Source organism: Streptomyces sp. NPDC001270 (assembly GCF_042896695.1).
GTDB lineage: Bacteria > Actinomycetota > Actinomycetes > Streptomycetales > Streptomycetaceae > Streptomyces.
Genome location: NZ_JBIAXM010000007.1, coordinates 223,986 through 335,804 on the forward strand (window position 1 = coordinate 223,986; position 111,819 = coordinate 335,804).

Below are 111,819 nucleotides of genomic sequence, written 5' to 3' on the forward strand. Positions count from 1 at the left end.
CGGCCGGTGCCCGAGGGAGGAGAGCCGCCCGTGCCGGTCCGCCTGGAGCGCGAGGAACACGTCACCACCGTCGTCCTGTCCCGGCCCGGGGCCCGCAACGCGGTGGACGGTCCGACCGCGGCCGAACTCGCCGCCGCCTTCCGCGCGTTCGAGGCCGACGAGCGGGCCCGGGTGGCGGTGCTGTGGGGTGAGGGCGGCACGTTCTGCGCGGGCGCGGACCTGAAGGCGATGGGCACCGAGCGGGCCAACCGGGTGACCGAGGACGGTGACGGCCCGATGGGGCCGACCAGGATGCGGCTGTCCAAGCCGGTGATCGCCGCGGTCGCCGGGCACGCCGTCGCCGGGGGCCTGGAACTCGCCCTGTGGTGCGACCTGCGGGTGGCGGAGGAGGACGCGGTGTTCGGCGTGTACTGCCGCCGCTGGGGCGTGCCGCTCGTCGACGGCGGCACGGTACGGCTTCCCCGGCTGGTCGGCACCGGCCGGGCGCTGGACATGATCCTCACCGGACGGCCGGTCCCCGCCCGGGAGGCGTACGGGATGGGCCTGGCCGACCGGGTGGTCCCCACCGGCCGGGCCCGTGCCGAGGCGGAGGAGCTCGCCGCGGCCATCGCGCGCTTCCCGCAGGCGTGTCTGCGCGCCGACCGGGCGTCGGTCCTGGAGCAGGAGGGGCTGACGGAACCGGAGGCGCTGCGGCGTGAGTTCCGGCACGGGGCGGCCGTGCTGGCGGAGGCGCTGGACGGGGCGGCGCGGTTCGCCGGCGGCGCCGGCCGGCACGGTTCCTTCACCGACCCGTGAGCCACGCGTCCCCGGGCACGGGGCCGCCGTACCCAGGAGATCCGGTACCGGCGGCACCTCGCGCGGAACACCCGCCCGAGGCCCGCACGGTTCGCCCGCGGTGCGAACTCCTGTACGGATACGGCAGGATGAACGGCGCGGCCGGCCCTTCGCACCGTACGGCCGGCGCGCTCGCACATCCCGGAAACGAGCAGGTGAACAACGTGACGAGACTTCACATCCGGCCGCCCCAGGCGCGGACGACCGCGCGGCGCCCCGCCGGAGGTGACCGGTGAACCGCGCACTCGCCGCGCACGACCTGATCATCGCCGGCATCGCCGTGGCGGCGGGCGTACTGGCCGCGTTCCTGTCCCGGACGCTGCTGCGCTGGCTGGCGGGGCACGCCAAGCGAACCCGCTGGAGCGGCGACGACGTCGTCGTGGACGCGCTGCGCACGGTGGTGCCGTGGGCGGCGATCGCGGCCGGTGGGGCCGCCGCGGCGGCCGTGCTGCCGCTGACCCCGGCCGTGCGGCACCACACCCAGCAGGCGCTGGAGGTGCTGCTCATCCTCGTGGTGAGCGGGGCCACGGCCCGGGTGGTCGCCGGTCTGGTGCGGACGGTCACGCAGTCCCGCTCCGGAGTGGCCGGATCGGCCACGATCTTCGTGAACATTACCCGCGTACTGGTCCTCGCCATCGGTTTCCTGGTGACGCTCCAGACGCTGGGCATCTCGATCGCGCCGCTGCTGACCGCCCTGGGCGTGGGCGGGCTGGCGGTGGCCCTCGCGCTCCAGGACACCCTGGCCAACCTCTTCGCGGGCATCCACATCCTCGCCTCCAAGACGGTCCAGCCCGGTGACTACATCCGGCTCAGCAGCGGGGAGGAGGGCTACGTCGTCGACATCAACTGGCGCCAGACGACGGTCCGGCAGCTCTCCAACAACCTGGTGGTCATCCCCAACGGCCAGCTGGCGAAGACGAACATGACCAACTTCACGCGTCCCGAGCAGGAGTTGACGATCCTGGTGCAGGTGGGCGTCGCCTACGACAGCGACCTGGACCAGGTCGAGCGGGTGACGGGCGAGGTGGTCGCGGAGGTGATGACGGAGATCACCGGCGCGGTCCCCGAGCACGAGCCCGCGATCCGCTTCCACACCTTCGGCGATTCCCGGATCGGGTTCACGGTCATCCTGGGCGTGGGTGAGTTCAGCGATCAGTACCGGATCAAGCACGAGTTCATCAAGCGCCTGCACCGGCGCTACCGCGAGGAGGGCATCCGCATCCCGGCCCCGGCACGGACGGTCGCGCTCCAGCAGGGCGCCGTGGTGCTCCCCCAGCAGCGCGAGGGCGAGAACGAACCGGACGACATGGGCTCCCCCCGTCTTCTCTGACGTCCTCGGACACCGCGGCGCCAAAGGAGACGAGGGAAGGGGGACGGGACGAGGGACGCTACCGTGCGTGGAAGGCCGACGCCGCTGCGTATCGGGAGAGTCTCGACATGGCACGCGCGGGTATCGCGGGGGCCACCACGGCGGCCTTGCTGCCCCGGCGGGCCCCCGCCGGGGCAGACAGACACAGGTCAGGGAAGCGGAGCGGCGGCGCGGGAGAGCCGAGCCGCCGTGCGGGGTGGCGGAATCACCGCACTCGTGGGGCGTGCGGTGCTGCCGAGTCGTCGGCCACTGTCGAGTCGGAGGCCGGCACGAGATATCTTGATGTCGAGCAATGTTGCAGACGTGGAGCGGAGCACCCGGTGACTGACTCGACCATCATCTACACCTACACAGACGAGGCCCCGGCCCTGGCGACGCACTCGTTCCTGCCGGTGATCCAGGCGTACGCCTCGCAGGCCGGTGTCGCCGTGGAGACCCGCGACATCTCGCTGGCGGGCCGCATCATCGCCGCCTTCCCGGAGTACCTGAACGAGGGCCAGCGGATCCCGGACGCCCTGTCGGAGCTGGGTGAGCTGGCCAAGACGCCCGAGGCCAACATCGTCAAGCTGCCGAACATCTCGGCGTCGATCCCGCAGCTGAAGGCGGCGGTCGCCGAGTTGCAGGGCAAGGGCTACGCGCTGCCGGACTACCCGGACGACCCGAAGTCGGACGAGGAGCGCGAGATCCGCGCCCGTTACGACAAGATCAAGGGCTCGGCCGTCAACCCGGTGCTGCGCGAGGGCAACTCCGACCGCCGCGCCCCCGCCTCGGTGAAGAACTACGCCAAGACCCACCCGCACCGCATGGGCGCCTGGACCGAGCAGTCCAAGACCAGTGTGGCGACGATGGGCGTGGACGACTTCCGCTCCACCGAGAAGTCCGCCGTGATCTCCGAGAACGGTTCGCTGCGCATCGAACTGTCGGGCGACGACGGCTCCACCACCGTGCTGCGCGAGTCCGTACCGGTCCTCGCGGGCGAGGTCGTCGACGCCTCGGTGATGCGCGTCGCCGCGCTGCGCGAGTTCCTCTCCGCGCAGGTCGCCCGCGCCAAGCAGGAGGGCGTCCTGTTCTCCGTGCACCTGAAGGCCACGATGATGAAGGTCTCCGACCCGATCATCTTCGGCCATGTGGTGCGCGTCTTCTTCCCGAAGACCTTCGCGACGTACGGCGAGACCTTCGCCGCGGCCGGTCTGACCCCGAACGACGGCCTGGGCGGCATCTTCAAGGGCCTGGAGTCCCTGCCCAACGGTGCCGAGATCAAGGCGTCCTTCGACGCCGAGCTGGCCGAGGGTCCCGAGCTGGCGATGGTCGACTCCGACAAGGGCATCACCAACCTGCACGTCCCCTCCGACGTGATCGTGGACGCCTCCATGCCGGCCATGATCCGTACCTCCGGTCACATGTGGGGCCCGGACGGCCAGGAGCACGACACCCTCGCGGTGCTGCCGGACTCCAGCTACGCCGGTGTCTACCAGGCCGTGCTCGACGACTGCCGCGCGCACGGCGCCTACGACCCGGCCACCATGGGCTCGGTCCCGAACGTGGGCCTCATGGCGCAGAAGGCCGAGGAGTACGGCAGCCACGACAAAACCTTCGAGATCCCGGTCACCGGTACCGTCCGGCTGGTCGACCAGGCCGGCGAGGTCGTCCTGGAGCAGACCGTCTCCGCGGGTGACATCTTCCGCGCCTGCCAGACCAAGGACGCCCCGATCCGCGACTGGGTCAAGCTGGCCGTCACCCGGGCCCGCGCCACCGGCGACCCGGCCGTGTTCTGGCTGGACGAGACCCGCGCCCACGACGCCGTGCTGATCGAGAAGATCAAGGCGTACCTGCCGGAGCACGACACCGAGGGTCTGGAGATCAAGATCCTCGCCCCGGTGGAGGCCGCGAAGCTCTCCGTCGAGCGCATCCGGCGCGGCGAGAACACCATCTCCGTCACCGGCAACGTGCTGCGTGACTACCTGACCGACCTGTTCCCGATCCTGGAGCTGGGCACCAGCGCCAAGATGCTGTCGGTCGTCCCGCTGATGGCGGGCGGCGGCCTCTTCGAGACGGGCGCCGGCGGTTCCGCTCCCAAGCACGTCCAGCAGCTGGTCAAGGAGAACTACCTGCGCTGGGACTCCCTGGGTGAGTTCTTCGCGCTGGTGCCGTCCTTCGAGCAGTACGCGAAGACCACCGGCAACGCCCGGGCCCAGGTCCTCGCCGACACCCTGGACCGCGCCACGGCGACCTTCCTCAACGAGAACAAGTCGCCGACCCGCCGCGTCGGCGGCATCGACAACCGCGGCAGCCACTTCTACCTGTCCCTGTACTGGGCCCAGGAGCTGGCCCGGCAGACCGACGACGCGGACCTGGCCAAGGCGTTCGCCGCGTTCGCCGAGACGCTCACCGCGCAGGAGCAGAAGATCGTGGACGAGCTGGGTGCCGTCCAGGGTTCCCCGGCCGACATCGGCGGCTACTACCAGCCGGAGAAGGCCAAGGCCGACAAGGTGATGCGCCCGTCGGCCACGTGGAACGAGACGCTCGCCGCCCTGAGCTGACCCGGGCCTCCGGCCCCTCGCGGCCACCCGCTCCGCCCCGGCCGGCGTACTGCCCGGCCGGGGCGGAGCCATGTCCGCCGCCGGTGCCCCGGGCCCCGGCCGGGTGCCGTTCGTGAACGCTCGATGTCAGGGGCGCGGGAACGCTGGCCGCCCGTCACGCCGTGTGGTTACCTCCTCACATGTCCGCACTCGTGACCCGGCGCCCCATCGATCACGGGCGGGTCACCACCACGGTTGCCACCCGTCCGAGGTGACGGGCTTCATCACTCCCACCGCACCCGTCGCCCATTTCACGCGTTCCCAACCCATCCACCCTCTTCGGCGCACTTGCGTCACCTTTCTAGCTTTTCATCATCTTTTATTCGCATTTCTCCCAGTCGTACGCCTCTCCGTCGCCGCACGCCTTCGATCCGCCCTGCCGCACGAGGAGCACCATGAGCCAGCCCATCGACTCCGTCACCGCCGGTCACACCCCCGAGGAGGACCCCGCGGGGTCCGACACCCCGGCCTGGTCGTTCGAGACCAAGCAGATCCACGCCGGGGCCGCGCCGGACCCCGCGACCGGCGCCCGGGCCACCCCGATCTACCAGACGACGTCGTTCGTCTTCCGGGACACCCAGCACGCCGCCGACCTGTTCGCGCTGGCCGAGCCCGGCAACATCTACACCCGCATCCACAACCCCACCCAGGACGTGTTCGAGCAGCGCGTCGCCGCGCTGGAGGGCGGAGTGGCGGCGGTGGCGCTGTCCTCCGGGCAGGCCGCCGAGACGCTGGCGATCCTGACCCTGGCCGGTGCGGGCGACCACATCGTCTCCAGCACCTCCCTCTACGGCGGCACGTACAACCTGTTCCGGCACACGCTGCCGAGGTTCGGCATCGAGGTGTCGTTCGTCGACGACCCGGACGACATCGACGCGTGGCGGGCGGCGATCCGCCCGCAGACCAAGGCGCTGTTCGCCGAGACGCTGGGCAATCCGCGTGGCAACGTGCTCGACGTGCGCGCCGTCGCGGACGTGGCCCACGCGGCGGGCGTCCCGCTGATCGTGGACAACACCGTCCCGACGCCGTATCTGCTGCGGCCCGTCGAGCACGGCGCGGACATCGTGGTGCACTCGGCGACCAAGTTCCTCGGCGGGCACGGGAACGCCATCGCGGGGGTCGTGGTGGACGGCGGCACGTTCGACTTCGGCGCGCACGCCGACCGCTTCCCCGACTTCACCGAGCCGGACCCGAGTTACCACGGGCTGCGGTACTGGCCGGCTCTGGGCCCGGGAGCGTTCGCCGTCAAACTCCGGGTGCAACTGCTGCGCGACCTCGGCCCGGCCCTCTCCCCGCACTCCGCCTTCCTGCTCCTGCAGGGCGTGGAGACGCTGAGCCTGCGCATCGAACGGCACTCCGCGAACGCCCAGGCGCTGGCCGAGTGGCTGGAGCAGCGGGACGAGGTGGCCGCCGTGCACTACCCGGGGCTGCCCTCCAGCCAGTGGTACGAGGCCGGACGGCGGTACCTGCCGCGCGGGGCCGGCGCGGTGGTCTCCTTCGAGCTGCGGGACGGGGTGGAGGCGGGCAAGCGGTTCGTGGACGCGGTCGAGCTGTTCAGCCACCTCGCCAACATCGGTGACGTCCGCAGCCTGATCATCCACCCCGCCTCCACGACGCACAGCCAGCTCGACGCGGAGCAACTGACGGCCACCGGCACCGCGCCGGGCCTGGTACGCCTGTCGGTGGGTCTGGAGAACCTGGCCGACCTGAAGGCGGATCTGGAGGCCGGCTTCCGCGCGGCCAAGGGCGCGTCCTGAGCGCCGTACCGGCCTCCTCGGTCCCCCGTCCGCCGGCCACCGGGGCCTGGCGGGCGGGAGATCCGCCCGGACGGCGCCAGTGGTACGCGGCCGACGCGCCGCTGCCGCTGGAGGCCGGCGGTGAACTTCCGGACGTGCGGCTGGCGTTCGAGACGTGGGGCCGGCTCGCGCCCGACGGCGGCAACGCGGTGCTGGTGCTGCACGCGCTCACCGGGGACAGCCACGTCGGCGGTGCCGCCGGCCCCGGACACCCCACCCCCGGCTGGTGGGACGCGCTGGTCGGCCCGGGGCTGGCCCTGGACACCGACCGCTGGTTCGTGGTGGCGCCGAACGTGCTGGGCGGCTGCCAGGGCAGCACGGGACCGGCCTCGGCCCGGCCGGACGGCCGGACCTGGGGCGGATCGTTCCCGTTCCTCACCCAGCGCGACCAGGTGGCCGCGGAGGCCGCTCTGGCGGACGCGCTGGGCGTGCACCGCTGGGCGCTGGTCGTCGGCGGGTCGATGGGCGGGATGCGGGCCGTGGAGTGGGCGGTGGCGCACCCGGAGCGGACCGGCGCGCTGCTGCTGCTCGCCACGACGGCGGCGGCGAGCGCCGAGCAGATCGCCTGGGCGGGTGGGCAACTGCACGCGATACGTTCCGACCCGCACTGGCAGGGCGGCGACTACCACGACACCGGTCGCGGCCCGCACACCGGGCTCGGGCTGGCCCGTCGGCTCGCCCATGTCACCTACCGCAGCGAGCCCGAGCTGGGGGTCCGTTTCGGGCGGGCGGCCCAGAGCGGCGAGGACCCCTGGCGCGGTGGCCGCTACCAGATCGAGTCCTACCTGGACCACCACGCCGCCAAGCTGGTCCGCCGGTTCGACGCGGCCAGTTACGTCGTGCTGACCGAGGCGATGAACGCGCATGACGTCGGCCGGGACCGCGGCGGCGTCCGGGCCGCCCTCGGCCGGGTGCGGGCCCGCACCCTCGTCGCGGGCGTCGGCTCCGACCGGCTGTACCCGCTCGCCCAGCAGGCCGAGTTGTCCGCGTTGATCCCGGCGGCCGACCGGCTGCGGGTGATCGAATCGCCGTACGGGCACGACGGGTTCCTGATCGAGACGGAGCAAGTGGCAGCGCTGGTGCGGGAGATCCTCGGGTAGCGCACCGCGTACCGTGAGCCTCGACGGTGCACCGTGCACCACACCGCCGACCGCCCGGGGAGCAGCCGCATGGCCCACGCCGTACCGTCCTTCGACCTGCTTCCCGGCGCCGCCGGATCCCCGGTGATCCTGCATGTGCCGCACTCCGCGCGGACCGTCCCGGCGGCCGTGCGGGCCGGCATCGTGCTGGACGACGCCGCGCTGGAGCGGGAGCTGGACGACATTACGGACGCGCACACCGCGGAGCTGGCCGAGGCCGCCGCCGCGCTGGCCGGCCGCACGCCCTGGCTGTTCGTGAACCGGCTGTCCCGGCTGGTGGTGGATCCGGAGCGGTTCCCGGACGAGCGGGAGGAGATGCTCGCCGTGGGGATGGGGGCCGTCTACACCGGGACCACCCGGCGGGGGACGCTGCGGGCCGGGGACGGCGATCCCGGGCCGCTGATCGAGCGGTACTTCCGGCCGTACGCGCGGGCCATGACCGAAACCGTACGGGACCGGCTGGCCGCGACCGGCCGGGCCGTCGTGATCGACGTGCACTCCTATCCGACCGAGCCGCTGCCGTACGAACTGCACGGCGGCGGGTCCCGGCCCCCGGTCTGTCTGGGCACCGACGCCTTCCACACGCCGGCCGCGCTGGCCGAGCTGGCCCGCGCGGCGTTCGCCGGGTGCGGCGGGACGGAACTCGACACCCCTTTCGCCGGGACGTACGTGCCGTTGGAGTTCTACGGGACGGAGCCCCGGGTCGCCGCGCTGATGGTGGAGATCCGCAGGGACGGCTACATGACGGAACCCGGCGGCCCGGCCGGTCCGGGGCTGCACCGCTTCGCCGCCGCGCTCGCCGCCCTGGTGGACGGCGTGGGCCACTGACCGTCCGGCGGCCCGCCTCCCCGTCCGGCCGGGGATCCCGGCCGGACGGGATCACGCCCCGGTACCGGGCCGTGCGCCGTCGGCCGCCGGCGGCCCTGCCGCTCCTCGGCACGCGGCCGGACCGGTCGCCGGGCCGCGGCCGTATCCCGGACCGGTGTACCGGCGGCGCAGGGCCACGGTCCGGGGCACGGCCGGCCCCGCGCGTCAGCCGGGGACACCGTCCCCGTCCGTCAGCTGGTGAACCGGCTCCCTCAGGCGCGCAGCCACTCGGTGACGATCACGTCCGCGCCGGTGCGCAGCCGCAGCGCGAACGGGCCTGAGGGGGGTGCGTCGCTGGTGAAACGGCCCAATTCATCGACAGGGACCGGGACGGCCGTCTGCGGTCCGCCGAGCACCTCGATCCGCGCCGACTGCGGCGGCAGCACCTGCCCCATCAGCCCCTGCCCGGTGACCTCGACGTCGACGGTCAGCTCGCCCGCGCGGAAGGTGAGCATCCGCGGCGCGTCCAGGACTCCCCTGACCGGCAGGGCGTCCACCAGCGAGTCGAAGGTCAGCTCGGCAACACGGGCGTCGAGGTCGTACAGCGCGTAGGCGTCGAGTGCCAGTTGCCGCAGCTCGGTGGGGACGGGGTCCAGGACGGCGGCTGCCTGCCGCAGCTCCTCCTCCAGCAGCCCGTCGCAAAACTCGGCCTCGTCGAAGCCGGCCGCTCCCTCGCCGTGCCCGCCGTCCTCGCCGTACCCGGTGTTCTCCTCGTGCATGCCGTTCACACCGCCCCTCGTCCGTCGTCGAGCCGGGCCCGCAGCCGGCGCAGACAGCGCTGGCGCAGCGGGCCGATGCTGCCCACCGCGATGCCCAGGGCCGCCGACACCTCCACATAGCTGGGCGGCGGCGAGGCGATCAGGGTGCGCAGCAACTGCCGGCAGCGGTCGCCCAGTTTCTCGAACTCCTGCCACACGCGACGGATGCGTTCGGCCTCGGCGGCCGCCTCCTCGGAGTCGATGAGCGTCTGTTCCGGGGTGCGGTCCTCGCTGACCCGGTCCAGGACGAGCGGATCGTCCGTCGGCATCAGCCGGGTGAGGCTCTTGATGACCTTGAGGCACTCGTGCCGGGCCGTGCTGGCGAGCCAGGACCCGGCCTTCTCCGGTTCCCGGATCCGCGCCAGGTGCTGGGCGAAGCGGAACCACACGGTCTGATAGACCTCGTGGCCGTCGGCGTCGGACAGCCGGTGGGCGCGCACGACGGCCCACACCAGCGGACTCAGTCCTTCCACCAGCGCTTTCCAGGCCGCCGCGTCGCCATCGGTCGCGGCCCGGACCAGCGCGCCGACCTCTGCTCGTTCCACGGCGCCACCCCTCGTGTACGGCAAGTCATCGTACGCCGTGCAGAGGGCACCTCCGGTCGTCATGCGGAACGCGCCGGTCGGGCGACCGGCACCGGGCGCCAGGTGGGCGGCCGGAGCGCCGGTACGTGCGCCCCACGCACTTCCGCGTACGCCGTGGTGGATTCCAGCAACTGCCGGTGGGCCACGCGCGGGTCGCCCTCCTTGTGCGCGGTCATGTGGGCGGCGACGAGTCCGGCGGCCACCGGTGTGGCGAACGAGGTGCCGCTCCAGTGCGCGAACCCCTCGAACGTCGTCCGGTCCGGTTCGCCCCCGGCGGCGTCGGCGCCCGCCTCGCTCAGCACGCCCCGGTGGCGCGGGGACCGGCAGGTGCAGTCGTAGGTGAAACCGAACCGGCAGACGTCGTAGGTGGAGTGCTGGTAGACGTACGGGACGGGCGTGTCGAAGCCGGTGAGGGAGCTGACGAGGCGTTCGCCGGGCGCGTAGGCCGTCACCCAGGGGCCGTGGTTGCTGAAGCAGGCCCCCATCTCGCCGTCGCCGCGCAGGGCGCCGACCGACAGCACGGCGTCCTGGTAGTCGGGCAGCGAGGCGTAGGCGGCGGGCCAGAACGGGGTGGCGCTGGCGTTGTTGCCGGCCGCGGCGACCAGCAGGGTGCCCTGCTCGCGCAGTTCGCGCATGAAGGCGTCGACGCCGAGCAGTCCGTCGGTGCGGCCGTTGGAGGTACCCGCGGACAGGCTGATGACGTCCGGCCAGCCGTCCCGGTCGACGGCCTCGAAGAGTTTGGCGCCGAACTCGGACTCCAGGACGGCGCCGGCGTCGTTCAGGGTCCCCCGGACGGTGACGTCGGTGTTGGGCGCGACGGCGGCGACCAGTCCGGCGATGAACGTGCCGTGACCGACGTACTGCCGCAGGACGCCCTCGGCGTCGGTCTCCTCGACCTGGCGGTCGCCCTCGGTGTGGGCGAGCAGCGGGTAGGAGCGGTAGTCGTGCATGAGGCCGGTGTCGATGACGAGGACGCCGACGGCGGTGTCCGGGTCGTAGGGGGTGCCGTCCGCCGCCGGGTTCGGCGCCTCGCCGGCCGGGGCGGGCACGGGTTCGTCCCCGGGGCAGGCGTTGACCGAGATCGAGACCACGTGGTTGCGGCTGACGAGCCGGTGTCCGCGGCGCCCCTCCGCCTCACGCAGGGCGCGCAGCGCGTGCCCGACCGCCGGGTCGCCGTCCCGGGCCCCGCTGCCGGGGTCGCCGACCCGGATCCGGGTGATCCCGGTCCGGTTGGTGTCCGGGCCCGCCCGGCGCACGTCGTCGGCGACCAGGTCGGCCGTCGCGGCGAAGTGGCTGCGCACGGTCTCCTCGACGACCCGGGCCTCCTCACCGTCGCGGGCGAGGACGACGCCCTTCTCGTAGAAGAACTCCGCGGAGTCGTCCGGTCCCATCGCCAGTGGGATGTCGGGCATCGAGCGCTGGATCTGGTCGAACTGCTCGTGGAATCGCTGAGGTGCCATGGCGTGTCCTCCCCCATCGGGACGGCGGTCCTCATTCAGAGCCGGACAGCCGTCCGTTGATACAGCCCGTACCGCCGTGCACGGCGGCGGACCTGTGTGACGTGCCTGCCCTGGACCACTACCATCCGAGGCGTGACAGCGGCTAGCGACTCGGTTCTCGAACTGCTGCCGATGGTGTTCGCCGCCCCGATGGAGGCTCTGGCGCGGGCGGAACGGGTGCTGGAGACCGGTCCGCCGCCGCTGCACGCCTCCGTCGCCCACCAGGTGATCGGCATCTGGCAGCGGGACTTCGGCGACCTGCGGATCGCCCTGGGCCATTTGCGGCGTGCCCGGGATCTGGCGGCGCGTGCGGATTCGGCCGAGCGGGAGGCGGACGTCCTCGCCACCCTCGGGGTCGCACTGGTGCACGCGGGGCGCACGCGGCAGGGGCTGACGGCGTTCGAACAGGGCGTCGCGCGGGGTACCGGGCACACCCGGGCCCGGGTGCTGTACCGCCGCGCCTACGTCTGGTGGGTGCTCGGCCGGCACCGTGCGGCGCTGGAGGACGTGCGCCGGGCGATCGCCGTGCTGCGCCAGGCCGACGACGTCATCTGGACGGCGCGGGCGCTGACGCTGCGGGCCACCGTGCATCTGGCGCTGGGCGCGGTGGACCGGGCCGACGCCGACTTCACCGCGGCGGAGCAGTTGTGGGAGACGACCGGCCAGGAGCACGACAAGGCCGACGCGGTGGAGAGCCGGGGGCTGGCCGCCTTCCGGTCGGGTGACATCCCGGCCGCGCTGCGGCTGCTGGACGAGGCCGAGGAGCGGTACGCCAAGCTGGGCACGCCGACCTTCATGCTCAACATCCGGCGCTGCGAGGTGCTGATGGCCGCGGGGCTGGCCCCGGAGGCGCTGGCCGAGGCGGACACGGCGATCACCACGCTCGACGGGATCGGCGGGCAGTCCACCCGCAAGGCGGAACTGCTGCTGGCCGCCGCCCGGGCCGCCCGTTCGGCCGGCGAGGCGCACACCGCGATCGCCCGCGCCGCCGTCGCCGTACGGCTGTTCGCGGCGCAGCGGCGCTCCTGGTGGGAGGCGCACGCCCGGCTGGTGCTGATCGAGGCGCGGGTGGCGTCCGGGCGCAGCTCGGGGCGGCTGGTGGCGGACGCCGCGGCGGTCGCCGAACGGCTGGCGTCCTTCGGGTCGCCCGCCGCGCCGGAGGCGTCGCTGCTCGCGGGCCGCATGGCGCTCGGCCTCGGCTGGACGGCGGACGCGGAGCGGCACCTGGCGCTGGCGGCGCGCAGCAGGAACGCGGGTCCGCCGCTGGCCCGGATGACGGGCTGGGCGGCGCAGGCGCTGCGGGCGCGGGCGGCCGGTTCGGTACGGGGTGTCCTGGAGGCGTGCCGGCGCGGGCTCGACGTGCTCGACGACCACCGGATGACGTTGGGCGCCTCGGAGTTGCGGGCCCGGGCCACCGCGCAGGGCGCGGAGCTGGCGGCGCTGGCCCAGCAGGCCGTGCTGGGCCGGGGCGGTCCGCGGCGGCTGCTGGAGTGGAGCGAGCGCTGGCGGGCCACGGTGCTTTCCGCGCCGCCGACCCGGCCGCCCGCCGACCCGTCGCTGCTGAGCGGGCTGACCGCGTTCCGGGAGATCGCCGCCCGCGCGGAGGCCGCCCGGATGGACGGCCGTCCGGTGCCCGCCCTGGAGCGCGAACAGCGGCGCCTGGAACGGGAGATCCGCTCCCGGACCCATCACGTGCACGGCGCCGCGCCCGGTGACGGCCGCCGCTTCGACTCCGCCCGGCTGCTGGCGCGGCTCGGTGACACGACGCTCGTCGAACTCGCCGTGCTGGACGGACGGGTGCATGTGCTGCTGTGCGGGCAGGGACGGGTACGGCGGTTCGAGGGCGGGGCGCTGGCGGCGGCGCTGACCGAGGCGGAGCACGTGCAGGCGGGGCTGCGGCGGCTCGCCCACCCCGGGGCGGAGGCGCGGCTGCCGCTGGTGGAGGCGGCGGGCCTGCGGCTCCAGGAGCTGCTGCTGGGCGGTGCGGTGCGCCGGCTGGGCAGCGGCCCGGTCGTGATCGTGCCGCCGGGGGCGCTGCACCGGGTGCCCTGGGCGCTGCTGCCCGCGCTGCGCGACCGGGTGCTCAGCGTCTCGCCGTCGGCGGGCAGCTGGCTGCGGGCCCGGGAGACCGAGGCGCCGCCGGGCGGCCCGCAGGTCTTCGTGCGCGGGCCGGGGCTGGCGACGGGCGGCGCCGAAGTGCCCGACCTGGCGGGCCGCAACGGCGCGGCGACGGTGCTCGAACACGACGAGGCGCGGGTGCCGCGGGTGCTGCGGGAGCTGGACGGGGCGGCACTCGCGCACATCGCCGCGCACGGCACGTTCCGCGCGGACAGCCCCATGTTCTCCTCGCTGCGGATGGCCGACGGGCCGCTCATCGTGCACGACTTCGAACGGCTGGCCCGCAGCCCGTACCGGATCATCCTCTCCAGTTGCGACACGGCCCGGCTCGCCTCGGTCGGCGCCGACGAACTGCTCGGTCTGGTCACCGCGCTGCTCCCGCTGGGCACGGCCGGGGTGGTGGCGAGCAGCGCGCCGGTCAACGACGCCGCGGTGGTGCCGCTGATGCTCGCCCTGCACAAGGGCCTCGACGCGGGACTCTCCCTGGCCGAGGCCCTGCGCGACGCGCGGGCGGCCGTGCCGGGCGACGCCGTCCACCAGGCGACCGGATGGGCGTTCGCGGCGTTCGGCGCGGCCTGACCCGGCGACCCCGGCGGGCGGCGGGGCCGCCGGGTCAGGCCGAGGCGGTGTCCGGCAGCTCCACCAGCCAGGGCAGCGCGCCCCGGTCGCTGGCGCCGAGCCGGGTGTAGGCGCTGTAGAGGTGGTTGCCCACGGTCCGCACGGACAGCGTGAGTTTCTCCGCGATCTGCCGGTTGGTCAGCCCGGCGGCGGCGAGGGTGACGATCTGCCGTTGCCGGGCGGTGAGTTCACCGAGGACCAGCCCGGACAGCGCCGGGGTGCGGGCGCCCTGGCAGCGGCGGGCGAGGGAGACCGCGCGGGTGCGGGCCGTGCGGGCGGCGCGCGGGTCGCGGTGCGCCCGTACCGCCTGGGCGTGGGCCTCGGCCGCGAACAGCAGGAAACCGCGTTCCTCCAGCGCTTCGGCGGCCCGGTCCAGGGCGGGCCCGTCGCCGCGGGCGAGCGCGTCGGCGTGCCGGGCCAGCACGCCGTCACCGGGGAGCCGGCCGGCGGCCAGTTCGGGGGCGCCGAGGCGTACGGCGTCGTAGTGGGCGTACACGTCGTCGTCGGGAACGGCGGTGCCGTCGGGACGGTCGGATGCTTGCGTTCCGTCCTGGCGGCCGTGGGCGCCGCCGCCGAGTGCCCGTACGGCGCCGTCGAGGTCGCCGTGCGCCGCCGCGGCCCAGACCGCCGTGCCGTCCGCCGCCGACGGGCCGCCGGCGGCGGGTCCGCCGCCCGGGCAGTCCCGCTCGCCCCAACCGCGGTGGAACCGGCCCGGCTCGCCGGACTGGGCGGCGGCGAGCACGAGTTCGCCCCGGCACGCGGCGTCGTCGGGCGTCTCCCGCAGCCCTTCCCTGGCCCACGCCGCCGCCTCCAGCAACTCCCCGCGCAGCCGCGCGAACCGGGCCCGCACCGCCGCGTATCCGGCCGGTACGGTCGCCCCCTCCGCGATCAGCCACTCCCCCACCGGGGCCGGCCGGTCCCGTACGTCCGCCTGCGCGATCCGCCCGGCCAGGGCGTGCTGTTCGGCGGTGAGTGCCCGGGCGCACTGCTGCGGGGTGCGGGCCAGCCGCCTGGCGCGCAGCCGTCCGGCGCAGGCACGCAGCGCCGGGCCGTGCAGCGGGTGGGCGAGGTGGGCGAAGCCCTGGTCGTCGACGTGGACCAGGCCGTCGGCCTCGACGCGTTCGAGGACGTCCAGGTCGAGGTCGTCCAGGTGCAGGGGCAGGGGTTCGGCGAAGGCGAGGCGTTCCAGGATCTCTCGCTCGCCGGGCCGCGGGCGGTCCAGGACGCAGGCGACGCGCTCGCGCACGGTGGGCGTCATCGGCACCGGGCCGCGCCAGGCCCACTCGTCCGTGCTGGCGACGCGGGTCAGCAGCCCCTGGGTACGCAGCGCGCCCGACAGGTCCCGCAGCAGCCTGAGATCGCCCCCGCAGAGCCGGTGCAGCCGGCGCACCGTGAGCGGTTCCAGGGTGCCGCCGGTGGCCAGCAGCTGGGCCGTCTCCTCGTGCGGCAGCGGCTCCAGGGCGAGCCGCGGCAGGAGTTCGCCGGTCCACAGCCGGGACACCGCGCCGGGTGTGGGGGTCCGGTCGGCGGCGATCACGACCAGGCGGGTGCGACCGTGCACGGCGAGCTGGTGGACCAGGGCGGCCGAGGCCTCGTCCAGCAGGTGGGCGTCGTCGACCACGAGAACACGCACGCCGGACAGGAGCTGCACCGCGCGGTGCAGCGAGACCGTCTCGGGCAGCAGCGGGGCGAACGCGGCGAAGGGCAGCCCGCGGGTCTGAGGGGTCCCGGTCACCCGGGCGCAGTCGCTGCCCCGCACGGCCTCCGTGACCAGCCGGGTCTTGCCGCAGCCCGCCGGGCCGGTCACCACGATGCCGTGCCGGCCGGCGGTCAGGGACCGGCGGATCGCTTCCAGTTCGTCCTCCCGGCCGGTGAACGGCCAGGGCAGTTCCAGGGTCTTGGCGTCCTGTACGAAATTCGTCACGTCATGGAGAGTCCGGATACTCATGCTTGATACAGGGGGACTTGAGTAGCCCCCGACTCAGGCGCCCGGACGCAAGCGGAGGCAGTCTTGGCGCATGACCCAGCGCTACTGCTCACTTCCGCAGCAGCCGGCCCCCTCCTTCGCACCGGGGCTGGCCGCCGAGCGGTCGAGCGCGCTCGTCGCCGGGCGGCGCATGTGGGTCAACGGCACGGTGCTGCACTACTGCTTCTTCGACGCGGACACCGACGGGTCGGTCATCCACGTACCGGGATCCGGGGAGACCCGCTGGGTCTCCTGGGCCGGTGCCAAGGAGCAGCGGGACATCGTCCGGGAGTGCTTCCGGCAGTGGCAGGACCTCGGCATCGGGGTGACGTTCGCCGAGGTCACCGACCGCCGCGAGGCGGAACTGCGGATCGGTTTCCAGTACGGGGACGGCTCCTGGTCGCAGGTGGGCCGGGACGCGCTCGTGGTCGGTCTCAACGAGCGCACCATGAACCTGGGCTGGGACCTCACCCTGCCCGGGCAGCGGGCCACGGCGCTGCACGAGATAGGGCATGCGCTCGGCATGCAGCACGAGCACCAGAGCCCGCTGGCCGGTATCCACTGGGACGACGAGGCGGTGTACGCCGACCTGGCGGGTCCGCCGAACTTCTGGAACCGGGACCGGACGTTCTTCAACATCCTGCGCAAGCTGGACGCGTCCGAGGTGAACGGCTCGGTCTGGGACCCGCAGTCCATCATGGCGTACCCCTTCGAGGCGGGGCTGGTGCTGGAGCCGGAGCAGTACCGTGGGGGGCTGCACTCGCCCGGCACGCTGTCCCCGGCCGACAAGGAGTTCGTACTGCGCTGGTACCCGCCGGCCGATCCGCCCTCGGTCGCGGACAGGTTGGACCGGGGGGATCCACATCGCGCGCTGGTGCCGTTCCGGTCGGTGCCGCTCAGCCTGGGATCGGGCGGGCAGGCCGACTTCACCGTCGACCCGCCGGAGACCCGCGACTACGCGGTGGGCACCTTCGGCGACGGTGACAGCGTCGTCGTCGCCTTCGAGGAACGCGACGGCGAGCCGCGCTATCTCGCCGGACAGGACGACGGGGGCACGCCGCACAACGCCGTGCTCAGGGTCAGGCTCGTCAAGGGCCGCCGCTATTTCGTCCGCGTCCGCCTGTACTCCACATGGGGTACCGGGGAAACGGCGGTCATGTGCTGGTGACAGCACAGAGCCGCGCCACGCGGGCGCCCGGACCACGGTCCGGCACCCGGGGGAGCGGTCGAGGACGTCACCTACGGGGGACGACGTCGCCCAGGCACTGTTCGGGGGAGCAGTACCTAGGCTGGATGTCGCTGGTGACGTTCTCGACCGCGTCGTGGGCCCGTGGAGGCGACGCACGACAGCCGTGACCGGTGCCCGCGACAGCGGCGGGTGCCGCTCAGCGGCGGTGCCACTCGCGGGCGAGCAGTTCGTACGAGCGGACGCGGTCCGCGTGGCCGTGGGTGATCGTCGTGATCAGCAGTTCGTCTGCTCCGGTGGCCTCCTGGAGTTGTTCCAGCCGGTCGGCGACGCGGGACGGGGAGCCCACGAACTGGGTGTCCACCCGGTCGCGCACCAGGTCCCGGTCCTCGTCGGTCCAGGCGTGCGCGCGGGCCTGTTCGGGGGTCGGGAAGGGGATGGCGCCCTCGGCGGTGCGGATGCTGCGCACCCACAGGCCGTATCCGGTGGCGAGTTCCCGTGCCGTGCGGTCGTCCTCGGCGACGACGACGTCCGCGGAGACGGTGACGTACGGCTCGTCGAGGACGTCGGAGGGGCGGAAGCAGGCGCGGTAGCCGGCCACCGCCTCCAGGACGGTGGCCGGGCTGACGTGGTAGTTCGCCGCGAAGCGCAGTCCGCGGCGGCCCGCGACCTCGGCGCTGGTGCCGCCGCTGCTGCCCAGGATCCACACCTCGACGTCGGCGTGCTCGCCCGGCACCGCGTGTGCCTCTGTGCCCTCCGCGGAGCGGTAGGTGCCGGCCAGCAGGGCGAGGATGTCGTCGATCTGCTCGGCGTAGTCCTGGGATTCGGCGCCCGGCAGGTGCAGGAGGCTGCGCTGGAGGGCGAGCCGGGGTGAGGCGAGGAGGCGTTCGAAGGCGTACCGGGGCGGGACGAGCAGGCCGTTCGGGGCGTGGCCGGCCACGACCGGGGGCGTCGTCGGCGGCGGGTCGGCGCGCTCGCCCGGGGGACGGCCGCCGGAGCGGCCGAGGCCCAGGTCCAGGCGGCCCGGGTGCAGCGCGTCGATCAGGCCGAACTCCTCCACCGTGCTCAGCGCGGTGCGGTGGCCGAGCTGCACGGCACCCGACCCGAGCCGGATGGTCGAGGTGGCGGCGGCGGTCAGGGCGAGGACGACCGCGGGCGACGTGCCCGCCACGCCGGGGTTGAGGTGGTGCTCGGCGAACCAGTGGCGGCGGTAGCCGAGGCGTTCGGCGTGCCGGGCCAGGTCGATGGAGTTGCGCAGCGCCTCGCCGGCCGTGGCTCCCGAGGGGACCGGGACCAGGTCGAGGACGCCGAGCGGTACGGAGGGCATGCGGGCCTCCCTCAGGGTGCGTCGGACACGGGCGCGGGGTGGGGCGGCGCGAGCACCGGGCCCCAGTCGAACGGCGGGTCGGGGATGTCCTGGCGCAGCACCGGGGCCACCTCCGACTGGAACCGCTCCAGCGAGTCACGGTGCTGGGTGTCCGTCAGCCCGCCTGCGTCCGCGGGCAGGTGCTGCACGGTGTGCCCGAACCGCTCGTGGTAGCGGTGCACCTTCTCGATGACCTGTTGCGGGCTGCCGATCAGCGCGGAGCTGCGTGCGGCGAAGTCCTCCAGGGTCTCGAAGACCACGGGCAGGCCCGTGGCCCGCTGGAAGGCCAGGTTGCTCTCGAAGACCGGCCGGTAGGCGGCGAGCGCCTGCTGGGTCGTCCGGGCGACGCAGAGGCCCGCCGACCCGGCGCCGACCGTGAGGCCGGCCGGGTCGTGGCCGTGGTGCTCCCAGCGTTCCCGGTAGTGGCGGACCAGCTCGGCGTACGGCTCGACGGGATGGGTGACGTTCGCGGAGAACAGCGGGTCGCCGTAGCGGGCGGCGAGGTCCACGCTCTCCTTGCTGGTGGCGCTGCCGTGCCAGACCCGGACGGGCTGCTGGTAGGGGCGCGGCCAGACCTCGGCGTCCGTCAGCTCCGGCCGGAAGCGGGTCCTGGCGGTCACCTTGTCCTCGCGCCAGATCCGCCGGAACACCTCGTAGCTCTCGGCGTTGCGCTCCCACTGGTCCTCGGGGGTGACGTGGAACAGCTCGCGCTGTGCGGACCCGTTGCCCTTGCCGATGATCAGGTCGAGCCGCCCGTCGGCGAGGTGGTCCAGGGTGGCGTAGTCCTCGTAGGCCCGGACCGGGTCCAGCAGGCTCAGCGTCGTCACGGCGGTGAACAGCCGGATCCGGCGGGTGAGCGCGGCGAGGTGGCTGAGGACGACCGTCGGCGCGGAGGAGATGAACGGCCGTTCGTGCCGCTCCCCCACGCCGAAGCCGTCGAAGCCCAGTTCCTCCGCGAGCAGCGCGCTCGCGACGACCTCCCGGAACCGGTCGTGTGTCGACTTCAGTACGCCGGTGACCGGGTCGGGGCGGTGCACGATCAGCGTGATGGCGAGGAACTTCACGAGGCGACCCGCCGGCGCTCGGCCCGCGCGTCGTCGGGATGGGCGAGGCCGAGGTGGTCGCGCAGGGTGGTGCCCTCGTAGTCGGTGCGGAAGACGCCGCGCTCCTGGAGCAGCGGGACGACCGTGTCGGCGAACACGTCGAGGCCGCCCGGGGTGATGTGCGGGACGAGGATGAATCCGTCGCTGGCGTCGGCCTGGACGAACTCGTCGATGGTCCGGGCGACGGTGGCCGGGGAGCCGACAAAGGTCTGCCGGTTGCCGGTGTTGATGATCAGGTCGCGGATGGACCACTTGTTCGCTTCGGCCAGTTCCCGCCATTCGCGGGCGGTGGCCAGCGGGTCCCGGTACATGCGCACCTGCGCGCGGCCCCGCGAGATGTGTTCCTCGTCCACGTTCGGGGCGATCTCCGGCAGCGGGCCCTCCGGGTCGTACGCGGACAGGTCGCGGTTCCAGACGAACTCCAGGTGCTTGAGCGCGGTGGCGCCGCTGACCTGCTGCCGGCGCACCTCGTGGGCCAGTTCCTCGGCCTCGGCGTCGGTGTCGCCGAGCACGAAGGTCGCCGCGGGCAGGATGAGCAGTTCGTCGCGCCGCCGGCCGTATGCGGCGAGGCGGCGTTTGACGTCGGTGTAGAACGCCTGGCCGGCCTGGAGCGTGGCGTGCCGGCTGAAGATCGCGTCGGCGCTCGCGGCGGCGAACTCGCGGCCCTCCTCGGAGTCGCCGGCCTGGAAGATCACCGGCCGGCCCTGCGGGGAGCGCGGCACGTTGAACCGGCCGTGGATGTCGAAGTGCCGGCCCTGGTGCACGAAGGCGCCGGCCTGCGCGTCCCGCAGGAAGGTGCCGGCCGCCTGGTCGGCGAGGATCTCGTCGCCGTGCCAGGAGTCGAACAGCTCGTTCGCCGTGGCCAGGAACTCCTTGGCGCGCGAGTACCGCTCCTGTTGCGGCAGGAAGCCGCCGCGGCGGAAGTTCTCACCGGTGAAGGCGTCCCAGGAGGTGACCACGTTCCAGGCGGACCGGCCGCCGGAGAGGTGGTCGAGGCTGGCGAACTGGCGGGCCACCTCGTAGGGCTCGTTGAAGGTGGAGTTGATGGTGCCGGTCAGGCCGAGCCGGTCGGTGACGGCGGCCAGCGCCGCGAGCACGGTGAAGGTGTCGGGGCGGCCGACGACGTCCAGGTCGTATATCTGCCCGCCCTGTTCGCGCAGCCGGAGACCTTCGGCGAGGAACAGGAAGTCGAACTTGGCGCGTTCGGCGGTGCGCGCGAAGTGGGCGAACGACTCGAACTCGATGTGGCTGCCGGCGGCCGGGTCGCTCCACACGGTGGTGTTGTTGACGCCGGGGAAGTGGGCGGCCAGATGGATCTGCTTCAGCGGCTTGCTCATGTCGGTGTGGTCCTCCGGCTCAGGCAGCTTGGTAACGGTTGGCGGGACGGGCCAGTCCGAGCAGCCCGCGCAGGGTGCCGGCCTCGTAGGCGCGCCGGAACAGGCCCCGGCGCTGGAGTTCGGGCACCAGGCCCTGGGTGATCCGCGGCAGGTCGTGGCCGAGCACGGCGGGCCGCAGCCGGAAGCCGGTGAGCCCGGCCTCGCTCAACTCGGCGAGCAGGTCGGCGAGTCCGGCGGGCGTGCCGGTGAAGATCCGGGCGTCGGCGGTGTACGGCTCGCCGGCCAGCTCGTCCAGGCGGGCGCGGCGGGCCGCCGCCTTCGCCGGGTCGTCGTCGAGGAAGACCAGCAGGTCGCCGAAGACGTGCAGGGGCTGGTCGGCGCGGCCGGCCGCGGCCTGCTCGGACCGGATCTCGGCGACGATCGCACGGGCCTGTCCGGCGTCGTGCGGGGTGACGTAGCCGACGTCGGCCTGCCGGGCGACGAGCCGGTACGGGACGCTCTGGTGGGCCAGCGCGGTGACCGGCGGCTGTCCCTGCGGCGGGCGGGGCGTGATGGAGGGGCCCTTGACGCTGAAGTGCCGGCCCTCGAAGCCGATGTGGTGCAGCTTGTCGCGGTCGACGAAGCGGCCGGTGGCCAGGTCCCGGATCTCGGCGTCGTCCTCCCAGCTGTCCCAGAGCCGGCGGACCACCTCGACGTAGTCGGCGGCCTCGTCGAACCACTCGTTCAACAGGTCCTGGGCGGCCGGGCTGTCGTAGGCGTCGATCGCGGGGATGCTGCGCCGGCCGAAGTGGGCGGCCTCGTCGGGGCGCCGGGTGATCCGGACGCGCAGACCGGCCCGGCCGCTGCTCACGTAGTCGAGGGTGGCGATCGCCTTGGAGATGTGGAACGGCTCGGTGTGGGTGGCCACCACCGTCGGCACCAGACCTATGTGCCGGGTGAGCGGTGCGACGCGGGCGGCGACGAGGACCGCGTCGAGCCGGCCCCGTACCTGGTCGGTGCGGTCGTCCCGGTCGAGGGGGCGGGAGGACTGGGGGCCCAGACCGTCCTCGATGGTGACGAAGTCGATCAGGCCGCGTTCGGCCTCGGCGACGAGGGCGGCCCAGTAGTCGGCGGTGAGCAGATCGCGGGGGCGGGCGGCCGGCTCGCGCCAGGAGGCAGGGTGCCAGCCGGTGCCGTCGAGCGCGACGGCGAGATGCAGGGGAGCAGCAGAGGACGAGGACACGAGGGGGTGCCTTCCTGGAGGTCCGTACGCGGGATCACCGGCCCGCGGCGGGGCAGGGCACGGCGGCTGACGGCCGGCGGGGCAAGGTCCCCGGGGCCGGGGGGCGGTGGAAGGTCAGTGGCGACAGAGCGCGGCGGCCACGCGCTGGAGGTCGATGTGCGGCCGGGAGTGGAGGTGCACGGCGTGCAGGACGGTCGTCACGTCCGTCACCTCCTCCTTCGGGGCGCGCGGCGGCGCCTCGCGGATGTCGTCGTGAGTCACAACACCGACCCCTCGGGGGATGTTCCAGGGCTGCGGACCTGGAGGACGGGCGAGGGGCGGCGGAGCGTGAAGCCGATCGACTCGTAGAGCCTGATTGCGGGGGTGTTGTCGGCGGCGGCATGCAGGAACGGCGTGTCGCCGCGTTCGCGGATGCCCGCGGCGACCGCGCGGACCAGCCGCCGGGCCAGGCCGCGGCCGCGGTACTCCGGGTCCGTGCAGACCGCGCTGATCTCGGTCCAGCCCGGCGGGCGGATCCGCTCGCCGGCCAGGGCGATCAGCCGCCCCCGGTGCCGGATGCCCAGGTAGGTGCCGAGTTCGACGGTCCGCTTCAGGAAGGGACCGGGCCTGGTACGGGCGACCAGGTCCAGGATCTCGGGGACGTCGGCGGGTCCGAGCCGCACCGCGTCGGGGACGGGTCCGTCGCGCGGGTCGGTGGCCACGAGTTGGACGCCCGCTCCGCTGCCGACGATCTCCCAGCCCGCGGGGACCTTCTCAACGAATTTGATCTTGATGACGGTTCCCGGGCCGACGAGCGTGTGCAGGTCGGCCCAGGCGGCCGGATCGTCCGGATCGGCGAGGGCGGCGCAGGCGTAGACGTCCTCGGGGTAGCGGGCGGCACGGCCGACCCTCCCCCGGCCTTCGGCCGGGGGGACCCCCGTCTCGCTGGGTTCGGCGAAGCGGGCGTGCGGGCCGTCGAGGGCGGCCCACACGGCGTTGTCGAGGATCTCGGCCACCGGGGCTCCGCCTGGGCGGACGTCGGTGTGAAGGGGCACGGGGACGGAGTCCTTTCCTGGTCCGACGGGTGTGCGACCAGACCGGTATGACGCAGTGTCAGGAGTTGTCGAGCGGCAGGCCAGGCGGATCGACCTCGGACTTGGCGACGGCCTCGCCGGAGAGGTTCCAGGCGGCCAGCCACTTGGCGTACTGGCCGCTGTCGATCAGGTGGTCGACGGCGTCGGCCAGGGGCTGGGCGAGGCCGCTGCCCTTCTTCGCGGTCGCCGCGATCAGGCCCTGGAGCGTCGCCCCGGCGCCGGAGAACCGGCCCGCGACCCGGGTCGCCTGCGGGGTGCCGGCGGTCTTCGCCGCGTGGTAGGAGAGAGCCGGGCTGGGGCCGAGGTACACGTCGATCTTGCCGCTGCTCAGGGCCAGGTAGATGCTGTTGTTGTCCTGGTAGTACTTGACGGTGAGGTTCTTGCCCTCCTGCTCCAGCTTCGCCTTCCACTCCAGGAGGATCTTCTCCTGGTTGGTGCCGCTGCCGACGGATACCGTCTTGCCGGCGAGGTTCTCGTAGTCGTCGTCGAAGGTCCAGGAGTTGTCCTCGCGTACCTCGAAGGCGAGGTCGTCCTTCCGGTACGAGGCGAACTCGTACTTCTTCTTGCGCTCCTCGGTGACGGTGATGTTCGAGAAGCCGACGTCGGACTTGCCGCTGTCGATGGCGATGAACATGTTCTCCCACGTCGCCTGCTGGAACTCGGGTTCGAGGCCGAGGACAGCGGCCACCAGCCGGGCGAGGTCGACCTCGCAGCCGGTGAGGGTCTTCTGGTCGCTGCCCACATAGCTGAGCGGCGCGGAACCGGAGGGCAGGCTGCCGGACGCGATCATCAGCTTGCCGGTTTTCTTGAGGGCATCGGGCAGTTCTGCGCTGATGGACTTCACCTCGGAGACCTTCAGGGTGGTCTCCTTGGCCGCGCCGTTGGACAGCAGACCTATGGTGACCGAGCCCGCGGGGTCGGTGGTGGCGGCCTCGCTGTCGCCCCCGCAGGCGGCGAGGACCGGGGCGAGGGTGGCCGCGGCCGCCGCGGTGACGCCGCGTAGCAGGCCGCGTCGGGAGAGCTGGGTGGGCATGGCTGTCCTTCGTCGCTGGGTGAGGGTGGGAGTGAGGGTGAGGGTGGGGAAGCGGGTGCGGACCTGCGGTGGTACGTGCCGGTGGTAAGGGGTGGTGCCGGCGCCGGGCCGGCGGCGGTCACAGGACCTTGCTCAGGAAGTCCCTGGTGCGCTCGTGCCGGGGTCGGTCCAGGACGTCGGCGGGCGGGCCCTGTTCGACGATCCGGCCGCTGTCGATGAAGACGATCCGGTCGGCGACCTCGCGGGCGAAGCCGATCTCGTGGGTGACGATGACGAGGGTGGTGCCGCTGGTCGCGAGGTCCTTGATGACGGAGAGCACCTCGCCGACGAGTTCCGGGTCGAGCGCCGACGTCGGTTCGTCGAACAGGATGATGCCGGGGCGCAGCGCGAGGGCCCGGGCGATGGCGACGCGCTGCTGCTGGCCGCCGGACAACTGCCGCGGGTAGGCGCCCGTCCGGTCACCGAGTCCGACCCGGCCGAGCAGGTCGCGGGCCAGCTCCTGGGCCTTGGACCTGGGGAGCCGCCCGGTGGCCACGGGGGCGGCGGCGACGTTGTCGAGCACGGTCAGGTGCGGGAAGAGGTTGAAGTTCTGGAAGACGAAGCCGATCCGGCCGCGCTGGGCCAGGATGGCCCGTTCGCTCAGTTCCCTGAGCCGGTCCCCGCTGCGTCGGACGCCGATCAGTTCGCCGCCGACGCTGACGTGTCCGATCTCGGGTTTCTCCAGGTGGTTGATCACCCGGAGCAGCGTGGACTTGCCGGATCCGGACGGGCCGATGACGACGGTGACCTCACCGGGACGCACGGTCAGGTCGATGCCGTCGAGGACACGGTGGGCGCCGTACCACTTGTGCACGTTGTGCACCTCCAGGGCGACGGGGGCCTGCCCGGCGGGCGTGACGGCGGACGTGGCGGCGGTCATACGGCGGCCTCCCGGCGCAGTCGGGCACGCAGCGCGGTGAGCCCGGAGCGGGCCCGTTGCAGGGGGGTCGGCGGCAGGGTGCGGGTGGCGCCCCGGGCGAAGTACCGCTCGACGTAGAACTGGACGACGGACACCGCGCTGGTGAGGATCAGGTACCAGACGGTGGCCACCAGCAGCAGCGGCACGATGTCGCCGGGATAGGTGCTGCCCATGGTCTGCACCGAGCCGAACAGGTCGAGCAGCGACACGTAGAACACCAGGGACGTGCTCTTGACCAGGCCGATGAGCTGGTTGACGTAGTTCGGCGTGATGGACCTGAGGGCCTGCGGGAACACGATCCGGGTGAACTGGTAGCCCTTCGGCAGGCCGAGCGCGGCGGCGGCCTCGTGCTGGCCCTGGTCGACGGAGAGGATGCCGCCGCGGACCACCTCCGCCGCGTACGCCGCCTCGTTGAGGCTGAGGCCGACCACGGCCACCACCATGTCGGTGGCCAGCTTCGACTCGTCGAAGCTGACGAGGGAGGGACCGAAGGGGACGCCGAGGCTCACCGTCCGGTACAGGGCCGAGAAGTTGTAGAGGAAGATCAGTACGACGATCAGCGGCACGGACCGGAACAGCCACGTGTACGTCCAGCTGACGGCGCGCAGCACCGGGCTGCCGGAGAGCCGGCCGAGCGCCAGCAGGATGCCGCCGAGCAGGCCCAGCACGGCGCTGAGCGCGGTGACTTCGAGGGTGATGAGGAGCCCGTCGAGGATGCTGGGCCGTAGGAACCAGTAGCGGAAGCGGTCCCATTGGTAGAAGGGATTCGTGGCCAGTCCGTGCGCGATCTGCGCCACGAGCACCAGCACGACGGCCGAGGCGATCCACCGGCCGGGCCTGCGCAGCGGTACGACTCGCTGCGCGGACAGGGGTTTTGACGGTGTGTCGGCTGACGGCGGCGCGGTGACGGACACGGCGCCGCCCGGGGGTTCGGACATGACGGGCTCCGGCGGATTCGGACACCCCCGGGGGCGGCACCGGATCGGCATGGCCACGGCGACGGCACTACGGCGCGGCGCGGCACACGGAACGGCACGGGAACCGGGGGCTGGGCGGACGGGGGCACACCACTGGATGGGTGGGCGCGGGGAACGCGGGGGCTGGAAGTCCTGTCAGCCCAGGCAGCGGGCGCGGCCCGGCGCGGTACACAGTGCGCTGTTCACGCGGAGCAGATCGACCGTCCGGTCGGCGACGAGCAGCCCGGCGTACGGGTGTACGCAGCTCTGGGGGCGGCCGAGGGCCGTCCGGGGAGCTGCGTACATGTCCGTCACTCGCATTTCCGGCCGCTGCGGGCCCTCGCGCTTACCGAAACGTCATCCGGTCCGGTCCTCACCTGGGGCACCCCACCGCGGTGCGAGGGTTGCCGGTCAGCAAGCCAGGGCTTGTCGCTGACGCTCATGACCGTTCTGAGCGGTAAGTAAGACAGCCCGCCGGGCTTATGTCAACGCCCGTCCGCGGACTGGACCGGCCTATGGCCCGCTCACCTGTGCCGAGAGCCGGGGGCGGCGGCCGTGTGGTGCGCCCAGTCCAGGATCTGGACGGCCGAGCCGGCCGCTTCGAGACCCGCGCAACGGGCGTGGTGGCGGCGGGCGATGCCGTCCAGGTCGAGGTGGGCACCGAAGGCCGGCCGGGCGGCCAGGCGCCGGGCGTGCGCCCACAGCGCCGGGTGGCCGGCCACCCGGTGCACCGCGGCGGCGTCGAGGTGGTGGCGGTGCACGGTGTCGAGTTGGACCAGGGCGACCCACAACTCGACATCGGCGGCGGTGAGTCCGTCGCCGACCAGGAACTCCCGCCCGGTCAGGCGCCGTTCCAGGCGGGCCAGGGTGTCGGCCAGGACGTCGAGCGCGGCGGCCCGTTCGGCCGGTTCGGCGCCGGCCCGGCCCGCGCGCTGTGCGGCCGCCTCGATGCCCTGCGCGCACAGCCGTTCCACCTCCTCGATCTCGGTCTCGGCGGCGCTCGGGTAGAGCCGGGCGCGCCCGTCGCCGAAGCACCGGTCGAGGTCGCGCAGGATGTCGGGGGCGTGACTGCTGACGATCCGCCCGGACCAGTCGTCGCTGAGCACCGGCGCCAGGGCCGGTCCGGCGTAGCGGTGCGCGCTGGCCTCGTACAGCGGGCGCAGCGCCGAGTGGCCGCCGCCGGGACAGTCGGGGACGGCGCTGAGGAAGGTGATGGGACAGATGTCGTCCAGGGCGAGGAGGCTGTGCCCCACCGCGATCCGCAGGCCGTCCGGGCAGGCGGTGGTGAGGTGGAGCCGGTAACGGCGTGGCACGGCGTAGTGGCCGCTGTGGGCGTCCCGGCCGATCCTGCCCCGGAAACGGGCCGACCGCTGGGCGGACGGGACGGCGGCGAGTGGCGTGCTGGACACGGACATGTGTCTCCCCGGGTGCGGGCGCGCGGGCTTACCGCGGCGCAGCGTCATCGGTCGATGGATGCGAGGGGGCCAGTGTCGGCCGGGGCGGTAGGGAGCCGGTCAGGCCGGAATGCCGATCGCGCTGCAGACGCGCTGGAGGTCGATGTGACGGCGGGACGTCAGCAGCGGGAGCGAGGGCGCGCGGCCGCTGCGGCCGGTGCTCGTCCCACGGCGCGTCATTCTTCCCTACCTTTTCACTAGGATTCCCTTCTGGAGTGTCGATCGGCCTCCCCACGACGTCAAGGGGGCGTCCGCCGCCCGGACACCGGCAGCCACGTCCGGCCCAACGGCTTCCCACTGACGGCGGGACGGTACGGGCCGACGCCCCCCCCGCCGGGCACGGACCGCCACCACCGCCGTGACCGCCGCCACCGCCGTGACCGCCACCATCGCAACCGCCACCACCGCGCCTGCCTCCTCCCGCCTCCGCCGCTCCGCACCTCCACCCCCGGGTCACCCGAACGGCCCGGCTGTGCTGGTCGGCCGTCGTGCGGGGTGGTGGCGTTGAGGGACGTACCGCGTTTCGAGGAGGCAGCCGCGATGAACCGTCCGTCCCGTCCTGTGCGTGTCCTCGCCCCGGCCCTGGCCGCGGGGTCACTGCTGACCGCGGTCGCCTGCGCGAACGACGGCGGGGCCTCCGACACGGTGTCCGTCTCGCCCGCCGCCGAACAGTCCCCGAGCCCGTCCGCCACCCCGGCGCTGACCCGGGCGGGGGCGAAGGCCGCGCTGATCACCGCCGCCGACCTGGAGGACGACTGGACGCAGGCCAACGACGCGGCCTCCTGGCGCAACAAGCTGCTGGTCGACAAGGTCGACGTCGCCGCGTTCCTCAGGACGAAGACCAACGCCGCCGAATGCCAGCGGCTCCTCGACAGCCTGTACTCCGACAGCCTGCTGGGCCGCGCGTCCGGTGGCTCGGCGCTCATCGGGTTCACCAATCCGCACGCCCGGCTGCTGTACCAGGTCGGCGACTACGGCCGGGACGCGATGACGAACACCCTCGACTGGCTGCGCAGCCTGCCCGAGAAGTGCAACCAGTTCACCGCGACCGACTCCGGCGGCGGCAAGCGGACGGTCCAGGTGGTGGCCGCCAAACTGCCTGCCGCGGGCGACGCCCGGGAGGGGGTCACCGTGACGGTGCGGGGCACCGCCAACGGGGAACCGACCACCCTGACCCTGGACGTCGCCGCACTCCGGGTGGGTGCGTCCGGAGCGGCCGTCACCAACGGCGGCACCCGCGGTGCCCAGCACACGAGCACCGAGGCGGCCGTGCGGGAGGGGGCGCGGCGGCTGACGGACGTCCTCGCCGGGAAGACCCCGACGGGGAACCCCAGCGAGTTCGACTGAACCGGTCCGGTCGAAGGGTCCGCCCAAGAGTCCGTCCGGGAATCCGACCCAAGAGATCGCAAAGATCTCGAAAGAGATCGTCACATTGCCACGCTCGCGGAATAACCGCGATGGGCGGGCGGGTTGCGCCCGTCATGCAGAAGACCGGTGGTTACCGCGAGCCTGCCCTTGTGAGGTGTCTGTTCGCCGCCTCACTGGGCGCCGTCGACGACGGACTGTAGGTCCCGTACACCCCGTATGCCCTGAGAGGTATGCGTTCGTCGCCCTTGTGACGCCGCCGGCCCTCCGCTGATCGATGCCATCGGCTCTCACCCCGCCCCACGGTCCGGCCGCTCCCCCACGCATCTGCGTGACATCCGTGCGCCCCAAGCACGGCCGCATTCGGCCACCGCCGCGCGAGCCCGGCCCGTTCTGCCTGACGGAGTTCCCTGCCGCCATGACCACACCCGCCGCCACCGCCCCGATCCCCGCACAGCGCAAGCAATGGCTGCGCCGCACGTCCGTTCCCACCGCCCCTCCCCCGGCGCCCGCCGAGCCCCCGCAGCCCGTCGTACTCGTGGTGGGCGGAGCGCTCGCCGTCGGCCTCGCCCTGTGGGTCTGGCTCGGCCAGGGCCCGCGTGAACTGGCCCTCTTCGCCCTCGGCCTCGCGCTCGGCGTCGGCCTGTTCCACTCCCGGTTCGGCTTCACCTCCGCCTGGCGGCAGTTGGTCGCCGTCGGCCAGGGCCGGGCGCTGCGGGCCCACGCGCTGCTGCTCGGCGCCGCGAGCATCCTGTTCACCCCGATCCTGGCGACCGGGGCGGGCTTCGGCGGGGTCCACGCGACCGCGTCCGTCGCCCCGTTCGGACTGAGCGTCGCGATCGGCGCGTTCCTGTTCGGTATCGGGATGCAGTTGGGCGGGGCCTGCGCCTCCGGCACTCTCTTCGCGGTCGGCAGCGGCCAGAGCGCCATCGTGCTGACGCTGCTCGGGTTCGTCGCCGGTGGTACGACGGCCGCCGCCACCTCGGGGTTCTGGACGTCGCTGCCCTCGCTCGGGAACCTGTCGCTGAACACCAGCCTCGGACGGCGGCGGACTCGCGGTGACGCTGGTCGTCCTGGCGCTCATCGTCGCGGGCACCTACTGGGTGGAACGCCGCCGCACCCCTCCGCCGGTGGCGTCGGTGCCCGCCGCCCGCGGGTACGCCCGGATCGTGCGGGGCAGCTGGCCCCTGTGGGTCGGCGCGCTGGTCCTCGCGGGTCTGAACGCGCTGGTGCTGCTGACCTCCGGCTCCGCCTGGGGCATCACCTCCGCCTTCGCCCTGTGGGGCTCGAAGATCTGGGGCGCGCTCGGCGGTGACCCGTCCGGCTGGGCGTTCTGGTCGGGTCCGAGCGCGGCGACGCTGCACGGTTCCGTCCTCGCCAACACCACCTCGCTCACCGACATCGGCATCATGGTGGGCGCGCTCGTCGCGTCGGCGGCGGCCGGGGCGTTCACCCTGCACCGGCGCATCCCGCTCCGGCTGGCGACCGGCGCCGTGCTCGGCGGCGTCGTCATGGGCTACGGCTCGCGCATGGCGTACGGCTGCAACATCGGCGCCTACCTCGACGGCATCGCCTCCGGCAGTCTGCACGGCTGGCTCTGGGCGGTCACCGCGCTCATGGGCACCTGGGTCGGGCTGAAGCTGCGGCCGCTGTTCGGCCTCACCAATCCGAAGCCGACCGACAGCGTGTGCTGACCACGCCGGGACGGACCGCCCGCCGCCCGCGCTCCGGCGCGGGCGGCGTACTGCGCTGCCGGGGTGTGCGGGCAGGATGGGCACATGTCTCCCGACGGCGTGACCATACGTACTGACTTCCCCGCCCCGCAGCGCCGGGCGGCCCGCTCCGGCGACCGGGTGCGATCGCTGACCGACGGCGGTGCCGCGGAGGTGGCCGGATGAACCGCGGAGTACTGGTCACGGGCGCGTCCCGGGGCATCGGCCGGGCCGTCGCCGAGGCGTTCGCGCAGGCCGGGGACCGGGTCGCGGTGCACTGCAACACGTCGGTGCGCAAGGCCGCGGAAGTGGCGGCCTCGCTTCCCGGCGAGGGGCATGTCACCGTCCAGGCGGACCTGGCCGACGCGGCGGCGGTGCGACGTGCCGTGGACACGGCCGCGGCTCTCCTCGGCCGGCTGGACGTGCTGGTCAACAACGCCGGTGTGTTCCTGGCGCATCCGCCGCTGAGCACGTCGTACGAGGAGTGGCAGACGGCGTGGTCGGCGACGCTGGGCACCAACCTCACCGGCGCGGCCAACGCGACGTACTGCGCGGTGCCGCACCTGGTGGCGGCGGGCGGCGGGGCGGTCGTCAACGTCTCCAGCCGCGGGGCGTTCCGCGGCGAGCCCGACTGCCCGGCGTACGGCGCCTCCAAGGCGGCGCTGAACGCCTTCGGGCAGTCGATGGCCGTGGCGCTGGCCGGTCACGACATCAGCGTGGCCACGGTGGCGCCGGGCTTCGTGGACACCGACATGGCCCGCTCGGTCCTCGACGGCCCCGACGGTGACGCGGTGCGCGACCAGTCCCCGTTCGGCCGGGTGGCCCGCCCGCAGGAGGTCGCGGCCGCGGTGCTGTGGCTCGCCTCCCCGGAGGCGGTGTTCGCCAGCGGCACCGTCATCGACGTCAACGGCGCGTCGTACCTGCGTACTTGAGGGACCCGGCCGTGCCGGAGGATCCCGGTCCGGCCGCTGCCCCGACGGGTTCGCCGACGCTCAGGAGTCCTCGGCCGGTCGTCGTCGCACGGCGTCGGCGACCACCGCGGTCACGAACCTGTCGACGGCCGCGGCGGACGGCGGCCCGGGGTCGCGGTCCGCGAACAGGAGATGCCCGCCGCCGACCAGGGACAGGGTGAGCGAGTCGACGTCGGTGTCGGCCGCGATGCGGCCCCGGTCGCGCTCGTCGGAAAGATAGGCCGAGACGGCGGTCGTGGCCTGGGCGAGGATCGCGATGCCCCCTCCGGGCCTGGCCAGGCGCAGCCGTGCCCGCAGTTCGTCCCGGAAGGTGATGAGCGGGATGATCGCCACCGGAACCGGCCCGAACAGGGTGGTCAGCGCGCTGGTGAGGTTGCCGGCCACGGTCCCGGTCCCGGCGGACTCGCGCAGCGCACTCGCCTGGGCTTCGAGCTGTGCGGCCCGGTCGAGCACGAGGTCGGCGAGGAAGGCGTCGAAGTCGGCGAAGTGCCGGTGCAGCACACCCTTGGCGCAGCCCGCCTCGTCGGTGACGGCGCGGCTGGTCAGCCCGTTCGGCCCGTCCCTCAGCAGCACGCGTTCGGCGGCGTCGAACAGTTGCTGCCGCGCGTCGCGCAGGTGCACCCCAGTCGGCACTGCTCACAGTTCCTCTCGTCCGTCGGTCCGGTGGCGCCCGTAACTTAGTGGGCGGGCGCCCACTAAGGTGGGCACATGCCCACCCTACCGCGAGAGCACTCCGCACCCACCCCTGCGCAGCCGCACCAGGCCCGGCAGATGGCCGAGTCGTTCGGCACGGACGCGCAACGCTACGACCGGGCCCGGCCCGGCTACCCCGATGCCCTGGTGGCGCGGATCGTCGCCGCGAGCCCGGGCCCCGACGTGCTCGACGTCGGCTGCGGGACCGGCATCGCGGCCCGCCAGTTCCAGGCCGCCGGCTGCACCGTCCTCGGCGTCGAGCCCGATGCCCGTATGGCCCGCCTCGCCCGAGCCCGTGGCCTGAGGGTCGAGGTGGCGGGCTTTGAGACCTGGCAGCCGGCCGGACGGACGTTCGACGCGGTCGTCGCCGCCCAGTCGTGGCACTGGGTGGACCCGGTCGCCGGTGCCGCGCAGGCGGCACGCGTGCTGCGGCCCGGAGGACGGCTGGCGGTCTTCGGGCATGTCTACGAACCGCCCGCCGAGGTGGCCGAACCGTTCGCCGCCGCCTGGCGCCGGGCGGTGCCCGACTCCCCGCTGGGCGAGCGGCCGGCCCGCCGTCCGCTCGATCTCTACCTGGCGGCGTACGAGAAGGTCGCCGACAAGATGAGCGGGAGCGGGCAGTTCGACGATCCCGAGCAGTGGCGCTTCGGCTGGGAGCGGTCCTACACCCGCGAGCAGTGGCTGGACCTGCTGCCCACCACCGGCGGCCTCACCCGGCTCCGGCCCGATCAGCTGGCCGAGGTGCTGGACGCGGTCGGCGGCGCCATCGACTCCCTGGGCGGACGGTTCACGATGAACTACACCACTCTGGCCGTGACCGCCGCACACACCGGTACGCCCTGAGTCACCACCCGGACCCGGCCGCCCCCTGCCGGTCCCGGAACAACCGAAAGGCCGTACCGGTGAACCCGATACGGCCGTCGACCTGCCCTACGCAAGTCGGGACGACAGGATTTGAACCTGCGACCCCTTGACCCCCAGTCAAGTGCGCTACCAAGCTGCGCCACGTCCCGGTGCGGTGCCACGCGCGGCGTTCCGCGTGATCTCGCAGGTAAACCCTACCGCACGGGGACAGGTGCCGGTGCCGGTCGCGCCGTGACGAGGCCACGCCGCCTGCGAGCCACCCCGTCGGACGGGGACGTACACGGGACACCGCGCGCCGGGCGCGGGATCAGCCCGTGTGGCCGGGGGGCGCCGCCGTAGTGCCCCTGATCTCCAGTGCCGGCGTGGCCAGGTGCACCCGGCCGGCGCCCCCCGGCCGCTCGAAACGGTCGAGGAGGAAGCAGGCGGCCCGGTGTCCGACCTCGTGCGGGGCCGTGTCGACGGTGGTGAGCCAGACGTGCCGCAGCCGGGCGATGCTGGTGTTGTCGTACCCGGTCACCGAGAGGTCCGCGGGCACCCCGAGGCCCAGTTCGGCGGCTGCCGACAGCACGCCGACGGAGGTGATGTCGTTGACCGCGAAGACGGCGGTGGGCCGGTCGGGTCGGCTGAGCAGCCGCACGGCGGTGCGGTAGCCGCCCTCCTCGGTCATGTCGCCGGCCGCGACGAGCGCGCCGTCCGCGAGCCCGTGCGCGCGCATCGTCGCCTCGAAGCTGCGCCGGCGCAGGTCGCCGACGGCGCCGTAGCCCGCGATGTGCGCGATGCGCCGGTGGCCGAGCCTCACGAGGTGTTCGGTGGCGAGGCGCGCGCCCGTCTCGTCGTCGCCGGCCACCAGGTCCACACCCGGCGGGGCCGGCTCCCGGGCGCCCGCGACGACCACCGGAAGGCGCTCGGCCACGGCGTCGAGGACCGTCGGATCGGGCAGGGTGCCGACCACCACCAGGCCGTCGACCCCGAGGTCCAGGAAGGGGCCGGTGAGCCGGCCGCCGGTACGGCGGCTCAGCCGGGCGTCGGCGAGCAGCATGTGCAGGCCGGCCGCGTGCAGCAGGGAGTTCAGACCGTCGAGCAGGTCGACGAACCAGGGGTTGCGCAGGTCGTTGAGGAGCACGCCCACGGTGCGCGAGCGCTGCTCGCTGAGGCTGCGCGCGGCGGCGTTCGGCCGGTAGCCGAGGTCGTGTACGGCCCTGAGCACGGCCTCGCGCTTCTCGGGGCGCACCTGGCCGGAGCCGCGCAGCACCAGGGAGACGAGCGACTTGGAGACTCCGGCCCGCTCGGCGACGTCGCGGATGGTCGGCGGTCTCATGCCCTGGACCGTTCCATGCGCCGGGACGGTTGTCAAAGGGCTTGACACCGGGTTTGTCCGCCTCCCAGGGTGACCTGGACAAGGTATGGACCGGTCCAAAGAGGGGCTGTCATGGTGGATGCGCTCGGGGTCGCCGTCGTCGGGTTCGGCTGGATGGGCCGGGTGCACACCCAGGCGTACGCCCGTCTCGCGCACCACTATCCGCGGCTCGCCCTGCGACCCCGGCTGATCACGGTCGCCGACGAGGTGCCGGGCCGCGCCGAGGAGGCCGCGGAGCAGTTCGGGTTCGCCTCGGCGGCCCGCGACTGGCGCGAGGTGGCGGCGGACCCCCGCGTGCAGGCGGTCAGCGTCACCGCGCCGAACTTCCTGCACCGGGAGATCGGCGTGGCGATGGCCGAGGCGGGCAAGCACCTCTGGATCGAGAAGCCGGTGGGCCTGACCGCCGAGGACGCGCGGGCGGTGGCCGACGCCGTCGCGACGGCCGGGGTGCAGGGCACGGTCGGCTTCAACTACCGCAACGCGCCGGCCGTGGAGAGCGCCCGCGACCTGATCGCCGCGGGCGGGATCGGCACGGTCACCCATGTCCGCATCCGCCTGTTCAGCGACTACGCGGCCCACCCGGACGGTGCCCTGACCTGGCGCTACGAGCGTGCGCGCGGCGGCAGCGGGGTCCTCGGCGACCTCGCCTCGCACGGCGTCGACCTGGCCCGCTTCCTGCTCGGCGACATCGCGTCACTGACCGCCGACACCGCGGTCTTCATCCCGGAGCGGGCCCGTCCCACGGGAGCCACAGCGGGGCACGCGCTCGCCTCCGGCGGCACACCGGGCCCGGTGGAGAACGAGGACTACGTCAGCTGTCTGCTGCGCTTCGCCTCCGGCGCCCGCGGCGTCCTGGAGGCATGCCGGGTCTCGGTCGGCGAGCAGAACAACTACGGCTTCGAGGTGCACGGCACCAAGGGCGCGGTGTTCTGGGACTTCCGCCGGATGAACGAACTGGCGATCAGCCAGGGCGCGGCATACCAGGACCAACCGGTCAGTACGGTGTACGTCGGCCCCGGCCAGGGCGAGTTCGGCGCCTTCCAGCCGGGGGCGGCCAACGCCATGGGGTACGACGACCTCAAGGTGGTCGAGGCGTCCCGGTTCCTGCGTTCGATCGCCGAGGGCACCCCGTACGGCACCACCCTCACGGACGCGGTGCGCAGCGCCGCCGCGCTGGACGCGATGGAACGGTCCGCGGCGACCGGGTCCTGGGTCAACCTGCCGGCGTCGTAGGCAGGTTGTACGGGGTGACCACCTGGATCGCCGACGGCAGGGTGGGCCCCGCGGGCGGCAGTGCGCTGTGCGCGCGCATCACCAGGTGACAGGCTTCCCGCAGGTCGTGCCGCAGATCGTGGTGGAGCACCGCGGACAGCCGGTGCTCGCGCAGCAGCCGGGTGTTGTCGTGGTCGAGGTCGTGCGCCACGAAGACGGCGCACTCCCGGCCCAGGTCCGCAAAGGCCCGCAGGGTGGCGATGTTGCCGCCGCCGATCGAGTAGACCGCGCGGATCCCCGGGTCGCGTTCCAGGGCGGCCCGCACGAGGTCGTACTGCGTGGCGTCCAGGCCCTGGCCCTCGGCGATCTCGACGAGCGTGCGCTCCGGGTGCAGGGCCCGCATGGTGGCGCGGAAACCCATCTCGCGCTCCTCCTCGTTGCGGAAGAAGCCGCTGCTCAGGCTGGTCAGCACATTGCCGGGACGGTCGCCGAGCCACTGGCCGGTGAGATAGGCGGCCGTGGCGCCGGCCGCCCGGTTGTCGATGCCCACGTAGCCGAGCCGGCCGCTGGCGGGCAGGTCGGTCACCAGCGTGACCACCGGAATGCCCGCGGCGCTCAGCCGGCCGACGGCCGCGGTCACCTCGGGGACGTCGGGCGCCTTCAGAATCACGCCCTGCGAGCCGCGCCGCGCTATCCGGTCCAGCGTCTCGACCTGCTCGGCGGCCGGGCCGGTCTCCCGGAAGTGGAAGCGGGAGCGCAGCACGGCCGGATGCAACGCGGGCAGCTCGGCCTCCAGGGCGGCGCGCACGGCGGTGGTGAACCGCTCGGGTGCCTGCATCACGATGTCGACCATGAAGGTCCGCCCGACGAGCCGCACCTGGGTACGCTGCCGGTCGAGGTCGGCGATGGCCCGGCGCACCTCCTGCGCGGTGTTGTCCCGCACCCCTCCCCTGCCGTTCAGCACGCGGTCCACGGTGGCCTCGCTCAGACCTGCCTGACGTGCGATCTCACGGATGGGGAAGGGATGGCCCACGGGAAACGGACTCCTGAGTTCCTTGAGGGGTTTTTGATGGGTTGCTGCTGGTTGTTCGATGGGTTTGTACTGACAAGAATGGCATCGCGCCACCCTCGTGCCCGAACGCACCCCCCTGACCGACGGCACGCCCCTTCCCCGACCGAACGCACGTCACTCCCGTGACCGAAAGAAGGACACCGATGTCTTTCGCCACCGCGCAGGGCCGTGCCTGGCTGTCCGGACCGGACTGCGATCTCGACGCCTTCCGGACCCTGGTCGGCCGCTCCACGCCGCTCGCCGGCTATCCGTACGCCTCGTCGGTCGAGCGGAACGTCCTCGTCTACGACAGCGCACGGCTGCGGGAGGCCGGCGACCGGCGCGCGGTCGCGGCGGAACTGGTCCGCGCGCTGTCCGACGGCCCCGGTGTCGTGGTCTTCCGGCGCGCCTTCCCGGACCACTCGGTCGTCGACCGGGCGACCGAGGTGTTCGACGCGCTGATCGCGGAGCAGCGGGCCGAGGGGCTGACGGCCGGCGACCACTTCGCCCGGCCAGGCGCGAACGACCGGGTGTGGAACGCGCTGGAGAAGGCGGCCCTGTACGACCCGGAGACGTTCGCCGACTACTACGCCAACGACATCCTGGCCCTGGCCTCGACGGCCTGGCTCGGCCCCGGCTACCAGGTGACCTCGCAGATCAACGTGGTCAACCCGGGCGGGGCGGCCCAGTCCCCGCACCGCGACTACCACCTCGGCTTCCTCGGCAACGAGGCCGCCGCGGCCTACCCGGCGCATGTGCACCGCCTCTCCCCCGTGCTCACCCTCCAGGGCGCGGTCGCCCACCGCGACATGCCGGCCGAGTCGGGGCCGACGCTCTATCTGCCGTACTCGCAGCAGTACGAGCCCGGTTACCTGGCCTGGCGGCTGCCGGAGTTCCGGACGTACTTCGAGGAGCACCACGTCCAGTTGCCGCTCGCCAAGGGCGACGCGGTCTTCTTCAACCCGGCGGTCTTCCACGCCGCCGGTTCGAACCGCTCGGCTGACATCCGCCGGATGGCCAACCTCCTCCAGGTGTCCTCGGCGTTCGGGCGGGCGATGGAGACGGTGGACCGGCAGGCCGTGGTGAACGCGGTCTTCCCGGTGCTGCTGGAGCGCCGCGCGGCGGGCGTGGGCGAGGAGTGGCTGGAGCATGTGATCGCCGCGAGCGCCGACGGCTATCCGTTCCCCACCGACCTGGACAACGATCCGCCGCTCGACGGCCTGGCCCCGCCCAGCCAGGCGGACGTCGTACGGCGGGCGGTCCGCGAGGAGTGGACCCCGCAGGCACTGCGGGACGAACTGCGGGCCGGCGCCGAGCGGCGCGCCGGCTGAAAGGACAGCGATCCATGGGACTTCTCGACGACAAGGTCGTCCTCGTCAACGGCGGCAGCCAGGGCCTGGGCGCCTCGATCGCCCGGGCCGCGGTCCGCGAGGGCGCGACCGTCACCGTGACCGGGCGGCGCCCCGAGCCGGGCGAGGCGCTGGTGGCCGGACTGTCGGGGTACGGCGGCAGGGCGCGGTATCTGCGCGCCGACCTCGCCGACGCCGGACAGGCCAAGGCGGCCGTGGCGGAGGTGACCGCCGCCCACGGCCGGATCGACTGCCTGGTGAACTCGGCGGGACTCACCGCGCGCGGCACCCTGCTGGACACCACTCCCGAGCTGTTCGACGCGCACGTCGCGATCAATCTCAGGGCGCCGTTCTTCGCCATGCAGGCGGCGGTCGCCGACATGGTGGCACGCGAGGCGCCCGGCACGATCGTCAACGTCATCACCTCCGCGGCGCACGGCGGGCAGCCGTTCCTCGCGCCCTACGTCGCCGCCAAGGCGGGGCTGGTCGGCCTCACCCGCAACGCGGCGCACGCCCACCGCTGGGACCGGATCCGGATCAACGGCCTGAACATCGGCTGGACGGACACCGAGGGCGAGGACGCGACGCAGCGCGCCTTCCACGGCGCCGGGGACGACTGGCGTGAGCAGGGCGCGGCCCGGCTGCCGATGGGCAAGCTCGGCCAGCCCGACGAGATCGCCGACTTCGTGGTGTTCCTGCTGTCCGAGCGTTCCGGGGTGGTCACCGGTTCGGTGATCGACTGGGACCAGAACGTCCTCGGCGCGGCCGACTAGTGCCTCGGCAGGCAACGTTTGCCCGTCAAGGAGCGGCGTTCGGTGCGTGCTCTGGGGGTCCCCCCTGCTCGAAGAGCTTGGGGGAGTGCCGGCCGGAAGTCCTCGTACTGGACGTACTTGGGCTTTCGGCCGGTGCGGCGAGAGTGCGTGCCGGGCGTCGCGACGGGGCGAACGTTGCCTGTCGGGGCACTAGCCCTCCGGGCGCCCTCCCGAGCACAACCCTCCGCGCCACCGTCCACCCCCGTCCTCGACACCACCGCCCCGACCACACCGCACCACCCCCAGCCCCATCGCACCACCCTGCACAGCACCAAGGAGTTGCACGACCATGCGCATCGGAATCCTCGGCCTCGGCCGCATCGGCGCCTTCCACGCCGAGACCCTGTCCCAACTGGACGCGGTCGAGTCCCTCGTCGTCGCCGACCCGTTCGCCGACGCGGCCAAGACCGCCGCGGAGCGGTTCGGGGCCGAGGTCGCGGACTCGCCCGAGGCCGTTCTGGCCGCCGGCGTGGACGGCCTCGTCGTGGCGGCGGCGACCGACGCCCACCCGGACCTGATCCGGGCCGGCGTCGAGGCCGGCGTCCCCGTCTTCTGCGAGAAGCCCGTCGCCCGCACCATGACGGAGGGCGTGGCGGTGCTCGAGTCCGTCGCGGGCAGCGACGTACCCGTCCAGATCGGCTACAACCGTCGCTTCGACGCCGGTTTCGTCGCCGCGCGGGCCGCGGTCCAGGCCGGTGAGCTGGGCAAGCTCCACACGGTCCGCTCGACGACGCTGGACCCGGCCCCGCCGCCGGCCGCGTACATCGCCGCCTCCGGTGGCATCTTCCGCGACTGCAGCGTGCACGACTTCGACATCATCCGCTGGGTGACCGGCCGCGAGGTGACCGAGGTGTACGCGGTGGGCGGCAACCGGGGCGCCGACTACATCAAGGAGGCGGGCGACGCCGACACCACCGGCGCGATCCTGACGCTGGACGACGGCACCATCGCGGTCGTCTCCAACAGCCGCCACAACGCCCGCGGTTACGACGTCCGCATGGAACTGCACGGTTTCCGGGACTCCATCGCCGTCGGCCTGGAGGACAAGCTTCCGCTGCGCTCCGTCGAGCCGGGGGTGACCTTCCCGGCCGGCACGCCGCACGACTTCTTCATGGACCGCTTCGCCGCCGCCTACCGCGCCGAACTGACCGCGTTCACGGAGGTCGTGGCCGGCACCCGGCCCACCCCGTGCACGATCGAGGACGCCCTGGAGGCAGGCTGGATCGCGGACGCCTGCACCCTGTCGCTGCACGAGCACCGCCCGGTGACGATCGAAGAGATCCGCTCGGTCTGACCCCGGCGGTCCGGCGGCACGGCGGGGCCCGGCGCCGTGGGCGACCGAAGAGGCACGGTCACCCACGGGTCCGGGACGCGGGTCACAGGCAGTAGCGGACCAGCCAGTCGTCGGGATGGTAGGCGTCGCGGGCCGGGTCCCGGGGCGTGGCCTGCTTCGTCTCCACCGTCTCCCGCGGGTGGACCCGCTCCGGCAGGGTGCCGAACCGGGCGCGGCGCAGGGCGGCCTCGGCCGCCCTGTCCGAGGGCTGCTCCTGTGGTGCCGTGTGGGTCATCCGGTCCTCCCCGTGGCCGGCGGGTGCACTCTTCGCCTCTCTGACGTGTTCACCGGCTCGCGGGTTCCCGGGCGACGAACCCGAACCGGACGCCCCGTGAGCCACCGGTCGTGCCCACCGGGCACGACCGTGCCGGCCGGGCCCGGTGGGCACGGCCGGGGTGGTCCGCCGTGGTCAGGAGGTCTCGTCGGCCGGCTTCGCGACCGGCGTGGTGCGGTCGTCCGCCTCGGGCAGCTCCGCCACGTCCACGCCACGGACCTGGGCCAACTCGTGCTTGAGCGCGGTGAGTTCCGCGCCGCCCGCCATGTGGTTGGTCAGCTCCTCCAGGGTGATCCCGGAGCGCTCGGCGCTCAGTTCGAGGGTGCCGAGGCGCAGCACGCTGAAGTGGTCGCCGACCAGGTAGGCGTGGTGCGGGTTGTGGGTGATGAAGATGACGCCGAGGCCGCGGTCCCGGGCGGCCGCGATGTACTTCAGGACGACGCCGGACTGCTTCACGCCGAGGGCGGCGGTCGGCTCGTCCAGGATCAGCACGCGGGCGCCGAAGTGGACGGCGCGGGCGATGGCGACGCACTGGCGCTGGCCGCCGGAGAGGGTGCCGATGGGCTGCTCCAGGTCGTCCAGGACGATACCCATGTTGCGCAGTTCCCGGTCGGCGGTCGCCTTCATGCGGGCGATGTCCAGGCGGCGGACGGGCCAGGGCCCCTTGGTCAGCTCGGAGCCGAGGAAGAAGTTGCGCCACACCGGCATCAGCGGGACGGTCGCCAGGTCCTGGTAGACGGCGGCGATGCCCTTGTCCAGGGCCTCGCGCGGGGTGCTGAAGCGCACCGGCGCGCCGTCCACAAGGAAGTCGCCCTCGGTGTGCTGGTGCAGCCCCGAGATGATCTTGATCAGGGTGGACTTGCCGGCGCCGTTGTCGCCGAGCACACAGGTCACCCGGTTCGCGAACACCTGGAGGTCGACCCCGTGCAGGGCGCGGACGTTCCCGTAGGACTTGCCCGCGGCGCGGAGTTCGACGAGCGGTCCGTGCTCGGCCGGCGCGGTGTCCTGGAGGACGGCGCCATGGGTTCCGGTCGTGTTGCTGGTCATCGGGTCACCTCCGGGTCGCCGTGCGCTGGACCCACAGATTGATGAGGACGGCGCCGAGCAGCATCACGCCGAGGAATGCCTTGAACCAGTCGGGGTTCCAGCCGGCGTAGACGATGCCCTGGTTCACCATGCCGAACATGAAGGCGCCGAAGACCGGGCCGATCGCGGAGCCGTAGCCGCCGGTGAGCAGGCAGCCGCCGATCACCGCCGCGGCGATGAAGATCAGCTCCTGGCCGACGCCCTCACCGGACTGCACGGTGTTGAAGGAGAACAGCTGGTGCATGCCGACGAACCAGGCGCCGAAGCCCACGGCCATGAACAGCGTGATCTTGGTGAAGTCCACCGGGACACCGACCGCGCGGGCGCTGTCCTTGTTGCCGCCCACGGCGAAGATCCAGTTGCCGTACTTGGTGCGCAGCAGCACCCAGGTGGCCAGGGCGGCGAAGACCAGCCACCACACCACGGTGATCTTCACCTGGACGCCGCCGATGTCGAAGGAGGACGCGAAGACCTTCCTCGCCTGGTCGAAGCCGTCCATGTCGCTGATGTCGTCGGTGGCCACGTTGCCGGTGACCAGCTTGGTCACCGCGAGGTTGACGCCCTGGAGGATCAGGAAGGTGCCCAGGGTGACCAGGAAGCTGGGCAGTCCGGTCCTGACCACCATCCAGCCGTTGAACGCGCCGATCGCAAGGGAGACGATCAGGGCGACGATCACGCCCGCCCAGACGTTCAGCGTCAGCTGGTAGCTGAGCATGCTCGCGGTCAGGGCCGAGGAGACCACGGCGACGCCGGAGGAGAGGTCGAACTCGCCGCCGATCATCAGCAGGGCCACGGGCAGGGCCATGATGCCGATGGTCGAGGACTGGTAGAGCACGGTGGCCATCGAGCCGCCCTGGCGGACCGCGGGCGCGGCGACCAGGAAGAAGACGAGGACGGCCACCGCCCCGAGGAAGACGCCGACCTCGGGGCGGGCCAGGATCCGCAGCGCCAGGGGGCGCTCGGCGGTACGGCCGTCCCGCCCGCCGGGGCCGGGGGCCGGCGGTGTGCCCACCGCCGGTTCAGCCTGTTGGGCCATGCTCATCACCGGGTGCCCTTCGCGGCGAACTCGGCGACGCTGTCGACGTTGGACTTGTCGACGAAGGCCGGGCCGGTCAGCACGGACTGCTCCCCGCCGCCGCTGTAGTTGCCGTTGTTCTTGTACAGCCACAGGGCGTCGACGGCGAGGTAGCCCTGCAGATACGGCTGCTGGTCCACCGCGAACTGGATCGTGCCCTTGGAGACCGCCGTGGTCAGGTCCTTGTTCAGGTCGAAGGTGGCGACCTTCGCCTTGCTGCCCGCGTCCGAGACCGACTGGACCGCGGTCAGGGCGTAGGGGGCGCCGAGGGCGACGACGTAGTCGATGGCGCTGTCCGTCTTGAGCTTGGCGGTGATCGTCGACTTCACGGACGGCATGTCGGTGCCGTTCACGTACAGCGTCTCCGTGGTGCCGGAGAACGTCTTCTTCACACCGTCGCAGCGCTGGGTGAGGCCGACATTCCCCTGCTCGTGGATCACGCATACGGCCTTCTTGGCGCCCTCTTCGTTCAGCCGCTTGCCGAGCGCTTCACCGGCCACGTTCTCGTCCTGGCCGAAGAATTCCAGAAGGCCCAGGTTCTTCCAGTCGTTCAGGCCGGAATTGAGGCCGACGACGGGAATGTCCGCAGTCTTCGCCTTGCCGAGGACGGCCTTCATCGCGTCGGGCTTGGCGAGAGTGACGGCAATGCCGTCAACCTTCTGGTCAATGGCGTTCTGGACCAGGTTGGCCTGATTCCCGGCATTCGGATCGGCGGAGTACACCAGTTTGATGTTGTCCTTGGCGGCCGCTGCCTCGGCGCCCTTGCGCACGATGTCCCAGAAGGTGTCGCCCGGGGCCTGGTGGGTCACCAGGGCGACCGTCATCCGGGGAGTCGTGGCCTTGCCCGCGGAGGCGTTCGTCCCCGCGTCTTCGGCCTTCTTCCCGCCGGAGCTGCTCGAACAGCCGGCGAGGGCCAGTGCGGCCGCGGCGGCGACGGCCACCATGGGGGCCAGTCGGCCGGAGCGGGAGCGAGTAGAGCGGTCCATCTTTCCTGCACCTCACTGTGCTACCGGGAAAGGGACGGATCGCGAAGATCCACATCCCCGCCCGGGACGGTCCGGGTCGTTTTCTGTGCGCTGGGACGGGATCCAAGTCCGTGGAACGGCCGCTGTCAATACTTTGTCAAGACATCAATTCACAACAAGGTCCGAATGTAAATACAAACCGTCGACAGCATGGCCGTACGAACCCACGCCAGAAAGGCGTCGGCCCCCGTCCGAGGGACAGCCTAAGGATCGACGTGCAGGGCCGAGTCACTCACGCCCTACGATCTGATCACGATGGGCCGCATTCCCGATCAGAATCGGCCGCGCAGGGCCTGCCGACTCGCCCCATTTCCTGCGGTCCCCGGCGAAGACGGTCAGCATTCGGGCCGCCGTCCCCCCAGGCCGGCAAGGGCTCGCCACGCCGGGACCATCCGCAGGACATCGGAGGTGTCGGACGGCTCCGGCACGGCGGTCGCCGACGGCCACACCCGCGCCCTCCCCGGTCGCCGGCCGGGGCCGGTGCGGCAGACCTGCCGGGCAGGTCCATGTCCGCCGGCGCCCCGTCCCACGGCGAAGCCAGGCCGTCCGCCCGAACTCACCGCAGAACGACGGGAGTCGGCCGGTCTGCGCCGGATGACCTACCCGTCCGGAACGCGAGAGTCGCCCCGCGCCGGGTCCGGGGGGCGGCGGGCGGTCGCCATGCGGCCGCCGAAGCGTCCGGCTCGGCCGACGGGCCGTGGGCGGCCGTCCCGCCCGGCCGTACGGCGCGGAACGTACGACCGCGCGGCCCGCCCCGCCGGGCACCGCGCGCACGCCCACCGGGCCTGCCTGCCCCCGCCGGCCGCCAACTGCTGGTCAACTCATGATCCTTGGACCACGCCCCCGCAGGCCCCGCTCGTGTCGGTTACGTTTCGGGCAAGAGACACCCGACCTATTGACGCTGGCTGTACATACGACTGTGATTACGCCCACGATGTTCGGTCGAGTTGGTTTCTGATCGGTTTCGACGACCTTTCGGGGCTGACTCTCCCCTTGGCCGAACCCCTGCTTCCAGGAGCCGCCATGCGTCACTCCCCGTCAGGTCTGCCCGCCCAGGGTCCCAGCCGTCGCTCCCTGTTGCGCGGAGTCGGCGGCACAGCCGTTCTCGCCGGCGCCGGCATACCCCTGCTGAGCGCCTGCGGCGGCAGCGGCACGTCCTCCGACCCGAAGACCGTCACCGTGGGGTCCAACGCGTCGGACGCGGTGCCGAAGAAGGCGTTCGAGCAGGTCTACGCGGCCTTCAAGAAGCAGTCCGGCCTCACGGTCGATGTGAACACGAAGGACCACAACACCTTCCAGGAGCAGATCAACTCCTACCTTCAGGGCACTCCTGACGACGTGTTCAACTGGTTCGCCGGCTACCGCATGCAGTTCTTCGCCGCCAAGAAGCTGGCCACCCCGATCGACGACGTGTGGCAGAAGATCGGGGACAACTTCCCCGAGGCGATGAAGAAGCTCAGCAAGGGCGAGGACGGCAAGTACTACTTCCTGCCGATGACGTCGTATCCGTGGGCGGTCTTCTACCGCAAGAGCGTCTTCCAGCAGCACGGCTACGAGATCCCCACCACCTGGGACACGTTCGTCGCGCTGTGCAAGCAGATGCAGAAGGACAGCCTGGTCCCGATCGCGTTCGGCGACAAGGACGCGTGGCCCGCGATGGGCACCTTCGACCAGATCAACTTCCGGCTCAACGGCTACGACTTCCACGTCGAGCTGATGGCGGGCAAGGCGTCCTGGACCGACGCCAAGGTGCGGGCCGTCTTCGACCACTGGGCGGAGATCCTCCCCTACCACCAGGACGGCGCCATGGGCCGCACCTGGCAGGACGCCGCGCAGTCGCTGGTGGCGAAGAAGTCCGGCATGTATCTGCTGGGCAGCTTCGTGGCGCAGCAGTTCACGAACAAGGCCGACCTGGACGACCTCGACTTCTTCGCCTTCCCGGAGATCAACTCCGCGTTCGGCCAGGACACCGTCGAGGCGCCGACCGACGGCTACATGGTCAGCAAGTCCCCGAAGAACCACACGGGTGTCCTGAAGCTGCTGGAGTACCTGGGCACTCCGGAGGCCGAGGAGACCTACCTCAAGACCGACCCCAGCGTGGTCGCCGCCTCCAGCAAGGCCGACACCTCCTCCTACGGCGCGCTGCAGAAGAAGGCGTTCGACATGATCGGCAGCGCCAAGAGCCTCACGCAGTTCATGGACCGCGACAGCCGCCCGGACTTCACCTCCACGGTGATGCAGCCCTCGCTGCAGAAGTTCATCCAGAACCCCAAGGGCATCGACAGCGTGCTGTCCTCCATCGAACGCCAGAAGAAGACGATCTTCGCCTCCGAATGAGCACCGACATGACCACGAAGACCCCGGAGACGGCCGCCGCGCCGACTCCGGGGGCCGCATCCGACGCCAAGCGGGCCACGCGCAGCCATCTGCGCCTGCTGACCCGCCGTGACCGGATCACGCTCGGCCTGATGGCCGGCGTGCCCACGGTCCTGCACGTGGCCCTCGTCTGGGTCACCGCCCTCGCCTCGATCGCACTCGCCTTCACCACTTGGGACGGCATCGGCTTCGGCTCGATCAAGTGGGTCGGGCTGGACAACTTCAAGGAACTGTTCGAGAACAACCCGCAGTTCTGGCCGGCCGTCGAGCACAACGTCATCTGGTTCGTGGTGCTCATCGTCATCCCGACGCCGCTCGGCCTCTTCCTCGCCACCCAGTTGGACAAGAAGATCCGCTTCTCCCGGGTCTACCAGACAGCGTTCTTCCTGCCGGTGGTCATCTCCATGGCCTGCATCGGCTTCGTCTGGCAGCTCGTCTACAACCCCGACACGGGCCTCATCAACAGTCTGATCGGGGCCAACAAGCCCGGGCACTACATCGACTGGATCGGCGATCCCAAGCTGAACCTGTGGGCGGTCCTGATCGCCGCCTCCTGGCGCCACACCGGCTACATGATGATCCTGTACCTGGCCGGGCTGAAGAGCGTCGACCCGTCGCTGCGGGAAGCCTCCGCGCTGGACGGCGCGGGCGAATGGCAGACGTTCCGGCACGTCGTCTTCCCGACGCTGCGCCCGACCAACACGATCGTCCTGGTCGTCACCATCATCGAGGCGCTGCGCGCCTTCGACCTGGTCTTCGTCTTCAACAAGGGCGCGCAGGGCACGGAGTTGCTGTCGATCCTGGTGACCAACAACATCATCGGCGAGTCGAGCCGCATCGGCTACGGGTCGGCGATCGCGGTGGTCCTGCTGGTCATCTCGCTCGCCGTGATCATCCCGTATCTGGTGGCCACCACCCGGAAGGAGCGGCGGTCATGAGCGCCCCCACCCTCGCGGCCGGCGCCGCCCGGCGGCGCGCGCCCGTGCGTCCGGCCCGCATCCTGCTGCACGTCTTCCTCGCGGGCGCCGCCCTGGCCTGGCTCGCCCCGCTGCTGTGGGCGGTCTTCTCCGCCCTGCGTCCGTACAGCGAGACCAGCGAGAAGGGCTACGTGTCCTGGCCGGACAAGCTGAGCCTGGACAACTTCACCAACGCGTTCCAGCAGTCGGACATGATGCACTATTTCGGCAACACGCTGCTGATCGCGGTGCCGGCCGTGCTGCTGACGCTGTTCCTCTCTTCCTGCGTCGCCTTCTACGTCGCCCGTTTCGACTTCCGGCTCAACCTGGCGCTGCTGCTGGTCTTCACCGCGGGCAACCTGCTGCCGCAGCAGGTCATCATCACCCCCCTGTACCGGCTGTACCTCCTGATCGACCTGCCCGGCATCACGGTCAGCGGCAAGCTGTACGACTCGGCGCTCGGCCTGGTCCTCATCCATGTGGCGTTCCAGTCCGGGTTCTGCGCGTTCGTGCTGAGCAACTACATGCGCTCGCTGCCGCACGAGCTGACCGAGGCCGCGCTCGTCGACGGCGCCTCGGTGTGGCGGCTGTACTGGCAGATCACGCTGCCGCTGTGCAAGCCGGCGATGGCGGCGCTGGCCACCCTGCTGTCGATCTGGATCTACAACGACTTCTTCTGGGCGATCGTCCTGATCTCGACCGGGGAGAACATGCCGATCACCTCGGCCCTGAACAACCTCTCCGGCCAGTACTTCACCGATCCCAACCTGGTCGCCGCCGGCGCCCTGCTCACCGCGATCCCCACGCTGGTCGTGTACTTCCTGCTCCAGCGCCAGTTCGTCAACGGCCTCACGCTGGGCTCCAACAAGGGCTGATCCCCGTACGGAGCGGCGCGTTCCGTACGGGGACACCGGCTCGGTGGGCCCCGTCCGGGCGGCCCCGCTGCTCCGGTGTCAGCTCCTGGTCCACGGCGGCGAGGTTCTCCGCCGGCCGGGCCACCGAGGACGCACCGGCGAGCGGGAGGATCGCAGCGCGCGGCGCCGTTACGACCGGCAGCGACCCGCCCGGCTGCCGGGCGAGCACGGCCTGGTCGGGGGTCGCGCCGGTCTCCCGGGCCACGCCGTGCAGGGCGGCGAGCCCGGGGTACCGGGGTGGTCGTGCTCGGGCGGCGGCCGAGCAGTTCCTCGCACTGCCTGCCCTGGCTGCCGTCCGCCCAGAACGCGGCGTTGTCGGACGCGCCGAGCGGTCCGGCATGCCTGACGCACGTTCATCGCGCGCACAGGTATACCCGTTGACGCTTCGGCCGCCCCTCACTACCGTCCGAGAGCGCTCTCTCCTCCATGCCCGCAGCATGTCCTGACAGGGAGGCCCTCATGACTCCCGTACCAAGACCGCGCACTCCGGTACTGCGTGCCCTCGGCCGGCCGGCCGCGGCGCTCGCCCTGGCGCTGCTCGCGGCCCTGGTCCCGCAGCCGGCGTCCGCCGCCGCCCCGGCCGTGTCGGCCGCCCTCTGCAACAAGTACTGCGACACCCGTGATCCCGCCCTCTCCCCCGGCGACCGGACCCCGGTCACGACAAGCCTGTACGGGCGGTCGATCGTGCTCCACTTCGACGACGCCGACGCGATGGGCTGGGCATCCGTGGCGGGCGGCGACCCGGGCGACGAGGTCTGGCTCGACCGCTCCTTCGACGGCGGCCGCACCTGGAGTTCGGGCAGCAGACTCGGCAACACCGCCATCCCGACGGGCCGGCACGACTGGCGCACGCTCATGTACAACGTGGACGACTGGAACAACCACGGCGTCGGCGCCCTGCGCGCCTGCGGCAAGGCCGGGAACCGGACCGAGATCGCATGCACCCCGTGGGCCCGTACCACCTGGAACGCCGGCGACCGGCGCAAGGCGGCGGCCACCGGTCTGATGACCTTCTACAACTACGGGACCGGCCTGTTCGACACCACCGGCTGGTGGAACTCCGCCAACGCCCTGACCGCCCTCATCGACAACATCCGGGTGTCGGGCATGGGCAGTTACACGTACGCGATCTCCCGGACGTACGACCTGAACGTGAACGCGCGGGACGGGCAGTTCCGCAACGAGTACATCGACGACTCGGGCTGGTGGGGGCTCGCCTGGATCGCCGCCTACGACCTGACCGGCGACCGCCGCTACCTGGACACCGCACGGGCCGACGCCGACCACATGGCCGCCTACTGGGACGGCACCTGCGGCGGCGGTGTGTGGTGGAGCACGGCGCGGACGTACAAGAACGCCATCGCCAACTCCCTCTACATCGAGCTGAGCGCGGCGCTGCACAACCGCGTCCTGGGCGACACGACGTATCTGGACCGGGCCCGGGCCGGCTGGTCCTGGTTCCAGGGCACCGGGATGATCAACGGCTCGAACCTGGTGAACGACGGGATCGACCTGTCCACCTGCCGCAACAACGGCCGGCCCGTCTGGTCCTACAACCAGGGCGTCCTGCTCGGCGCCCTCACCGAACTGCACCGGGCGACCGGCGGCGGCGCGCTGCTCGCCCGCGCCCGGCAGATCGCGGACGCCGCGACCACGGCCGCCTCCCTGCACACCGCCGACGGCATCCTGCGCGAGCCGTGCGAGGGCGGCGACTGCGGCGCCGACGGACCGTCCTTCAAGGGTGCGCACGTGCGCGGTCTGGGCGAGCTGAACGCGGCGCTGCCGGCCCATCCGTACACCGCGTATCTGCGACGCCAGGCGGACCGTGCCCACACGAGCGACCGCAACGCCCTCGACCAGTACGGACTGCGCTGGCCCGGGCCGGTCGACGCGGTGGACGCGGCGCGTCAGCAGAGCGCCCTCGACCTGCTCGACGCCGCGCCGTGAGCCGGGCGTTCGGGTCGCGCGGCGCGGTCGCCGAACGCCCGGCGACGTCATCGGCGCTCCGGCGCGCGGCCCGCCCGGGCCGGCGGTACCCGACGGCGGCGCGGACCCGTCCCGTGCTCGGCGGGCTGCTGGCCCTGTTCCTGGCGTTGACCGGTCTCGTCGCGCTGCCCGCCCCGGCCCGTGCCGCGACGCCGGTCTGCGCCCTGGCGTGCGACACGCTGGACCCCTCGCGGGCCCGCCAGGAGACCTTCCCGGTGCCGAACCGGAACATCAACGGCCGGACCCTGCGGCTGCACGTCTCCGAGCCGGACGACATGGCCTGGGCGAGCGTCGACGACGGTGTGCGGGGCGACTCGGTCTGGCTGGACCGGTCCTGGGACCGGGGAGCCACCTGGGAGCCCCTGCTCGGCAAGGCGAGCGTCCCGGACGCCCGGACCGGTACCCGCACGCTGATGTACAACATCACCGACCCGGTCGGGCACCGGCGCGGCTGGATCCGCGCCTGCGCCGACGCGGCCGCCGTCACCTGCACCGACTGGGCGTACCCGAGGGTGTGCGACGGCTCCTCCTGCGACGGCGCCGACCCGGCGGGCGCCGCGGGCGACGACACCCCCGTACCGCCGGCCACCCTCTTCGGACGCACCATCGGCCTGCACGTCGACCAGGCGCGCGGCATGGCCTGGGGTGTCCTCTCGGGCGGCGGCACGGGCGACGAGATCTGGCTCGACCGCTCCTGGGACGAGGGGGCCGGCTGGCCCGAGGGCTCCTCCCTCGGCCGGACGAGCGTGCCGGCCGGCGCGGTCTCGGCCCGGACGGTCATGTTCGCCACCCGGGATCCGCGCGGTCTGCTGTACGGCGGGGCGGTCCGTGCCTGCGGCCGCGAGGCCGCGCACCAGGAGGGCAGTTGCACGGCCTGGGTCAGGCCCGCGCCGACCCGGGCGCGGGCGGCGGCGGACGCGCTGCTGGCCTCGTACCGCACCGACGAGGGCTGGTGGCGCAGCAGTTGGTGGAACTCGGCGGTCGCGCTCACCGCGGTCGTCGGCTTCGCCGAGCGCACCGGACGGCACGACTACGACTGGGTGATCGCCCGTACCTTCGAGCAGAACCGCGGTGTCTTCCCCGCGGGCGCGCGCAGCTCCGACCCGGTCGAGGGCCACTTCATCAGCCGCGCCGTCGACGACGCGGCCTGGTGGGCGGTGGCCTGGCTGACGGCGTACGACCACACGGGCGAGCGGCGCTATCTGGACGAAGCGGTCACGATCACCGGCTACGTCCACCAGTTCTGGGACACCGGTACCTGCGGCGGCGGTGTGTGGTGGGACCGGGAACGCACCTACAAGAACGCCGTGACGAGCGGCCTGTACCTGTGGCTGGCCACCGCGCTGCACCAGCGGGTCGACGGCGACACCGTATGGGGTGCCCGCGCGGCGACGGCGGCGGACTGGTACCTCGGCAGCGGGCTGATCAATTCCTCCGGTCTGGTCAACGACGGCCTGACCGCGGGCTGCGCCAACAACGGGCAGACCGTGTGGAGTTACAACCAGGGCCTGGCCATCGGCGCCTTCACCCAGCTGTGGCGGTCCACCGGCGAGGACCGGTACCTGGAGACGGCCGAACGCCTGGCCGACGCCGCGATCTCCTCGCCCGTGCTGACCCGTGACGGTGTGCTGACCGAGTCCTGCGACCTCGGCACGAACTCCTGCGACGACAACCAGAAGCAGTTCAAGGGCATCTTCGTACGCCACCTCGCCGACCTGGCGGACGCCGCCGGGTCGGCCGGCTACCGGGCGTACGTCCTGAAGCAGGCCGACTCGGTCTGGGCCACCGACCGCGACCCGCTCAACCGCCTCGGCCAGCGCTGGTCCGGAACGAGCCCCGACGCGGCGGACTGGCGCACCCAGGCGAGCGCGCTGGAGGCGCTGACGGCCGCGGAGCGGCTGCGGGGCCCGGACCTGAGGGGGCGGTGACGGATGCCGACCGGTGGGCCGAGCGCCGCCGGGAAAGCTATCCTGACGCCTACGCCCACCACCGCTGTCCGCGCCCCGGGGCAAGGGCCCCGGTTCCGGTCGCCCGCGGGGCGCGCGGCCACCGGTGTGCGACGGCCCCAGCGGACGACGACGAGGTCAACTGACACACATGAAAGAATTTCGCGAGGTCACGGGCGCGATTCTGCCGGATTACTCCGAACCTCTGTGGGTCCAGGCCGTCAACCTCATCCATGGCGAGATCGAGAAGGGCGTCCTCAAGCCGGGCGCCCGGCTCGCTCCGGAGCGCGAGCTGTGCGGTCAACTCGGCATCAGCCGCGTCACGTTGCGCAAGGCGCTCACCCATCTCGTCGAACGGGGCGAGCTGAGCGCCTCGCACGGTCGCGGGTGGTACGTCGCGCGGACCGCGCGGAAGAAGGAATGGCCGAGCAACCTGGAGTCCTTCAGCGAGACGGCGGCCCGGATGGGGCTGCGCCCGCACTCGACGGTGCTGGGCGCCCGGACCACACCCGCGAGTTTCGACGAGGCGGAACGGCTCGGTGTGGCGCCGGGCACCGCGCTGTTCTGTCTGGAGCGGGTGCGCCTGCTCGACGACGTGCCCATCGCGCTCGACCTCAACCGGATCCCGCTGGCCCTCGTACCGGAGGTGGAGAACGCCGACTTCACCACCGGCTCCTTCTACGCGACGCTGGCCCGGGCCGGTGTGGAGCCGGTGCGGGCCGACACCACGATCGAGGCGGCGAAGGCCGACGAGCACGCGGCGGAGCATCTCGGCATGGCGCCGGGTGACCCGCTGCTGGTGCTGCACCAGCTCGCGCTCGGCTCCGGTCAGGAGCCGTTGTTCCTCTCCACCATCCGGTACGCGGGCGACCGCTACCGGCTGCGGACCTCCTTCACACGCTCCTTCGACTGATGCTCCGCACCGGCGGCCGGCCGCGCGGGCGTCGGGGTCCGGCCGCGCGGTCGGGGCCCGCTGCCGAGGCCGGGGTTCCGTTCAGGGCACCACCACGGCCTTGACGAAGTCGGGGCCGGCGGCGTGCATCGCGGTGAACGCCGCGTCGACCTCATCGAGTCCGAAGCGGTGCGTGACCAGCGGCTGGTAGCTGAAGCGGCGGTCCCCGACGAGGCCGAGCGCCTCCCGCATGGCGGCCATCGTCCGGGTGCGGTCGGGGCAGAAGCCGTTGACGACGGTGACCGCCTTGTACCACAGCTCCATGTCCATCATGGCGTCGCCGGTGTGGTGGTAGCCGACCACGCAGAGCGTGCCGAACGGCCGCACCAGGCTGCCCGCCGTGGTCAGGCCCGGGGTCACGCCGGTGGCTTCGAGCACCACGTCGAACCGGGCTTCGCCGGCCCGTCCGGTCGCGGTGCGGAACTCCTCCGGTACCTCGTCCGGCGCGAACGCGAGGTCGCAGCCGAGCCGTAGGGCCCGCTCCCGGCGGGCCGGCAGCGGGTCGACGCCGACCAGCAGGCCCGGCGCGTGCCGCCGGACGAGTTGGACGAGGCCGAGGCCCATGAAGCCGAGCCCCACGACCGCGACGCGGTCACCCGCGCGCACCGCGGTGCGCGACAGCGCCTCCTCCAGGCAGGCGACCGGTTCGCCGAGCGCGTGGGCGGACTCGATCCCGGCGGGGACGGGCAGGACCGCGTCGGCGTCCATGACCGCCAGCGTCGCGAAGCCCTCGCCGCCCAGCCCGGTCACCAGGTCGCCCGGGGCCCACCGGCCCGCGTCCCGGCCCGCGGCGACCACCCGGCCCACCAGCTCGTGGCCCAGCCGCACCGGTGCCGCGGCAGGATCGTGCCCGAGCCAGGGCCCGAGGTCCGAGGTGCACACACCACTGCCGGCCACTTCCACCAGCACCTGGTCGGCACGCGGCACGGGGTCGGGGACCTCGACGACCTCGGAGGTGCATGGCCCGACCACCTGACTGATCTTCATGGGTGTCTCCTGTCCGAGCGCGGGCGCGACAGCGCCACCGCATCGGCACCGTCCGACGTCACGTGGTTCTATGTGGTACACGGTGGAGTGCCGACCTGTCTACCACCGTTCTGATCTTTGAGTGGCATCAAATGATCACATTCGGTCACCTTACGCGCAGGTGCCCCACACATTGCCACGACTATTCTGACGCGCATCTAGACAGGACAGGTATTCGTCTCTAACTTGGCCGCAAGTGGTATCTGTTTGGTACAGACAGGCACAGCTCAATGAGGAGACGCGCACATGGGGCCACTTTCGGCAGCGATCGGCCGCGGCGACCTTGTCGCGGCCGGGAACGCGCCAGGGGACGGAAAGCCCGGCGGACGACCGGGCGCAGACCTCGGCGACCGGGACCGCCACGGGACCCGTCGAGCCGTTCGCGCGGCCCGCCGTCCGGGAGGGCACTGACAGATGCGCACCGTGCTGCGGAAACTCTGCTTCTACGTGCTGACCGCGTGGGCGGCCATCAGCCTCAACTTCGTCATCCCGCGGATCATGCCGGGCAACCCCGCCGACAACCTGATCAACCAGTTCCACGGCAAGCTGAGCCCGTCGGCCGTCAAGGCGCTCCGGGTGCTGTTCGGACAGCAGGACGCCAGCCTGTGGCACCAGTACCTGAGCTACTGGCACAGCGTGTTCACCGGGGACTTCGGGATCTCGTACGCGTACTACCCGTCCACGGTGGGTTCCGTGCTGGGCCAGAGCATGTACTGGACGCTCATCCTGATCAGCGTCTGCACCGTGCTCAGCTTCGTCATCGGCACCGCGCTCGGCATGCTCGCCGGGTGGAAGCGCGGCACCTGGCTCGACTCCCTGGTGCCGGTCACCACGTTCCTCTCCTCGATCCCGTACTTCTGGTTCGCCATCATCGTGGTGCTGGTCTTCGCGATCACCCTCAAGTGGTTCCCGCTCTCCGGCGGTTACGCGGTGACCGAGACCGTCGGGCTGAGCGGCGGGTTCATCTCCAGCGCGCTCTACTACGCGGTGCTGCCCGCACTGACCATCGTCGTCGCGTCCGTCGGCGGCTGGCTGATCGGCATGCGCAACATGATGGTGACCACGCTGAGCGAGGACTACGTCCGGCTGGCCGAGGCCAAGGGCCTGTCGCGGCGGCGGGTGATGTACAGCTACGCCGCCCGCAACGCGATGCTGCCGTCGTTCTCCGGGTTCGCCATGTCACTCGGTTTCGTGGTCGGCGGCTCCATCGTGACCGAGGTCGTCTTCAACTACCCCGGTATCGGCACGGTCCTGTTCAAGGCCGCCCAGGCCGCCGACTATCCGCTGATGTCGGCCGTCTTCCTGCTGATCACCGTCCTGGTGCTGGTCGCCAACCTGCTCGCCGACATCGCCTACGTGTTCCTCGACCCGAGGACGAGGGAGAGCTGATCCATGGCCGTAACTGCCGCCGCCGTCGCCGAGGCGGAGGCGCCGACCGAATCCGCGGCGGGTCCCGCCCGGCTCTGGCGGCGTCTGCTCCGCTCGCCCCTGACCTGCACCGGCCTGGTCGTCACCGTGGTCTTCGCGGTGCTGGCCGTGATCGGCCCGTGGATCGCGCCGTACGACCCGTCGGCCGTCAGCGACACCGTCACCGCCGCGCCCTCCGCCGCCCATCTGCTCGGCACCACCCAGAACGGGCAGGACGTGCTCTCCCAGATGCTGTACGGAGCGCGCGCCTCGCTCGCGGTCGGCTTCGGCGCCGCGATCGTGACGACGGTGCTGTCCGTCCTCGTCGGCGTCACGGCCGGCTACGTGGGCGGCCTGGGCGACGAACTCCTCTCCCTGCTGGCCAACGTCTTCCTGGTGCTGCCCGCCCTGCCGCTGACGATCATCCTCGCCGCGTACCTGCCGCACAGCGGCTCGCTCGGCATCATCCTGGTCATCTCCGTCACCGGCTGGGCGTGGGGCGCCCGCGTCCTGCGCGCCCAGACCCTGTCGCTGCGCAAACGGGACTTCGTGGAGGCGGCACGCGCCACCGGTGAGCGGACCTCCCGGATCATCCTCAGGGACATCCTGCCGAACCAGGTGGCCGTCATCGCCGCCTCGTTCCTCGGCACCGTCACCGCCGCCATCCTCACCCAGGCCAGCCTCGCCTTCCTCGGCCTGACCGACGTGACCCAGTGGTCCTGGGGCACCATCCTGTACTGGGCACAGGTCAACAGCGCGCTGCTCACCGGCGCCTGGTGGTGGTTCGTCCCCGCGGGCCTCGCGATCGCGCTGCTCGGCACCGCCCTGTCGCTGGTGAACTTCGGCATCGACGAGTTCATCAACCCGCGCCTCAGGCAGGCCGGCATCGGCACCAGGAAGGCCCAGCGCGCCCAGGCCGCCCGGCCGCGCACCCGCAGGCCCCACCGCGGCACCACACCGGCGAAGCGGCCGACGCCCGCCCCGTTCACCCAGGACAGCACCGATGTCGTGCTCGACGTGCGCGGGCTGTGCGTGGAGTACGGCAGTGAGAGCGGCAGTGTGCGGGCCGTCGACGATGTCTCGTTCACCCTGCGCCGCGGCGAAGTGCTGGGCATCGCGGGCGAGTCGGGGTCGGGCAAGTCCACGCTCGCGTACGCCATCACCCGGCTGCACAAGCCGCCCGCGGAGATATCCCGGGGCGAGATCCGCTACACCGCACCCGACGGCAGCAGCGTGGACGTGCTGTCGATGGCCGACGGCGAACTGCGCGCGTTCCGCTGGGAGGAGCTGTCGATCGTCTTCCAGTCGGCCATGCACGCGCTCAACCCGATCATGCGGATCGGCGAGCAGATCGAGGACGTGCTCGCCGCCCACCGGTCGCACATGACCCGCCAGGAGCGGGCCGCCCGGATCGTCGAACTGCTCGGCGTCGTGGGCATCCCGGCCGACCGCGCGAGCGCCTACCCGCACGAGCTGTCCGGCGGCATGCGGCAACGCGCGATGATCGCGATCGGGCTCGCCCTGGACCCCGAGATCATCGTGATGGACGAGCCCACCACCGCACTCGACGTGGTCATCCAGCGCCAGATCATCGAGAAGATCATGGAGCTGAAGGACACCTTGGGCTTCTCGGTCGTGTTCATCACGCACGACCTGTCGCTGCTGATCGAACTCTCCGACACCATCGCCGTGATGTACGGCGGCCGGATCGTCGAGACCGCCGCGGCCGACGACTTCTACCGGCAGCCCCGGCACCCCTACAGCCGCGGCCTGCTCGCCTCGTTCCCGACCCTCGGCGGCCCCAAGCGCGAACTCACCGGCATCACCGGATCACCGCCCGACCTGCGCCGGATGCCCTCCGGATGCGCCTTCCACCCGCGCTGCCCGGTCGCGTTCGAGGACTGCTCGGTGCGCGCGCCCGTGCTCTACGACATCGGGCAACCGAGCCGGGGCGCCGCCAGGGCGGCCTGCCTGCAGTACGCCGACGCCGGGCCCGGCCCCGGCGCCACCGGCGACGACACCGAGGACAGCGAGGACCGATTCGCGATGGGTGAGAAGCAGTGAGCGCCGACGAGACGAACGGCGGCACGGCCCCGCGGCCGGCCGGCCCCGACGGAACGGAACGGCCGGCGGACCGGCCGGTGCTCGAGGCCGTGGAGGTCACCAAGCGGTTCCCGGTGCGCAGCGTGCTCCCCCGGGGCGCCGCGCGCGGGCGGACGGTGCACGCCGTGGAGGGTGTGTCGCTGAGCCTGTACGCGGGACGGATCACCGCCCTGGTCGGCGAGTCGGGGTCCGGCAAGTCCACCCTGGCCCGGCTGCTGGCCCAGCTGCATCCGCTGACCAGTGGTCAGATCCGGCTGCACGGAGCGCCGGTGCGGTCCACCAGGGGCCGGGCGTTTCGCACGTACACCAGCGAGGTGCAGCTGATCCTCCAGGACCCCTTCGCCTCCTTCAACCCGGTGGCGACCATCGCGAGCACGCTCAGGAGGGCGGTCGCGCTGCACCACCCGGGCACCAGCCGGCGGGAGCAGGCTGCGGTCATCGACGACCTGATGGCGCAGATCAACCTCGTACCGGCGAACCAGTTCACCGAGAAGTACCCGCACGAACTGTCCGGCGGCCAGCTCCAGCGGCTGTCGATCGCCCGCGCCCTGACCGCGAGCCCGGCGGTGTTCCTCGCCGACGAGCCCGTCTCCAGCCTCGACGTCTCCATCCGCCTCGGCATCCTCAACCTGCTGCGCCGCCTCACCGAGGAGCGCAACGCGGCGATGCTGTACGTCACCCACGACATCGCCTCCGCACGGTACTTCGCCGCCGACACCGCGGTGATGTACGCCGGGCAGCTCGTGGAGTCCGGCCCGTCGGAGGCGGTGACCCAGCAGGCCGCGCACCCCTACACCCAGCTGCTGATCTCCTCCGCGCCCGACCCCTCGCGCGCCGGGGCGGCCCGGGTGCGGGACATCGGCCGGCCGCCCAGCCTCATCGACCCGCCCCCGGGCTGCAGGTTCCACCCGCGCTGCCCGTTCGCGATGGAGCGCTGCGCACGTCAGGCGCCTCCCTCCTTCACCCTGCCGGGCGGCCATGCGGCGCGCTGCTGGCTGTACGCGGACGACTCCGAGGCCGCCGCGCGGCGGGCCGAGAACGCCGCGGCCGTCGCCGGGCTCACCGCGTCCGCCGGGCAGCACGAAGCGGGCGTGCCGGCCGGTCCCGTCGCGGGCCCCGCCGCACCGGCGGGCGGCCCCGCACCGGCCGACGGCCCGGGCCCCGCCGCCCGCTGAACGTCAAGCACCCTCCGCACCAGCACACTTGAGGAGCAGACACACCGTGACCATCTCACCCTCGTCGCTGTCGACGGGCCTGACGCACGCCGCGCGCCCGACGAGACGCGGCGTCCTCGCCGGAACCCTGGCGGTCTCCGCCGGCTTCGCGCTTGCCTCCTGTTCGCCGTCCGGCTCCGGCGGCTCGTCGACGCTGACCGTCTCCGGACAGGCCGACAACCTCACCCAGGTCTTCAACCCCTTCCTCGCCCAGTCGGCGAACACCCTCGCCTACACCAACCAGGGCCAGGGCGGCTTCATCTACGAGCCACTGGTGCAGATCAACACCGTCGACATCGGCAAGGACATCCCCTGGCTCGCCCGGAGCTGGAAGTGGTCGGGCGACAACAGGACGCTGACCCTGACCGTGCGGACCGGAGTGAAGTGGACGGACGGCAAGCCGTTCTCCGCCGACGACGTGGTGTTCACCTTCGAGATGCTGAAGAAGTACCCGGGGCTCAACGTCCTGGGCATCGCCTTCGACTCGGTCAAGGCGAACGGCGCCGACGAGGTCGTCATGACCTTCGCCAAACCCTCCGAGCAGTTCTTCACCAACATCGTGTCCGCGCCGATCGTCTCCCAGCACATCTGGTCCACCGTCGGCGATCCGACAAAGTACACCGACAAGAACCCGGTCGGCACCGGCCCCTACAAGCTGGCCTCGTTCTCCACGCAGAGCTTCGTCCTCGACCGCAACGAGGGCTACTGGCAGACCAGGCCCGAGGTCACCAGCATTCGCTTCGTCGCCTACAAGGACAACCAGAGCATGACCAACGCGCTGGTCCAGGGCCAGGTGGACTGGGGTGGTTCCTACATCGCCAACGCGGACAAGACGTATCTCGCGCGCAGCAAGGACAACCACTACTGGACACCGCTGGCAGGCACCGACGGTCTGATCCCGAACCTGGAGCGCTGGCCGCTCAGCGATCTCGCGGTGCGCCAGGCCATCAGCCTCGGCGTGGACCGCAAGCAGATCGCCGCGGCCACGCACGACTCGCCGGCCACCAGTGTCACCGGCCTGCCGATGCCCGCCTACGAGAGCGCGGTCGCCGCCCAGTACAAGGGCGTGAACTTCGTTCAGGACAAGGCGAAGGCGGAGCGGACGCTGACGGACGCCGGCTATGCGAAGGGCGGCGACGGCTACTACCAGAAGAACGGCAAGCGGGTGGAGTTCTCCATCAGCTTCCCGTCCTCCTACACCGACATCGCCTCGCGCGTGCAGGTGCTGGTCTCCCAGTTGAAGGACATCGGCATCAAGCTCACGGTCGACACCACATCGGTCAACGACATCAACGGCCTGACCGCCCGGGGCGACTTCGACTCCACCATGGGCTACCCGGTGGGTTCCGCGCCGCGCGCGTTCTCGTTCTACAACGACACGATGAACCCGAACTTCTACTATCCGGTCGGCAAGGCCACACCGACCTATCAGAACATCGAGCGGTTCCGCAACGCGGAGGCCGCGGCGCTGTTCAAGCAGTACCCCGAGGCGAGCACGGACAAGGAACGGCAGGACATCCTCGACAAGATCCAGCGGATCTTCGTGGAGAACCTGCCGTGGATACCGCTGTTCTACTGGGGCTCCTACGGCGACTGGAGCACCGCCAAGGTCAGCGGCTTCCCGTCGGCGGACGATCCGTACTTCAGCCCGGTGCCGAACCCGGTGGTGGCGCTGCGGCTGAAGCCCCGATGAGCGTCCGCACGGGCCGCGGCACACCCGCCGCGGCCCCGCCGGCCCGCGCAGCCCGGGCGACCGTCCAAGGAGGAACGATGCCCGCAGACCTCGGTGTCATGATGTACACCGTCCTCCGGCAGGCCCGCGCCGACCTGGAGGGCACCCTCGCCCGGCTCGCCGCCCTCGGCTACACGGGCATCGAGACCTACGGCCTGGTGGAGCACTTCGGTCCGGCCCGGGTGCGGGCCGCCGTCGAGGCCGCCGGCCTGACGCTCACCAGCGCCCACGCGCCGTTCCCCGCGGGCCCGGCGGCCGAGGCCGTACTGGACCAGAACGCGGAGCTGGGCGCCGAGGTCCTGGTGTGGAGCATGGAGCGCGAGGAGTTCGCCTCGCCCGATGCGCTCCGCCGCGGCGCCCAGCGGGTGAACGAGGCGGCCGAGCGGGCCGCGGCCCGCGGCATGCGGATCGCCTACCACAACCATTTCGCGGAGTTCTCCCAGGTCTTCGCCGGGCGGCCCGCGTACGACCTGCTGCTGGACGAACTGGATCCACGGGTGCTCCTGGAACTGGACGCCTACTGGGCCGTGCTGGGCGGCGCCGACCCCGCCGAGGTGATCGCCCGTCTCGGCGAGCGGGTGCGCTTTGTCCACATCAAGGACGGGCCGGCCGTCAGCTACGAGGAGGACGTCATGGTGCCCATCGGCGAGGGCCGGATCGACTGGGGCCGAGTGCTGAGTGTGCCGTCCGGCGTCCGCTGGCACATCGTCGAACTGGAGCGACTGCACATCGACACCTTCGAGGCGCTGCGCCGCAGCCGCGACCACCTGGTGGGGCGTGGTCTGTCCGGCGCCCGCGCGACGGGGACGGAGACACAAACATGAGGGTCCTCTTCCTGGGCGGCGCGGGCATGATCGGCTCGGCCGCGGCCGCGGAGGCCACCCGCCGCGGCGCGGACGTCACGGTCGTCACGCGGAGCGAGCCACGCCGACAGCCGGCCCCCGGGGTCCGGGCGCTGCGGGCCGACGTGCGGGACACGGCGGCGCTCGCCGGTGTGCTGGGCGGCGCGGAGTTCGACGCCGTCGTCAACTGGGTCGGCTTCACCCCCGACGACGTGCGCGGTCATCCGGCGCTGTTCGACGGCTCGGCCGGCCAGTACGTCTTCATCAGCACCTGTTCCGTCTTCGCCCGGCCGGTGCCGCAGCTGCCGATCACCGAATCCAGCCCGCGCAGCCAACCGGAGTTCGGCTATCCGCGGGACAAGATCGCCTGCGAACTGCTCCTGGAGGAGGCGTACCGCAGCCGCGGCTTCCCCCTGACGATCGTGCGGCCCTTCCACACCTACGACCGCACGGTGATCCCGAGCCTCGCGGGCTGGACCGCGATCGACCGGATGCGCCGGGGCAGGCCGGTGGTGGTGCACGGCGACGGGACCTCGCTGTGGTCGCTGACCCACTCCCGGGACTTCGCCCGTGCCTTCGTGCCGCTGCTCGGCAACGGCCACGCCCTCGGCGAGAGCGTCAACGTGGTCAGCGGTGACGTGCTGACCTGGGACCAGATCCACCTGGCGCTGGCCGCCGCGGCCGGGGTGCGCCGGCCGGTGCTGCGGCACGCGGCCAGCGAGGCGTTCGGCGAGCAGGTGCCGGGCTGGCGGGAGGTGCTGGAGCACGACTTCCGGCATTCGATGCTGTTCGACACCGCCAAGCTGCGCAGGCTGGTGCCCGGGTTCGCGCCCGAGGTGCCGTTCGCCGAGGGCGCCCGCGAGGTGCTCGCCCACTACGACGCCCATCCGGAACTCCAGGTCGTCGACCCCGCCCTGGACCGGGCCATGGACCGGTTGCTGGGCGAGGCATGACGGGACGGAAACCTCACCACCATGACGTACATTGCGCTAACCTGTATAAGACCACAGCAACACCACTTGGTATCAAGGACTCGGTCGATCCGCGCCGACAGCCACGGGCGGTCCACGAGGGAAGACCAAGAAGGCGAAAGGGAAGCAGAGAAAGTGATCGGCGTCGGTCTCCACGACTCGCGGGGCGGCCTGCTCCCCCGTACGCACGGCACCCGGCTTCCCGCGCCCCGCGCAGCCCGGGCGGGTGCCCGGTTCGGACACGGGGTGGACGCATGACCACCGGAGCCGACACCGGGGCGCTGCCCGCCGGGTACCCCGAGCCGCTGTGGGCGCAGGCCAAGGCCGCCCTGCTCACCCGCATCAGGAACGGCGAGGTGAAGCCCGGCTCCCGGCTGCCCCCGGAGCGCGAGCTGTGCCAGATGCTCGCCATCTCCCGGGTGACGCTGCGCAAGGCACTGACCGCGCTGGTCGACGAAGGAGTGCTGCGGCCCGCGCACGGCCGCGGCTGGTACGTCACCCGCGCCGAGCGCGGCGACTGGCCCAACACCCTGGAGTCCTTCTCCGAGACCGCGCACCGGATGGGCCTGACCGCCACCTCGCGCGTACTGCGCCGCGGTCTCGGCCCGTGCACCTACGACGAGGCCGAGGCGTTCCAGATCGCCCCCGGCACCCGGGTCTACCGGCTCGACCGGGTGCGCATGCTCGACCAGGTCCCCATCGCCGTGGACCAGTCGCTGCTGCCCGCCGACGTGGCCGGGGACTTCGACGACATCGACTTCACCACCGCCTCGCTCTACGACGTGCTCACCGCCCGCGGGCGGCGGCCGGCCCAGGCGGAGACCACCGTCGAGGCCCGTGCCGCCGACGCGGACCTCGCCGCACACCTCGACATCGCGGCCGGGACCCCCGTCCTGGAGATGCGTCAGATCGTCCGCGACCCCGCGCACCGTCCGCTGCTGTCCTCCGCCATCCGCTACGCCGGCGACCGCTACCGGCTGCGCACCTCCTTCAGCCGGAGCGCCGAGGCATGAGAGGGCCGGCCCCGCTTCGGCCCGCCGGACGGCCGCGGCGCGCCGCCGCGCCCCGCCGGTCCCACCCTGGTCCGGAGCCGCTCCGGCACCCCTGACCGTGCCGGGGCGGCTCCGCCCGCCCCCGCAGGCGGCCGAAGCCGCCCGGGCGTCCACGTCGCCCGACCCGACCGCCCCGGCCGACACACGGCCGGGGCACCACCGGACCCCCGCAGTGCGGGCCGGAGCCGCGCCTGCGGCGACGCCCGCCCCCACCGTCCTCAGAACGGAGCAGACATGACCGACGGCTACATCACCTACGCGGCGGCCCGCGCGACGCAGGCGGCGGAGCTGGCCGCAGCCGTGGGCCGGCTGACCGCGCGGGTGACCGCCCTGGCGGAGGAAGGCAGGCTGGCCGGTCCCGGCCCGGTCTTCGTCGGCATCGGGGCCAGCCTCGCCGCCGTCTGCGCGCCCGTCTGGCAGCTGCGCAGCCGCGGCATCCATTCCTGGAGGCTGAGCGCGGGCGACCATCCGCTGCCGTTTCCCCGCAGCGACCACCCGGTCTTCGGCGTCTCCCAGAGCGGCCGCAGCGCCGAGACGGTCGCCGTCCTCGAATCCGTCGACCCGGCCCAGCGGTACGCCGTCGTCAACGCCGTCCCCTCGCCCATCGCCGACACCGCCACGGTGCTCCTGGGCCTCGGCGACATTCCGGACAGCTATGCCTCCACCATCGGTTTCACCGCGACCATCGCGGCGGCCGGCCTGCTCGCGGAAGCCTGGGACGGCGGCCGGATCCATCCCGGCTGGGCGGAACTCGGCGACGTCTTCGCGGCCACCGAGCGGGAGGTGACGGAGCAGGTCCACGCGCTCGCGCCACTGTTCACCACGGTCACCTCGGCCGACTTCGTCGGCGCCGGACCGTCGGTCGGCTCCGCCGAGGAGAGCGCCCTGCTGTTCCGGGAGATCGCCCGGATCCAGTCGACGGGCATGAGCACCCGGCAGTACCTGCACGGCTCGATGGAGTCGGCCGGCGGCAGCGTGCACGTCCTGTTCGGCGGGGCTCGGGAGGCGGCCGCCGCCGAGACACTGGCCGGTTCCGGCCATCCCGCCGTCCTCGTCACCGCCGAGCGGATCCCTGCCGCGCCGGGTGTCCACCAGGTACGGCTGCCCGCGCTGCCGCCCGCGCAACGCGCCGTCACCGAGGTCCTCGTCACCCAGATCCTGGTGGCGGCGGTGGCCCGACTGCGCGGCGTGGACGTCGAGGAGTTCGTCTTCCACAACGCCGACACCAAGGTGACGAGCGGGGAGCCGCGGCAGTGAAGGTGGTCGCGGGTGCCGACGTGGGCGGCACGAAGATCGACATCCGGGTGGTGGCGCTGGACGGCACCCTGCGCGCGGAGCGCCGGTGCGCGTCCGACGGCTGGGACGCGTCCCCGGTGGACGCCGCGGCCGACCGTCTGCTGCGGGAGCTGACCGCCACGGTGCCCGACAGCGACGAACTCGCCGCCGTCGGCGTCGGCGCGCAGGGCTGCGACACCCAGGAGCACTGTGCGCGGCTGGCCGAGGCCGTGACGGCGGCCGCCGGGGTGCCCGCGGCGGTCGTCAACGACGCCGCCCTGCTGGTGCCCGCCGCCGGGCTCGACCGGGGCATCGGCCTCATCGCGGGCACCGGCTCCATCGGGGTGGGCGCGGACGCCGCCGGGAACGTGCTGTTCGCGGGCGGCTGGGGCTGGGTGCTGGGCGACGAGGCGAGCGCACCGGGGATCGTGCGGGAGGCGACCCGGGCCGTCCTCGCGGCCCACGACGCCGGTCTGCCGGACGACGGCCTCCTGGCCGCGCTGCTCGGCCACTTCGGCGCCGCGGACCCGCCGGCGCTGGCCCGGATCGTCAACGACCGTCCGGAGCCCGGTCACTGGGGTCCCGGCGCACCGGCCGTGTTCCGGGCCGCGGACGCCGGCTCCGCGCTGGCGGCCCGGGTGGTGGACGAGGCCGCGGCCCACCTCCAGACCCTGGTCGACCGCCTGACCCGGCGCGGCGCGGTGGGCGGGACGGTGGTGGCGGCGGGCACCGTCCTGACACGCCAGCCGGGGCTGACGAACCGCCTGAGGGCACGGCTGGCCACCACACACCCGGACCTGACCCTACGCCTCCTGGACACACCCCCCGTGACCGGCGCGGTAACCCTCGCCCACCACAAACTCGGCCTCACCCCCTGACCAGGGAAAACAACCCCTTCCCCACACCCGACAGAAACACAGAGAACAACACACCCACCCACACCCATCCACACCCCCCATCCCCCCGAGACACGAGGACACTACACATCCAGTTCCCCCGCGCCCCCAGGGGCGCGGGGGAACTGCGCAACCAACCACGCCCCACCCGCAGACACCCCCACAAGAGCACGACGACCTACTCAACCAGCCACGCCCCCACCCCCTAGGGGCGCGAGGAACTGCGCGACCAGCCCCCACCCACCCGCAGACGACCCTCACTCCCCAACCACCCCATAGGGGCGCGGGGAACTGCGCAAAAAGCCACACCCCACCCGCAGACACCCCCACTCCCCAACCACCCCACAGGGGCGCGGGGAACTGCGCAATCCCCCACACCCCACCCGCAGACACCCAACAAACCCCACCTGCCAAAGCCAAGCGCTCAGCGCCCGGCGGAGGCAGCCAGCAAAAACCACGCCGAATGCGGAATCCACTGCTCGGCCCACCGCCAGGTGACCCCCGCGGCCACCTGCTCCTCGGGCATGAAGGCGATGTCGTGCTCGTCCTCCACCCCGCCGGTGATCCCGTTGAGGATGCCGCCCGGAACGTTCTGGTACACCGCCGAGTACTCGGCCTGGTTGCGCCCACGGCCCTGCATCATCGAGCTGTCGTACGGGTTGAGCCCGACCACCCACTGGAGCTGGTCCTCGGCGAGCACCCGCAGCCGGGCGCGCAGCCGCTCGTCGCAGGCGGGCAGGGCGGCGGCGCGCAGGGCCGCGTAGGCGGTGGAGCAGATGCCGGCGTTCTCGCCCTGCCACCAGTAGCCGGTCTCGTTCTCGTGCGGGAAGAAGAACCCGGTGCGCGGTTCCTCGCCCTTCGGCTGCATGAACTGCCTGGCGTAACCGAAGGGGTTGGCGACCTCGTCGGCGAGGAACGCGGCGTCCTTCGCGAGCGTGAGCGCCGTCTCCACGGCGCGGTCGGCGAGCGGGGAGCCGGGGCACACCTCGGCGAACCGCAGCAGCGCCACCACCGGAAGGCCCGGCTCCGCAGCGTGGAAGAACGGGCGGCCCTCGGCGTCGCCGCGCAGGTAGCCGAAGCCACGGCCCGAGTCGGTGTACCGGTCGGCGAGCGACGCGGCGCGCCGCTCGGCCGCGGCGAGGAAGGGCGCGCGCTCCTCCTCGGGCACGGCGGCCGTCAGTTCGGCCGCCGCGAGCAGCGCGCAGTAGTCGTCGAGGACGGTCTCCGTGCCGTCGTACAGGTAGTCGGTGTTGTGCTCCTCCAGGTGCGCGAAGCCGCGGCGCGCGGCGGCCAGGTACTCCTGCGCGGTGAAGTCGCCGTGGTCCTCGGCCGTCGCGGCGCGGGCCAGTGCGGCGACGGCGAGGCCGCCGCCCATCCGGTAGGCGGCCTGCCAGCGCTGGGTGCGCACACTGTCCTGGAGGGGGGCGTTGATGACGCGCTCGTTCAGGTCCTTGGTGAGGGCGTCGAAGATCCCGGTGTAGAAGTAGCCCTCGGGGGACTGGAAACGCACCAGGAAGTCGGCGCCGTGGAGGGCCTCGTCGCGCAGCCGGACGCCCAGCGCCTCGGCCAGCCGGGGGTGGGCGGTGCGCAGTTCGTCGCGGGCGGCGAGGAAGGCCCAGGCGCACAGGGGCGTCTGCTGGGGGCTCATCATCCGCGTGTAGTTGAGGTGGCTGAGGAACTTGCTGAAGTCGCCGGACGCGTCGAGCCAGCCGCCGCGGGCGTCCACGGTGCGGCCTGAATCGTCGCCGTAGAAGCGGGCGGCGCGGTCCTTGCGGTCGATCTCGCCGCTGGAGCGCACCGCCTTGAAGTAGTTGAGGCAGTCGGAGAGGGTCGCGGCCTGGAGACGGCCGTCGCGGATCGGGAACGGCTCGGAACGGTACGTGCCCTCCGGGGTGGTGATCTCGACGGCGTACTCGCCCGCGGTGCGCACGTGGCTGAAGTCGATGCGCCGGAAGGTGCCGAGCGACCAGCGGTCGACCGTCACTTCGGGGCCTGGGGCCAGTTCGGTGCGGACGCCGGTGGCTGCCTCGACGAGGGCCGCCGAGCGTACGTCGACGGGCTCGTGGCTGCGTACCACCGCCTTCTTCGACGCTGCCGTGTTGTATCCGAGGTGGCTGGTGAGGACGGTCGGCACAGTTGCTCTCCAGGGGTAGCGCGGATGGGCGGGACGCTACTCGTCGTCCATCTCTGGTACAAGTGGTATTGCTGAATGTATTGATTGGTATCTACTGGTAGTGTCACTGCCTGTAGATCCGCACCGCCGGGCACCCAGGGCGTCCGGTGACATCGGAGGTGGGCGTTGAAGCTACGAGCCGTCCCGTCCGTGCTGGTCCTGGTGGACGGCACGGACGTGCACCACGACCTCATCGGTGCCGCGCTGGCGCTCCAGGAGATCGCCGTCGAGGCCGGCCTCCCGGCGGCGCGGGGCGTGGGCATGAGCCGGTTCACCGATCCCCCGCCGGCCACCGCCGAGGCCGACGTGTACGTCCTGTACCTCTCGGGCCCCCGGTTCGACGCGGCCGAGCAGCGTGCGCTGTCCGATCTCGTGGCGGGCGGCAAGGGCGTGGTCGCGGTGCACGCCAGCAACCTCTTCGGCTTCGGCCCCGGCGGCGTCGAGGCCGACCGGGCCGCGATCGACCTGATCGGCTCCCGGTACCTCTCGCACGGCGACGCCGGATCCGAGGGCCGCTTCGACGTCCGGGTCCGCCCCGGCCACCCGGTCACCCGCTACCTCGACGACTTCGCCATCGACGACGAGTACTACCTGGTCGACTGCGGGCCCGGCCTCGACGTGCTGGCCGAGCGGGACACCCCCCGCGGCCCCGAACCCGTCGCCTACGCCCGCGCGCACGGGGCGGGCCGGGTCTGCTACACGGCCCTCGGACACGACCCGCGGGCCTGGGGCAACCCCTGGTTCCGCCAGTTGGTGCGGCAGGCCGTCCTCTGGACGGCCGGCGTCCCGGACGAGGACATCGCCTCCTGGTCCACCCGCTGGCCCCTCGGCAACGCCCGGACCATCGGCCCCTGACGCACCCGGAAGAACGACCGAAGGCCGTACCGGCGGACCCCGGTACGGCCTTTGACCTGTTCCCTCACAAAGTCGGGACGACAGGATTTGAACCTGCGACCCCTTGACCCCCAGTCAAGTGCGCTACCAAGCTGCGCCACGTCCCGATGCGCCGTCCCGCGGTGTTCCGCGTGATCGCGCACGGAGCACTTTACCCCACCTGCCGGGGCGCGCCGAAAACGGCGCCGGGGCCGCCCGCACCGGTGGGGAACGGGGCGCCACCGGGGGACAATCGCCGTATGGGAACCACGGACGCGACCCCGGGCGGACCGAGCGGCGCCCGGGACCGGGACGACGCGGGCCGGGCGCGCAACGCACGGCCCCGGGACGGGCTGGGACGGCCCCTGCCGTACGGCGCGGACGGCGTGGCACGTCAGCCCGAGGGCATCGTGCGCACGCCGTGGCAGACCGTTGCGGAGGCGCAGGTGCTGCTGGACGCGGGCAGACCGTTCCATGCGCACGAGGTGTTCGAGGACGCCTGGAAGTCCGGGCCCGACGACGAGCGCACCCTGTGGCGGGGGCTGGCCCAGCTGGCCGTCGGCCTCACGCACGCGGCCCGGGGCAACGCCACCGGCGGGGCGCGGCTGCTCGGGCGCGGAGCGGCGGCGGTCGAGGAGTATGCCGCCCGCGGCGGCCCGGCCCGGCCCTACGGGATCGACGTCGCCGGGCTCGCGGCCTGGGCGCGGGAGCTGGCCGGCGTGGTGGAGCGGGACCGGGAGCCCGTCGAGGCCGCCGCGCTCGCTCCTGGGCTGCGCGGGCGGCGGCCGGCGTAGCGCCGGATCGGACGGCCGTGCACGGACGGCCGCGGGCATGGGGCAGACTCGGGGCGTGCGACGCATTCATGTCATCGGCATCGGCGCGGGCGACCCCGAGCAGCTCACCCTCCAGGCGGTCCGGGCGCTGCGCGGGACCGACGTGTTCTTCCTGCTCGACAAGGGCGAGGTGAAAAGCGACCTGAGCCGGCTGCGCCGGGAACTGCTGGACGCGCACCTTCCGGCCGGGACGTACCGGCTGGTGGAGGCGCGCGACCCGGAACGGGACCGGGGCGCGGGCGGCACGGCGTACGCTCCGGCCGTCGGGGAGTGGCGCGGTGCCCGCGCCGACATCTACGAGCGGCTGATCGCCGGGGAACTGGGCGAGGAGGAGACCGGCGCGTTCCTGGTGTGGGGGGATCCCGCGCTGTACGACAGCACGCTCGGGATCCTGGAGGAGGTGCTGGCCCGGGGTGCGGTGCGCTTCACGTACGAGGTGGTGCCGGGCATCAGCAGTGTCTCGGCGCTCGCCGCCCGGCACCGCACGGGTCTGAACCGGGTGGGCCGGCCCGTGCAGATCACCACCGGTCGGCGCCTGGCCGAGGGCTTCCCCGAGGACGTGGACGACGTGGTGGTGATGCTCGACTCCCAGCAGGCGTTCCAGCGGTACGCGGGCGACGACGTCGACATCTACTGGGGCGCCTATCTGGGCACCCCGGACGAGATCCTGGACTCCGGTCCGGTCGCGGAGGCCGGACCGCGCATCGAGCGGCTGCGTGCCCGGGCCCGGGAGCGCAAGGGCTGGATCATGGACACGTATCTGCTGCGCCGCAACCCGCGGGACCGCTGACGGCGCCGGGACGAGGCACCGCGGGCGGCCGGCTCAGGCCGTCGCCGGCGGCGGGGTGAGGCCGAGCCGCGCCAGCGCGGCCGGTACGTCGGGCACCGCCGTCACCCCGGCGGGCAACGGGGGCCTGCTTACGACGACCACGGGCAGCCGCAGTTCGCGGGCGGCCGTCAGTTTGGCGGCCGTGGCCGCTCCCCCGCTGTCCTTGGTGACGAGGACGTCGATCCGGTGCCGGCGCAGCAGGGCCGACTCGTCGGGCACCGTGAACGGGCCGCGCGCCAGCAGCACTTCGGTGTGCGGCGGCAGCGGCGGCTCGGGCGGCTCCACGGACCGTACGACGAAGTGCACTGCGCTCAGGTGCGCGAAGGCGGCGAGGCCGAGGCGGCCGGTGGCCAGGAAGGCCCGGCGGCCGAGCCCGGGCAGCGCGCCCGCGGCGGCGGCCAGGGACGGCACCGGGTGCCAGCGGTCGCCTTCGACGGGCCGCCAGCCCGGGCGGCGCACCACCACCAGCGGCACTCCGGCCGTCGCCGCGGCCCGCGCCGCGTGGGCGGTGATCCGGGCGGCGAAGGGGTGCGTGGCGTCCACGAGGGCGTCCACCCGCCGCTCGGCGAGCCAGGCGGCGAGCCCCTCGGCCCCGCCGAACCCGCCGGTGCGCACCTCTCCGGCGACCGCCGTGGGCCGGGTCACCCGCCCGGCCAGCGAGGTGGTCACCAGGACCCCGGGGCGGGCCGCCAGCTCGGCAGCCAGCAGCCGGGCCTCGGTGGTGCCGCCGAGGATCAGGACGTTCGCGGGCATGGGAGTGAGGGTACGGGAAGCCGGTGGCTGGGGCCGTCCTGGTGCGCGGAGGGGCGAGAGGCAGGACGAGCGGCGGAGGCGCGCGGCCCCCTCTCACGACGGGACTCGTTCGCGGGCCTGCCCCGCGTCCCCGGGCGGCGGCCGTGGGCCGTCAGCGCAGCAGCAGCTGGACGCCGCCCACCACCGTCGCCGCGATCACCAGTTGTTCGAACAGCCGCTGGTTGATCCGGTCCACGGCCCATCTGCCGATGAAGGCGCCCGGCACGACGAACACGACGAGTGTGGCGTCGAGGAGCAGCGAACGTCCGTCGATCAGGCCGAGACCGACGCTGAAGGGCACCTTGGACACGTTCACGATCAGGAAGAAGAACGCCGACGTGCCCAGGAAGCCCAGCTTCCGGAAGCCCGCCGACAGCAGGTACATCGACATCACCGGTCCGCCGGCGTTGGCGACCATGGTGGTGAAGCCGCCGAGGACGCCGTACGAGCGGGCCTTGACGCGGCCCGCCCGGGTGGCGATCGGGTCCGGTGCCTCCTCGGTGCCGGCGCGGCGCCGCCGCCAGAGCGTGACCGCGGCCATCAGCAGCAGGATCGCGCCGATCGAGATCCGTACGATCCCGTCGTCGGCCCACAGCAGGAACAGCGTGCCGGTCACCACGCCGACTGCGACGGCGGGGAACAGCCGCCACAGGGTGGGCCAGTGGGCGTGCCGCCGGTAGGTGGCGACGGCGAGCAGATCGCCCGCGATCAGCACCGGGAGCAGCACACCGGTGGAGGCGCGGGCGGGCAGGACCGCCGCGAAAACGGCGAGGCTGACCGTGTTGGCGCCGCTCACCGCGGTCTTGGAGAAGCCGACGAGGAGCGCCGCGAAGGCGAGCGCGGCGTACTCCCATGCTGAAATGTGCCAGAGCGTCATCGTGTTCATGCGGGGACCGATGCTATGCCCACGCATCTGCCCTGCGTAAGGACGTCTCGCCTGTCGGCCGTGACACCCACGCCGGCCGGCACCAGGACGGCGGTACCGGGAGCGGCACGGGAATCCGCACGACCGGCCACGACGCCGCCGCCTGGGGGCACCCCCGTTCGAGCGAAGCCGAGAGCCCGGGGGCGACGCGTCGCCGCGGGCGCCCGGTGGAGCGCTACCGCTCCACCAGCACCGCACTTCCCTGCCCGACTCCCACACACATGGTCGCGAGCCCCCGCCGGGCCCCGGTGCGGCGCATGCGGTGCAGCAGAGTGGTGAGGATGCGGGCGCCCGAGCAGCCCAGCGGATGGCCGAGGGCGATGGCCCCGCCGCTCGGGTTGACCAGGCCGGGGTCGATACCGAGCTGATCGACGCAGGCCAGGGCCTGCGCGGCGAATGCCTCGTTGAACTCGGCCTCCTGGACGTCGCCGGTCTTCCAGCCGACCCGGGCCAGCGCCTTGCGGGTGGCGGGCACGGGTCCGATGCCCATCACATCGGGGTGGACACCGGCCGAGGCGCCGGCCACGTACCGGCCGAGCGACTCCAGCCCCAGTTCCTCCAGGGCCTCCTCGCTGACCAGCAGCAGTCCGGCCGCGCCGTCGTTCATCGGTGAGGCGTTGCCCGCGGTGACGGTGCCGCCCTGGCGGAACACCGGCCGCAGCCCGGCCAGCTTCTCCAGCGAGGTGTCCTCGCGGATGCACTCGTCGCTGTCGACGACGACACCGTCCGGGCGCCGCACGGGCAGGATCTCGTCGTCGAAGTGGCCGTCCCTGCGGGCCGCGGCGGCGAGGCGGTGGCTGCGCAGCGCGAATTCGTCCTGGCGCTCACGCGGGACGCCGTAGCGGTCGGCGACCTCCTCGGCGGTCTCCCCCATGGACAGCAGCCCGTGGAGGTCCTTCATCGCGGGGTTGACCAGGCGCCAGCCGAGGCGGGTGTCGGCGGTCTCGATCCGCTGCGGCAGGGCCTCGTCCGGGCGGGGCAGCACGAAGGGGGCGCGACTCATGGACTCGGAGCCGCCCGCGACGACGATGTCCGCCTCGCCCGCGGCGACGGTCCGGGCGGCGGTGGTGACGGCCTCCAGGCCGGAGGCGCACAGCCGGTTGACGGTGGCGCCGGGCACGGTCTCGGGCAGGCCGGCGAGGAGCGCGGCCATCCGGGCGACGTTGCGGTTGTCCTCGCCGGCCTGATTGGCGGCGCCCCAGTACACGTCGTCGATCCGGGCCGGGTCGAGCGCGGGCGCGTCGGCCACCAGGCGGCGGATCACGGCCGCCGCGAGGTCGTCGGGCCGCACGGCGGAGAGCGCTCCGCGCAGCTTGCCGATGGGGGTGCGGCGGGCGGCCGCGAAGTGGACGGGGCGCATGGCGGGGCTCCTGACTACGGCGCGGTGGACCGGCCACCTTAATTAGCGCTGCTAGTTTTATGACTATAGACCGCCCGCCGAACCACTGGGAAGATCTCCCCGCACCTTCCGAGCACCTTCCCTTCCTTCTACCCCTTCCGCCCGCTCCATCCCTTCCGTACCTTCCGTACCGTCACGAGGCAGCCGGAGGCACCGTGGTCCCCGCCCGCGAACACACTCTGACCGGCACCCGGGGCACGCTCGTCGCACGCGAGTGGCCGCACCCGGCACCCCGGTACCTCGCCCTCGTGGTGCACGGGTACGGCGAGCACACCGGCCGCTACGACCAGCTCGCCGACGTCCTGACCGGGCACGGTGCCGCCGTGTTCGGGCCGGACCACCTGGGCCACGGCAGGTCGGCCGGCGAACGCGTGCTGATCGAGGACTTCGAGGACGTCGTCACCGACACGCATGCCGTGGCCACCCTCGCCCGCGCCGCGCGTCCCGGGCTGCCGCTGGTCGTGATCGGCCACTCCATGGGCGGTCTCGTCGCCGCCCGCCACGCCCAGCGCCACGCCGGGGAACTCGCCGCGCTCGTCCTGTCCGGCCCGGTCATCGGCGCCTGGAAGCTGCCCGGACGGCTGCTCGCCCAGGACCCCGTCCCGGACACGCCCATCAGCCCGGCGGCCCTCTCCCGCGACCCCGCGGTGGGCGCCGCGTACGCCGCCGATCCACTGGTCTGGCACGGCCCGATGAAACGGCCGACGCTCCTCGCGTTCGCCCGCGCCCTGGGGACCGTGGCCGCGGACGGTCCCGTCGGCCCGCTCCCCGTGCTGTGGCTGCACGGCGCCGACGACCGGCTGGTCCCGGAGGCGGGCAGCCGGCCCGGCGTGGCACGGCTGAGCACCGGCACGGCGACCGAGCGGATCTACCCCGGGGCCCGGCACGAGGTGTTCAACGAGACGAACCGGGCCGAGGTCTTCGCGGACCTCCTCCGCTTCCTGGACGGCGTGCTGCCGGCGTGAGCCGCGACGTTTGCCCCGTTCCGGCCCCGGGCACCCGCACCCGCGTCGGGCGTCCGCCCGGCACCGCCCGACCGGTCCGGGCCACCCGGTGTCCGATTCCCGGGACAGCTGCGATCACCGGACGGCAGAATGTCGGCGGACAACCGCAGATGAGAAGGGCGGAGACGTGAGCGAGGGGCACCCCCCTGCGGACGGGCCGGTGAAGCTGAACACCTCCGTGGCGCACAACGCGCGGGTCTGGAACTACTGGATCGGCGGCAAGGACAACTACGAGGTCGACCAGCAGGTCGGCGAGCATGTCGCCGGGCTGTTCCCGGTGATCAGGGCGGTCGCGCGCGCGGACCGCGAGTTCCTGGGGCGGTCGGTGCGGTACCTGACCGCCGAGCGCGGGGTGCGGCAGTACCTCGACATCGGCACCGGACTGCCGACGGTGAACAACACCCATGAGATAGCGCAGCGGATCGCGCCCGAGTCACGAATCGTGTACGTCGACAACGACCCGATCGTGCTGGCGCACGCCCGCACGCTGCTCACCAGCAGTCCCGAGGGAGTCACCGACTACATCGACGCCGATGTGCACGACCCGGACGCGATCGTGCGACGGGCCGCCGAGACCCTCGACCTGTCGCGGCCGGTCGCGGTGATGATGCTGGGCATCCTCAACTTCGTACTCGACACGGACAAGGCGCGGGACATCGTGCGCCGGGTCATGGCGGCGGTGCCCTCCGGCAGCCACCTCGTGCTCACGCACCCCACCCACGACCCCGAGTTCGGCGGCGCGGGCAACGTGGCCGCCATGGAGTTCTGGAACGAGAACGCAACGCCGCCCATCATCGCCCGCGGCAAGGACGAGGTGGCCGGCTTCCTCGACGGCCTGGACCTGCTCGAACCGGGTCTGGTGCCGTGCTCGCAGTGGCGCGCGGGACCCGATTCCCCCGCGGCGGTCCCGCAGTTCGGTGTGGTGGCCGTGAAACCCTGACCCCCGGACCGAGCAGCCGAGCCCCGTCTTGGAGGACGTATGACCACTCTGGCCGACCCCGTGCCCGGAGGGCGTCCCGGCGATGTGGAGCGGGCCGTGGAGCGCGCCGCCGAACTGACCGGACGGGGCGTGTGCGGGATCGTCCTGGCCTACGTCGACACGGCGGGCGTCAGCCGGGTGAAGACGGTCCCGACCACGCGGCTCGCCCACGCCGCGGCCTGGGGTGTCGGCATGTCACCGGTCTTCGACACGTTCCTGGCCGACGACTCGATCGTCACCACGGACGTCCTGGGCTCGCCCGACGGCGACCTGCGGCTCTACCCGGACCTGGACCGGCTGGTGGAACTGGCCGGCCAGCCGGGCTGGGCCTGGGCCCCGGTCGACCGGATCACGCAGGAGGGCGAGCCGCACCCCGGGTGCAGCCGGACCTTCCTGCGCCGGGTCGTCGCGGACGCCGGGGCACGGCTCGGGATCACCTTCCGGGCGGCGGTCGAGATCGAATGGTCCGTCGGCCGTGACACCGCGCCCGACGGGACGTTCGTGCCCGCGGTGTCCGGCCCCGCCTACGGTGCCGCCCGGCAGGTCGGGCTGAGCGACTGCACCGCCGAACTGCTCACCGCCCTCGCCGCACAGGGCGTCGACGTCGACCAGATCCATCCCGAGTACGCGGCCGGGCAGTTCGAGGTGTCGGTGGGCGCGCTGGACCCGGTGGCGGCGGCCGACCGGAGCGTCCTGGTACGGCAGACCGTCCGGGCGGTCACGCAACGGCACGGCCTGCGCGTGTCCTTCTCCCCGGCCGTACTCGCCTCAGGCGTCGGCAACGGCGGCCATCTGCACCTCTCCTGCTGGCGCGGCGGGGCGAACCTGCACTCCGGGGGCGAGGGCCGGTACGGCATGACGGCCGACGCGGAGTCGTTCACGGCCGGGGTGCTCGCCCGGCTGCCCGCGCTGACCGCGGTGACCGCGCCGAGCCCCGCCAGCTATCTGCGGCTGCGGCCCTCGCAATGGGCGGGCGTGTTCACCGCCTGGGGCCGGGAGACCCGTGAGACGGCGCTGCGGGTCGTCACCGGCACCACCGGACGCCGGGAACGGGACGCCAACCTGGAGGTCAAACCCGTCGACCTGGCCGCCAACCCGTATCTCGCGCTCGGCTGCGTCATTGCCGCCGGCCTCGACGGCATCGCCGGCGCGACCCCGCTGCCGGAGGAGACCACCGGGGACCCGGCCCGGTTCGACGCCGACGAGGCCGCGGCCCGGGGCGTGCGCCGGCTGCCGGCCACGCTCACGGCGGCGGCGGAGGCGTTCCGCGCGGACAAGGTGCTGCGCACCGCGCTGGGCCCCGTCCTGGCCGACGCGGTCACCGCGGTACGCCTCGGGGAGGCCGCGGCCGTCGAGGGCTTCGACGACGCCCAGGTGGCGGCGGCCTACCGCTGGAAGTACTGACGGTGGGCGCGGTCCGGGAGGCGCTCGACGCGCTGCCGTTGGTGGACCACCACTGCCACGGCGCCGTCACCGCCGACCTCGCGCCGGCCGCGTTCGAGTCCCTGCTCACCGAGGGCGAGACCTGGCCGGGCAGCGGCATCTCGGCCTTCGACACGCCCGCCGGAGTGGCCGTGCGCCGGCACTGCGCGCCCCTGCTCGGCCTGCCCCGGCACGCGCCCGCCGCCGACTACCTGGCCCGGCGCACCGCCCTGGGCTGGGCGGAGGTCAACCGGCGCCTCCTGTCGGCCGCGGCGGCCGAGGCGTTCTGCGTCGACACCGGGTACACCCCGCACCCCCTCACCTCCCCCGCCGAACTGGCCCGGACGGCGGGCGCGACGGCGTACGAGGTGGTTCGGCTGGAGGGAATCGCCGAGTCGGTGGCCGGCCGGGGCGTCGAGGCGGGCGAGTACGCGCGCGTGTTCCGGACCGCCGCCGAGGAGGCCGTACGCCGGCCGGGCGTGGTCGCGGTGAAGTCGGTGGCCGCCTACCGCACCGGTTTCGCCCTGGACCCGGTGCGGCCCGCGGACCACGAGGTGACCCGCGCGGCCCGGCGCTGGCTCGCGGCCGGCGGCCGGCTGGCCGACCCGGTTCTGGTGCGGCAGCTGCTGTGGACCGCCGTCGACCTGGGGCTGCCGCTGCAGTTGCACACCGGGTTCGGTGACGACGACATCCGGCTGCACCGTGCCGACCCCGCCCTGCTGACGGACTGGCTGCACCTGATCCGGGGCACCGTGCCGGTCCTGCTGCTGCACTGCTGGCCGTACCAGCGCAACGCCGCCTATCTGGCCTCGGTGTTCGAGCAGGTGTACCTCGACGTCGGGCTGGCCCTGCACCACGCGGGACCGGTCCGGGCCCGGACGATCCTGGCGGAGGCACTGGAGATCACCCCGTTCCGCAAACTGCTGTACAGCTCCGACGCGTACGGTGTGGCCGAGTTCCACCACCTCGGCGCACTGTGCTTCAGGCAAGGGCTCGCCGCGCTGCTGCAGGACCGGGTGGACGCGGACGAGCTGAGCCTGCCCGACGCCCTGCGGATCGCCGCCTGGGCGGGCCGGGACAACGCCCGCCGCCTGTACGGACTGCCCGCATCCGATTCCGCCCGCGACTGAGCGCCCACCCCACTCGGAAAGTATGATCGAGCAATGTCTGACATGACCGAAACCACACCCGGTTGGCTGACCTCCGACGAACTGGAGATGGCGCGCGCCCACATGCCGATCCTGTATGTCGAGGCCGTGCCGGTGCGCGTGGACGACAGCGGCGAGGTCACCAGCATCGGTCTGCTGCTGCGCATCGGGCCGGACGGCACGGTCAGCCGGACCCTGGTCTCCGGCCGGGTCCTGCACCACGAGCGGGTCCGCGACGCCCTGTTGCGGCATCTGGAGAAGGACCTGGGTCCGGTGGCGCTGCCACGGGTCCCGGCCTCGCTCCAGCCGTTCACGGTCGCCGAGTACTTCCCGACCGTGGGGGTCACTCCGTACCACGATCCGCGCCAGCACGCGGTGTCCCTCGCCTATGTCGTCCCGGTGACCGGGGACTGCCGCCCCCGCCAGGACGCGCTGGACCTCGTGTGGTTCACGCCGCAGGAGGCCGCGTCGGAGGCGGTGCAGAGCGAGATGCCGGGCGGGCACGGGGCGCTGCTCAAGCAGGCCCTCGCGTACGTCGGCCAGGTGTCCTGACCGACGTACGCCGGGTCGCTCAGTGCAGGTCGGCCCGCGGCGCGGTGCCGTCGAGGAAGCCGCCCGACTGGTGCTGCCACAGCTTCGCGTAGGCGCCCTGAGCCGTGAGCAGTTCGTGGTGGGTGCCCTGCTCGACGATCCGCCCGCGGTCGAGCACGACGAGCCGGTCCATGGCGGCCACCGTGCTCAGCCGGTGCGCCACCACCAGCGCCGTCCGCCCTTCCATGAGCCGCCACAGCGCCTTCTGGACCAGGATCTCGCTCTCGGAGTCGAGGGCGCTGGTCGCCTCGTCGAGCAGCAGGATCGGCGCGTCCCGCAGGATCGCCCGGGCGAGGGCGACCCGCTGGCGCTGTCCGCCGGACAGTTTCACGCCGCGCTCACCCACCATGGTCCCGAAGCCGTCCGGCAGCGCGTCCGCGAACTCCGTGACGTGCGCCGCCTCGGCCGCGCGGCGGATCTCGGCGTCGGTGGCGCCGGGCCGCGCGAAGGCGATGTTGTCCCGCAGTGTGCGGTGGAACATCGCCGGGTCCTGCGGCACATAGGCGATCAGGCTGCGCAGGTCGGCCTGGCGCAGCCGGTTGATCTCCTGACCGCCGATCAGGATCCGGCCGGAGTCGATGTCCGTCATCCGCAGCAGCAGCCGGGTGAGCGTCGTCTTGCCACCGCCGGACCGGCCGACGAGCCCGAGTTTCGCCCCGCTGGGCACGTCCAGGTCGAGGCCCTCGAACAGCGGCGCGGCGCCCCCGTGGGCGAAGGTCACCCGCTCGAACCGGACCTCGGCGGGACGGGACGCCAGCGGCTCGGGCGCCGCCGGGTCCAGGACGGTCGGCGTACTGTGCAGGAGTTCGGTGAACTGCGCGGCCTCCGTCATCGAGCTCTCCAGACGGCGGTAGATCTGGTTGAACTCGAACATGATCCGTGTCGCGTTGGTGTAGTAGGTGAAGGCGACCACGACGGCCTCCACACCGTGCCCGCGCCCGGCGAACGCGACCGCGATCAGCAGGCCCAGCACGTTGGTCAGCACGGACATGGGCGCGACGAGGGTGTCGATGCGCAGATTGCCGTAGTCCCAGGACCGCAGGGTGAGCCGGCGCGACGCCGCGACGCGGGAGCGGTGCTCTGCGGCCTCGCGTTCCTCGGCGGCGAACGCCCGGACCGTGTCCATGTTCATCAGGCTGTCGGCGACATGGCCGGACACCCGGGCGATCGCCTCCTCGCGCCGGCTGACCAGGGCCTGGCGGCGGCGGATCAGCGGCACCACGCACGCCGCGGTCACCGCGATCATCGTCAACAGGCCGACCACGAGCAGCGGTTCGTACCGCCACAGCACGACCGAGCCGAAGATCAGCGGCACGAAGCTGCCCGCCACGTTGAACGTCAGCGTGTCGACGAACTCCTCGAAGCGGGTGGCGAAGCTCAGCACCCGTTTGGTCAGCGACCCGGCGAAGTTGTCGTGGAAGAACGCGGCGTCCTGGGCGAACAGCTCGTCCATGCCGATCACGTACAGGTGCTCGATGCCGAGGGCGTCGATGCGGTTCAGGCAGTGCAGTCCGATCCGCCACAGCGCCTCCGCGAACAGCAGGACGCCGGCGAAGCCGAGGACGTACGGCAGTGCCGTACGGACGCCGAGGCGGCCGTTGTCGGCGATGTCGGCGACGAGTTTGGCGACGATCAGTGGCCCGACGTAGGCGATGCCGATGTTGCCGAGCGCCGGCAGCAGCATCGCGGGCACCGCGAGCCGTCGCAGCCGCGCCAGCTCCCGCCCGTAGTACCGGAGCGCGAGGAGCACCGAGCCCCTGCGCGGTTGTGTCACCTCTGAATCAGGTGGTCCCATCCCAACCCTGTGATGTCGTAGGACAGCCCGCACCCCCACGCGGCGCGCCACGGCGGCCGGGTGCGTCAGGAGCGGACCAGGAGGACCGGCAGTGTCCCGCGGGCGCGGCGGCGAAGTCCAAGCGTTTTCTGCCGGACCGTACCCAATGCGCCATGCGGGCAGCGGCGCCGATCCCCCTCCCGTGGCAGCATCGCACCGGCCCGTGGACAGGTGTCGCCGGTGCCTGGAAGCGGTCGGGGGTGAAGTGTCAGGAGAAGCGCCGGACGACGTCCCGGATCTTCGTCACGCAGTCGGCCGTCCGGCCGAAGTGCGCCACGGTGCTGAGGAGTTCCCTCAGGTGCAGCAGCGGCATGCGCTCCCGCCAGCCGTCCTTGAGCGGAAGGATCTCCTGGTAGGCGTGGAAGAAGCGCTCCGGCAGGCGGTCGACGCAGTACGCCATGCTCAGCTCGGACTCCGCCCAGGTCCAGCAGACCGCCGGGTCGATGAACGCGGGTTCGCCGTCCGCCGTGGCGACGATGTTGCCCCGGTACAGGTCACCGTGGTTCAGCACGCTCGGCGCGGCCGGCACCAGCACCGGGAGGCGGTCGCAGATGCGTTCGAGTCCGGTCAGGTCGCGGGTCTCCAGGGCTGCGCGCACCGTCGGCTCGCGGACATAGCGCAGGATCCGGCGGTCCGCGAAGAACTCGTGGCCGTCGGCGGTCCAGGTGTTCTCCTGCGGGAGCCGGCCCAGCCAGCCGTCGGTGTCCCAGCCGAAGCGGTCCCCGCGGGTGGAGTGCAGCCCGGCGACGGCCCGGCCCGCCGACTCCCAGAATCCGGCGTCGTCCGGCAGCGCCTGCTCCATCGCCTCGACGAGGAGGTGGGCCGGGCCCTCCTCCAGCACGCGGGGGGTCAGCAGACTGCCCCGCTCACGCAGCACTCGCAGGCCCTCCGCCTCGCAGTGGTACAGGCCGGGCGGCGCCTCGGCCGAGGTCTTGAGGACCAACCGGGTTCCGTCGGCGAGCGTCAGACGCCAGACGTCGTTGACCGCGCCGCCCCGAAGCGGCTCGCCCGCCACCACCTGTCCCAGGACGCGGCTCGGCAGACTGTTCCACCCGGCGTGTACCGGCCCGGGGTGCGGTGTTCCGCCGCCGGCGCGCACGACCGGCTCGGGCCCGGGAGGAGGACGCATGCTCTCAACCGCCTTTTCCTGTACGGGAACTGCTCAGGTCACCCGAGTGAACACCGGTCCGCGGGCCGGGAATCGGGCGCCGTCGCGCCGGCGGAGGATCCGAGCCCCGCCGGGCAGCGGAATCTCCGGTCAGGCTGTTCCGCGCGGTGCCGGTTCTCCCTACCGTGAGGCCCAGGCGGTCAACGCCCCGTCCCCGCCCGCTCAGGAGGCACCCCCATGCCACCGGACGCCGCAGACGCATCCCGTCACGCATGCTCGGACGTATCGGACCGGACCGCCGGTCCACCCGGCAAGAGGCTCAAGCCCTGGTACGGTCTGTGGCTTCTGCTGATGCTCGGGTGGACGGTGAGCGCGGCCGACCGCGCGGTCACCGGACCCGTCGTCACCTGGATGATCGACAACGGCGTGGGGTTCCTCGCCGACGCCGGCCGCCCCTACGCGCTCGGCGGTCTCATCGGCGGCCTGTTCTTCGCCGGCTACATGCTCACCCAGTTCCCCGGTGGCTATCTGGGCGACCGTCACGGCCACCGGACCCTGGTCGTGGTCAGCCTCGTCTGGGCCGGCCTCGCCACCGTGGTCACCGGCTTCGTCGGCGGACTCGTGGCGTTCATCGTCGTACGCGTCGTCACCGGGCTGGGCGAGGGCGCCTACTTCTCCAACGACCGTACGATCATCAGCGACGCGACGCCCGAACGCCACCGCAGTCTCGGCATGGGCGTCGTCATCACCGGCCTGGCCCTCGGCATCACCATCGCCACCGTCTTCACTCCGCACTTCACCGACCTCGGAAGGATGTGGCTCGCGGACGTCGACGCGTGGCGGATGGCCTTCTGGATCCTGGGTCTCGCGACGCTGGTGGTGGCCGCGGCGCTCGCCCGGCGGTTCCGGAGAGAGCTGAGCGCACCCGCCCTCGGCCGTGCCACGCTGCACCTGACCGGATACTCCGCGGTCTCCCTGCTTCTGATCATGGCGATCTACCTGCTGGGCACCGAAGCCGGCCTGGCGGATCTGTGGATCGCCGTGCTGGAGGTCGTGCTGGCCGTCGGCCTCGTGCTGTTCGTCCTGGCCCGCAAGGGCGAGGAACTGGGCCCGGTCCTGAAGAACCGCAGCCTCTTCCTGATCTACCTCTCGTACATCGCGGTGCTGTGGAACCTGTGGTTCTTCAGTTTCTGGTCGGTGTCGATCGTGGCGGGCGCCGCGCACTCCTCGTTCGCCGGCGCCGCGCTCACCGCGGGCTTCAACGCCGGCGCCGGCATCCTCGGTTTCCCCGTCGGCGGCCGGCTGTCGGACGTCGCGGTGCGCCGCGGCTGGGGCCGCAAGCCCATGCTGCTCTCCTTCACCGGCGTCCAGGCCCTGCTCACCGCGGCCTTCGTCTGGTACCTCTCCGCCGCCGCGCAGCCCTCGCTGCTCGTGATGGGCCTGCTGCTGTTCACGGCGAGCCTGTTCTTCAACGCGCTGCAGCCCATCGGGCACGCCCTCACCGCTGACATCGCCCCGCCGCGGCTGCGGGGATCGGCGTTCGGCCTGCAGAACCTCATCGGTGAGACGGGCGCCGTGCTGTCACCCGCGATCGGCGGGGTCCTGCGCGACCACACCGGCGGCTGGACCGCGGCGGTGTGGCTGGACACCGCGATCATCGTCGCCGGGTTCTGCCTGTTGATTCCCGTGCGTGACGCCGACGGCGGTCCGTCGGCGCCGACCTGACCGGACGCCCCGTCAGAACAGGACTCCCCGGGGACGGGCGGCGGTGATCTCGACCGGAAAAAGGTGAAGGGCCGTTCGAGAACGACCCTTCACCATCGATGTGCGAACCGTCGGGACGACAGGATTTGAACCTGCGACCCCTTGACCCCCAGTCAAGTGCGCTACCAAGCTGCGCCACGTCCCGGTCCCGTTTGGCCTGGGGTTTCCCCAGATAAACGCGCAGAGAAACCATACCGCACTCGGGTCGGTGGTCGCGCGCTCGTTCGGCGCGGGCCACGCGCGGAGGCCGGTGCTTGACCTGAACCCAGGTTGAGGTCCCATGGTCGTCGTATGACGCTCACCGAGAACCGCGGACGCGGGTACACCTATCAGGATCTGCCCCGGCTGATGGGGCTGATGACCGGCGACGAGAAGCACGGACCGGCGGCGACCTCCACGCTGGACGTGCTGTGGGTGCTCTATGACCGGGTGCTGCGGGCCGGGCCGGAACGGACGGCGGATCCGGACCGGGACCGGTTCCTGCTGAGCAAGGGACACGGGCCGATGGCCTACTACGCGGTGCTGGCCGCGAAGGGCTTCGTTCCGGTGGAGTGGCTGCCCGGATTCGGATCCTACGACTCGCCCCTCGGGCACCATCCGGACCGGGTACTGGTGCCGGGCGCCGAGATCGGCAGCGGATCGCTCGGGCACGGACTGCCCATCGCCGTGGGCACGGCGCTCGGGCTCAGGGCCCAGGGGCGGAGAGGGGCACGGGTGTGGGTGCTGGTCGGGGACGCCGAACTGGACGAGGGCAGCAACCACGAGGCCATCGCCTTCGCCGGGCCCGCCGGGCTGGAGCGACTGCATGCCGTCGTCGTCGACAACGGCTCCGCCAGTCACGCCCGGCCCGGCGGGATCACGGCGCGTTTCGAGGCGGCGGGCTGGTCGGCCGTCACCGTTCCCGGCCGGGACCACGAGGCGTTGTACGCCGCCTGCACCGCCGCGCACCCGGGCCGCCCGCATGTCGTGGTGGCCCAGGTCGAGCCCAAGTCCGCCTGAAACGCCGGTACTCGCCCCAGGAGCATCCTCATGGAGACCATGCGTGACCGATTCGCCCCCGTGCTGACGCAGTTGCTCGACGAGGATCCGCGGGTCGCGGTCGTCCTCGCCGAGATCGGCAAGGACGCCTTCACCGAGGCACAGCACCGGCATCCCGACCGGGTGATCAATGTCGGCATCCGCGAACAGCTGCTCGTCGGGGCCGCGGCCGGGCTGGCGCTGACCGGACTGCGTCCGGTGGTGCACAGCTTCGCCCCCTTCCTGGTGGAGCGGCCGTTCGAGCAGCTCAAGCTCGACCTCGGACATCAGGACGTGGGCGCGGTGCTGGTCAGCGCCGGCGCCTCGTTCGACCGGCCGGCCGACGGCCAGACCCACATGGCGCCCGGCGACGTGGCCCTGCTCGACACCCTGGACGGCTGGACCGTGCACGTGCCGGGCCACCCGGACGAGGCCGAGGCAATGCTGCGGCGCGCGGTCGCGGCCGGTGACGACAAGGTGTACGTGCGGCTCTCCGCGCTCGCCAACCAGCAGGCGCACGAGGTCGACGGGCAGCGGTTCGCAACGGTCCGGGAGGGCCGCGCCGGAGTGGTCGTGGCCGTCGGTCCAGTGCTGGACGCGGTACTCGCCGCCACCGAGGGCCTCGACGTCACCGTCCTGTACGCGACGACCGTGCGGCCCTTCGACGCGGTGACGCTGCGCCGCGCCACCGGGACGGCGGGCACGGACGTGGTCCTCGTCGAGCCCTGTCTGGCCGGGACCTCGACGGCGGCGGTGAACGAGGCACTGGCCGAGTTGCCGCACCGGGTGCTCGGCCTCGGGGTCGGGCGGCGCGAGCTGCGGCGGTACGGGACCGTGGAGGAGCACACCGCCGCGCACGGGCTCGACGCGGCGAGTCTGCGGGAACGGATCTCGGCGTTCGTCGCCGTGCCGGCCCGGGGTTGAGGGGCGTACGGCCGTCCCCGCGCCGGTCGTCGCGGTGATCAGCGGGCCGACGACGGCGCCGTCGGATCAGTGCGCCGACGGTGCCGGCGCGTCGGCGCGGATCAGGTTGCGTATCGGGGGGACCGAGAGCAGAGCCACGGCGACGACCAGGCTCATCGCCCCGGCGACCAGCAGCACATGACCGGCGCCGACAACGCCGGCCGCCGGACCGGCGAGGGCCTGGCCGACCGGCATCATCGCCAGCGAGCCGGCGACGTCGTACGCGTGGATGCGGTTCAGGGCGTCGGGAGGGACCTGGGTCTGCACACTGGTCGCCCACATCACGCCCCAGAAGGACATCCCGGCCCCGGCGACGGCCGCCCCGGCCGCCATGGCCGGCACACCGAGACCGGCGCCGACGGCCGCGGGGAAGCAGGCGTACGCGAACAGGGCGACGGCGCCGGCCCGCAGCATGCGGCGGGGGCGCAGCCGCAGGGCGAGCAGCCCGCCGGCCACCGTACCCGCGCCGAGGGCCGAGTTGATCAGGCCGTAGGCGCGTGGACCGTGCTGCCGCACCACCTCCGTCGCGACCAGCGGAACGGTCGGCCCCGATACGGCGATCATGTAGACGCACCAGATGGCGATCACGCCCCAGAGCCAGGTTCTCGATCTGAACTCCCGCCAGCCGTCGACCAGATCGGCCTTGAAGGCGCGCATGCCGCCCGTCGCCGTGCCGCGCATCGCCTCGGGGAGCGGGGGCAGGCGGAGCAGCAGCAGGCACAGGGCGCTCACCGCGTAGGTGGTGGCGTGGGCCGCGAACACGCCGCCGGGCGAGGCGAATCCGACCAGCAGGCCGGCCACGGCCGGGCCCGCCAGCTGGGCCGCGGACTCGGCGATCCGGATGGCGCCGTTCGCGCCCTGGATGTCGGTGGCGAGGCGGGGGATGGTGCTCGCCACGCCGGGTTGGAAGACCGCGCTCGCCACGCCGTTGACGAAGCCGATCACGCAGACCTGCCAGAGGACCACGTGCCCGGCGAAGAACAGCGCGGCGGCCAGCGACTGGGTGCCGAGGCGGACCAGGTCGGCGCCGATCATCAGCCGGCGGGTGCTGAAACGGTCGGCGATGACTCCGCCGAAGACGACGAGCCCGGCAAAGGCGGCGGCCGTCGAGGCCATCGCGAGGCCGACCGCGCCCGCGCCGTAACCGTGCTCCAGCAGTCCCGCGGCGAGGGCCACCGGCAGCATGGTGTCGCCCAGCCGTGCGACGGCCCGGGCCACGAAGAACAGCGCGAAGTCGCGTGACCAGACCGGGCGGTCGCGCTCGCCGCCCGCGCCATCGGCTCCGGCGTCGACCGCGATGTCCCGCCGTGTCGACTTCCCGGTCATCATCCCCTGCCCGCTCCCCCGGCGGCGTCCGCCATCGCCGCCACGACGTCCTCTTTCACAGCGCCCTCTGTCCCGACGTCCGCTGCCGTCGTCGGATCATGCCACGGCGCGCGGCGGCGGCCCAGCCCGGTCACCCGCCGTCCGGCAGCCCCACCTCAGGATGGTCGTCCAGCAGCCGGGGCGGGGCCGCCTGGCGCCAGGAATCGGAGAGGATGTCACGCAGTTCGGCCTCGTCGTCGAGCGCGGCGAGCCGGGCGCGGACCCAGGCGAACTGGGCCTCGTGGCCGGCGATCCAGAACTTGCCCGGCTCGGCCAGCACCAGCTCGTCGCGCTCCTCCTTGGGACAGCGGACGGCGATGGAGGTCTCGTCCTCGGGCAGCGTGGCGAACATCTTCCCGGCCACCCGGAACGTGGGCATGCTCCAGGCGATCTTCTCGGTGGCGTGCGGCAGGGACAGGGCGATACGGCGTACGTCTTCGGCGTCGGGCATGACAGGCACCGTAACCGCTCCCACTGACACTCCCCCGGCCGGACGGAGTCCGGGGCTCGGGCCGGGCCCCGGGTGCGATCAGCCGGGCTGTCGGGCTCCCGGGGACGGGCCGCTCACACCCGGGCGGCCTCGCCCAGCGCGTCCAGCACCGGACGGATCAGCGGGTGTCCTTCGGCGCCGCGCCGCACCGCCGCGAAGACCCGGCGGGTCGGGGCCACCCCGTCGACGGGACGGACGACCACGCCCGACAGGTCCGTGCCGCGCAGCGCCGAGCGGGGGACGAGCGCCACGCCGGCATCCGCCGAGGCGAGCGCCACGACCGCGCGGAAGTCGTCCGAGGAGTGTTCGAGGTGCGGCTGGAACCCGGCGCTCTCGCAGGCCAGGACGACCACGTCGTGGCAGGGGTTGCCGGGGTACGGGCCGATCCACGGGTCCTTGGCCAGCTCGGCGAGCGGGACGACCGCGGCACCGGCCAGCCGGTGGTCGAGCGGGACGACCGCGTCGAAGGGCTCGGCGTACAGCGGGACGTGGGTCAGGCGCGGGTCGTCGGCGGGCGGCGCGCCGCGGTACTCGACCGCCACCGCGACATCCACCTGCCGGTCCAGGACCATGGGCAGGCTGGCGTCGCCCTCGGCGTCCCGGACGCGGATGCGGATGCCGGGCGCGGACCGGGCGAGGCGGGCCACCGCGGGGGCCACGACCTGGGCGATCCCGGTCGCGAAGGCGGCGACGGTGACCGTGCCGGCCGCACCGGAGCCGTAGGCGGCGAGTTCCGCCTCGGCCCGCTCCAGCTGGGCGAGGACGGCGTTGGTGTGGTCGAGCAGGATCTCGCCGGCCGGGGTGAGCCGGACCCCCTTCGCGCTCCGCTCGACCAGGCGGTGGCCCGTCTCCTGCTCCAGGGCCGCGAGCTGCTGGGACACCGCAGAGGGGGTGAGGTACAGCGCGGCGGCCGCCGCTGTCACCGTGCGGTGGTCGGCCACCGCACGGAGGATGTGGAGCCGCCGTGCTTCGATCATGCGAGAGATTATTGCAATATGTCCGGGCGGTTCACGCCATCAGCTCGGCTCGTGCCGCGACGAACGCGTCGACCGCGCGGTTCACGTCGTCCGTGGAGTGTGCGGCGGACAGCTGGACCCGGATGCGGGCCTGGCCCTGCGGGACCACCGGGTAGGAGAAGCCGATCACGTACACGCCCCGCTCCAGCAGGAGTTCGGCCATGCGGCCCGCCTGCGCCGCGTCGCCGATCATCACCGGGGCGATGGCGTGCTCGCCGGGCAGGATGTCGAAGCCCTCCTCGGTCATCCGGCGGCGGAACAGCGCCGTGTTCTCGGCGAGCCGGACCCGCAGGTCGTCCGCCGACTCCAGCAGGTCGAGCACCCTGAGCGAGGCCGCGGCGATCACCGGGGCGAGGGTGTTCGAGAACAGGTACGGGCGGGAGCGCTGGCGCAGCAGGGCGACGATCTCGGCGCGGGCGGCCACGTAGCCGCCGGAGGCTCCGCCGAGGGCCTTGCCGAGGGTGCCGGTGACGATGTCGACGCGGTCCATGACGCCGTGCAGTTCGGGCGTGCCGCGCCCGGTCGGGCCGACGAAGCCCACGGCGTGCGAGTCGTCGACCATGACCATGGCGTCGTAACGGTCGGCGAGGTCGCAGATCTCGCGGAGCGGGGCGAGATAGCCGTCCATGGAGAAGACGCCGTCGGTGACGATCAGGCGCCGGCGCGCGTCCTGGGCCTCCTTGAGCCTGGCCTCCAGATCGGCGAGGTCGCGGTTGACGTAGCGGAAGCGGCGGGCCTTGGACAGGCGGATGCCGTCGATGATGGAGGCGTGGTTGAGGGCGTCGGAGATGACCGCGTCCTCCTCGCCGAGCAGGGTCTCGAAGACACCGCCGTTGGCGTCGAAGCAGGAGGAGTAGAGGATCGTGTCCTCCTGGCCGAGGAACGCGGACAGCCGCGCCTCCAGTTCCTTGTGGACCTCCTGCGTGCCGCAGATGAAACGCACGGACGCCATGCCGTAGCCCCAGCGGTCCAGGGCGGCGTGGGCGGCGGCGACGACCTCGGGGTGGTCGGCGAGGCCGAGGTAGTTGTTCGCGCAGAAGTTGAGGACCTCGCCGGGGCGGCCGCCGGCGGTGACGCCGACCGTCGCGGACTGCGGGGTGCCGATCACCCGTTCGGGCTTGTGCAGGCCGGCGGCGCGGATCTCGTCGAGGGTGGTGCGCAGGTCGTCGCGTACAGAGGTGAACATGAGGGACTCCATCGGGTGCGGGGGCGAACCGGTCGGGAAATCAGACTGTCCAGTCGAGGATGACCTTGCCGCCCTTGCCGGCGGCCGCGTCCGCGAACGCCGCCTCGAAGTCGCGGTGGCTGTACCGGCCGGTGATCACCGGTGTGAGGTCGAGGCCGCCCTCCAGCAGGACCGACATCGCGTACCAGGTCTCGAACATCTCCCGGCCGTAGATCCCCTTGATGGTGATCATGGAGGTGACGATGCGGGACCAGTCGACCGCGAACTCCTCGGACGGCAGACCGAGGACGGCGATCCGGCCGCCGTGGGTCATGTTGGCGATCATGTCCCGCATGGCCTCGGGGCGGCCGGACATCTCCAGGCCGACGTCGAAGCCCTCCCGCAGTCCCAGCTCACGCTGCCCGTCGGCGATCGTCGCACCGGAGACGTTCAGCGCGAGGCTCACGCCGATCTTGCGGGCCAGGGCCAGTCGCTCCTCGCTGACGTCGGTGACGACGACGTTGCGGGCACCGGCGTGCCGGGCCACCGCGGCGGCCATCAGACCGATCGGCCCGGCACCGGTGATCAGCACGTCCTCGCCGACCAGCGGGAAGGACAGGGCGGTGTGCACGGCGTTGCCGAACGGGTCGAAGATCGCGGCGACGTCGAGGTCGACGGGGACCCGGTGCACCCAGACGTTGGTGGCGGGCAGGGCCACGTACTCGGCGAACGCGCCGTCGCGGCCGACGCCCAGGCCGACCGTGGCCCGGCACAGGTGGCGGCGCCCGGCCAGGCAGTTGCGGCACTTGCCGCAGACCAGATGGCCCTCGCCGCTCACCCGGTCGCCGACGGCGATGTCGGTGACGTCCCGGCCGAGCGCCACGACCTCGCCGACGAACTCGTGGCCGACGACGAGCGGCGTGCGGATCGTCTGCCGCGCCCAGCCGTCCCAGGACCGGATGTGCAGGTCGGTGCCGCAGATCCCGGTCCGCTGGACCCTGATCAGCACGTCACCCGGCCCGACGGCGGGCTCCGGGACGTCCACGAGCCAGAGCCCGGGCTCCGCTTTCTCCTTGACCAGCGCTTTCAACGCTACGGCTCCTGTGGGTGAGTCCCGGTCGCGGACATGCCGAAAGCCGGTACCGGGGACGAGGGTGGGTTCACGTAGCAATGTTCCCCATACGTCGGGCCCGGTCCATCGAGGATTTCTAAAGCGCCGCCTCAGCTTTGCTTCACACACCGCCGAACAGGCGATCCGGCTTGCGGCCGAGGACGTGATCGTCTACGGCGGGGGGCGGGCCGTGCCCGCAGCAGGGCATCGTGCTCACAGCAGGAGGCCGTCGGCCTCGCGTCGCTCCAGTCGGGCGGCGAGGTCCGCGGCCGTCGACTTGATGGTGTCGAGGCCGGGCCGCCCCCAGTGCCGGGGCACGAGGTCGGCGACGCTCACCGTGCCGAGGACCGTACCCGTGCTGTCGATGAGCGGGGCGCCCAGATAGGCGTGGATGCCGTACTCGTCGACCACCGGATTGCCCGCGAAGCGCGGGGAGTCGCGGACGTCCTCCAGGACGAGCGCCTTGCGCCGCACCACCACATGGGGGCAGAAACCGTGTTCACGGGGCAGTCGGCGGCCCAGTTCGGACCCGTCGGGCCCGCCTTGTCCGGTCGGGCCGGTCAGTGTGACCGGCCGGGTGGCCGGGGTGCTCAGGCCGGCGAAGAACTGCCGTTCCTCGTTGATGAAGTTCACCATGGCGTACGGTGCGCCGGTCAGCTCGGCGAACCGGTGCGCGAAGGCGTCCAGCGCGGGCTCGGGCCGCTCCCCCAGGCCGAGCAGGCGCAGTCGCCGGGCGCGGGCGGGGGCCTCCCGGTCCTCGGGGGTGACCAGCAGTCCCCTGGTCGGCCGTGACGGCTCGTAGTTCATGGCCGGGCTCCGGACCAGTGGGCGTACCTCATGTGCGGGCTCCATGGACGGTGTGCGGGAATCACCTGGGGGCGCCACGGCTCGGCGCGGCGGCCGGGGCGTGCGCGATCAGGTGGCGTACGAGGGTGAGCAGGGTCTGGACGCCGGAGCTGGAGATGCGCGCGTCGCAGCGGACGACGGGGATCCCCGGATCGAGGTCGATGGCGGCGCGCACCTCCTCGGGCCCGTAGCGGTGGGCGCCGTCGAACTCGTTGACGGCGACGACGAAGTCGAGGCCGCGCTCCTCGAAGAAGTCGACGGCGGCGAAGCAGTCCTCCAGGCGACGGGTGTCGGCGAGGATCACCGCGCCGAGCGCGCCCGCGGACAGTTCGTCCCACATGAACCAGAACCGTTCCTGTCCGGGCGTGCCGAACAGGTACAGCACGTGTTCCGGGCCGAGCGTGATCCGGCCGAAGTCCATCGCCACCGTCGTCTCGACCTTGTTCTCGATGCCGTCGAGGTCGTCGGTCGCGGCGCTGACCGTGGTGAGCAGTTCCTCCGTACTGAGCGGCGCGATCTCGCTCACCGCGCCGACGAAGGTCGTCTTGCCCACGCCGAACCCGCCCGCCACCAGGATCTTGAGCGCGGTGGGGAACGGGTCAGAGCTGTCGTCGTAGTCCATCGAGCACTGCCTCCAGCAGGGACCGGTCAGTGGGGTTGTGGTAGAGGGCGGGGGGCTTAGCGGTCAGCGCCCCGCAGTCGACGAGGTCCGCGAGCAGCACCTTGGTGACCACGGCCGGCAGCCTGAGGTGCGCGGCGATCTCGGCCACCGACACGGGTGCCCGGCACAGGTCGAGCGCCTGGGCGTGTTCGGGGCCGAGGTGGCCGATGCCGCCGGCGCCGGTGGCCACCACCTGTGACATCAGGTCGAACGCGATGGTGGGCCGGGTCCGGCCGTTGCTGACGGTGAAGGGGCGCACGAGCCGTCCGGCCGCGTCGTCGAGCCATGGCCCGTCGCCGGCCGCCGTCACCTTCAAGACCTCATGGCCCGGGATCCGACGGCGTGCTGCCGGGGTGCGGTGACCAGGTAGGGGCGGACGCTCTTGACCAGCATGGCCATCTCGTAGCCGAGCACCGCGGCGTCGGCCTCACGGCCGGCCAGTACCGCGAGACAGGTGCCGGAGCCCGCGGTGGTGACGCACAGCAGGGTCGAGTCGAGTTCGACGACCACCTGCCGGACGTCGCCGCCGTCGCCGAACCGGACGCCCGCGCTGCGGCCGAGGGAGTACAGGCCGGAGGCGAGCGCGGCCATGTGGTCGGCGCTGTCGGGGTCGAGGCCGTGGACGGACTTCACCAGGCCGTCGCAGGACAGCAGTACCGCGCTGGTGGTGTGCGGTACGCGTTGCACGAGGCCGCTCATCAGCCAGTCGAGGTCGGATACCTGGGCGGTCGGCGCATCGCTCGCCATGGTGGATCGACTCCTTGGGGTCGCGCTGGGGGTGGGAGCGGGGGTAGGGGTGGGTGCGGTCATCCGGTGGGTGCGTTCCTGTCACGCCGGTCCCTCGGGCCGGGGACGACCGCGTGGGCAGGCGGCTCGGCCGTGGCGGCGGTGTCCGTGCGGGCCGGGTCCAGGGGCGCCGTGTCCGTGGTGGACGCGTTTGTGTGGGGCACGTTCGTGTGGGGCGCGTCTGTGTGCGGGGGTTCCCTGGGTGTCTGTGCCGACTCCATGTGCTGCTGCGTCTCGGCGAGACCGATGCCGCGCTGGAAGGCCGCCATCAGGCTGGGTTCGTGCCCGGCGAAGGTCTCCGGCTCGGGACGTGCCGTGGGGCCGCCCCGCAGTTGGGGTACGAGATGTTCCTGGGCGCGGCGGCGCGGCAGTCGGGGCCGTTCCATGGTGCCGCGCACGATGCCGGCACGCGGGGTCGGTGCGAGGCCGGCCTGCTGTTCGACGGGCCGTCGGTCGGCGGCCCGGATGCCGGGTACGGCCTCCGCGGGGTTGGGCCGCTCCTCGTGGGCACCGCGCACCGGAAGCGGCCCGGGGGTGGCGGCCGTCGCGCCCGTGGCGTCGCGCTGCGCGGGCCGGCGCCGTCCGGCCGAGGGCGTGGCGGGAGTGTCCGTTCGCCCGGCCGGGTGGTCCGTCACGGCCCGGTCCGGGGATCCCTCGGAGCGGGCTCGGACCGCGTCCGCCGCCCCGCGCCGAACACCGGTGCCGCCCGATCCGGCCCGGACGCCGCCGGTCCGCCCTCCTCCGCCACCGCTGTCGGCGGACGGGCCACCGGCGCCGCCCATCGGCCGGCCGTCACTGCCGCCGGCGGCCCGGTCGCCGCTGCCGTCGACGGACCTGCCGACGTCCGTCCGGTCCTGCGCCGCCGTTGCCACTGCCGTCGGCCGGGCTGCCGCTGCCGTCGGTGCCCCGGTCCCCAGCCCGGCGGGCACCGCCCCCTTGGCGGCGGCCGACACCCGTGGCGAGGGGCCCAACAGGGCCTGCGGGACGACGAGTACGGCCTGGACGCCGCCGTAGATATTGGTCTGCAGGCGCACGTCGATGCCGTGGCGCCGGGCTAGCTGGGAGACCACGAAGAGGCCGATGCGGCCGTCGGCGAGCAGCCGGGCCACGTTGACCTGGTCGGGGTCGGTCAGCAGGGCGTTCATCGTGCGCTGCTCGCCCACCGGCAGGCCGAGGCCGCGGTCCTCCACCTCGACGGCGAGCCCGGAGGTGACGAGGCCGGCGCGCAGCAGCACCTGGGTCTGCGGATCCGAGAACACGGTCGCGTTCTCGACGAGTTCGGCGAGCAGATGGATCACGTCGGCGACGGCGTGGCCGCGCAGTTCACCGTCGATCGGCGGTACGAGCTTGACCCGGGAGTACTGCTCGACCTCGGCGATGGCGGAGCGCAGTACCTCGGTCATGGCCACCGGGTTGCTCCACTGGCGGCGGGAGACGGCACCGCCGAGGACGGCGAGGTTCTCGGCGTGGCGCCGGATGCGGGTGGCGAGGTGGTCGATGTGGAAGAGGCCCTTGAGCAGGTCGGGGTCCTCGATCTCGTTCTCCAGCTCGTCGAGGAGGGAGATCTCCCGGTGCACGAGGGACTGGAGCCGCCGGGCGAGGTTGACGAAGACTTCGAGCTTCTGTTCGCTGCCGGCCCGGCTGGAGAGCTGGGCTGCCTGGACCACGGCGTGCCTGGCGCCGTCGTGGGCGCGGGACAGGTCGGCGGCGAGCAGTTCGAAGTCGTCGGCGTCCGCGGGCGGTCCGCCGCGCGGCTTGCGCTGCGGCGCCCCTTCACCGCGTCGCAGCGCCTCCACGAGGGCCCGCAGGTCGGCCTCGCCTCGCTCGGTGCTGCGGCGCAGCGCGCCGACGCGCTCGCTCACCGCGCGGGCGGCACGGTCCGCGGCGACGGCGGCGACCGCGATCCCCGCCACGGTCACCGAGACCGCTCCGGCGAGCACGCTCCAGAGGACGATGCCGGGCCGCGCGCCGGTGGCACGGACGGTGAACAGGACGGCCGCGCTCGCGCTGAGGGCGACGGCGAGCGGCGGCAGTACGGCGAGGCGCAGGAGTTGGGGCCGTATGTGGGCATCCGGCAGTGCGGGAACGGGATGGGTCACCGGTCTGCCGTGCCGGCCGCCTTCTCGGCGGTCGGCACGGCAGACCGGTGCACGGAGGTGAGACATCGGTGTCCTCGTACGGGTCCGTCGGGCCTGTTTCCTCGCGCGAGGTGCACGACGTGGGCATGCGCCATCGCGGTGCCGGTCGAGGGGGCCGATGACGCGGGGCATCAGGCCCTGTCCTGCCGACGGACACTGACAGTAGTCGCCTGTGTGTCGTGTGTGGCGGGCAGTTGACAAAGTCTCCCGCCGACGGTCCCGCTCTGGTATGAGGCGTCGTACGACAGCCCGATAAGCCGGTGAAGAACGTGAAGTCGAACGAAAACAGAGCGATTCGAGCCGGTCGGAATCAGTCACCGGTCGATTCGCGCCGGACGGTGACGGGAAAGTCGGCATGGCGGTAGGGGCTGGGCAGCCCGTGCTCGGCGGCCGCCGCCGGGTCGTCGACCCGGGCGAACGTCCGGACCAGGCTCTCCTTGACGCCGAAGACGACGTCGGAGTCCAGGTAGGGCGTGCCCTCGACGAACAGGTGGGTGGTCAGGGTGCGGACGCCGGGCGCGGACACCTCGACGTGGAGGTGCGCGGCGCGGTGGGGATGGCGTCCGGTGGCGTGGAGCAGTCTGCCGACAGGTCCGTCCACGGGGACGGGATAGCTGCTCGGTACGACGGTGCGGAACCAGAACCGGCCGTCGGCGTCGGCGGTGAACAGGCCGCGCAGATTGCGGTCCGGAACCTCTCCGGGGCGCTGCACGTCGTAGTGGCCCGTCGCGTCGGCCTGCCAGACGTCGACGCGCGCGCCCGCGACGGGTGTGCCGTCCTCGTCCGTGACCCGCCCGGTGACCAGGCACGGTTCGCCGCCCTGCGCGGCCTCGTCGATGCTGTCGCCGAGCGCGCGCGGCGGTGAGTCGACGAGGTGGAAGGGGCCTTCCACGGTCGACTCGGTGAGCCGTCCTCCGGCCGGGTTGTCCAAGGTCTCGACCAGCATGGACACACCGAGCACGTCGGAGAGCAGGATGAACTCCTGCCGGGTGGCGTCGCACTTCTGGCCGGTCTCGGTGAGGAAGCGGATGCCGGCCGCCCACTCGTCGGAGGTGAGTCCGACGTCCTTGACGAAGGCGTGGGCGTGCCGCACCAGGGAGGTGAGGATCCGGCGGAGGCGGTCGTCGGTGGTGCCGGCGAGGCTCGCGGCGACGATCTCGGCGGAGCGTTCCGCGGTGAACGGGCCGCCCGCGGTGGGTGTCGTCGGCCCGGTGTCCTGGCTTCGGTCGGTCATCGTTCGTCCTTCGTCCTTCCGCCCTGCCGCGGCCCGTAGGGAGCCGCGGCCGGTCTGCTGGTCGGGGCGTGGGGTCGGCCGGTACGGCAATGCGGTCGAGGTCGTTCCTGACGGCGTCAGCGGGCCGAGTGCGCCGGCGCGGTGGAGGGTACGACGATTCTCCGGGCGCGCCGGCGACTCACCCGGCCGGGCGCAGCGGCGGCTCACCCGGCCGGGTCCGCCGATTCCAATTCGCCGTTCGTTCGGCACCCCGGTATCGGATGCCGGTGATCGCGCGGATTCCCCGCTGTGCAATCGCCAACCATTTCCGGGCGGAAGGAGAACCGGGCAAACGGGCACGGGCTGGCGGCCAAACGGGCAGCGGACGGCGACAAACGGGCAACCGTCGTACCAGGCAAGGGAATTACGCACCGGAGGGACGCCGGGCCGGTGAGGGCTCCGTCCACCGGACCGGCCGGCAAAATTCAGAGCTTTTCCTGAGGTTTCCCTGCCCAATTTGCCACCTTTCCGAAGAAGGGGCCCCAGACAAAAATGATATGACCTGAATACAGTTTCCCCCAGTACTGTGTCAGCCCCTCGTTGCCCACCCGATTCCGTTTTGGAGCAGAGCATGTCCCATGTTCCACCGGATACCGATACCGGCCCTGCCGCCCCCGTCGCCGAGCGTCATCGGGCACTTCTGCTGCGGTACGTGACGCGGTACGCCTCGGGCGACCGGCACCGCGCCGAGGACATCGTGCAGGAGACCATGCTGCGCGCGTGGCTCACCACCGACGATCTGGACCAGCACGGCGACCAGCGGTTGCAGGCATGGCTGTTCCGGGTCGCGCGCAACCTCGCGATCGACGCCCACCGCCGGGACCGTGCCATTCCCGTGGGCATCAGCCCCGACGACCTGCCGCGCCCGACGCACGTCCCGCACACCGCCGTCGACATCGCCGACCTGGTGGTGGAACGGCACCTGGTGCACGGAGCCATGGCGCGGCTGTCGCCCGAGCACCGTGAAGTGCTCTTCCACGTCCATCTCGACGACCGCACCCGCACCGAGGCCGCCCGGGTGCTCGGTGTGCCGCCGGGCACGGTCAAGTCGCGCAATCACTACGCGCTTCAGGCCCTGCGCCGCGAGTTCCGGGCCGCGTGAAGGGGTGCCGCCGGTGCCGCCGGCCGGTACGGCGATCACGGCGCAGGTCCCGCTGACGGTGCTGCGCGGGTAGCCGGACCGGCCCGTGCCCCGTCGCCCGGTGCGGATGACGGGGCACGACGGGCCATGGCGGTCAGCCGTTCCGGTTGGCCGCGTCGGTGACGTCGGTGGCGATCGCCTGGTCCGATTCCGACAGCGACTGCAAGATGTCGTTGAACGTGTTCGCGTACTCCTGGATGTTCTTGGCCGAGGTTTTCATCTGGTTGCTGAAGTCGGTGTACGCGTCCCGCAGGGCGGGGCCGGCCTCCTCGAAGACGAGGCCGTCCTGGAGGAGTCCGCTGACGGTGGTCTCCAAGTTTCTCAACTCCGCGGAGATGTCGGTGAGTTTGCTGCCCATGGCGGTGGCGACGCGGGCGATCTCGTCGTAGTCGACCAGGACGTCGGGGGTGGGGGCCACGGTGGTTGTCTCCTGACTGCTGGTAGGGGCTGTTCCGAACCGCGGGCTACTGGCCGCTGCTGTTGACTTTGCCGGTGATGTCCTGGTCCATGTCCGTGCTGCGCGAGGCGCCCCGGAGCCGGCCGGTTCGCGCACCTTCGCCTGCACCGTGTGCAGCGCTGTGCGGTCGATGGAGAAGTCGGGCACCGCGCCTCCTGGTCGCTCGCCTGACCCGGTCGTCCCGGTTCGTTGTCCGGGGGTCCACGCACGGGCACCCCGGAAAGGTTCAACGGGGCGGCAGAAGGTCAACTTCTCGTTGAACCATGCGCGGGAACTGGTGCGTTGGCCCCGTCGGCGCCGCGCAAGGTCATCGACAAGGACCTCGTGCGGCTACGTGTCGACGTTCCGGCAGGCCCACCAGGACGTCCACGGTGCGCTGCGCACCTACGTGGGCGTACTGCGCGAGCAGCGGCGGCGCGCCGACGAGGCGTCGAGCGCGGCGGCGGGAGACGGGCACCGGCCGCGACGGCAGGAGTGTGAATTCACCAGCCCGCGCCCGACGATGATCGTTCGGTAAATAAAAGGTGAACGCGTCCGGCTCGGCCACGGAACACCGAACGGGCCGCACGGCCTGCCCGCAACAACTGGTCCTTTACTCGCGCTTCACTCTTGCATTAAGTTCACGATCAAGGTTCGCTGTTCGTGGGGGGGCGCGTTCCCGAGCGCCGGGCAATTCCGGACAGTGCCACCGGAACGGAGTACTTGCGACAGGTACGACGCAGAGGGGGATCGGCGAGTGCATCGAAGGCGGAGAGGCCCACGGGGGGCACGGCGTACGGCGCACGCCGCGCCGCCCCTCCTGCCGACAGGCCCGGTACGGCCGGCAGCGCCGAGTCGGCGATTACCGGAGAAACAGCGCCATATGGCCTCCAATATTCCCTCTTCACCGGTTTCCCATCCCGGTTGAACGACGGCCATATGCGACGCACGGCGACACCGGAGGGGCCGGTCCGGTCTCTGGATTCACACGGGCGAACAGGACTTCCGGACCATCAGGAGGCCATCTCCCATGTCCATTCTTTCTCCTTTTCCACCATAACGGAGAAGCGAAAGTAATGTGTTGACGATGATCGAGTCTGTAGTTACGGTGTGACTCGTTTCAGCGGCCTGTCCCATTGCCATCATTTCCCTGTTGGTCAATTCTGGCGGCGTTTTCGCGTTCCGCGGACGGCCGCCTGAGAGGAGTGTGCGGTGGCATTCCGCATGCGCAGTCTCCTGGTCTCCTGCGCCATAGGTTCCGTTGCGGCACTCGTCGGGATTCCCCTCGCTGTCGCCCAGGACTCCGCCCCCGGCGTTTCCGCCGCTGCCGAGACCCCGCCCTACGCGGTCGAGGACTACAACTATCCCGGGGCCGACCGCATCCTCCAGACGGAGGGCATTCAGCTGAAGAGGGGCGACGGACACGTCCTGCTGGTGGACTGCGACTCCACGACCGACCAGATCAAGGTCTACACGGTCAAGGACGACACGGTCGGCCGGAAGGGCAACTACTGCTTCCGGGCCACCGCGTCGACCGGCTTCCTGACGCTCGAACTGCCGCGCGTCTTCGCGTTGGAGACCGGTGCACACCCCATCAGCGCCGACCTGACCGCGAACGGCGAGACCACCACCGTCACGGTGGCCGAGGGCGGCTTCGAGAGTGTGGGTGAGGGCACCGTGGGCGGCGCCCGGTCCGTACTCGTCGAGATCCGTGTCACCGGTTAGTACGACAGACCGAGAATTTCGCGCCTGAGTAAGTTGCTGGAAATCGGCGGCCGACGGGCTTTCCCGGCGCTTTCAGGCGTCACCGCACAGCATTGCGGACGCTTTTCTCCCGGAACTCCGGACCGCGCGGATCTCCCCGCCGCACCGGGGTGCGGAAGTGCCCTCCCGTCCCGCCACGTCCTCGTCCCAGGAAGGTCATGAACATCCAACACTCCAGACCCGTCCGGATCGCGCTGGCCGCGGCCCTGCTCACGGCTCCTGTCGTCCTGACCACCGTACCCGCGCACGCCGTCTCCGGCACCGCCGCGTCGGACACCACCTACGGCTACACCGCGCGTCTGGACATCGGCGACGGCACGCGTGCCTGTTCCGGCACCCTCGTGCAGGCCGAATGGCTGCTCACGGCGGCCAGTTGCTTCGTCGACGACCCGGCCGCCGGGCTCAGCGTGCCCGTCGGCGCCCCGAAGCTGAAGACGACCGCGACGGTCGGCCGCACCGACCTCAGTACCACCGCCGGCCAGGTCGTCAACGTGGTCGAACTGGCTCCGCGCACCGACCGCGACCTGGTCCTCGCCCGTCTCTCCCGGCCGGTCACCACCGCCACCCCCGTGGCCCTGGCGACCACCGCGCCCACCGCGCCCACCGCCGGCGAAACGCTGACCGCCGCCGGCTACGGCCGCACCAAGGACGAGTGGGCCCCGCTGAAGCTGCACAGCGGCGCGTTCGCGGTGGACGCCGCCGACACCTTCACCACCACGGTCACGGGCCAGAACGGCGCCGCGGTCTGCGCGGGCGACGCGGGCGGCCCGCTGGTGCGCTCCGTGAGCGGCAAGGCCACCCTCGCTGCCGTCAACAGCCGTTCCTGGCAAGGCGGTTGCTTCGGCACCGACGCCACCGAGACGCGCACCGGGGGCGTGGCCACCCGGGTCGACGACCTCACCGACTGGGTGGCCACGAAGACCACCGCGCCGAGGGTGACCGACTTCAACTGCGACGCCGTCGAGGACGTGGCGGTCGGCGACCCCAAGGCGTCCGTGAGCGGGCTGTCGGAGGCCGGCCTCGTCAAGGCCGTCTACGGCGGCGGCAAGGGCAGCGAGACGATCCACCAGGGCCTCGACAACGTCCCGGACGACGCGGAGGCGGGCGACCAGTTCGGCACCGCCCTGGCCGTGGTCGACCATGACGAGGACGGCTGCTCCGACCTGGTGGTCGGCACCCCCTTCGAGGACGTCGGCACGGCCGCGGACGCCGGCACGGTGACCGTCCTCTACGGTTCCCCGGACGGGCTGGGGCACGGCAAGGCCGCGCTGACCCTCCAGCAGGGCACCGGCACCGGCGCCCTGAAGGATCGGGCGTCCGAGGCGGACGACCGGCTGGGTGCCGCGCTGGCCGCCGGACAGACCGCGGCCGGTGAGCCGTACCTGGTGATCGGCGCGCCCGGCAAGAACCTGAAGGGTTCCGTGGACGCGGGCCTGGTCTACTACCTGCGCGGCTCCGTCAGCGTCTCCATCCACCAGGACTCGCCGGGTGTGGTGGGCGTCATCAGCGAGGGCGACGAGTTCGGTGCGTCCGTCGCGGGCGACCCCCAGCACGTGGCGGTCGGCTCCCCCGGCGAGACCGTCGGCACCAGCGCCGACGCCGGCATGGTGGCGATCTTCAAGCACACGGTGAACACGGACGGCATCCCCACTCCGGTGGCCAGTGTCAACCAGGACACCGACGGGGTCAGCGACGCGACGGAGCCGGGCGACCTGTTCGGCGCGTCCCTCGCACTGGTCCCCTACCGTCCCGCCGGCGCCACCGCGGCGACCGACTCCGTCCTCGCGGTCGGCACACCGGGCGAGACCCTCTGGGTCGGCACGACCTCGTTCCCGCAGGCCGGTCAGGTGACCACGCTGCGGGTGACCGCGGCCGGCGCCGTCAGTGAACTGGCCACCATCCACCAGGGCGTGGACGGTGTGAACGGCGCCTCCGCCGCCGGTGACGGGTTCGGCACCCGGGTGGCCGCCGCCAACACCGCACCCGACCAGGTCAGTACCGCTTCGACCATGCTGCTCGCGGTCGGCGTACCCGGCAAGGACATCGGTACCGCTACGGACGCGGGCATCGTGCAGACCTTCTCCCTGCTGGGCCTCCCGGGCGACTCCGACCACTGGATCGAGGCGGGCAACGAACGCGGCCTGCCCGGCACCCCCGGCGCCTCCCAGCTCGTCGGCAAATACCTGAACGCCACCGCCACCCACCTGTGGATCGGCATGCCGCACGGCCCCGCCGATCGTGGCGCCGTCCACGGCCTGCCCTGGTCCAACGCCATGGGCGGCACCGGCGCGACGGTGACCACCTATCAGCCCGGCCTGAACGGCCTGCCCCTCACCGGCAAGGCGTTCGGCATGTCCATCCGCTGACCGGCACAGCGCACCGGCACCGGCGACCCCGGAGGGATTCCACCCACCGGGGCCGCCGTCCGCGTCACCTCCGGCCGCACGGCCGCCGGGGCCCCGCGGGGAACCCGTCGGCCGGCCGGGCCGGAACCCGTGTCACCGCTCCTTCGCGAGGTCGAGGTCGCCGTCGGCGGATTCGAGCGCGGCCTTCGGACGCACCCGGTCGCGCCACGGGTGGGCGAGCGGCGTGGACACCGGCCGCCACCAGGGGTCCGCGGGCAGCGGGCCCGCCGGTTCGAACGGCTCGCCGGGCCGCGGGAAGGCGGCCGCCTGTCCGGCCGCGTCGGCCTCGTCCTTCGTCCACTCCCCCGGCTCGGCCCAGGCGTGCGTGGCCAGGTTGAAGGTGCCCCAGTGGATCGGCAGCAGCGCTCCGTGCGCCCGGCCGCCCTGGAGGTCGAGATGGGCGCGTACGCCCTCCTCGGGGGTCATGTGGATGTCGGGCCAGAACTCGCTGTAGGCGCCGATCTGGATCATCGTGGCGTCGAACGGGCCGTGCTCGGCGCCTATGTCCTTGAAGCCCTCGAAGTAGCCGGTGTCGCCGCTGTGGTAGATCCGGTGCTCGGGGCCGGCGACGGCCCAGGACGCCCAGAGGGTGTGCTGCGCGTTGCGCAGGCCGCGGCCGCAGAAGTGCCGGGCGGGGGTGGCGGTGAGGGTGAGTCCGCCGACGCGGGTCGACTCGTGCCAGTCCAGCTCCCGCAGCCGGTCGGCGGACACCCCCCAGTGTTCGAGGTGCGCGCCGACGCCCAGGGGCACGGCGAACACGGTGTCCGTGCCGGCCAGTGCCTTGATGCTGGGCATGTCCAGGTGGTCGTAGTGGTCGTGCGAGATGACCACGACGTCGACCGGGCCGAGCGCGGCGAGCGGCAGCGGCACCGGGTGCAGCCGCTTGGGCCCGGCGAACGGGAACGGCGAGCAGCGCTCGCCCCAGACCGGATCGAACAGCACGCGCTGTCCGTCGATCTCCGCCAGCACGCTGGAGTGGCCCATCCAGGTCAGCCGGAGCCCGGTGGCGGGCGGCCGGGCCAGGTCGGCGAGGGTGGTGGCGTGCACCGGGACGGTGCCGCGCGGGGCCCGCCGGGGCCGCTGTTCCCGGTCGAAGTAGAGCTTCGTCAGCTCCAGCATCGACCCGGAGGGCCGGATCCGGGCGGGGCCCCCGGGGTTCTGGAAGACGCCGTCGGCGAAGTGGGGCGAGCTGCGGATGCGCGCCAGGCGGTCACCGCCCGGGTCAGCGCCGAAGGCCGCGGGCTGCAACACGCGGAGCCCGGAGCTCGGGGAACGCAAACCGGACACGGTACCTCCTGGTGGAGTGGGTGAGGCCATCCATTATGGGTGGCCCCTGCGACAGTCCGGCGCCATCGGGGTGACCCGCGGCCGGGCGCGGGAAGGCCGGGCGGGGCACTCTTCCGGGGGAACCGGGCCAGGCCCCCCGGACCGCCGTGAGCGGGGTCACGCCGAGCGGGCGTCCCGGGGCGGGAACGGTCCGCCGGACCCGCCCCGAGGGTTCAGGCCACCGACGCGATCCGCGTCCTGATGTCGTCGGGGGACACCGCGCCCTTGGCCGTCACATGGTCCCCCGAGGACTCGCCGCGCAGCCGCCGGCCGATCCACGGCACCAGGTGCTGCCGGGCCCAGTGCACGTCGTCGCGGCGCACCTCCAAGGTGCCGCGGGGCGGGAGCGGCGGCCAGGGCTGTTCCGGGTCGGCCGGGACGTCGAGGCCGAGGACCTGTCCGGCCCGCAGCGCGACGCGCGTGTGCCCCTCGGGTGAGAGGTGGAGCCGGTCGTCGTCCCAGGCCCTGCGGTCCTGCACGGCCTTCAGGGACCACAGGTCGAGCACCGGGCAGCCGTACCGGTCGGCGACGGCCCGGACGTGCCCGTTGTAGGTGGCGATCTTGCCGCGCAGATGCTTCAGCACGGGTACGCCACGGGTGTCGAAGCCGGTCGTCACCAGGACCGTGCCGGCCGCTTCCGCGAGCCGGGCCACGGCCCGTTCGAACCGCTCGGCCACCTCGTCCGGGTCGGTGCCGGGGCGCAGGATGTCGTTGCCTCCCGCGCAGAACGAGACGAGGTCCGGCGCCAGTTCGACCGCCCGCGGGACCTGCTCCGCCACCATCTGGTCGAGCAGCCTCCCGCGCACCGCGAGATTCGTGTACCGGAAGCCGCCTTCGGGCCGACGGTCCGCGAGCAGTACCGCGAACCGGTCGGCCCATCCGACGAACGCCCCGTCAGGGCCGGGGTCGCCGACGCCCTCGGTGAAGCTGTCCCCCACCGCCACGTACGACCCGATCACCGCTGTGTTGTCACTCTTCGAATCGTCTGCCACGTCGGGCCATGATTCACCTTCCGATGTGACCTACGCGATCGTAGGAAGGGGTTGACGAACGGTGAGATAAGACACTCGCCAAGACTTTCCCAACGCGGGAATAGGCCGGGGAACAGGCGCGTTGACGCGTCATCCGCGCTGCCGCGGCCGTCAGACGACGACGCCGTGCGAGCGGAGGTAGGCCAGCGGGTCCACGTCCGAGCCGTACTCCGGCGTGGTACGGATCTCGAAGTGCAGGTGCGGGCCGGTCACGTTGCCGGTCGCGCCGGACAGGCCGAGCCGCAGGCCCTCGGTCACGGTCTGCCCGACCGAGACGGACAGCTGGGACAGGTGGGCGTACTGCGCGTAGTAGCCGTCGGCCAGCCTGACGACCACCTGATTGCCGTAGGCGCCGCCCCAGCCCGCGGTGACGACCGTGCCCGCGGCCACGGCCCTGACCGAGGTGCCGGTCGGCGCGACGAAGTCCACGCCGGTGTGGTAGCCGCTGGACCACATGCCGCCGGCCACGTGGTAGCCGGTGCCGATCCTGGCGCCGAGGACGGGGAGGCCGTAGCCGGTGGAGGTGCCGGTGCCGGCGGTGCGGGCCGTCCGGCCGGCCGAGGCGCCGGCCGCCGACACGTACGAGGACCGGGACAGCCGGGACGGCTGCGCGGAGTGGGTGTCCGGCTCGGCCCGCCCGCCGAGGGTGAGCTTCAGACCGGGGTGGATCAGCGACGGGTCGCCGCCGATGGCCGGGCGGTTGTCCTGGTAGATCCGCTGCCAGCCGCCGCTGACGTGCTGCTCGTCGGCGATCTTGGCGAGCCGGTCACCCGGCCGCACCACGTAGGTACGGGCGGCGGAGTCCTCGGCGGCGCGTCGCTGCTCGGCGGTGCCGGCGGCGGACCTGACGGTCTGCTCGGCGACGGACCGGGGAGCCTCCCCGGGGGGCGCGGCGTGCGCCGCGGTGGTTCCGATGAGCGGCAGGGCCAGTGCGGCTCCGCTCGTTCCGGCGACGGCGACGGAACGGGTGCGGCGCTGGGGCCTCGGACGTCGGTGCTTTCCCTTCGCGGGCATGGCGCATTCCTCTCCGGCGCCTGCGAGGTGAGCTGTCGGGTTCGGGCTGGAGCTGCCCGGCCGCGCACGGGGCGCGGCTTCACCCCTTGCCGTCCCGGAGACCGGGTCCGGCGGTCGTGCCTGGTGGGTCCCCCGCTCCTGCCGTGCACGGGTGGGTGGTGTGTCCGGTGTCCGGGCGGCGGCAGGATTCGGCGGTCCGTCCGGATCGGTGGCGAACGTAAGCGAGCGGGACACAAACGGACAAGGACCCGTTTCATCCCGTACGGGTTTCACTCGATCCATTACGGGAATTCCCGGTCACCGTCCGTGCATGTCGGCGGGGTACCCCCGGCCAATTCGCCCGCACGGACCATGCATTACGTGAGCAGGGCAGGCGACCCACCGTCACGGTATGACCCTCCTCACCCCCCTGGTTGCATAAGCGAGTAATTCCGGCAGAAGGGTCAGACGCGGCGCAGCCGGATGACCATGGCGTCCAGGTCTCCACGGAGCGCGGTGTGCAGCCCGTGGTGCAACAGCACGGCACCACGGTGCACTTCACCCGTTTCGCGGCATTCGTACGCCGCCGACGGATCGAGTCCGCGCAGCCGCAACGCGGAAGTCGGGCGACGGCGATCCGCCAGGAACCCGACCAGCCGAGCGCGCAGCCGTACACCTCGCCGCGCTCCTCGGTGGCGTCGGTGTCGAGCGCCACCCAGGGCAGGTACTGGTGTCCGGTGTGACCGCGCCGGCTGCCGATGACCTTCTCACCGTAGGTGAGCGGACCGCTGGTCAGCCGGGACTCTGCGGCCCAGCGGCCGTGCAACTGGGACAGCCGCCAGCCCTCCCGGTCGGGCAGGGTCCAGGCGGCCGGGTCCGCGCGGAGCAGTTCCACCCGCGTCTCGCCCTCGTTCACGAGGCTCACCCACCGCTCGACGACGTCGCCGCCCATCCGGTAGTGGAGGGTGATGACCAACCCGGCGTCCCGGAAACGCAGCCTCAGTTCCCCGTCCTCGGCCGCGTGGCCCTCGAAGACCCATTCGGTGCCGCGGCGCTCCTCGGTACGGACCGACAGCGCGGGCCGCACGAAGCGCGGGCCGCCTTCGACCGGATACTCCTCGTGCCCGTCGAGCGGCGACTCGAAGCCCCGGTAGGCGGGCAGCGGACGGGCGGCCAGGGCCTCGGCGTCGGCGAGCGCGACGGCGGGACCCCAGTGCAGGTGCAGCAGTTCGTCCGCCTCCGTGAGGTGCAGCGCATAACTGCTGCCCGGGCCGCTCAGCAACCACGTACGGCCGTCCTCGGCGATGTCCACCATCGAAACCTCGCAGGCGCCCACAGATCCACTCACGCCTCAACATCATCAAGGGCCGCGGGCCCCGGTGGCAACGCCTGTGGACAACCCATTGCCCGGGAAAAGCTTGTCGTATGGTCGACAGCGTGCCCGTCGACGAGAAGCGCCGACGGGCTCCGACCGGGAGGAGCCCCCCGTGACGCAGCAGGTCCCGTCGACCGAACCCGAGCTGGCCGGTGTGCGCAACTTCCGTGACGTGGGCGGGCTCCCGGCAAAGGACGGACGGCGGGTGCGGTACGGAGTGCTGTTCCGCAGCGGCCACCTGGCACACGCCACCGAGTCCGACGCCGCGTTCCTGTCCTCCCTGGGCCTGCACACCGTCTTCGACTTCCGCAACGCGGCCGACCAGCGGCTGGAAGGGCCGGACGTCGAGCTGCCCGGCGTGCGCAACGTCAACCTGCCCCTGACCGACCCGGCGGACGGCGCCGAGTTCTGGACGATGGTCCGGGACGGCGACCTCGACCAGCTGCGCACGATCCTCGGTGACGGCAGGGCCGCGCAGCGGATGCTCGTCTCCTACCGCGCGATCATCGAGCAGCGCACCGCCGAGCACTCCCGGGTGCTGCACGCGCTGGCCGAGGACAGCGTGCCGGTCCTCATGCACTGCGCTGCCGGCAAGGACCGCGCGGGCCTGTCCATAGCCGTGACGCTGCTCGCCCTGGGCGTGGAGCGCGAGGCGATCCTGGCCGACTACCTGAAGTCGAACGCCACGCACCGCCGCTACCGGGTGCGGCGCAGCGGCAGCGCCGAGTCGGCCTACACCCCCGAGGTCATGGAGTTGCTCAGCCCGCTGTTCGACGCCCGCGCCGAGTACCTCACGGCCGCCTTCGAGACCGTCGAGCGGACCTGGGGCGGCGTCGACGCCTACCTGGAACAGGGGCTGGGCCTGGCACCGCGGACCCGGGAGCGGCTGCGCGAGCGCCTGCTCGACTGACGGGGAGCGCCGGCCTGCACTAGCCGGCCGACAGCCGGCTCACCCCTTGGCGCCCACCTCGAACAGCAGAAAGATGAAGCCGGCCAGGAGGTGTCCGGCGACGAGGTAGATGATCAGCCGGATCCACAGGGCACGCGGGAACTTCTCCTCCATGTTGGTCATCGCAACTCTCCAGTGATCGGGCCCAGGCACAGTGCGGCCGTGGGACTCTGCAGCAGGGTGTGGACGAACAGCAGTTCCGCCCCGTCGTGGTCCTCGGCGGCGAGGCGGTGCGGGGTCAGCGAGTCGAAGTGCGCGCTGTCGCCGGGCGCGAGGAGATACGTGGTGTCCCCGAGGCGCAGCCCGAGCCGCCCCTGGAGGACGTACAGCCACTCCTCGCCGGGGTGCACGCGCACGATGTCGCCCTGCGAGCCGTACGGCACCCGGACGCGCAGGGCCTGCATCCCGCGGCCCGGGGCGCCGGCCTGCCAGTACGTCCAGCCGCCCGCGTGGGTCGGCTCCATGTCGGCGGCGCGCACGACGGCGTCCCGGTCGGCCACGGTCTCACCGAGCAGTTCCGAGACCGTCGTACCGTAGATGCGGGCGAGTGCCAGGAGCAGCGGCAGCGACGGCTGGCGCTGCCCGGTCTCCAGCCGGGAGAGATGGGCGGGCGACAACCCGGCGGAACGCGCCGCCGACTCCAGCGTGAGGCCGGTCCGGCGGCGCAACGAGCGGAGCTGCGGCGCTACGGTGGCCAGCTCGGCTTCGGAGGAGTTCATGCCTCCATTGAGCCGCAGGTTTGCCTCATCGGCAAATTTCTTGCCTCAGAGGCAAACCCCGGGCTGTTCGGTCACCGGTTGGCGACCGCCTGCTTGATCAGCGTCTTGCCGAAGTCCCACATCAGACCACCGCCGCTGTGCGCGTCGTCCATGACGGCGGTGAAGGCGTCGACGAACCGGTCGACGTCGGCCTCGTCGACGACCAGCGGCGGAATCAGCTTGATCACCTCCAGGTGGTCACCGGAGACCTGGGTCAGGATCCGGTGCCGCTGGAGCAGCGGGACCACCACCATCTGCGCGAACAGGCCCTTGCGCGCGGCCTGCAGCATGGTCCAGCGGCTGCGCAGCTTCAGCGAACTGGGCCTGCCGAACTCGATACCGACCATCAGACCCCGGCCGCGGACGTCGGCGAGCAGTTCGTACTTGTCGATGAGCGCGGCCAGCCGGGACCTCAGCTGGTCCCCCGTCCTGCGCGCACGGGCGACGATCTGCTCGTCCTCCATCACCGACAGCACGGCCAGACCCGCAGCCATCGCCTGCGCGTTGGCGCCGAAGCTCGCCGAGTGGACCAGGACCCGGTCCATGGACGAGTAGACCTTCTTGAAGATCCAGTCCTTGCCGAGGGTGGCACCGACCGGCACATAGCCGCCGGAGAGCGCCTTGGCCACGCACACCAGGTCCGGCTCGACGCCGTCCTCGTGCTGGTACGCGTAGAAGTCCCCGGTCCGGCCGAGTCCCGTCTGCACCTCGTCCGCGATGAGCAGTGCCTTGTGCTTGTGCAGCAGGTCCTGCGCGGCGCGCAGATAGCCGGGCGGGGCCTCGTGCACGCCCTTGCCCTGGATCGGCTCGACGACCAGCGCGGCGACGTCGCCCTTGGCCAGTTCCCGGGACAGGGCGTCGAGGTCGCCGAGGGGCACGGCCGTGTCGGGCAGCAGCGGGGCGAAGCCGTCCCGGAAGCCCTTCTCGCCGTTGACCGACAGGGACCCGGTGGTCAGGCCGTGGAACGCGTGCTCGCAGTACAGGATCCGCGGCCTGCCGGTGGCGAACCGGGCGAACTTCAGCGCGGTCTCCACCGCCTCCGTGCCGCTGTTGCCGAAGAACACCCGGTCCAGGTGCGGGCTGTGACCGAGGAGTTTCTCGGCCAGCAGCCCGGGCAGCGGCTGGCAGTCGAAGCGGGTCAGGTCGGCGAGAGAGGCGTCGAGGACGTCGTGCAGCGCCTTGCGGACGACCGGGTGGTGGCGGCCGAGGCCCATCACCCCGAACCCGGCGAGCATGTCCAGGTAGTCGTTGCCGTCCGCGTCCCAGAAGTGAGCCCCCTCGGCACGCTCGTAGACCCGGTCGAAGCCGATGGTGTGCAGCATGCGCGGGAGCTGGTGGTTCAGGTACTTGGTGTGCAGCTCGTAGCGCTCGGCTCCGCGCTCGGCCAGGAGGGCACCGAGGTCGAACTCCGTGGTCATTCCGCTTTCTCCTTGACTGTGCCGTCGGTCTGCTCCCTGACGGCCAGGCTCGCACCGATCCGTCCGGCGATCTCGACGGGGGTGAGACCGATGTCGGCCAGCACCTCCGCGCGCTTGGCGTGCGCGAGGAACTGCTCCGGGATGCCGAACCGGCGCACCGGCACATCGACGTCCGCGTCGCCGAGGGCCAGCGCCACGGCGGCGCCCACTCCGGCGGCCCGGCTGTTGTCCTCGACGACGGCCACCAGCCGGTGACCGGCCGCCAGCCCGGGCAGCGCCGGGTCGACCGGCTTGACCCAGCGCGGGTCCACCACCGTGCAGCCGATGCCGCGCGCTTCGAGCAGCTCGGCGGTCTGGAGGCACACCGGCGCCATGACGCCGACGGCCACCAGCAGGACCTCGGGCCGCTCGGCCCGGTGCAGGACGTCCAGGCCCCCGACGCGGTCGACCGCGGGGATCCGGGGCCCGACCGACTCCTTCGGGAAGCGGACCAGGGTGGGGGCGTCGTCGACGGCGACCGCCTCCCGCAGCTGGGCGCGCAACTGGTCGGCGTCACGCGGCGCGGCGATCCTGAGGCCCGGTACGACCTGGAGGACCGACATGTCCCACATACCGTTGTGGGAGGCGCCGTCCACGCCCGTGACGCCGGCCCGGTCCAGCACGAACGTCACCCCGCAGCGGTGCAGCGCGACGTCCATCAGGAGCTGGTCGAAGGCGCGGTTGAGGAAGGTGGCGTAGACGGCGACGACCGGATGCAGCCCGCCGGTGGCCAGGCCCGCCGCCGACACGGCCGCGTGCTGCTCGGCGATGCCGACGTCCCAGACCCGCTCCGGGAAGCGCTCGGCGAACTTGCCGAGGCCCACCGGGTGCAGCATCGCCGCGGTGATCGCCACGACGTCGTCCCGTTCCTCCCCGATGCGGACGATCTCGTCGCCGAACACCGAGGTCCAGGACGGTCCGTTGGAGGGCGCGAGCGGCTCGCAGGTGAGCGGGTCCATCACGCCGACGGTGTGGAAGTGGTCCTCCTCGTGCGCCAGGGCGGGTTCGTAGCCGCGCCCCTTCTCGGTGAGGCAGTGCACGAGGACCGGCCCGTGGAAGCGCTTCGCGCGGCGCAGCGCGGACTCGACGGCCTTGATGTCGTGGCCGTCGATCGGACCGACGTACTTCAGACCCAGGTCCTCGAACAGGCCCTGCGGGGCGAAGGCGTCCTTGAAGCCCTTCTTGGCGCCGTGCAGTGACTCGTAGAGGGTGCCGCCGACCACCGGGGTGCGCAGCAGCACGTCCTTGCCCCAGGCGAGGACCTTCTCGTACGAGTCGGTGGTGCGCAGGGCGGCGAGGTGGTTGGCGAGGCCGCCGATGGTCGGGGCGTACGACCGCTCGTTGTCGTTGACCACGATGATCAGCGGCCGGTCCTTGGCGGCGGCGATGTTGTTCAGCGCCTCCCAGGCCATGCCGCCGGTGAGCGCGCCGTCGCCGATGACCGCGACCACATGGCCCTTCTCGCCCTGCACCGTACGGGCCTTGGCGAGCCCGTCGGCCCAGCCGAGCGCGGTGGACGCGTGGCTGTTCTCGATGACGTCGTGCTCGGACTCCTCGCGGGAGGGGTAGCCGGACAGGCCGCCCTTGCCGCGCAGCTTCGAGAAGTCCTGACGCCCCGTCAACAGTTTGTGCACATAGCTCTGGTGACCGGTGTCCCACAGGATGCGGTCGTCCGGTGACTCGAAGACCCGGTGCAGTGCGACGGTGAGTTCCACCACGCCCAGATTGGGCCCGAGGTGGCCGCCGGTCCTGGCCACCGCGGTCACCAGGAACTCGCGTATCTCTTCGGACAATTCACCGAGTTCCGCCTCGGACAGCGCCTTCAGGTCGCGTGGTCCCCGGATGGTCTCCAGAATCGTCACGCTCGGCCCCCTCTCGGTCCGTGCTCGTTCAACTCACTGTCACTGCCGGCGTCCCCGCAACGCCGGGGGCGCCCGATGCGGCGCCCTCGGCCTCCATCTGCTCGGCGAGCTTCATCGCCTCTTCGATCAGCGTCTCCACGATCTTCGACTCGGGAACCGTCTTGATCACCTCACC

Annotated in this window: 97 protein-coding genes, 3 tRNA genes, 4 pseudogenes and 2 riboswitches; of the genes and pseudogenes, 48 read left to right on the forward strand and 56 right to left on the reverse strand. The window is 72.4% G+C overall.

The window, feature by feature from the left end; translation table 11 throughout:
* Window positions 1–30: 30 nt before the first annotated feature.
* From ACFY2B_RS14560 to ACFY2B_RS14585, 6 genes are all read left to right on the forward strand, one after another.
* Window positions 31–795: a crotonase/enoyl-CoA hydratase family protein gene (locus ACFY2B_RS14560; protein ID WP_390763461.1), complete on the forward strand. Its 765-nt coding sequence runs from the start codon at window positions 31–33 to the stop codon at window positions 793–795.
* Between the two features lie 271 nt (window positions 796–1,066).
* A complete protein-coding gene (locus tag ACFY2B_RS14565; RefSeq protein WP_390763462.1) occupies window positions 1,067–2,164 on the forward strand; it encodes a mechanosensitive ion channel family protein in 1,098 nt (365 codons plus the stop codon).
* A gap of 359 nt (window positions 2,165–2,523) precedes the next feature.
* The gene (locus tag ACFY2B_RS14570; protein ID WP_390763463.1) at window positions 2,524–4,743 is read left to right on the forward strand and encodes an NADP-dependent isocitrate dehydrogenase; all 2,220 of its coding nucleotides are present in this window, start codon (window positions 2,524–2,526) and stop codon (window positions 4,741–4,743) included.
* A 434-nt stretch (window positions 4,744–5,177) separates the two neighbouring features.
* Window positions 5,178–6,539 carry a bifunctional o-acetylhomoserine/o-acetylserine sulfhydrylase gene (locus ACFY2B_RS14575; protein WP_390763464.1) on the forward strand — a complete coding sequence of 454 codons (1,362 nt, stop codon included), beginning with the start codon at window positions 5,178–5,180 and terminating at the stop codon, window positions 6,537–6,539.
* The gene (locus ACFY2B_RS14580; RefSeq protein WP_390763559.1) at window positions 6,536–7,678 is read left to right on the forward strand and encodes a homoserine O-acetyltransferase; all 1,143 of its coding nucleotides are present in this window, start codon (window positions 6,536–6,538) and stop codon (window positions 7,676–7,678) included. The genes ACFY2B_RS14575 and ACFY2B_RS14580 overlap by 4 nt, the downstream gene beginning before the upstream one ends.
* Before the next feature lie 69 nt (window positions 7,679–7,747).
* Complete coding sequence (locus tag ACFY2B_RS14585) at window positions 7,748–8,545, forward strand: N-formylglutamate amidohydrolase (protein ID WP_390763465.1); 798 nt, start codon at window positions 7,748–7,750, stop codon at window positions 8,543–8,545.
* 251 nt (window positions 8,546–8,796) lie between these two features.
* On the opposite strand, the gene ACFY2B_RS14590 is transcribed toward ACFY2B_RS14585, so the two are convergent.
* The 3 genes from ACFY2B_RS14590 to ACFY2B_RS14600 are packed head-to-tail and all read right to left on the reverse strand — an operon-like array spanning window position 8,797 to window position 11,386.
* Window positions 8,797–9,303: a hypothetical protein gene (locus ACFY2B_RS14590; RefSeq protein WP_390763560.1), complete on the reverse strand. Its 507-nt coding sequence runs from the start codon at window positions 9,301–9,303 to the stop codon at window positions 8,797–8,799.
* A gap of 5 nt (window positions 9,304–9,308) precedes the next feature.
* Window positions 9,309–9,887, reverse strand: coding sequence for an RNA polymerase sigma factor (locus ACFY2B_RS14595; protein ID WP_390763466.1), 579 nt, complete (start codon window positions 9,885–9,887; stop codon window positions 9,309–9,311).
* Between the two features lie 59 nt (window positions 9,888–9,946).
* The gene (locus tag ACFY2B_RS14600; protein WP_390763467.1) at window positions 9,947–11,386 is read right to left on the reverse strand and encodes a S8/S53 family peptidase; all 1,440 of its coding nucleotides are present in this window, start codon (window positions 11,384–11,386) and stop codon (window positions 9,947–9,949) included.
* Window positions 11,387–11,518: 132 nt separating this feature from the next.
* Here ACFY2B_RS14600 and ACFY2B_RS14605 point away from each other — a divergent pair, with 132 nt between their 5' ends.
* Complete coding sequence (locus ACFY2B_RS14605) at window positions 11,519–14,122, forward strand: CHAT domain-containing protein (protein ID WP_390763468.1); 2,604 nt, start codon at window positions 11,519–11,521, stop codon at window positions 14,120–14,122.
* A gap of 34 nt (window positions 14,123–14,156) precedes the next feature.
* Here ACFY2B_RS14605 and ACFY2B_RS14610 read toward each other — a convergent pair whose 3' ends face one another.
* Complete coding sequence (locus ACFY2B_RS14610; RefSeq protein ID WP_390763469.1) at window positions 14,157–16,109, reverse strand: LuxR C-terminal-related transcriptional regulator; 1,953 nt, start codon at window positions 16,107–16,109, stop codon at window positions 14,157–14,159.
* Window positions 16,110–16,179: 70 nt separating this feature from the next.
* Between ACFY2B_RS14610 and ACFY2B_RS14615 the strand changes: the two genes are divergently transcribed.
* Window positions 16,180–17,295 (forward strand): M12 family metallopeptidase, encoded by a 1,116-nt coding sequence (locus tag ACFY2B_RS14615; protein ID WP_390763470.1) that lies wholly within the window; start codon window positions 16,180–16,182, stop codon window positions 17,293–17,295.
* Between the two features lie 217 nt (window positions 17,296–17,512).
* Here ACFY2B_RS14615 and ACFY2B_RS14620 read toward each other — a convergent pair whose 3' ends face one another.
* The 12 genes from ACFY2B_RS14620 to ACFY2B_RS14675 form a co-directional block, all read right to left on the reverse strand.
* Window positions 17,513–18,640, reverse strand: a complete 1,128-nt coding sequence (locus ACFY2B_RS14620; protein ID WP_390763471.1) for an LLM class flavin-dependent oxidoreductase — start codon at window positions 18,638–18,640, stop codon at window positions 17,513–17,515.
* Window positions 18,641–18,651: 11 nt separating this feature from the next.
* A complete protein-coding gene (locus tag ACFY2B_RS14625; RefSeq protein ID WP_390763472.1) occupies window positions 18,652–19,743 on the reverse strand; it encodes an LLM class flavin-dependent oxidoreductase in 1,092 nt (363 codons plus the stop codon).
* A complete protein-coding gene (locus ACFY2B_RS14630) occupies window positions 19,740–21,119 on the reverse strand; it encodes an NtaA/DmoA family FMN-dependent monooxygenase (RefSeq protein ID WP_390763473.1) in 1,380 nt (459 codons plus the stop codon). Before ACFY2B_RS14630 ends, ACFY2B_RS14625 begins: the two co-directional genes overlap by 4 nt.
* A gap of 19 nt (window positions 21,120–21,138) precedes the next feature.
* Window positions 21,139–22,341 (reverse strand): LLM class flavin-dependent oxidoreductase, encoded by a 1,203-nt coding sequence (locus ACFY2B_RS14635; protein WP_390763474.1) that lies wholly within the window; start codon window positions 22,339–22,341, stop codon window positions 21,139–21,141.
* 114 nt (window positions 22,342–22,455) lie between these two features.
* Window positions 22,456–22,602: a putative leader peptide gene (locus ACFY2B_RS14640; RefSeq protein WP_390763475.1), complete on the reverse strand. Its 147-nt coding sequence runs from the start codon at window positions 22,600–22,602 to the stop codon at window positions 22,456–22,458.
* Entirely contained in the window at window positions 22,599–23,375 is a 777-nt protein-coding gene (locus ACFY2B_RS14645) for a GNAT family N-acetyltransferase (protein ID WP_390763476.1), read from the reverse strand. Before ACFY2B_RS14645 ends, ACFY2B_RS14640 begins: the two co-directional genes overlap by 4 nt.
* Before the next feature lie 58 nt (window positions 23,376–23,433).
* Entirely contained in the window at window positions 23,434–24,447 is a 1,014-nt protein-coding gene (locus ACFY2B_RS14650) for a transporter substrate-binding domain-containing protein (protein ID WP_390763477.1), read from the reverse strand.
* A gap of 118 nt (window positions 24,448–24,565) precedes the next feature.
* Window positions 24,566–25,366 carry an amino acid ABC transporter ATP-binding protein gene (locus tag ACFY2B_RS14655; RefSeq protein WP_390763478.1) on the reverse strand — a complete coding sequence of 267 codons (801 nt, stop codon included), beginning with the start codon at window positions 25,364–25,366 and terminating at the stop codon, window positions 24,566–24,568.
* On the reverse strand, window positions 25,363–26,343 hold the full coding sequence (locus tag ACFY2B_RS14660; protein ID WP_390763479.1) for an amino acid ABC transporter permease: 981 nt from the start codon (window positions 26,341–26,343) through the stop codon (window positions 25,363–25,365). Before ACFY2B_RS14660 ends, ACFY2B_RS14655 begins: the two co-directional genes overlap by 4 nt.
* A 174-nt stretch (window positions 26,344–26,517) precedes the next feature.
* Window positions 26,518–26,667, reverse strand: coding sequence for a hypothetical protein (locus ACFY2B_RS14665; RefSeq protein WP_390763480.1), 150 nt, complete (start codon window positions 26,665–26,667; stop codon window positions 26,518–26,520).
* A gap of 31 nt (window positions 26,668–26,698) precedes the next feature.
* Window positions 26,699–26,808: riboswitch (SAM riboswitch) on the reverse strand.
* Window positions 26,809–26,885: 77 nt separating this feature from the next.
* Window positions 26,886–27,770 (reverse strand): glutathione S-transferase C-terminal domain-containing protein, encoded by an 885-nt coding sequence (locus tag ACFY2B_RS14670; RefSeq protein ID WP_390763481.1) that lies wholly within the window; start codon window positions 27,768–27,770, stop codon window positions 26,886–26,888.
* A gap of 105 nt (window positions 27,771–27,875) precedes the next feature.
* A complete protein-coding gene (locus tag ACFY2B_RS14675) occupies window positions 27,876–27,995 on the reverse strand; it encodes a putative leader peptide (RefSeq protein WP_390763482.1) in 120 nt (39 codons plus the stop codon).
* A 360-nt stretch (window positions 27,996–28,355) separates the two neighbouring features.
* On the opposite strand from ACFY2B_RS14675, the gene ACFY2B_RS14680 reads away from it, so the two are divergent.
* The 3 genes and pseudogenes from ACFY2B_RS14680 to ACFY2B_RS14690 all read left to right on the forward strand — a co-directional run bounded on the left by ACFY2B_RS14680 (window position 28,356) and on the right by ACFY2B_RS14690 (window position 31,824).
* The gene (locus ACFY2B_RS14680) at window positions 28,356–29,162 is read left to right on the forward strand and encodes a hypothetical protein (protein WP_390763483.1); all 807 of its coding nucleotides are present in this window, start codon (window positions 28,356–28,358) and stop codon (window positions 29,160–29,162) included.
* 436 nt (window positions 29,163–29,598) lie between these two features.
* Window positions 29,599–30,874: pseudogene (locus tag ACFY2B_RS14685) on the forward strand (YeeE/YedE family protein).
* Between the two features lie 200 nt (window positions 30,875–31,074).
* A complete protein-coding gene (locus ACFY2B_RS14690) occupies window positions 31,075–31,824 on the forward strand; it encodes an SDR family NAD(P)-dependent oxidoreductase (protein WP_390763484.1) in 750 nt (249 codons plus the stop codon).
* A gap of 60 nt (window positions 31,825–31,884) precedes the next feature.
* Here ACFY2B_RS14690 and ACFY2B_RS14695 read toward each other — a convergent pair whose 3' ends face one another.
* Entirely contained in the window at window positions 31,885–32,496 is a 612-nt protein-coding gene (locus ACFY2B_RS14695) for a TetR/AcrR family transcriptional regulator (protein ID WP_390763485.1), read from the reverse strand.
* Between the two features lie 75 nt (window positions 32,497–32,571).
* Here ACFY2B_RS14695 and ACFY2B_RS14700 point away from each other — a divergent pair, with 75 nt between their 5' ends.
* Window positions 32,572–33,399, forward strand: coding sequence for a class I SAM-dependent methyltransferase (locus tag ACFY2B_RS14700; protein WP_390763486.1), 828 nt, complete (start codon window positions 32,572–32,574; stop codon window positions 33,397–33,399).
* Window positions 33,400–33,495: 96 nt separating this feature from the next.
* Here the strand turns inward: ACFY2B_RS14700 and ACFY2B_RS14705 are convergent.
* Together ACFY2B_RS14705 and ACFY2B_RS14710 are read right to left on the reverse strand one after the other, a co-directional pair.
* Window positions 33,496–33,569: transfer RNA gene (locus ACFY2B_RS14705), tRNA-Pro, on the reverse strand.
* A gap of 158 nt (window positions 33,570–33,727) precedes the next feature.
* Entirely contained in the window at window positions 33,728–34,738 is a 1,011-nt protein-coding gene (locus ACFY2B_RS14710) for a LacI family DNA-binding transcriptional regulator (RefSeq protein WP_390763487.1), read from the reverse strand.
* A 111-nt stretch (window positions 34,739–34,849) separates the two neighbouring features.
* On the opposite strand from ACFY2B_RS14710, the gene ACFY2B_RS14715 reads away from it, so the two are divergent.
* Window positions 34,850–36,010, forward strand: coding sequence for a Gfo/Idh/MocA family protein (locus ACFY2B_RS14715; protein ID WP_390763488.1), 1,161 nt, complete (start codon window positions 34,850–34,852; stop codon window positions 36,008–36,010).
* Here the strand turns inward: ACFY2B_RS14715 and ACFY2B_RS14720 are convergent.
* Window positions 35,991–37,022, reverse strand: coding sequence for a LacI family DNA-binding transcriptional regulator (locus tag ACFY2B_RS14720; RefSeq protein ID WP_390763489.1), 1,032 nt, complete (start codon window positions 37,020–37,022; stop codon window positions 35,991–35,993). The two genes, ACFY2B_RS14715 and ACFY2B_RS14720, sit on opposite strands and share 20 nt — an antisense overlap.
* Window positions 37,023–37,204: 182 nt before the next feature.
* Between ACFY2B_RS14720 and ACFY2B_RS14725 the strand changes: the two genes are divergently transcribed.
* From ACFY2B_RS14725 to ACFY2B_RS14735, 3 genes are all read left to right on the forward strand, one after another.
* A complete protein-coding gene (locus tag ACFY2B_RS14725) occupies window positions 37,205–38,371 on the forward strand; it encodes a phytanoyl-CoA dioxygenase family protein (RefSeq protein ID WP_390763490.1) in 1,167 nt (388 codons plus the stop codon).
* A gap of 14 nt (window positions 38,372–38,385) precedes the next feature.
* On the forward strand, window positions 38,386–39,162 hold the full coding sequence (locus ACFY2B_RS14730; protein ID WP_390763491.1) for an SDR family oxidoreductase: 777 nt from the start codon (window positions 38,386–38,388) through the stop codon (window positions 39,160–39,162).
* A gap of 328 nt (window positions 39,163–39,490) precedes the next feature.
* On the forward strand, window positions 39,491–40,495 hold the full coding sequence (locus ACFY2B_RS14735) for a Gfo/Idh/MocA family oxidoreductase (RefSeq protein WP_390763492.1): 1,005 nt from the start codon (window positions 39,491–39,493) through the stop codon (window positions 40,493–40,495).
* Between the two features lie 82 nt (window positions 40,496–40,577).
* Here ACFY2B_RS14735 and ACFY2B_RS14740 read toward each other — a convergent pair whose 3' ends face one another.
* The 4 genes from ACFY2B_RS14740 to ACFY2B_RS14755 form a co-directional block, all read right to left on the reverse strand.
* Window positions 40,578–40,769 carry a hypothetical protein gene (locus ACFY2B_RS14740; RefSeq protein ID WP_390763493.1) on the reverse strand — a complete coding sequence of 64 codons (192 nt, stop codon included), beginning with the start codon at window positions 40,767–40,769 and terminating at the stop codon, window positions 40,578–40,580.
* A 174-nt stretch (window positions 40,770–40,943) separates the two neighbouring features.
* Window positions 40,944–41,855, reverse strand: coding sequence for an ATP-binding cassette domain-containing protein (locus ACFY2B_RS14745; protein ID WP_390763494.1), 912 nt, complete (start codon window positions 41,853–41,855; stop codon window positions 40,944–40,946).
* Between the two features lie 4 nt (window positions 41,856–41,859).
* Window positions 41,860–42,936, reverse strand: a complete 1,077-nt coding sequence (locus tag ACFY2B_RS14750) for an ABC transporter permease (RefSeq protein ID WP_390763495.1) — start codon at window positions 42,934–42,936, stop codon at window positions 41,860–41,862.
* On the reverse strand, window positions 42,936–43,955 hold the full coding sequence (locus ACFY2B_RS14755; protein WP_390763496.1) for a sugar ABC transporter substrate-binding protein: 1,020 nt from the start codon (window positions 43,953–43,955) through the stop codon (window positions 42,936–42,938). The genes ACFY2B_RS14750 and ACFY2B_RS14755 overlap by 1 nt, the downstream gene beginning before the upstream one ends.
* A gap of 1,062 nt (window positions 43,956–45,017) precedes the next feature.
* Between ACFY2B_RS14755 and ACFY2B_RS14760 the strand changes: the two genes are divergently transcribed.
* Genes ACFY2B_RS14760 through ACFY2B_RS14770 form a run of 3 tightly spaced genes read left to right on the forward strand, consistent with a single transcriptional unit; the run spans window position 45,018 to window position 48,201 of the window.
* A complete protein-coding gene (locus ACFY2B_RS14760; protein WP_390763497.1) occupies window positions 45,018–46,331 on the forward strand; it encodes an ABC transporter substrate-binding protein in 1,314 nt (437 codons plus the stop codon).
* Entirely contained in the window at window positions 46,328–47,308 is a 981-nt protein-coding gene (locus ACFY2B_RS14765) for a carbohydrate ABC transporter permease (RefSeq protein WP_390763498.1), read from the forward strand. Before ACFY2B_RS14760 ends, ACFY2B_RS14765 begins: the two co-directional genes overlap by 4 nt.
* A complete protein-coding gene (locus ACFY2B_RS14770; protein WP_390763499.1) occupies window positions 47,305–48,201 on the forward strand; it encodes a carbohydrate ABC transporter permease in 897 nt (298 codons plus the stop codon). The genes ACFY2B_RS14765 and ACFY2B_RS14770 overlap by 4 nt, the downstream gene beginning before the upstream one ends.
* On the opposite strand, the gene ACFY2B_RS14775 is transcribed toward ACFY2B_RS14770, so the two are convergent.
* Window positions 48,176–48,445 (reverse strand): hypothetical protein, encoded by a 270-nt coding sequence (locus tag ACFY2B_RS14775; protein ID WP_390763500.1) that lies wholly within the window; start codon window positions 48,443–48,445, stop codon window positions 48,176–48,178. The genes ACFY2B_RS14770 and ACFY2B_RS14775 overlap by 26 nt on opposite strands.
* Before the next feature lie 254 nt (window positions 48,446–48,699).
* On the opposite strand from ACFY2B_RS14775, the gene ACFY2B_RS14780 reads away from it, so the two are divergent.
* From ACFY2B_RS14780 to ACFY2B_RS14790, 3 genes are all read left to right on the forward strand, one after another.
* Entirely contained in the window at window positions 48,700–50,187 is a 1,488-nt protein-coding gene (locus tag ACFY2B_RS14780; protein WP_390763501.1) for a glycoside hydrolase family 76 protein, read from the forward strand.
* Between the two features lie 314 nt (window positions 50,188–50,501).
* Window positions 50,502–52,154, forward strand: coding sequence for a glycoside hydrolase family 76 protein (locus ACFY2B_RS14785; RefSeq protein WP_390763561.1), 1,653 nt, complete (start codon window positions 50,502–50,504; stop codon window positions 52,152–52,154).
* 169 nt (window positions 52,155–52,323) lie between these two features.
* Window positions 52,324–53,085, forward strand: coding sequence for a GntR family transcriptional regulator (locus tag ACFY2B_RS14790; protein WP_390763502.1), 762 nt, complete (start codon window positions 52,324–52,326; stop codon window positions 53,083–53,085).
* A gap of 81 nt (window positions 53,086–53,166) precedes the next feature.
* Here ACFY2B_RS14790 and ACFY2B_RS14795 read toward each other — a convergent pair whose 3' ends face one another.
* Entirely contained in the window at window positions 53,167–54,111 is a 945-nt protein-coding gene (locus tag ACFY2B_RS14795; protein WP_390763503.1) for a zinc-binding dehydrogenase, read from the reverse strand.
* 453 nt (window positions 54,112–54,564) lie between these two features.
* Here ACFY2B_RS14795 and ACFY2B_RS14800 point away from each other — a divergent pair, with 453 nt between their 5' ends.
* The 10 genes and pseudogenes from ACFY2B_RS14800 to ACFY2B_RS14845 all read left to right on the forward strand — a co-directional run bounded on the left by ACFY2B_RS14800 (window position 54,565) and on the right by ACFY2B_RS14845 (window position 65,624).
* Window positions 54,565–55,539, forward strand: coding sequence for an ABC transporter permease (locus ACFY2B_RS14800; protein ID WP_390763504.1), 975 nt, complete (start codon window positions 54,565–54,567; stop codon window positions 55,537–55,539).
* Between the two features lie 3 nt (window positions 55,540–55,542).
* Window positions 55,543–56,376, forward strand: a pseudogene (locus tag ACFY2B_RS14805) (ABC transporter permease); the annotation flags it as partial.
* Window positions 56,377–56,565: 189 nt separating this feature from the next.
* Window positions 56,566–57,621 carry an ABC transporter ATP-binding protein gene (locus ACFY2B_RS14810; RefSeq protein ID WP_390763562.1) on the forward strand — a complete coding sequence of 352 codons (1,056 nt, stop codon included), beginning with the start codon at window positions 56,566–56,568 and terminating at the stop codon, window positions 57,619–57,621.
* Window positions 57,618–58,835 (forward strand): ABC transporter ATP-binding protein, encoded by a 1,218-nt coding sequence (locus tag ACFY2B_RS14815; RefSeq protein ID WP_390763505.1) that lies wholly within the window; start codon window positions 57,618–57,620, stop codon window positions 58,833–58,835. The genes ACFY2B_RS14810 and ACFY2B_RS14815 overlap by 4 nt, the downstream gene beginning before the upstream one ends.
* A 46-nt stretch (window positions 58,836–58,881) precedes the next feature.
* Window positions 58,882–60,567 carry an ABC transporter substrate-binding protein gene (locus tag ACFY2B_RS14820; RefSeq protein ID WP_390763506.1) on the forward strand — a complete coding sequence of 562 codons (1,686 nt, stop codon included), beginning with the start codon at window positions 58,882–58,884 and terminating at the stop codon, window positions 60,565–60,567.
* Between the two features lie 77 nt (window positions 60,568–60,644).
* A complete protein-coding gene (locus ACFY2B_RS14825) occupies window positions 60,645–61,430 on the forward strand; it encodes a sugar phosphate isomerase/epimerase family protein (protein ID WP_390763507.1) in 786 nt (261 codons plus the stop codon).
* Window positions 61,427–62,401 (forward strand): NAD-dependent epimerase/dehydratase family protein, encoded by a 975-nt coding sequence (locus tag ACFY2B_RS14830; protein WP_390763508.1) that lies wholly within the window; start codon window positions 61,427–61,429, stop codon window positions 62,399–62,401. The genes ACFY2B_RS14825 and ACFY2B_RS14830 overlap by 4 nt, the downstream gene beginning before the upstream one ends.
* A 272-nt stretch (window positions 62,402–62,673) precedes the next feature.
* Window positions 62,674–63,432: a GntR family transcriptional regulator gene (locus ACFY2B_RS14835; protein ID WP_390763509.1), complete on the forward strand. Its 759-nt coding sequence runs from the start codon at window positions 62,674–62,676 to the stop codon at window positions 63,430–63,432.
* A 273-nt stretch (window positions 63,433–63,705) separates the two neighbouring features.
* Complete coding sequence (locus ACFY2B_RS14840) at window positions 63,706–64,728, forward strand: SIS domain-containing protein (RefSeq protein WP_390763510.1); 1,023 nt, start codon at window positions 63,706–63,708, stop codon at window positions 64,726–64,728.
* A complete protein-coding gene (locus ACFY2B_RS14845; protein WP_390763511.1) occupies window positions 64,725–65,624 on the forward strand; it encodes an N-acetylglucosamine kinase in 900 nt (299 codons plus the stop codon). Before ACFY2B_RS14840 ends, ACFY2B_RS14845 begins: the two co-directional genes overlap by 4 nt.
* 442 nt (window positions 65,625–66,066) lie before the next feature.
* On the opposite strand, the gene ACFY2B_RS14850 is transcribed toward ACFY2B_RS14845, so the two are convergent.
* Window positions 66,067–67,776: a glycoside hydrolase family 9 protein gene (locus ACFY2B_RS14850; RefSeq protein ID WP_390763512.1), complete on the reverse strand. Its 1,710-nt coding sequence runs from the start codon at window positions 67,774–67,776 to the stop codon at window positions 66,067–66,069.
* Between the two features lie 165 nt (window positions 67,777–67,941).
* Here ACFY2B_RS14850 and ACFY2B_RS14855 point away from each other — a divergent pair, with 165 nt between their 5' ends.
* On the forward strand, window positions 67,942–68,670 hold the full coding sequence (locus ACFY2B_RS14855) for a ThuA domain-containing protein (RefSeq protein ID WP_390763513.1): 729 nt from the start codon (window positions 67,942–67,944) through the stop codon (window positions 68,668–68,670).
* 72 nt (window positions 68,671–68,742) lie between these two features.
* Here ACFY2B_RS14855 and ACFY2B_RS14860 read toward each other — a convergent pair.
* Window positions 68,743–68,816 (reverse strand) — tRNA-Pro (locus tag ACFY2B_RS14860).
* A gap of 132 nt (window positions 68,817–68,948) precedes the next feature.
* Between ACFY2B_RS14860 and ACFY2B_RS14865 the strand changes: the two genes are divergently transcribed.
* Together ACFY2B_RS14865 and cobF are read left to right on the forward strand one after the other, a co-directional pair.
* A complete protein-coding gene (locus ACFY2B_RS14865) occupies window positions 68,949–69,482 on the forward strand; it encodes a DUF309 domain-containing protein (RefSeq protein WP_390763514.1) in 534 nt (177 codons plus the stop codon).
* A gap of 55 nt (window positions 69,483–69,537) precedes the next feature.
* A complete protein-coding gene (cobF, locus tag ACFY2B_RS14870) occupies window positions 69,538–70,311 on the forward strand; it encodes a precorrin-6A synthase (deacetylating) (protein ID WP_390763515.1) in 774 nt (257 codons plus the stop codon).
* Window positions 70,312–70,344: 33 nt separating this feature from the next.
* On the opposite strand, the gene ACFY2B_RS14875 is transcribed toward cobF, so the two are convergent.
* From ACFY2B_RS14875 to ACFY2B_RS14885, 3 genes are all read right to left on the reverse strand, one after another.
* A complete protein-coding gene (locus ACFY2B_RS14875) occupies window positions 70,345–71,103 on the reverse strand; it encodes a cobalt-precorrin-6A reductase (RefSeq protein WP_390763516.1) in 759 nt (252 codons plus the stop codon).
* 151 nt (window positions 71,104–71,254) lie between these two features.
* Window positions 71,255–72,028, reverse strand: a complete 774-nt coding sequence (locus ACFY2B_RS14880; protein ID WP_390763517.1) for a sulfite exporter TauE/SafE family protein — start codon at window positions 72,026–72,028, stop codon at window positions 71,255–71,257.
* Between the two features lie 214 nt (window positions 72,029–72,242).
* Window positions 72,243–73,427 carry a thiolase family protein gene (locus tag ACFY2B_RS14885; protein ID WP_390763518.1) on the reverse strand — a complete coding sequence of 395 codons (1,185 nt, stop codon included), beginning with the start codon at window positions 73,425–73,427 and terminating at the stop codon, window positions 72,243–72,245.
* 194 nt (window positions 73,428–73,621) lie between these two features.
* On the opposite strand from ACFY2B_RS14885, the gene ACFY2B_RS14890 reads away from it, so the two are divergent.
* The 5 genes from ACFY2B_RS14890 (at window position 73,622) to ACFY2B_RS14910 (ending at window position 78,571) form a co-directional block, all read left to right on the forward strand.
* On the forward strand, window positions 73,622–74,431 hold the full coding sequence (locus ACFY2B_RS14890; RefSeq protein WP_390763519.1) for an alpha/beta hydrolase: 810 nt from the start codon (window positions 73,622–73,624) through the stop codon (window positions 74,429–74,431).
* Window positions 74,432–74,597: 166 nt separating this feature from the next.
* Window positions 74,598–75,410, forward strand: a complete 813-nt coding sequence (locus tag ACFY2B_RS14895) for an SAM-dependent methyltransferase (RefSeq protein ID WP_390763520.1) — start codon at window positions 74,598–74,600, stop codon at window positions 75,408–75,410.
* A gap of 39 nt (window positions 75,411–75,449) precedes the next feature.
* Window positions 75,450–76,853: a glutamine synthetase gene (locus ACFY2B_RS14900; RefSeq protein WP_390763521.1), complete on the forward strand. Its 1,404-nt coding sequence runs from the start codon at window positions 75,450–75,452 to the stop codon at window positions 76,851–76,853.
* 2 nt (window positions 76,854–76,855) lie between these two features.
* The gene (locus tag ACFY2B_RS14905; RefSeq protein ID WP_390763522.1) at window positions 76,856–78,001 is read left to right on the forward strand and encodes an amidohydrolase family protein; all 1,146 of its coding nucleotides are present in this window, start codon (window positions 76,856–76,858) and stop codon (window positions 77,999–78,001) included.
* 42 nt (window positions 78,002–78,043) lie between these two features.
* Window positions 78,044–78,571 carry an NUDIX hydrolase family protein gene (locus tag ACFY2B_RS14910; protein ID WP_390763563.1) on the forward strand — a complete coding sequence of 176 codons (528 nt, stop codon included), beginning with the start codon at window positions 78,044–78,046 and terminating at the stop codon, window positions 78,569–78,571.
* Between the two features lie 19 nt (window positions 78,572–78,590).
* On the opposite strand, the gene ACFY2B_RS14915 is transcribed toward ACFY2B_RS14910, so the two are convergent.
* Window positions 78,591–80,405 (reverse strand): ABC transporter ATP-binding protein, encoded by a 1,815-nt coding sequence (locus ACFY2B_RS14915; RefSeq protein ID WP_390763523.1) that lies wholly within the window; start codon window positions 80,403–80,405, stop codon window positions 78,591–78,593.
* A gap of 247 nt (window positions 80,406–80,652) precedes the next feature.
* On the reverse strand, window positions 80,653–81,573 hold the full coding sequence (locus ACFY2B_RS14920; RefSeq protein ID WP_390763524.1) for a fructosamine kinase family protein: 921 nt from the start codon (window positions 81,571–81,573) through the stop codon (window positions 80,653–80,655).
* A gap of 330 nt (window positions 81,574–81,903) precedes the next feature.
* Between ACFY2B_RS14920 and ACFY2B_RS14925 the strand changes: the two genes are divergently transcribed.
* Complete coding sequence (locus tag ACFY2B_RS14925; protein WP_390763525.1) at window positions 81,904–83,277, forward strand: MFS transporter; 1,374 nt, start codon at window positions 81,904–81,906, stop codon at window positions 83,275–83,277.
* Between the two features lie 110 nt (window positions 83,278–83,387).
* On the opposite strand, the gene ACFY2B_RS14930 is transcribed toward ACFY2B_RS14925, so the two are convergent.
* Window positions 83,388–83,461: transfer RNA gene (locus ACFY2B_RS14930), tRNA-Pro, on the reverse strand.
* 146 nt (window positions 83,462–83,607) lie between these two features.
* Between ACFY2B_RS14930 and ACFY2B_RS14935 the strand changes: the two genes are divergently transcribed.
* Entirely contained in the window at window positions 83,608–84,315 is a 708-nt protein-coding gene (locus tag ACFY2B_RS14935; RefSeq protein ID WP_390763526.1) for a transketolase, read from the forward strand.
* A gap of 30 nt (window positions 84,316–84,345) precedes the next feature.
* Complete coding sequence (locus tag ACFY2B_RS14940) at window positions 84,346–85,257, forward strand: transketolase family protein (protein WP_390763527.1); 912 nt, start codon at window positions 84,346–84,348, stop codon at window positions 85,255–85,257.
* Between the two features lie 66 nt (window positions 85,258–85,323).
* Here ACFY2B_RS14940 and ACFY2B_RS14945 read toward each other — a convergent pair whose 3' ends face one another.
* The 11 genes from ACFY2B_RS14945 to ACFY2B_RS14995 all read right to left on the reverse strand — a co-directional run bounded on the left by ACFY2B_RS14945 (window position 85,324) and on the right by ACFY2B_RS14995 (window position 96,108).
* Complete coding sequence (locus ACFY2B_RS14945; RefSeq protein ID WP_390763564.1) at window positions 85,324–86,622, reverse strand: MFS transporter; 1,299 nt, start codon at window positions 86,620–86,622, stop codon at window positions 85,324–85,326.
* A 130-nt stretch (window positions 86,623–86,752) separates the two neighbouring features.
* Window positions 86,753–87,112 (reverse strand): MmcQ/YjbR family DNA-binding protein, encoded by a 360-nt coding sequence (locus tag ACFY2B_RS14950; RefSeq protein ID WP_390763528.1) that lies wholly within the window; start codon window positions 87,110–87,112, stop codon window positions 86,753–86,755.
* A gap of 113 nt (window positions 87,113–87,225) precedes the next feature.
* Window positions 87,226–88,128 carry a LysR family transcriptional regulator gene (locus tag ACFY2B_RS14955; protein WP_390763529.1) on the reverse strand — a complete coding sequence of 301 codons (903 nt, stop codon included), beginning with the start codon at window positions 88,126–88,128 and terminating at the stop codon, window positions 87,226–87,228.
* A 31-nt stretch (window positions 88,129–88,159) separates the two neighbouring features.
* The gene (locus ACFY2B_RS14960) at window positions 88,160–89,353 is read right to left on the reverse strand and encodes a glycine C-acetyltransferase (protein ID WP_390763530.1); all 1,194 of its coding nucleotides are present in this window, start codon (window positions 89,351–89,353) and stop codon (window positions 88,160–88,162) included.
* A gap of 40 nt (window positions 89,354–89,393) precedes the next feature.
* Window positions 89,394–90,422: an L-threonine 3-dehydrogenase gene (gene tdh / locus ACFY2B_RS14965; RefSeq protein WP_390763531.1), complete on the reverse strand. Its 1,029-nt coding sequence runs from the start codon at window positions 90,420–90,422 to the stop codon at window positions 89,394–89,396.
* 234 nt (window positions 90,423–90,656) lie between these two features.
* Window positions 90,657–91,250 (reverse strand): GAF domain-containing protein, encoded by a 594-nt coding sequence (locus ACFY2B_RS14970; protein WP_390763532.1) that lies wholly within the window; start codon window positions 91,248–91,250, stop codon window positions 90,657–90,659.
* Window positions 91,251–91,311: 61 nt separating this feature from the next.
* Complete coding sequence (locus ACFY2B_RS14975) at window positions 91,312–91,911, reverse strand: ATP/GTP-binding protein (RefSeq protein WP_390763533.1); 600 nt, start codon at window positions 91,909–91,911, stop codon at window positions 91,312–91,314.
* Window positions 91,889–92,260, reverse strand: coding sequence for a DUF742 domain-containing protein (locus ACFY2B_RS14980; protein WP_390763565.1), 372 nt, complete (start codon window positions 92,258–92,260; stop codon window positions 91,889–91,891). The genes ACFY2B_RS14975 and ACFY2B_RS14980 overlap by 23 nt, the downstream gene beginning before the upstream one ends.
* A gap of 2 nt (window positions 92,261–92,262) precedes the next feature.
* Window positions 92,263–92,697, reverse strand: coding sequence for a roadblock/LC7 domain-containing protein (locus ACFY2B_RS14985; protein ID WP_390763534.1), 435 nt, complete (start codon window positions 92,695–92,697; stop codon window positions 92,263–92,265).
* A gap of 59 nt (window positions 92,698–92,756) precedes the next feature.
* On the reverse strand, window positions 92,757–94,901 hold the full coding sequence (locus tag ACFY2B_RS14990) for an ATP-binding protein (protein ID WP_390763535.1): 2,145 nt from the start codon (window positions 94,899–94,901) through the stop codon (window positions 92,757–92,759).
* Window positions 94,902–95,184: 283 nt separating this feature from the next.
* A complete protein-coding gene (locus tag ACFY2B_RS14995; protein WP_390763536.1) occupies window positions 95,185–96,108 on the reverse strand; it encodes a dioxygenase in 924 nt (307 codons plus the stop codon).
* Window positions 96,109–96,718: 610 nt separating this feature from the next.
* Between ACFY2B_RS14995 and ACFY2B_RS15000 the strand changes: the two genes are divergently transcribed.
* A complete protein-coding gene (locus tag ACFY2B_RS15000; protein WP_390763537.1) occupies window positions 96,719–97,249 on the forward strand; it encodes a sigma-70 family RNA polymerase sigma factor in 531 nt (176 codons plus the stop codon).
* A 133-nt stretch (window positions 97,250–97,382) separates the two neighbouring features.
* Here ACFY2B_RS15000 and ACFY2B_RS15005 read toward each other — a convergent pair whose 3' ends face one another.
* Window positions 97,383–97,706 carry a hypothetical protein gene (locus ACFY2B_RS15005; protein ID WP_390763538.1) on the reverse strand — a complete coding sequence of 108 codons (324 nt, stop codon included), beginning with the start codon at window positions 97,704–97,706 and terminating at the stop codon, window positions 97,383–97,385.
* A 373-nt stretch (window positions 97,707–98,079) separates the two neighbouring features.
* On the opposite strand from ACFY2B_RS15005, the gene ACFY2B_RS15010 reads away from it, so the two are divergent.
* From ACFY2B_RS15010 to ACFY2B_RS15020, 3 genes are all read left to right on the forward strand, one after another.
* Window positions 98,080–98,262, forward strand: a complete 183-nt coding sequence (locus ACFY2B_RS15010) for a hypothetical protein (RefSeq protein WP_390763539.1) — start codon at window positions 98,080–98,082, stop codon at window positions 98,260–98,262.
* A 674-nt stretch (window positions 98,263–98,936) separates the two neighbouring features.
* Complete coding sequence (locus ACFY2B_RS15015; RefSeq protein ID WP_390763540.1) at window positions 98,937–99,449, forward strand: hypothetical protein; 513 nt, start codon at window positions 98,937–98,939, stop codon at window positions 99,447–99,449.
* A gap of 197 nt (window positions 99,450–99,646) precedes the next feature.
* Complete coding sequence (locus ACFY2B_RS15020) at window positions 99,647–101,854, forward strand: trypsin-like serine protease (RefSeq protein ID WP_390763541.1); 2,208 nt, start codon at window positions 99,647–99,649, stop codon at window positions 101,852–101,854.
* A gap of 132 nt (window positions 101,855–101,986) precedes the next feature.
* Here ACFY2B_RS15020 and ACFY2B_RS15025 read toward each other — a convergent pair whose 3' ends face one another.
* The 5 genes and pseudogenes from ACFY2B_RS15025 to ACFY2B_RS15045 form a co-directional block, all read right to left on the reverse strand.
* Window positions 101,987–103,180, reverse strand: a complete 1,194-nt coding sequence (locus ACFY2B_RS15025; RefSeq protein ID WP_390763542.1) for an MBL fold metallo-hydrolase — start codon at window positions 103,178–103,180, stop codon at window positions 101,987–101,989.
* A 212-nt stretch (window positions 103,181–103,392) separates the two neighbouring features.
* On the reverse strand, window positions 103,393–104,178 hold the full coding sequence (locus tag ACFY2B_RS15030; RefSeq protein ID WP_390763566.1) for an SGNH/GDSL hydrolase family protein: 786 nt from the start codon (window positions 104,176–104,178) through the stop codon (window positions 103,393–103,395).
* Window positions 104,179–104,361: 183 nt separating this feature from the next.
* On the reverse strand, window positions 104,362–105,264 hold the full coding sequence (locus ACFY2B_RS15035; RefSeq protein WP_390763543.1) for a peptidoglycan DD-metalloendopeptidase family protein: 903 nt from the start codon (window positions 105,262–105,264) through the stop codon (window positions 104,362–104,364).
* A gap of 4 nt (window positions 105,265–105,268) precedes the next feature.
* Window positions 105,269–105,428: riboswitch (cyclic di-AMP (ydaO/yuaA leader) on the reverse strand.
* Between the two features lie 279 nt (window positions 105,429–105,707).
* Window positions 105,708–105,857 carry a GH36 C-terminal domain-containing protein gene (locus ACFY2B_RS15040; RefSeq protein ID WP_390763567.1) on the reverse strand — a complete coding sequence of 50 codons (150 nt, stop codon included), beginning with the start codon at window positions 105,855–105,857 and terminating at the stop codon, window positions 105,708–105,710.
* A gap of 2 nt (window positions 105,858–105,859) precedes the next feature.
* A pseudogene (locus tag ACFY2B_RS15045) lies at window positions 105,860–106,558 on the reverse strand (glycoside hydrolase family 36 N-terminal domain-containing protein); the annotation flags it as partial.
* 172 nt (window positions 106,559–106,730) lie between these two features.
* Between ACFY2B_RS15045 and ACFY2B_RS15050 the strand changes: the two are divergent.
* Window positions 106,731–107,528 (forward strand): tyrosine-protein phosphatase, encoded by a 798-nt coding sequence (locus ACFY2B_RS15050; RefSeq protein WP_390763544.1) that lies wholly within the window; start codon window positions 106,731–106,733, stop codon window positions 107,526–107,528.
* Window positions 107,529–107,567: 39 nt separating this feature from the next.
* Here ACFY2B_RS15050 and ACFY2B_RS15055 read toward each other — a convergent pair whose 3' ends face one another.
* From ACFY2B_RS15055 to ACFY2B_RS15075, 5 genes and pseudogenes are all read right to left on the reverse strand, one after another.
* Complete coding sequence (locus tag ACFY2B_RS15055) at window positions 107,568–107,690, reverse strand: DUF6126 family protein (RefSeq protein ID WP_390763545.1); 123 nt, start codon at window positions 107,688–107,690, stop codon at window positions 107,568–107,570.
* On the reverse strand, window positions 107,687–108,286 hold the full coding sequence (locus ACFY2B_RS15060) for a helix-turn-helix domain-containing protein (RefSeq protein WP_390763546.1): 600 nt from the start codon (window positions 108,284–108,286) through the stop codon (window positions 107,687–107,689). The genes ACFY2B_RS15055 and ACFY2B_RS15060 overlap by 4 nt, the downstream gene beginning before the upstream one ends.
* Before the next feature lie 71 nt (window positions 108,287–108,357).
* The gene (locus ACFY2B_RS15065; RefSeq protein ID WP_376538907.1) at window positions 108,358–109,743 is read right to left on the reverse strand and encodes an aspartate aminotransferase family protein; all 1,386 of its coding nucleotides are present in this window, start codon (window positions 109,741–109,743) and stop codon (window positions 108,358–108,360) included.
* The gene (gene dxs / locus ACFY2B_RS15070) at window positions 109,740–111,644 is read right to left on the reverse strand and encodes a 1-deoxy-D-xylulose-5-phosphate synthase (protein ID WP_390763547.1); all 1,905 of its coding nucleotides are present in this window, start codon (window positions 111,642–111,644) and stop codon (window positions 109,740–109,742) included. Before dxs ends, ACFY2B_RS15065 begins: the two co-directional genes overlap by 4 nt.
* Window positions 111,645–111,672: 28 nt before the next feature.
* Window positions 111,673–111,819 (reverse strand): annotated as a pseudogene (locus ACFY2B_RS15075) (4-hydroxy-3-methylbut-2-en-1-yl diphosphate synthase); the annotation flags it as partial.

Coding starts and splice junctions, on each gene's coding strand:
- ACFY2B_RS14880 (WP_390763517.1), bottom strand. CDS start 72,028: ATGAACACGATGACGCTCTGGCACATTTCAGCATGGGAGTACGCCGCG.
- ACFY2B_RS14730 (WP_390763491.1), top strand. CDS start 38,386: ATGGGACTTCTCGACGACAAGGTCGTCCTCGTCAACGGCGGCAGCCAG.
- ACFY2B_RS14910 (WP_390763563.1), top strand. CDS start 78,044: ATGACCGAAACCACACCCGGTTGGCTGACCTCCGACGAACTGGAGATG.
- ACFY2B_RS14970 (WP_390763532.1), bottom strand. CDS start 91,250: ATGAACTACGAGCCGTCACGGCCGACCAGGGGACTGCTGGTCACCCCC.
- ACFY2B_RS14725 (WP_390763490.1), top strand. CDS start 37,205: ATGTCTTTCGCCACCGCGCAGGGCCGTGCCTGGCTGTCCGGACCGGAC.
- ACFY2B_RS14765 (WP_390763498.1), top strand. CDS start 46,328: ATGAGCACCGACATGACCACGAAGACCCCGGAGACGGCCGCCGCGCCG.
- ACFY2B_RS14715 (WP_390763488.1), top strand. CDS start 34,850: ATGGTGGATGCGCTCGGGGTCGCCGTCGTCGGGTTCGGCTGGATGGGC.
- ACFY2B_RS14770 (WP_390763499.1), top strand. CDS start 47,305: ATGAGCGCCCCCACCCTCGCGGCCGGCGCCGCCCGGCGGCGCGCGCCC.
- ACFY2B_RS14885 (WP_390763518.1), bottom strand. CDS start 73,427: ATGCGCCCCGTCCACTTCGCGGCCGCCCGCCGCACCCCCATCGGCAAG.
- ACFY2B_RS14750 (WP_390763495.1), bottom strand. CDS start 42,936: ATGAGCATGGCCCAACAGGCTGAACCGGCGGTGGGCACACCGCCGGCC.
- ACFY2B_RS14710 (WP_390763487.1), bottom strand. CDS start 34,738: ATGAGACCGCCGACCATCCGCGACGTCGCCGAGCGGGCCGGAGTCTCC.
- ACFY2B_RS14590 (WP_390763560.1), bottom strand. CDS start 9,303: ATGCACGAGGAGAACACCGGGTACGGCGAGGACGGCGGGCACGGCGAG.
- ACFY2B_RS14650 (WP_390763477.1), bottom strand. CDS start 24,447: ATGCCCACCCAGCTCTCCCGACGCGGCCTGCTACGCGGCGTCACCGCG.
- ACFY2B_RS14785 (WP_390763561.1), top strand. CDS start 50,502: ATGGCCTGGGCGAGCGTCGACGACGGTGTGCGGGGCGACTCGGTCTGG.
- ACFY2B_RS14760 (WP_390763497.1), top strand. CDS start 45,018: ATGCGTCACTCCCCGTCAGGTCTGCCCGCCCAGGGTCCCAGCCGTCGC.
- ACFY2B_RS14795 (WP_390763503.1), bottom strand. CDS start 54,111: ATGAAGATCAGTCAGGTGGTCGGGCCATGCACCTCCGAGGTCGTCGAG.
- ACFY2B_RS15020 (WP_390763541.1), top strand. CDS start 99,647: ATGAACATCCAACACTCCAGACCCGTCCGGATCGCGCTGGCCGCGGCC.
- ACFY2B_RS14840 (WP_390763510.1), top strand. CDS start 63,706: ATGACCGACGGCTACATCACCTACGCGGCGGCCCGCGCGACGCAGGCG.
- ACFY2B_RS14985 (WP_390763534.1), bottom strand. CDS start 92,697: ATGGCGAGCGATGCGCCGACCGCCCAGGTATCCGACCTCGACTGGCTG.
- ACFY2B_RS14945 (WP_390763564.1), bottom strand. CDS start 86,622: ATGACCGGGAAGTCGACACGGCGGGACATCGCGGTCGACGCCGGAGCC.
- ACFY2B_RS14925 (WP_390763525.1), top strand. CDS start 81,904: ATGCTCGGGTGGACGGTGAGCGCGGCCGACCGCGCGGTCACCGGACCC.
- ACFY2B_RS14660 (WP_390763479.1), bottom strand. CDS start 26,343: ATGTCCGAACCCCCGGGCGGCGCCGTGTCCGTCACCGCGCCGCCGTCA.
- ACFY2B_RS15065 (WP_376538907.1), bottom strand. CDS start 109,743: ATGACCACGGAGTTCGACCTCGGTGCCCTCCTGGCCGAGCGCGGAGCC.
- ACFY2B_RS14960 (WP_390763530.1), bottom strand. CDS start 89,353: ATGTTCACCTCTGTACGCGACGACCTGCGCACCACCCTCGACGAGATC.
- ACFY2B_RS14800 (WP_390763504.1), top strand. CDS start 54,565: ATGCGCACCGTGCTGCGGAAACTCTGCTTCTACGTGCTGACCGCGTGG.
- ACFY2B_RS14665 (WP_390763480.1), bottom strand. CDS start 26,667: ATGTACGCAGCTCCCCGGACGGCCCTCGGCCGCCCCCAGAGCTGCGTA.
- ACFY2B_RS14995 (WP_390763536.1), bottom strand. CDS start 96,108: ATGACCGACCGAAGCCAGGACACCGGGCCGACGACACCCACCGCGGGC.
- ACFY2B_RS15060 (WP_390763546.1), bottom strand. CDS start 108,286: ATGAACTCCTCCGAAGCCGAGCTGGCCACCGTAGCGCCGCAGCTCCGC.
- ACFY2B_RS14610 (WP_390763469.1), bottom strand. CDS start 16,109: ATGAGTATCCGGACTCTCCATGACGTGACGAATTTCGTACAGGACGCC.
- ACFY2B_RS14975 (WP_390763533.1), bottom strand. CDS start 91,911: ATGGACTACGACGACAGCTCTGACCCGTTCCCCACCGCGCTCAAGATC.
- ACFY2B_RS14900 (WP_390763521.1), top strand. CDS start 75,450: ATGACCACTCTGGCCGACCCCGTGCCCGGAGGGCGTCCCGGCGATGTG.
- ACFY2B_RS14600 (WP_390763467.1), bottom strand. CDS start 11,386: ATGGCACCTCAGCGATTCCACGAGCAGTTCGACCAGATCCAGCGCTCG.
- ACFY2B_RS15055 (WP_390763545.1), bottom strand. CDS start 107,690: ATGACCAACATGGAGGAGAAGTTCCCGCGTGCCCTGTGGATCCGGCTG.
- ACFY2B_RS14585 (WP_390763465.1), top strand. CDS start 7,748: ATGGCCCACGCCGTACCGTCCTTCGACCTGCTTCCCGGCGCCGCCGGA.
- ACFY2B_RS14755 (WP_390763496.1), bottom strand. CDS start 43,955: ATGGACCGCTCTACTCGCTCCCGCTCCGGCCGACTGGCCCCCATGGTG.
- ACFY2B_RS14830 (WP_390763508.1), top strand. CDS start 61,427: ATGAGGGTCCTCTTCCTGGGCGGCGCGGGCATGATCGGCTCGGCCGCG.
- ACFY2B_RS14920 (WP_390763524.1), bottom strand. CDS start 81,573: ATGCGTCCTCCTCCCGGGCCCGAGCCGGTCGTGCGCGCCGGCGGCGGA.
- ACFY2B_RS14950 (WP_390763528.1), bottom strand. CDS start 87,112: ATGCCCGACGCCGAAGACGTACGCCGTATCGCCCTGTCCCTGCCGCAC.
- ACFY2B_RS14955 (WP_390763529.1), bottom strand. CDS start 88,128: ATGATCGAAGCACGGCGGCTCCACATCCTCCGTGCGGTGGCCGACCAC.
- ACFY2B_RS14680 (WP_390763483.1), top strand. CDS start 28,356: ATGAACCGTCCGTCCCGTCCTGTGCGTGTCCTCGCCCCGGCCCTGGCC.
- ACFY2B_RS14700 (WP_390763486.1), top strand. CDS start 32,572: ATGCCCACCCTACCGCGAGAGCACTCCGCACCCACCCCTGCGCAGCCG.
- ACFY2B_RS14630 (WP_390763473.1), bottom strand. CDS start 21,119: ATGAGCAAGCCGCTGAAGCAGATCCATCTGGCCGCCCACTTCCCCGGC.
- ACFY2B_RS14620 (WP_390763471.1), bottom strand. CDS start 18,640: ATGCCCTCCGTACCGCTCGGCGTCCTCGACCTGGTCCCGGTCCCCTCG.
- ACFY2B_RS14740 (WP_390763493.1), bottom strand. CDS start 40,769: ATGACCCACACGGCACCACAGGAGCAGCCCTCGGACAGGGCGGCCGAG.
- ACFY2B_RS14690 (WP_390763484.1), top strand. CDS start 31,075: ATGAACCGCGGAGTACTGGTCACGGGCGCGTCCCGGGGCATCGGCCGG.
- ACFY2B_RS15035 (WP_390763543.1), bottom strand. CDS start 105,264: ATGCCCGCGAAGGGAAAGCACCGACGTCCGAGGCCCCAGCGCCGCACC.
- ACFY2B_RS14935 (WP_390763526.1), top strand. CDS start 83,608: ATGACGCTCACCGAGAACCGCGGACGCGGGTACACCTATCAGGATCTG.
- ACFY2B_RS14875 (WP_390763516.1), bottom strand. CDS start 71,103: ATGCCCGCGAACGTCCTGATCCTCGGCGGCACCACCGAGGCCCGGCTG.
- ACFY2B_RS14780 (WP_390763501.1), top strand. CDS start 48,700: ATGACTCCCGTACCAAGACCGCGCACTCCGGTACTGCGTGCCCTCGGC.
- ACFY2B_RS14990 (WP_390763535.1), bottom strand. CDS start 94,901: ATGTCTCACCTCCGTGCACCGGTCTGCCGTGCCGACCGCCGAGAAGGC.
- ACFY2B_RS14940 (WP_390763527.1), top strand. CDS start 84,346: ATGGAGACCATGCGTGACCGATTCGCCCCCGTGCTGACGCAGTTGCTC.
- ACFY2B_RS14575 (WP_390763464.1), top strand. CDS start 5,178: ATGAGCCAGCCCATCGACTCCGTCACCGCCGGTCACACCCCCGAGGAG.
- ACFY2B_RS14835 (WP_390763509.1), top strand. CDS start 62,674: ATGACCACCGGAGCCGACACCGGGGCGCTGCCCGCCGGGTACCCCGAG.
- ACFY2B_RS14655 (WP_390763478.1), bottom strand. CDS start 25,366: ATGACCGCCGCCACGTCCGCCGTCACGCCCGCCGGGCAGGCCCCCGTC.
- ACFY2B_RS14915 (WP_390763523.1), bottom strand. CDS start 80,405: ATGGGACCACCTGATTCAGAGGTGACACAACCGCGCAGGGGCTCGGTG.
- ACFY2B_RS14615 (WP_390763470.1), top strand. CDS start 16,180: ATGACCCAGCGCTACTGCTCACTTCCGCAGCAGCCGGCCCCCTCCTTC.
- ACFY2B_RS14735 (WP_390763492.1), top strand. CDS start 39,491: ATGCGCATCGGAATCCTCGGCCTCGGCCGCATCGGCGCCTTCCACGCC.
- ACFY2B_RS15000 (WP_390763537.1), top strand. CDS start 96,719: ATGTCCCATGTTCCACCGGATACCGATACCGGCCCTGCCGCCCCCGTC.
- ACFY2B_RS14790 (WP_390763502.1), top strand. CDS start 52,324: ATGAAAGAATTTCGCGAGGTCACGGGCGCGATTCTGCCGGATTACTCC.
- ACFY2B_RS14825 (WP_390763507.1), top strand. CDS start 60,645: ATGCCCGCAGACCTCGGTGTCATGATGTACACCGTCCTCCGGCAGGCC.
- ACFY2B_RS14745 (WP_390763494.1), bottom strand. CDS start 41,855: ATGACCAGCAACACGACCGGAACCCATGGCGCCGTCCTCCAGGACACC.
- ACFY2B_RS14865 (WP_390763514.1), top strand. CDS start 68,949: ATGGGAACCACGGACGCGACCCCGGGCGGACCGAGCGGCGCCCGGGAC.
- ACFY2B_RS14675 (WP_390763482.1), bottom strand. CDS start 27,995: ATGACGCGCCGTGGGACGAGCACCGGCCGCAGCGGCCGCGCGCCCTCG.